Here is a 115,343-nt window from a genome sequence, read left to right on the forward strand (position 1 = left end):
CCTATCCAGGCAGTCACGTCTATGGTGCGACCAAGGCGTTCGTCGAGCAGTTCAGCTACAACCTGCGCTGCGATTTGCTCGGTACCGGGGTGCGGGTCACCGATGTCGCGCCGGGCCTGTCCGAAAGCGAATTCACCTTGGTGCGGAACAAGGGTGACCAAGCCGCCCATGACAAACTCTACGGTGGCACCACTCCTTTGCAGCCAGAGGATATCGCCGCGCAGATTTTCTATGTCGCGACTCTGCCGGAGCATATTAATGTCAACCGTCTGGAGGTCATGCCGGTGCGTCAGGCCTGGGCAGGCTTCGCCATCAATCGCGACTAAATTTTTGCTTTATCTCCTCCCAATCCCTAGCCAGCGCGCTCCCTCTTCCAGAATTCGGTAAGGCCGAGCGTCGCTAATTCATTCCTAATCTACCTATGCAAGCTGATAGCTCGTATGCGTCGGAATGCCTTCTTGCGCGCCGAGAAAACGCTAGGGAGCTTTGTTTTGTAATGTTTGCTGCAAAAAATCTCGATGGTGAAATTCTCTTGCATAATTTTTTCGTGAGATTATAGTCTACTTATGCAAGTGACTAATTGTAGTAATCGCCACCGCTGGAGGGTGATATGAAGGGCTTCGAATTTCACTGCGCCAAGTCTTCACTGATAGAACCGGGGGCCTCAGCGCGCTTGGGCGAGCTGAGTAAGGCGCTGGGTTGTAAGTCGATTTTTTTGGTGACCGATAAGGGTGTGCTCGATAACGGCTTGTTGGTGGCGGCGCTTGGAGGTTTGGCTCAACAGGGCATTGCTGTGACGATCTATTCCGATGTGCAGGCCGACCCTCCCGCGCACATCGTCGAGGCGGCTGCCGAGCAGGCGCGTGCTTGTCGGGCCGACGGTGTGATTGGTCTCGGTGGTGGCAGCTCGATGGATGTGGCGAAGCTCGTGGCTCTGCTGGCCAAGGGTGAAGAGCGACTCGACGCGGTATACGGCGTGGACAAAGTTCGCGGCAAACGACTGCCCTTGATTTTGGTGCCAACGACTGCGGGAACCGGGTCAGAGGTGACGTCGATTTCCATTGTCACGACTGGTGAAGGTGAGAAAAAGGGGGTGGTCTCCAACACCCTTCTTCCGGATTGGGCTGTGCTGGATGCAGAGCTGACTCTGGGGCTGCCTTCTGCGATCACCGCTGCGACAGGCATCGATGCGATGGTCCATGCCATCGAAGCCTATACCTGCAAACGATTAAAGAACCCGTTGTCCGACGCACTGGCTCGGGAAGCTCTGCGCCTGCTCTGCGGCAACATTCGTGAAGCCTGCCACAACGGCGGCAATCTCGAGGCGCGGCAATCGATGCTGCTGGGTTCCATGTTCGCCGGTCTTGCATTTGCCAATTCACCGGTTGGTGGTGTGCATGCTCTGGCCTATCCGATCGGTGCCTTGTTCCATGTGCCACACGGATTATCCAACTCCCTGGTGCTGCCGGCGGTTCTGCGTTTCAACCAGAGTGCGGCCAGCGGTCTGTACGCCGAGATTGCGCAAATTGTGATGCCAGGTACCGGTCATGATGAGTTGAGCAAGGCACAGGCACTTGAAGGCTATCTCACCGATCTTCCTCGTGAGCTGGATTTGCCGGTGCGTTTAAGCGAAGTAGGGATCGATGCTCGTGACCTGAGTCGCCTGGCCGAGGATGCGATGAAACAGACGCGTTTGCTGATCAACAATCCGCGGGAAATTACCTTTGATGATGCGGTCGCCATCTATGCGGAGGTCTTGTAAGTGAAAGAGTTAATTAGACCCGTTCGCGAAGATTACCGCTATTTCCATGAGATCGGCACGCGCTGGGCGGATAACGATAGTTACGGTCATATCAATAACGTTGTTTATTACGCATTTTTTGATACTGCCATCAATGCCTATTTGATCGAACGCGGCTTGCTCGAAATCCATGCCAGCTCGCAAATAGGTCTCGTCGTGCAGAGCAGTTGCAGTTACTTCAGCTCGGTGGCGTTTCCAGATCGAGTGACCGTTGGGGTGCGAGTGCAACGTTTGGGAACCAGCAGTGTGACTTATGCCTTGGGTGTGTTTCGCGAAGATGAAGTCCAGGCCTGTGCCAGCGGCGAGTTCGTCCATGCGTATGTCGACCGGGTTAGTCGTAGACCGGTGCCCTTTGCCCCGCTAGTGCGGGAAGTCTTATACGCCCTGTGATAGCCGGCTGGCCCGCCTGTGGGCCGCTATAGATTGAGGATAACAATAATGGACATGACTGGTCAGAGCTCCCTGCAAGCGTCCCGCGTCGTGGTATGGAACGCGCTCAATGATCCTGAGGTTCTGAAAGATTCGATACCAGGTTGTGAAAGCCTGGTTCAGGAAGAAGATGGCGGTTTTTCCGCTACCGTGGGTATCAAGGTTGGCCCGATCAAGGCGCGATTTCAGGGCCGAGTAAGCCTCAGCGATATAAATGAATGCGAATCCTATGTGATCACCGGCGAAGGGCAGGGCGGTGTTGCCGGATTTGCGAAAGGCGTGGTCAAGGTGAGTCTGCAAGATGCACTGGTCGAAGGCGATGCCGGGGTACCAATCACATTGCTGAGCTACACCGTCGAAGCCAATGTGGGCGGCAAGCTGGCACAGCTGGGCGCCCGGATGATCGAGTCCACAGCACGAAAGCTCACCGACCAGTTTTTCGTGCGCTTTGCCGACATAGTTCATGCTCGCGAGCTGGAAGCCAGTGGCCTAGCAGTATCGACGCCAGCGGTCGATACGACTGGAGCGGTGTCACAACCTGTAGTGCCTGCCATTGCTAGGGCTCCGATCCGGCTTCCCGCACCGGTACCGTCGACCGTGGGAAACTCAGAGGCAAAACCAGGCATCTTCCAGCGCATCGGTCAACTCCTGGATCGCCTGTTTGGGACGGCTCCGAAGCCGTCAAAGGAAAACTTTTCCACATTGGTTGTACTGCGTAACGGAGATCTCCGGCTCGAACGCAAGGGAGCAGTCGCGACCGTCACCATCAACCGGCCGAATCAACGTAACGCGATGTCTCTGGCGATGTGGCAAGCCATGACCGAACTCTTTAATCAGTTGGGCAGCGATCCTCATGTGCGGGCCATCGTGCTACGCGGTGCGCAAGGAAACTTCAGTGCAGGCGCAGACATTGCCGAGTTCGATCGGGTCCGGGCAACACCGTCTCAGGTAACAGACTACGAAGTGGCAGTTGATAACTGCTGCGATGCAATTGCCGCTGCGGCCAAACCGACCATCGCTGTGATTGAAGGTTTTTGCATGGGGGGCGCCTGCAATTTGGCGATGGCCTGTGACCTGCGCATTGCCGCATCACAAGCACGGTTCGCCATCCCTGCTGCTCGCTTGTCGATCGTGTACGGCGTCAAGGGAACACAACGGCTGCTGGCTCTGGTGGGCCTAAGCAATGCCAAACGGATCTTCTTCACCGCCGAAACGTTCAATGCACAGGAAGGCTTGCAGATGGGGTTCTTTAACCTCTGCGCCGACGATCCTGATGCTGAAATGCAGTCACTGGTCGGCAAAATCACCCGGAATGCGCCACTGACTCAGGCCGGCAGCAAGACGCTGCTCAATGGCCTGGCCATGGGCAATGGTGCGCTGGACCCGGCGGTAGCGAGGCTTTTCATCGATCAGTCCGTGGGTAGTCAGGACTATGTCGAAGGGCGTCGAGCCTTTGTCGAGAAACGCGAGCCGGTTTTCAGAGGGGCATAACCATGAAACCTGCGTCATTTGATTACGTACGCGCTCTGACTCTGGATGACGCTCTGAATGCACTGGTGGCAGCAGAGGGCAGTGGAAAAGTTATCGCCGGTGGCCAGAGTTTGGTGCCGATGATGAACTTTCGTCTGGTCAGTCCTTCGGTGTTGGTGGATATCAATCTCATCGAAGAGCTCGATTTCATTCTGGAATTACCTGACGGCGGTGTGCGAATAGGTGCCCTGACACGGCACCACACGCTTTCGACTTCGGAGCTGATCAAGCGCTTGTATCCCGTGCTTCATGAGGCGATGAAGCATGTGGCTCACGTGGCGATTCGCAACCGCGGCACCATTGGTGGAAGCCTCTCGCATGCGGATCCCGCTGCGGAACTGCCGACAATGACCTTGCTGTTGGACGCGATCATCCACGTCGTTTCGCCGCGTGGGCCGCGTGAAATACCAGCGGCCGAGTTCTTTTTTGGCCCGCTTTGCGCCGATCTCGAGGATGACGAGATCGTCACGCAGATCGACCTGGCACCTCCGGTGAAGAATGCTGGCTGGGCTTTTGACGAGTTCTCACGACGAGCCGGGGATTTCGGTCTGGCAGCGGTCGGCGTGGTACTCGGCCATGCCGCAGGACGGGTAAGCGAAGCGCGCATTGGTTTGCTGGGCGTGGGGGACACGCCTCTGCGTGCCTATGAAGCTGAGGAGTTGCTCCAGGGCAGTGATTGCGGCGAAGCGGTGATCGAGCAAGTGGTGGCGTCGGTACGAGCGTTCGTTGAGCCCACTACCGACCTTCATGCCAGCGCTGATTACCGCCGTCATCTGGTCGGGGTACTAGTCGAAAAAAACGTCAGGCAAGCCTGGCGGCGAGCAAGGGGAGACGAGTCATGAGTGACGCAATCATCAGTGTTCAGATCAATGGCCAACTTTACACGCGCAGCGTCGAAGCGCGTCTTCTGCTCTCGGACTTCCTGCGGCACAGCCTGGGGCTGACAGGTACCCACGTTGGCTGCGAACACGGTATCTGCGGTGCCTGCACGATCATGGTGGATGGCCGCAGTGCGCGCTCATGCCTGATGTTCGCCGTGCAAACCGATGGCTGCTCCATCACCACGGTGGAGGGGCTGGGAACCATGGATAACATGCACATCATCCAGCAAGCCTTCCAAGAAAATCACGGTTTGCAGTGCGGGTTTTGCACTCCAGGTATGTTGATGACCTGCGTCGACATGCTCAACGGACATCCGGTGCAGACCGATGAACAGATCAGGGACGGACTCTCGGGCAACCTGTGTCGGTGTACCGGCTATCAATCCATCGTCGAGTCGGTGCGTTGGGCCAGGGATCGTTGGCCTGCAAAAGACGATCTCTCGCTCATCGATGTGAGGGACGTTTCATGAGCATGAAAATGCATGTGCTGTCTGGCGGTTGGCTGCGAATGCGCAAGGGTATCTATCTGCCGGGTGCGCCCAAAGAGGAAACCCTTGATCTGCCTGTGTCGTGTTTCCTGTTGCGTCATGCACAGGGGAATGTCCTGTTCGATACCGGCTGCCATCCTTCGGTGCTTGAGGATGCCCCTGCACGCTGGGGGACGATGGCCCGTGCCATGCAGCCGATCGGTAAACCCGAGGAGAACCTCATGTATGAGCTGCGCGCCTTGGGCATGCAGGCTGAGGATATCGACGTGGTGGTGTGCTCGCATTTGCACAGCGATCACTGTGGCTGCAACGAGTTTTTTCGCAGCGCGACGCTGATCTGCCATACCGCCGAGCTGCGCAACGCGAAGGCCGAAGATGCCGCGGCCCGAGGTTTCTTGGCCGTGGATTGGGATCATGGCGCTAAGACCCAATGCATTGAGCGCGAGCATGACTTGTTCGGCGATGCCCGGATCACGCTGCTGCCGCTGCCGGGACACACCGAGGGCATGGTTGGCGCTCTCGTATCGCTCGAGCGAGACGGCGATTTTGTGCTGGCATCTGACGCGGTTCCGTTAATGCGTAACTTGGATGAAAACCTGGTACCAAAAAACACCTGGGACACTACCAAAGCCGAAGCCTCGTTCGAGGAAATTCGTCACTTGGCTCGTGGTGGCGTGAAAGTAATTTGCGGCCATGACGCTGAGCAGTGGCAGCAGTTGCGCAAAGGTCGGGAGATTTACCAATGACCCACGACCAGGAGGAACTCAAAGTGAGCGACGAAGTCGTTTCAGCGCGGGTAGGGAAAGGGCAGAAACGCAGTGAAGATCCGCGCCTGCTAACCGGTAATGGCATGTATGTTGACGATCATGCGTTGCCCGGCATGCTGCACGTTGCCTTTCGTCGCAGTGACCAGGCTCATGCGCGCATTCTATCCATCGAGGTGGAAGGCGCACGAGCGATAGAGGGAGTAGTTGCTGTCGTCAGTTTCGCGGATCTGGAAAGCGAAGTGACAGCGATACGAGCGACCTCGCGCATGGCTAACTACCATGCGACTGATATTTGGCCGCTGGCCCGCGACAAGGTTCGCTTTGTTGGTGAGGCCGTGGTTGCAGTCATAGCCGAGAGCCGCTACATCGCCGAAGACGCAATGGCTTTCATCAATATCGAGTATGAAGCACTGGGCACGGTGGCTGATCCAGAGCTCGCCGTGCTTTCCGATGCGCCACTACTCCACGAGGAGGCGGGTACCAACATTCTCGTGGAACGTGAGTTCCGGCGTGGTGAAGTCGATATCGCTATGGCTGAGGCAGCGGTAACGGTCCAGGGACGTTTTCGCTTTCATCGTAAAACGCCGTTGGCGATGGAAAATCGTACCTATTTGGCCGACTACAATAGCGGCCGTCGAACATTGACCCTGTACTCAAGTACGGGTAGTCCGGGCATTGTCAAGGATGCGTTGGCCGGTGCATTGGGCATATCGGGAAGCCACCTGCGGGTAATCGCGCCGGATGTAGGCGGTAGTTTCGGCGGTAAGGGCTCATTGTATCCAGAGGAGATTCTGGTATGTCTGATGTCGCGCCGTCTAAAGCGTCCGGTCAAATGGACCGGCGACCGAATGGAAGACTTGGCCTCCACCAGTCAGGCGTTCGATCAAGTCGTTCACGCCACCTTAGGGCTTGCCAGCGACGGGACGATCCTGGGTTTGACCGCTGACACCATTGGTGATGTTGGTGCCTACTCAATTTATCCCTGGACAGCCGGACTTGAGCCGGTCCAGGTCGTCAGTTTCATGCCGGGACCCTATCGAGTCGCCAATTACCATGGCCGGGTGCGTGGTGTAGCCACGTCCAAGTCGCCGATGGGGCCTTATCGTGGCGTGGGCCGACCCAGTTCCACGTTCGTGATGGAACGATTGATAGACATGGCCGCTTGCAAGCTGGGCATGGATCCCCGTGAGCTACGCCGCAAGAACCTGATTCGCGAAGAGGAGTTTCCCTACCGTACGGCAGTCGGCATCGTCTGGGATCGCTCGGGATTTCAGGAATGCCTGGAGGGTGCGTGCGATGGCATCGGCTACGACCAGTTGCGCGACCTTCAAGCGCAGGCGCGTTCGCAGGGGCGCTGGATCGGTATTGGCCTGGCGTCCTATGCGGAGCTTTCCGGTATCGGATCGCGCATGTCGGTATCGCCTGGAATGCCCATCAACACAGGCACAGAAATCTGCAAGTTGATCATTGATTCAACTGGTGGGGTCACGGCGTCCTTCGGCATTGCTTCTCATGGACAAGGGCTAGAGACGTCGTTGGCGCAAGTGATCGCTGACGAGCTGGGCGCCGCGTTCGACGACATCACGATCATTCATGGCGACACCGATGCAGTGCCACATGGCACCGGAACTTACGCCAGTCGCAGCGCAGTCCTGGCTGGCGGGGCGGCGATTATGTCGTCAAGGCCCTTGAAACAGCGCCTCAAACTTATCGGCGCCTATTTGCTTGAGTGTGATGCGCAAAGAGTACTGGTTGCCGAAGGTTTTGCCAGCGACCCCGATACGGGGCGTCGCATCAGCTTTGCGGACATCGCTCACGCGCTGTATTCGCAGGCCGGACGACTACCGGTAGAACTGCGCGGCCCCCTGGAAGAAACGCAGTCCTACGATCCGATGTTCGGCACTGCCAGTTCATCAACCCATGTCGCCATGGTCGAGATCAACCCCCAAACCTACGGCGTGCATATCCACAAGTATGTTGTCGCCGAAGACTGTGGGCGAATCATCAACCCGATGATTGTCGACGGACAGGTCCGGGGCGCAGTGACGCAGGGTATCGGTGCGGCGTTGTTCGAGGAAGTGGTCTACGACGAGCGTGGCCAATTGCTCACCGCCAGCCTGGTTGATTATCTGGCCCCCACGGCACCGGAAATCCCGAACATCGGCATCGTCCATATCGAGACAAAACTGCCTGACAATCTCGGCGGATTCCGCGGCATGGGCGAGGGAGGAACCATCGGCGCTCCTGCCGCGATTGCCAACGCCATTTCCGATGCGATAGCGCACCTTGGCCTAGGCATCAACGAATTGCCGGTCACACCGGAACGGTTGTACCAACTCATTCATTCCTCACCTCGGTCGGAATGATTTCTTACCCCTTGGAGCACAATAAAAATGTCCAATGATCTAACTGGAAAAGTCGCACTTGTTACTGGTGGCGCCCGCGATGTGGGTCGTCAAATTGCTCTTTCTCTGGCGGCCGAAGGCGCCAGCATTGCCCTCAATTACAACAGCTCACCCAACGAAGCAGAAACTGTGGTCGCTGAAATCCAGGCAATGGGCGGCACTGCGCGGGCCTACCGTGCCGATGTCAGCGACTATGAGCAAGTTAAACACATGGTCCAGAGTGTGGTCGCGGACTTGGGCAGGCTGGACATCTTGGTCAATAACGCTGGTCTGATCATCCGCGAGTACTTCGTGGACTCCACGCCCGAAGGCTGGGCCAAGCAGGTTGGCGTAGGCCTCTACGGTGTCATCCACACGACACACGCTGCGGCCCCGTACATGATCAAACAGAACGGCGGACGCATTATCACTCTCGCCGGCGATTCGGCACGAATCGGTGAAAGCGGCCTGGCCGTGACGGCAGCCGCTCGTGCGGGTGCCATCGCCCTGATCAAGTCACTGGCGCGTGAGCTGGGGCGCAACAACATCACAGCCAACGCGATCTCTCTGGGCTTGATCGCAACCGCTCACAGTGACCCGGCCTGGCTGGAGCAGCATCGCGAGAAAATCGTGCGCATGTACCCGCTACGCCGTATCGGCACACCCAATGATGTGGCACCGGCAGTCGCGTTTCTAGCTTCCAGCGGCGCAAGCTGGATTACCGGTCAGGTGCTGAGCGTCAACGGTGGTTTCAGCATGAGCTGATTCCACGGCCAGCGTGCCAGCCCCGAAAAATATTGACGTCGGATAAACAAAAACAACAGGCGGTACACCATGATTCACACACAGCTCATTGGATCAATTCCACAGCTGCTTGATCGACAGGCTCGCGAACATCCGGGCAAGCTGGCTTTTGAGGATGCCCGCCAGCGCATTAACTACGGCGAGTTGAATCGAGCCACTGCCAACCTGGCTGCGCATCTTCAGGCGACCGGTGTAGAAGTAGGAGATCGGGTCGCTATTGTGCTGGGTAATTCTGTCGAGTGGGTCATCGCCTGTCTGGCGATTGTCCGGGTTGGCGCGATAGCGGTACCAGTCAGTGTCGATGCCACTCCGAGCGAGATTGAGTATCGCCTCAAGGACAGTGCTAGCAGTGCCGTTATTATCAATGCCAATCGGCTGGCCGACGTGCGACCGTTTGGTGAAAAGGTGAGGGCATGGATCGTCGTCGAAGGTGCCGCTACCGTAGGCGACGAGATCACGTTTCACGAGGCCATTGGTAACTCGCGCGGATTACCTTGCCAGGATATCAACGACCCGGATGCTGCGGCTTTTTTGGTCTACACCTCAGGGACTACCGGAAAAGCCAAGGGCGTCATCCTTTCGACGCGCAGCATGCTCTGGGTCACCGCGGCCTGCTGGGTACCGATCGCGGGTCTTAGTGAGCATGATCACATTCTCGGATGCCTGCCGCTCTATCATTCCTATGCACTGAACTTCATGGTGGTCAGCGTGTTGGCCGTCGGCGCCAGCATCTACCTCATGGAGCACTATTCCTCCAGCAAGGTGGCAGCGCTGTTGGCTGAGGAGCGTTTCACGATACTGCCAGGCGTGCCAACAATGTTTCATTACTTGTTGGAAAACGTGAAAAGCGGTCAGGCACAGGCGCCGAAGAATCTGCGGTTGTGCTTATCAGCCGGTGCGATTCTTTCGGCCTCGGTGAACAAAGAGTTCGAAGAACACTTTGGCGTCAAGTTACTTGATGGTTATGGCATCACCGAGACCTCGACCATGGTCACCCTCAACTGGCCTAACGGGACCAGAGTCATGGGTTCTTGCGGCCTGCCGATTCCGGGTGTTTGCACACGTATCGTCGACCCCGAGAGCGACAAAGACGTTGTACCAGGACAGGAGGGTGAGTTGTTGGTGCGCGGGCCGAACCTGATGCAGGGCTACCTCAACCGGCCCGAAGAAACCGCATCAGTGCTGCGTGGCGGCTGGTATCACACGGGCGATCTGGCGCGCGTCGATGCGTCGGGCTATCTCACCATCACCGGACGTCTCAAGGAGCTGATCATTCGTGGTGGGCAAAACATCGCACCTGCTGAAGTGGAGGAGGTGGTGAACGGCTGCGACGGGGTTCTGGAGTGCGCAGTGGTGGGTATCCCTCATGAAGCGCTGGGGGAAGTACCGGTAGCCTTTGTGGTCCAAAAACCTGGTATTGCTTTGGATGTTGAACAGGTCCTGGCGCATTGTCGCGAGCATCTTTCTGGCTACAAGGTGCCTTATGCGATCGAGCCAGTCATGGATATTCCTCGCACTGGTTCGGGGAAGGTATTGCGCTTCAAGCTGCGAGAGCAATTCCAGGAGGCCAGAAACCGTTAGCACGCAGGTCCGTTAAACGTCCTGTCGGGGCATAACCGTCGACGGCTTCAATAATAACAATAAGGGAGTGATCTCATGCAGATCGAAGATTCATATAAACGTATCAGCCAACACCCTGATTACGCCACGTTGGTCGTCAAGCGCCGCCATCTGGTGGTCGGACTGTCGGCGCTCGTAGTTGGGGCGTACAGCGTATTTATTCTGTTGCTCCTGGGTCAGCCAGTGGTGTTGTTACGTCCGTTATCGGACGAGTCGTTGATGAATCTGGGTGCTTGGTTCGGCGTGCTGATCATCGTCGGCAGTTGGCTCTTGATGGGACTCTACGTATGGCGAGCCAACGGTGAGTTCGATCGGCTGACCCGTAATATTCTGAAGGAGGATCGACCATGAATCGTGCGTGCGCTGTACCTCTGGTTTGCTCGATGTTCGTGCCGTCGACGTTCGCCGGCGATTCGCCAATGACTGTCATTGGTCAGGTAGGACCTAACCTGCAGGCGATCGCAATCTTCCTTCTCTTTGTGCTAGCCACCTTCGGTATCACTTATTGGGCGGCTGCACGCACCCGCTCAGCCAGTGATTTCTATACGGCTGGAGGTTCGGTCACCGGTCTGCAGAACGGTCTGGCGATTGCCGGGGATTTCATGTCGGCAGCCACTTTGTTCGGCTTTACCAGCATGGTCTTCGCGTCTGGATTCGATGGTTTGCTATTTACGGTCAGCGCTTTTCTGGGCTGGCCACTGATTACGTTCCTGATGGCCGAACGACTGCGTAACCTGGGGCGATTCACGTTTGCGGATATCATCGCCTTCCGTCTCGACCCGATTCAAACACGGGTGTTTTCGGCATTCTGTTCGCTGGTTGTAGTGTGCTTTTATCTGATCGTGCAAATGGTCGGGGCCGGTCAACTGATTCAGTTGCTGTTCGGACTCGATTATGTGTACGCCGTGGTGGGCGTCGGTGTGCTGATGATGGTGTATGTCACTTTTGGCGGCATGGTGGCGGCCACTTGGGTGCAGATTATCAAGGCGGTGCTGTTGTTGGGTGGAGGACTGACCCTTTTGTATCTGGTATTTCGCCATTTCGATTTCAGTGTCGACTCGATTATTCGTAACGCGGTGTCCACCCATCAGCAGGGTGTGTCGATTTTGGGCTCCCTGAAACTGGGTGAGGACCCTGTGGCGTTGGTTTCACTGGCGCTGGGAATGGTATTCGGCTTGGCGGGACTGCCCCATATCATGATGCGCTTTTTCACCGTCCCCGATGCCAAGGCGGCGCGTAAATCCGTATTCGTCGCCACCGGGCTGATTGGTGTGTTCTTTCTGGTGATATGCCTGCTGGGTATGGCCGCCATCAGTGTGGTAGGCGGTTCCGGTCAGTATTACCTCAATGGGGACACGAGCGGCACGCTAGTGGGTGGCAATAACATGGCAGTCATGCATTTGGCCCAGGCGCTGGGTGGCACATTGATGTTTGGGTTTCTGGCTGCAGTGGCCTTCGCTACCATCGTTGCTGTCGTTTCCGGTCTAGCACTGGCCGGGGCATCGGCGATTTCCCATGACCTGTACACCAATGTTATTCGACGCGGCAAGGTCACAGAGAATCAGCAAATGCGGGTCAGCCGACTCGCCACCTTGGGGATCGGCCTGGTTGCGATCGGTCTGGGAATCCTGTTCGAGGGACAAAGCGTCGCCTTCCTCGTGGCGTTGACCTTTGCCGTTGCCGCGTCGGCAAACTTTCCAGTGCTCATCCTGAGCATGTACTGGCGCGGTCTGACGACTCGCGGTGCGGTTTGGGGTGGGATGGCGGGGTTGTCCAGCTCCGTGGCGCTAGTTGTGCTGTCTCCAGCGGTCTGGGTCAATGTATTGGGTAGGCATGAAGCGTTGTTCCCCTATGACTATCCCACCTTGTTTTCAATGCCGTTGGCGTTTGTCGTTGCCTGGGGCGTATCGACACTTGATGGCAGTGCCAGGGCCGTCGGTGAAAGGGCCGCATTCGAGGGCCAAAGCGTACGAGCCGAAACGGGCTGGGGGCGCGGTGAGGCAGCGAAGCATTGAGTCATTCGGTGCGAACTACGATGCATCGGGTGCTCTTAGGAGCACCTGAAGCGGGTTCGTCGCTTGCCTCTATTTAGTGAGTACTGGACGAATATGAAGCGGCTTGATCCATATCGTATCCATGAACAGCAATTAACTTATAGGAGGGGCACCTGATGGATAACGTTGATCTCGACGTACTCAACAGTGTTCTGACCTGGCGCCGCTTGGGGCACAGCGTGTGGCTATATACTGTAGTGCAGACTTGGGGCAGCGCACCGCGCCCTCCAGGTTCAATGCTCGCGCTACGTGACGACGGCGTGGTAATCGGTTCTGTATCTGGCGGCTGTATTGAGGATGACTTGATTCATCGCTATCAAGAGAAACGGCCTGAAATGCAAGAGCGGGCAGTGAACTTGATCACCTACGGTATGAGCCGCGAGGAAGCGGCCCGGTTCGGGTTGCCCTGCGGTGGCACACTGCGCCTCACAGAGGAGTTGATCGCAGATCCCGCCTGGGTTGAGACCATCATAATGAGATGTACCCGTCATCAGGTCAGCATGCGCGAATTGAACCTCGATAGCGGTGCAGTGCGCATCAAGGATGCAGGGACAGATGACGCCTTCACCTTTGATAGCCAGTACCTACGTGCTATTTACGGACCTCGCTGGCGTCTGATGATGATTGGCGCTGGGCAGCTGTCGCGTTATGTCGCTGAAATCGCACAGATGCTTGGTTTCGAAGTGCTGGTGTGCGATCCCCGCAGCAACTTCAGTGCCGAGTGGGATAACTCAACCGTGATCAATGTTCCGGGCATGCCCGACGATGCGGTACTGAGTATCGAACCGGATGAGCGTACGGCCATCGTCACGCTGACCCATGACCCGCGTCTCGACGACATGGCCCTGCTGACCGCGCTGAAGTCCAAGGCGTTTTATGTCGGCTCTCTAGGCTCGCGACAAACGACCGAGAAGCGTCGTCATTACTTGGTCGAGCTGGGGTTGAGTGCCAAGGAAATCGCACGCCTGCATGGCCCGATAGGACTGCATATCGGTAGCCACACACCGGTTGAAATTGCACTGTCGCTGATGGCGGAAATCGTCTCGATCAAAAATGGCGTAACGCCGTCGCAAAAGAAAACCGTACCGATGGCCCTTGAAGCCGCCTGTTGAGCGAACTCCACATTTACGCCACTGCTCCCATTCAGGAGTTTCCCTTGATAGTCGACAAACAAGGCAGGCGCTTTCAAAAATTGCGTGTAAGCCTAACTTCTGCATGCAATTATGCTTGCACTTATTGTGTGCCGAACGGAAAACGGCTCCTCGCACAACGCGATACTTTGCCCTTGGTCAGACTGTTGCAAGCAGTGGACTACCTGAAGCATGTGAATAATCTGTGCGCGCTACGGATTACAGGAGGGGAGCCACTTATCAGTCCGCTGTTCGACGACTTCGTCAATGCGATCGTTCATATGGGATTCGAAGACGTGTCTTTGACCACTAATGGTCAGTTACTTGAACGCAAGCTGCCAGTATTACTGGCCGCAGGTATCCGCCGAATCAATGTCTCGTTGGACAGCCTGGACCCTATCGTTTTCCAGCGAATCGCCCGTGGTGGCAATTTGAGTGAGGTACTGCGAGGCATCGACTCTGCCAGAGCGGCTGGGCTGTGTATCAAGCTGAATATGGTGCCAATGCGTGATCAGAACCATCATCAGATCACGCCGCTGCTGGAATACTGTCTGGCTCGCGGCATCGAGTTGCGTTTCATCGAGCTAATGCGCATGGGCCACCTGGCCCGTGATGCCAAAGCGTTCCGTCAGCAGTTCTACGGCATGCCGGATATTCTTGCCACGATTGCCCAATCTCATGCCTACACACCGGTCGACAGCGACCTGGACGCGACTGCCCAGCGCTTTGAGATTCCCGGCAAGGGCTACTTCGGCATCATCGCCAACGAAAGTGCGCCGTTCTGCCGAACGTGCTCACGTCTGCGACTTTCCTCCAACGGCTGGTTGTATGGCTGCCTGTCTTCAAGTAACCGTCACTTTCTCGGCGACCTGCTGGAACTCCCGCGTGAACAGGCGTTATCCGCATTACGGCAGCTATTGCAGCGAGTGATGGCGGATAAGCAGGATTTTTCCTTTGCTGGGGATGTGATGGTGATGAAGATCATTGGGGGTTGATGGCCATGAGCATTCAAGTGCAGTCTGCGGCCAATAAATCCCTGGTTCACTCCGTGGCAGGGTTAGTGCTTGCTGCTGGCGTCAGTCAACGCTTTGGCAGCGATAAGCGCCAAGCGTCTGTGAGTGAAGGTAAAAAGCTTCTGCCGGCTAGCCTGGCTGTTCCCTGCGCAGTTCTGAGCGAGGTGTTCGTGGTACTGCGTGCTGACGATGATCCAGACAGGCTGAACCTGCCGGCAAAGGTTCAGCGGGTACACAGCAAACAATCGGCTCTGGGTATGGGGCACAGTCTGGCGAGTGGTATTCAGTGGCTACTGGAACACTCTCAGGCCGAGGCTGTTGCGGTCTTTCTTGGCGACATGCCATGGCTTCGGGAAACCAGTTTGCGCCACTTGCTCACCGAGGCCGGCGAGACGCAGATAGTGCTGCCGTTTTTCTGTGGAAATCGCGGCCACCCCGTCATATTTGGTCGTAAGTTCTGGCCTGAACTGGTTCAGCTACAGGGAGATAGCGGGGGGCGGGAGGTCATCAAGAGGCATCCCCAGTCGCAGCGGATCGTCGAGCTTGATGACATCGGTTTGGTATGTGATGTCGATACGCCGCAAGCGTTGCTCAACGTTACTGTTGGCTTAATGGGTACTTGAGGCTAGGCGCAGTCATCTTTGCTGGTACAGCGTAGCGGAGTGACTTTCGATTGGTGGCCTGTATCACGGACTTTCGCTCCGTTTATGGAGGCGAGGTGGAGCAGCGCTCCAGACGATAAATTGCGAAATTGAAGTACTTGTACATGGACTTGCGACGACTGGCCTAACAGCTGGGGCTGACGCTCGCACGCTTGTTAGCGGGTAAAACTTTTTAAGGAATTTAGTGAAGTCGAAAAAGTTATCTCGGCGACAGATGTGTGGGCATATCAATAGCAAAAAAACAGCAATAACAAAAACAATAGCGAGAGGAAGACCTTCTATGCGGTACGACTTGAAAACCGTTATCCATGTACTCTGCGCGGGTTCTGCCCTGGGCATTGCCGGATCCGCCACTGCCGCCTTTGTGGACGACAGCAAAGCCAGTCTTGATACGCGCAACTTTTATATGAACCGCGACTTCCGGCAGAACGGTGCGGCGCAGAGCAAAGCAGAGGAGTGGGCCCAGGGATTCACGTTGCGTTTTGAGTCCGGCTTTACAGAAGGCCCCATCGGCTTCGGCATTGATGCCAGCGGCCTACTCGGTATCAAGCTGGACTCCAGCTCTGATCGGGTCGGAACGGGTCTGCTCAAGAGTAACCGCGAGGCGCCCAAGCGCGCCAAGGATGAGTACGGTGAGGCTGGCCTAACGGCCAAACTGCGCGCCTCCAAAAGCACCCTCAAGCTCGGCACCCTTCAACCGGTACTGCCACCGTTGATGCGCAACGACTCGCGCTTGATGCCGCAAACCTTCCGGGGTGCCTGGGTCAACAGCAACGAGGTCGATGGCCTGAGCCTCGACCTTGGCCGTATTGATCGCGTCAACCAGCGTGACTCCTCGGACAACGAAGAGTTGACCGTATTCAATGCCGGCAAGCGAAACATCGTGCTGGGTCAGGCCAAGACCAGCAACGAGTTCCTGTTTGGCGGTGGTCGTTACCAATGGAATCCGGAGTTAGCCACCAGTTACTACTACGGTGGCCTGGACGGCATCTACAAGCAACACCTGGTAAACCTGGTGCACCAGCTGCCGCTGGGCCAGGGGCAGAGCCTGAAGTCCGACCTGCGGCTTGCCCATTCCAGCGGCGACGGTGGCAGTAACGTGGATAACGATGCCTTCGGCGCGCTGTTCACCTACAAGCTCGGCGGCCACGGCTTCAGTGCCGGTTACCAGCATCTAAGTGGCAACACCGGCTTCGCCAACGTAAACGGTGCCGATAACGCGCTGCTTAATTTGGTGCAGATCAACGACTTCGGTAATCAGGACGAACACTCCTGGCAGGTGCGTTATGACTACGATTTTGCCGCGCTAGGTGTGCCGGGACTGAATCTGATGACCCGTTACCTATCCGGTGACAACGTCGATCGCGGCCCAGGCTTGAGCGACGGTAAAACCTGGGAGCGAAACACCGACCTGGGCTATGTCATTCAAAGCGGCCCGCTGAAGAATCTCGGGTTGAAGCTGCGCAACGCCAGCACGCGCAGCAACTTTCTCAGCGACATGGACGAGAACCGCTTGATCGTCAGCTATAGCTTGGCGCTTTGGTAAAACCGTGTGCTTGCGCCCAGAGAATGTTTAACCATGCTCTGGTCGCGATCCTTACGTAACGTGAGAGGCAATGCCTCAGCTTGGTGAAATTGACAGTCATCCTACGCAGCAGGGAACGGACCGACGTCAACGCTTTTGAGACAACGTCAGCACTTCACCGCAGCCCCGATACGAGCTCCCAACAGTAGATCTGTCGTAAGCGCGCCATAAACCTCACGTTTTAAAGGTGGGGATCTATGGCTATTTCAGGACTAAACATTGGTTTCATTTAGAGCCGGTCTTTACCTGGTCACTAATAAGTTGGGCCAGTATCCGCACCGGTTCGGTAAAGCTTTGCCGAGCCCGATGTACGAGCCCAATATCACGGTGGAAGGTGTGCTGTCCGAGGTCGAGCGCTCGTACACCTGTTGGCCATTCCTGGAGGGGTGCTGTCTGCGGCACCAACGCCACACCAACGCCATTTTCCACTAGCTTGATGATGGCCTCCAGTTCATCCAGCTCGCAAACCTCACGCAAGGTGAAATGCATCTGCCGCAGGAAGCGATCCACCTGCCTACCCCCGAAGGATGATCGGTCGTACCGAATGAACGCTTGGCTGGAAAGTAGTTCTGACCAATCTTCTCCCGGAACTTCGCGCGGAACGATCAGTCGGTAGGGCTCAAGCGCCAAAGTCGTCCAACGCAGATCGCTTTGAAGCGAAAAGGGCGGGCGAATGATTGCCGCCATGTCTATTTCGCCGGCATCGACGAGGTTGACCAACTCCATTGATAGACCGGGGATTACACGGGTGCGGCATTGCGGGCATTGTTGGTGAAACTTGGCTAGCGCGTCCGGTAGATAGGAGCGCTGCACGGAAGCGATAGCACCGATGTTCACCAGGACGCTCGCAGGAAGTCCGACCGTGGTGGAACCCAGATTGTCGTAAAGCCGAAGCAGTTCTTGCGCTTGCAGGAGTATTTGGTGGCCCAGCCTGTTGAGGTGGGCTGAGCGTCCCTTCCTGTCGAATATCTCAAAGCCGAGTTCGGCCTCCAGACGTTGTATCTGGGCGCTCACGGCTGCCTGGGTGAGGCCGATTTTATTCCCGGCAGCGGCAAACGTACCTTCCCGAGCAACGGCGATGAGTGTCTTGAGTTCTTTGATCATTCACAAATATTAATTGTGTTTTTAATAAAAATATATTGATTTTTTTGTTTGGTTTGCCGCTCTACGATGTGCCCATCCCCCGGCAACTGCCTGAACCAATACGCCGATGTCGGTGGGGCGCCTGACCCTGAAACGTCGCGCGATACTAGTGATCGGCACTTATGCGCTGCTTCGTCCCCACAAACAAAAATACAGTCATTGGAGTTCTGATGAGCCTCTCGCCTTTCCACCTAGCAATCCCTGTTTACAACCTCGCTGGAGCACGCACATTTTATGGTGAGGTTTTTGGACTGGAAGAAGGTCGTTCCAGTACCCAGTGGGTCGACTTCGACTTTTACGGCCATCAGTTGGTTATTCATGAACATCCCAAGACCGCTTCCCAGGAGAGTGTTCATAGCAACCCGGTAGACGGACACGATGTACCTGTTCCTCACTTCGGCATCATCTTGGGCTGGGACCAATGGGAGGCATTGGCCGAACGCTTGAAGTCCTTTGGCACTGAGTTTGTGATTGAACCGTACATTCGTTTCAAAGGGCAGGTTGGCGAGCAAGCAACTATGTTTCTGTTCGACCCTTGCGGTAATGCGCTTGAATTCAAGGCCTTCAAGGATATGAGCCAGCTCTTCTCAAAATAACAAAGATACTTGGCACAACATTGTTGTGCCATTTGATTTTAAGTGAGCTGGAAGCTCATGACTCTAGCAACTGCCATGTAACGCAGTCCTTTCATTTCAACAAGAAGGCTAGACATGAAAAGTATTCCCTTGGTGTGGCAAATTATTGCCGGGCTTTTGCTTGGCGTGCTCGTCGGTTGGTACTTCAATACTCATCCGCAGTATCAATCGTGGGTCAGTGCTGAAATCCTGAAACCACTCGGCGATATCTTCATCAAGATGATGAAGATGGTTGTTGTTCCGATTGTGTTCTGTTGCATGATTCTCGGCATCGCAGGAGGCGGAGATAGCAAGTCCTTTGGCCGTATGGGCGTAAAGTCGTTGACTTACTTCTTTGCGATTACGGGGCTGGCCATTGTTATGGGGTTGTGTTTCGCGAATATTTTCGAGCCCGGAACGGGCACTGATATTTCCGGTATTTCGCACAGCACTGCGTCGATCACCATGGAGCCCTCCAAGGGCGCCCTCGTCGTCTTGCAGAACATCGTCCCTGACAACGTCTTTGTGGCGATGTCGGAAGCGAAGCTACTGTCGGTACTGTTCTTCGCTGTTCTGTTCGGCATGGCATTGAACTCCCTTCCTAGAGAGAAAAGCGCGCCCGTAGTCGCGGTAGTTCAGGGCATTTCTGATGCGATGTTCAAAGTCGTCTCGATCGTCATGGCTTACGCGCCAATAGGCGTATTTGGCATGATCGGCGCTACCGTCGCGACCTTTGGCTTTGCCTCGCTATTGCCCTTGCTCAAGCTGATTGGTGTGGTCTACCTGGCACTGATTGTCTTTGCGTTGGTGGTACTCGGCGGTATTTGCTATCTGATCGGCGAGAACATTTTCAAGCTGATCAAGTATTTCCGAAATGAGCTGATTCTTGCGTTCTCGAGTGCCGCATCGGCAGCAGTTATGCCACAGTTGATGAGCAAGCTGGAGAGCTATGGCGTTCCGCGCCGCATCGTCAGTTTTGTGGTGCCGGTGGGTTATGCATTCAATCTGGATGGTGCGTCGATTTTCCTTGGCGTCGCTACGATTTTTGTCGCTCAACTCTATGGTATCGACCTGTCGCTATCTCAGCAGATTCTGCTGGTGGTCACGATGGTGCTCACTTCAAAAGGTGCTGCCGGGGTACCCGGTTTTGCCATCATTATTCTCTCTGCGACGTTGGCGTCTGCGGGTCTTCCATTGGAGGGGGTAGCGCTTATCGCGGGGATCTTCAGGATTATCGATAGCGGAACAACCACGCTGAACGTGCTGGGTAATGCCATCGCACCCTTGGTAATCGCCAAGTGGGAGAGGGCGGCCCTTGAGCCTTCACGAGCCAATCCGGTAGCGCAAAAAGCATAGCAATCCACGAGGAGGTGTTCGGCAGGAAACGCTGGCGGTGTGGTCGGTTCATCAGGTGTCGGCACGAGGGTCTAGACGACCGGTCTAGTTTTGTATAGGCTGCCTTCCTTATGAAGAAACCTATCCAAGACATGCGACAGCACATCATTGATGTTGCGAAGTCGCTGATGACCCATAAAGGCTACACCGCTGTCGGTCTACTTGAAGTGCTGAAGACGGCAGGCGTACCCAAAGGCTCGTTTTATCACTACTTCCGCTCTAAAGAGGAATTCGGCCAGGCCCTGCTGGAAGAATACTTTCAGGAGTACATCGGTCGTGTCGACATAGTGATGGCTGCGCAAGGAACCGGAGCCGAGCGGCTTTTGGGCTATTTGAGTTACTGGGCGAAGACGCAAGCTTTCGATCATCCCGAGGAGAAATGCCTGGTGGTGAAGCTCGGTGCTGAGGTCTGCGACTTGTCGGAAGACATGCGCACAGTGCTGGAGGAGGGCACCGCGCTGATTATCCAGCGGATCACCCGGTGCGTGGAGCAGGGCATGGCTGATGGGTCTATCGCATCGATTCAGGATGCGGCGACACTGGCCGAATCGTTATACCAGTTATGGCTTGGTGCATCGCTGTTGGTCAAAGTCAGGAATACGACGGCCCCTTTTGAAACCGCCATGATCACGAGTAAACGCCTGCTGGTATAGAGGCTTTTTTTTAATCACGAAACTAGACGACCGGTCTACTTAATGAGATTTTTATCATGATTGATTACTCGCTCGACTCAGATCTTTTCTCGCCCATGCGCATGGGCGCCCTACAACTGGCCAACCGAATTGTCATGGCTCCAGTGACCCGCAGCCGGATGGCAGAGGACGGCGTACCGAATGAACTGCACGCTACTTACTACGCTCAGCGCGCCGGCGCGGGCTTGATCATTGCCGAGGCGACAAACATTTCGGCTCAGGGGCGTGGCTACGCAATGACGCCGGGGATCTGGTCGGAAGAACAGGTGGCCGGCTGGAAAAAAGTCACCGACGCGGTGCACACGGCAGGCGGCAAAATCGTCAGCCAGCTATGGCACGTGGGCCGCTTTTCCAGCGTCGAGTTACAGCCGAACGGCGAGGTGCCGGTGGCTCCCTCGGCAATCAAGGCCGAAGGTACCACCTACACCAACAATGGCATGGTCGAAGTGTCCATGCCTCGGGCGCTTGAGACTTCAGAGATCCCGGGGATCATCGAGCAGTACAGGCATGCGGCAGAAAATGCCAAGCGAGCCGGTTTTGATGGTGTGGAAGTCCATTCTGCCAACAGCTATCTGCTCGACCAGTTCTTGCGTGATTCCACCAACCAGCGCACTGACCAGTACGGCGGCTCCATCGAGAACCGGACGCGGCTGACGCTTGAAGTCACCGAAGCAGTGGTCGCGATCTGGGGCAGTAACCGGGTCGGTATCCGTCTTTCGCCGGTGACACCTGACGCAGGCAATACCCCCCCTGACAGCAACGTCATGGCAACCTATGGCTACCTGATTCAGCAGCTCAACAAGTTCAACCTGGCCTATCTGCACTTCGTCGAAGGCGCCACCGCCACCTCTCGTACCGTTCCCGAAGGTGTAGATCTGGACGCGCTGAGTGCGCAGTTCGATGGACCGTTCATTGGCAACAACAACTATGACCTGGATATGGCGCTGGAGCGCCGGGCGCAAGGGCGGATTGATGCCGTGGCGTTTGGCCGCTTATTCATTGCCAACCCAGACCTCGTAGAGCGCTTGCGTCGTGGTGCCGAGCTGACTATCGCTCCGCGCGAGAGTTACTACGGCGGAGGCTCCAAGGGCTACACCGATTGGCCAAATGCAAACTACTGAGTTGTGCCCTTGCGTCAGTTAGGCGCAGGGAGGCTCCGTCGCGAAAGCATTTCACCGCACAAGAGGTAATGAGCATGAATTATCTGCAAAACAAGGTTGCCATTGTGACTGGCGCATCTTCCGGCATTGGCGCGGCCACTACTCGTGCACTCGCCGCACAGGGAGTCCGCGTGGTCGCGGCAGCACTCGATCAGAAAGGGCTGGAAGCGTTTGTTGCAGAACTGCGTGAGTCAGGCAGCGACGTGGTTGCTTTCACTGCAGACGTTACCCATCTGGATCAAACCAAAGCATTGACGAAGTTTGCAAACGACACCTACGGCGCTGTGGACATCTTGGTCAACAACGCCGGTCTGATGCTCTTTTCCAACTGGGTCGATCTGGCTGTGCAAGATTGGGAAAAGATGATCGATGTGAACATCAAGGGCTATCTCAACGCCACGGCTGCGGTACTGCCGTTCATGCTGGAACAGAAATCCGGGCAGATTCTCAACATGGACTCTGTGGCAGGTCACCAGGTGGGGCCTGCGGCGGGTGTCTACAGCGCTACCAAGTTTTTCGTCCAGGCCATGACCGAGTCGATGCGAAAGGAGTTGGGCGTGCAGCATGGCATCCGCGTCAACACCGTCAGTCCTGGCGTCATCAATACCGGCTGGGCGGACAAAGTCAGCGATCCTGAGGGACGCAAGGCTGCTCAGGAGCTCAACCGGATTGCCATTGCTCCTGAGGATATCGCCCGCGCCGTTATTTACGCGCTCAACCAGCCAGGAAACGTCACCGTCAACGATCTGATCATCTCGCCGACTCGCCAGGATTGGTGATCATCTGTTGGCCATGCTGCGCCCATCCAAACATGATGGGGCATCGGAAAATTTTTTAATCAGGAGTCCATCATGAGCAATCCAACTTACGTCCAGGAATACAACGCAATCGTCGACGTGCTTAGCCAATACAACGACGGTGGTGCAAACGCTGACAGCGCTTTGATGAAGCCCGCGTTCAACGAGCAGGCCACCATATTTGGCGTTGACGGCGACAAGCTTGTCGGCGGCGCGATCCAGAATCTGTATGACGTCATCGACAACTCGTTCCGCCCATCCCCCGAAGCTAAAGCCGCGGTCGTTCGCATCGACATCGTGGGCACTGCCGCTAGTGCTCGGGTCGATACCGACAACATTTCGGGATTTCGCTTCACCGACTTCTTCAACCTGCTTAAGGTAGAAGGCAAGTGGACGATAGTCAGCAAAATTTACCACACTCACCCGAGCGCTTGATCCCTCGATCGCCGCTGGCGAGGTGTGCTGTACCTCGCCTTCAATGAAAGGAGAGAACCATGTCAAAGAACATCAAGGCACTACCAACCTCCGAGTACAACGCTGTCATCGCCACTGCCGATCAGTACGTTGAAGGGCTGCTGCAGGTGGGATCTGGGCGGAGGTGATGCGTGACGCAGCAGCCGTCTGGCACCGGTCAGCGTCGAGACGGCGCAGGAGATGATCAACGAGGTCAGGACTCTCAAAACCGTGACAGGGCTGCGTGGCTGAAAGTCGCTGGAGTATCAACCGTTGGTCGCCAAGCCATGCCCAAACCAGGGTATGGGCCAAAGTATGGGCTGGGATTTTTCTCGGACACGCAGAAACGAAAAGCCCTTGGATTTTATTCGTTTATGAGGTGTTCCGTTCCAGTCGTACCTTTGGAACAGCCCATTCACCGAATGACCGTTCCCTGTGGACGATCGCGCCCGAATTTTCCATGGTGATTATTCAGTGGAAACCGGTAGCAGCAACGCTCAATACCTAGGAAGACGCTGATTAATTCAAAATCGCGTAATTGCCACCCTTATAAATCAAGGCTTCCAGGGCACCTTGGTTGCGAAAAATTGAATTAATCAGCGCCTCCCTAGGCAGCTCGCATGCTGAGGGTACATATAGAGGTAGAAAAATTTCGAACTTGAAATTTTTCTTTATTTTCAACGACAAATAGAAGGGTTCGATTCCGGCTTCGTACAATGGCGTACTTGCAATAGGGGATCATTGGCATATGCATTCTATCGATCCTGGCTACGCGATTGCTTTGGACGAATGTGAATACCGCCGGTCAAAATCCCCCAATTATGCCCCCAGGTGTGTCGGAATTCAGTGGAATGCAACGGACGGCTATGGGCTTATTTATCGATAACATGCTGTTTTTAAGTTGTTTTTTGGATGTCAGTGGAACTGTGTCAAAGACTATCCGGATCCCCAAAAAACATCTGAATCCTCGACCGCAGCCACCGTTCCCCCGGGTCATTGTCCTGCGACCCACGCCAGGCCATATGCAGTTCGAACGACTGTGTCTCAATCGGCAGTTCTTCGGCACGCACCCCGCCGGCCGCGGTCAGCGCATCGGCGGTGTAGTCGGGCACGGTCGCTACGATATCGGTGCCGCTGAGCAGGGTGCTCAAGCCATTGAACTGCGGCACGGCAAGCACCACATGGCGCTTGCGGCCTATTTTCTCCAGTTCCGAGTCGATAAAGCCGCTCAAGTCGCCCGCAAAAGACACCAGTGCATGGGGGCGGGCGCAGAAGTCGTCCAGGCTCAACGGGCCGGGCATGGTGTCGGCGCGCAGCAGCTTGGGTTTGCTGCGGCGCAGGACTTTGCGCTTGGCATTGGCGGGAAGATCGCTGGTGTAGCTGACACCGACGGAAATTTCACCGGAAGCCAGCAGTGCAGGCATCAGGATGTAATTGACCCGCCGCACCACCAGTACCACACCCGGCGCTTCGGCGCGTACACGCTTGAGCAGCAACGGTAGCAGGGCGAATTCGACGTCATCGGAGAGGCCCAGGCGGAACACGGCGTTGCTGGTGGCCGGGTCGAATTCGGCGGCCCGACTCACGGCGGTCGAGATCGAGTCCAGGGCCGGGGAGAGCAGGGCGAAGATCTCCACGGCCCGAGCCGAGGGCTCCATGCTGCGCCCGGTGCGCACGAACAAGGGGTCGTCGAATAGGCCACGAAGGCGCGACAGCGCGGCGCTGATGGCCGGTTGGCCGAGGAACAGCTTTTCGGCGGCCCGTGTGACACTGCGCTCATGCATCAGCGTCTCGAACACGATCAGCAGGTTCAGGTCTACGCGACGCAGGTCATTGCGGTTCATCGGTTCGCTTCACCGGTTCAAAGAAGGCTCGGCGTGAATCTTAAGGGCAAAGGCTGGTACGCTGCACCGCATAAATGGTGTTTTGCCAGAAGGTTCGCAATCGTGTGGCATCAATGGCAAGCATGGTAACTATTAATAGCCGCTGATGGCCTATCCGGCAAAGCCCGGATAAAGTTCAGGGTATAGAGGTTCAACAGACGAGGTTCGCGATGTCCCGCTCGATCCGTTTTCACAAGTTTGGTCCGGCCGAGGTGCTCAAGTGCGAAGAGCTTGTGCCCGCGTTGCCTGCACCGGGTGAAGTGCAGGTGCGCGTGGAGGCGATCGGTGTGAGCTGGTACGACGTGCTCTGGCGGCAGAACCTGGCGCCTTCGCAGGCGCGCTTGCCGTCGGGTATCGGGCATGAAATGGCGGGCGTCATCCTGGCAGTGGGCGAGGGTATCGATGATCTGGCCGTTGGCGACAAGGTGGCCAGCTTCCCGGCAGCCAGTCCCAATGAGTACCCGACTTATGGCGAAGTGGTGGTGTTGCCGCGCAATGCCGTGACTCGCTACCCGGACATACTGAGCCCGGTCGAAGCCAGTGTGCATTACACGCCGCTGTTGATGGCCTACTTTGCCTATGTCGAGTTGGCGCGGGCCAAGCCGGGTCAGTTCGCGCTGGTGACCGACGCCAGCCACTGCGCGGGGCCGGCTTTTGTTCAATTGGGCAAGGCGCTGGGGCTAAAAGTCATTGCCGCGACCAAGCGTGCCGATGAGCGCGAGTATCTGCTGTCGCTGGGCGCCGAAAAGGTGATTGTGACCGAGGAGCAGGATTTGCTCATGCAGGTCAACAAATACACCGATAACCGGGGCGTCAGTATGGTCCTCGATGGCCTCGGCGGCCCACAGATGTCGATGATGGGCGATGTGCTGGCGCCGCGTGGCAGCCTGGTGCTGTATGGCTTGCAGGGCGGCAACCAGACACCTTTCCCGGCCTGCGCTGCGTTCCAGAAGAACATTCAGTTCTTCGTCCATTGCCTGGGCAATTTCACCGGCAAGCCGGAACTGGGCATTACTCAGGACCAGATGGCCTTGCAAAAAGCGCTGCGCGACATCAACCAGATGACCGCCGACCGGGTCTTGCTACCCCAGATCACCCGTGTGTTTGCGTTCGAAGATTTTGTCGAAGCCCATCGCTACATGGATGAGTGCCCGTGCCGAGGCCGGGTCGCACTGCAGATCAACGTACCTCAATGAGTTTCCCTCCGGGCGTTTGTTGCTTCAAGCGCCCCTGTGCATGATCCCCTTCGTTTTAACTTCTTGATACATGTCCTACAGAAACTTACCTAAGAGTTTTAGGAAGTTTCCCATTGAAAAAGCACCCATATAAACACGGCTGTCGAATTACACTGCAGATGTTGAAGTGTTCGGCTGTCGTGCCGTTCAAGTGGGTTCGAATATTCAGTGCTCTGTCTTGGTTTTTTCCTGAATTCTGTATCTTTTAATCGGTTCGCAACGGCCGATAATAGCTCGCCCATGCATGACTCAAGGAACGGTGAATGCTCGATTATCAACAGCTTATGCGTATGACTGTGGGGGCTGGGTCGCTGGACGATTGGCTTGTCGATGTTTCGTACCCTGTGATGCTGTAGGAGTTTGTTGGAAGTTTCCTAGGACTACGTAATCAATTAGGTGGCAAACGGAACTGTCATCGCGCTTTTTGGTTGCTATCGAACTTCAGGTAAATGTTATGAGCGCATTACACGATCAAGCCATGAGCTCTGTCTTTCAACAGGTATTACGGCGCCTGCATGGCTATCTTTCTCGAACCCAGCGTGCGGCACTGCAGTTATTGATTAATCGTTTACTGGTGATGAGCGGTGGCAATGAGCACATCGGCGAGTTTCGCATATTGCTCAACCATGGCGGCGGCAAGGACAGTTCCCTGGCTCTGGCGTTGTTGCGTGCCGCTCAATTGAGTATCGCCCAACGAGCGCCGGCCACTTTTCGTCTGCGCGTGGTCACCAGTCGCCACCCGGGAATGGCACCGGCGGTGATGCACAATATCCATCGTGGCTACTCGGCATTGTTTCTTTACGATGACCCGCGTGTGGAGCTGCTGGTGCTCGACAATCATCAGCTTCAACCCTTCGACCCCATGGCGATGCGCGAGCCTGAGGGGCAGCCTTGGCAGCGCACGGATGTGCTGATGACTGGCCATCTGACTGTTGGCGACTCTCGGGCGATGTTTTGCAACAGCTGTTACCTGTCCAGGGCACGTGCCATGCGACGAGCCTTGGTGCAGGACGGTCAGGTCGACCTGGTCGCAGACTTCGACCTCCACCAGGAGCACTATCGCTACCTGGCCTGGGCACGGCACCTGGTGGGAGGACGGAAGGGGCTGGTTGGGCGATCGCTGCTGGACGCGCTGGATATCGTCAGTGATCGCTATTACCGACAATCGCAAGGCAGCCAGCACAGCGGTCCGCCGCAGGATCTGCCGATCAATGTGCCAATGCCGGATCGTCTGAGCCTGCACGAACTGATCCGGGCTCAGGATCAAGGCCAGAGTCGCCTGCTGCTTGAGTTCCTGGGTTTTCGTTACGACGACCTGTCGTTTGGCTTCAGTGAGTCGGACTGCGCCAACCCTCTGCTCATGGCCCATTTGCGCGGCTTGCGCTCGGAGTATGTCCTGGGGGGCAGCTATCGAGAAGGCGTTGATCAATACCTGCAATTGGCCGAGACGATGATGCGTCGCAAGCGCATGCCCGCCGTGCTGATAAAGGCCGTGCTGGCCACTTACAGAGGTCAGGAGCGTCTTGAAGCGCGTCGCCTGGCGGCAACCCAGTTTGCCCAGAGCGCTTTTGGGCTGTCTGAAGCACAGCTGGTCTGCCTGTTGTTTTCTCCGTTTATCAACCGAGGGGCTGGGCTTGAGGCGTTCTTGCGCCAAAACCACCCCGGCATGCTGGTCGCCATGCCCTATATGCATCGTGCGCTCCAGGGCAGCCACGCGCCTGAACCGGTTGCCCAATGGCTGGTGGGCGTCAGTGGATTGTCGATGGCAAACCTCAAGCGGCTGTACAGCATGGGACTGGGTGAATTGGACGCCAACACACTATTGATCGCCCGCGCGCGCGAGGCCGACCCGGACTGGGCGATCATCCGTGTGCATGATTCGCTCAGCGGCACATGGGAAGGCGAGCGAGCTTGGGGGCGCTGACTGATGAGTAGCCGTAAAACCAGATTTGCCTATCAGGTGGTCTATGAGTATCTGCTCGGGCTGATAGCCCATGTGCCAGCTGGGTCTTCGGTCAGGCTACCGTCACTGCGCCACTTGGCAACGCATCTGAATATCTCCATTTCGACCATCCAGACCGCCTATGCCATGCTTGAAAACGAAGGCCGTGTCTACTCGGTGCCCAAATCTGGCTACTACGTCTGTGAGCAGCCTGAACCCCAAGGTGCCGAGCAAGAGCACGACCTTCTTCACACCATGCACCTGCAGGCCAATCGTCCGAATATGCTGGTGTTGAGCCGGGTCGATCCCAGCGCCCTGATCTCTCTGGAAAGCCCGTTGCTAGTGGTCGAACGCGAGCTGATACGCCAGTACCCTCGCAAACCGGGCGATGCTCGCCAGCCCATTGGCGACCTGGAGCTGCGGACGGTGTTGGCGGCACGCTATACCCATTCGGCAGGGCGCCATTGGAGTGCCGACGATGTCTACATCGGCGCGGATGTGCGCGCCGTGCTGGAAATACTCTGTGCCGCGCTGGAGCTGGCGGGCAGCACGGTGTTGGTCGCCTCGCCCTGTTCCTGGCTGATCCTGCAGACCTTGCAGTCGGCAGGGCTGCGGGTGATTGAAATGCCGCTGTGCAGCGCCGGTCGTCTGGATCTGGAAGCATTCGGCCAGCTCTTGAGCAATGAGCCGGTCGCCTTGGTTCTGTTGTGTTCGCGAGTCAGTCACCCGCAAGGCAGCCTGATGCCCGAGGCAGATCACCGGGTCATCGCCGAGTTGTTGGCCCAGCATGGCGTCTGGCTGCTGGAAAACGATCTGGACGGCGAATTCTGCTTTGCTGAACAGCCAGGCGTACGGCTGCGAGAACTGGTCGACCCAGACCGGTTGCTGGTGTTTTCTTCGCTGGAAAAAATCATTGGGCCTGAAGCGCCCTATGGCTTTCTGCTGTCCCGGCACTTTCGCTCCCAGCTGCAACGCCAGTTTCTTCAGCGCTCTTTTCGCTTGCCGCCCATTCGCCAGCGAGCGGTTGCCCGGTTGTTCCGCAAGAAGCAGGTAGACCAGCATTTGCATCAATTGCGATCAACCTTGCAGATACGCCTGGATGACTTCGGTCGGCAGGTACAAGAGCATGCCGGGGAATACTTGCGTTTCAGCCCGCCACAGGGCGGTGCTGCCTTATGGGCACGCGTGGTTCATCCAACCGATTCGCATCGGCTGTTCGACCGTTTGCTGCAGCACAAAATTGTCGTCGCACCGGGGGAGATCTTCAGCCTGCAGGGCTGGCACCACCAATACCTGCGCCTGGGATGTCCGGTCGATGAACGCCAGGACCTAAGCCCCGCACTCAAGAACCTGATGGAGGTGCTGCGCCAGGAGCGCTTGTAGGAGCAAGGCTTGCCTGCGATGGCGTCGCCGCGATTGTCAGGCAACCCGCAGCAACGCCATCGCAGGCCACCCGTCCAGCCCAGTTGCGATGATACTGCTCTGTATGTATAACCAGTATCTCGCTAGCCAATTTCCCCAAACACCGTGACCACAAACCCATTAGAAGACCCGTTCTACTACCTGCACAATTTCCAGCGCGTGCTCGACTGGCTGACGCAGCGCTATGACGATGTGCTGGACGACGAGGAACGCAGCTTTATCGAGGGATTGCAGCACACCGAAAAACGCTCGCAAGCACTGCTGGTGCGAATGGTCATGCGCAAAGGGCCACTGTATCGGGCCAGCAAGCTTTGTTATGAGGAGATCGGTGATACCCGCCAGGCGATGCAGCCGTTGCTGGAGCGGGGGTGGGTCGATCAGCACAGCCCGCTGCAGATCAGCCAGGTAGGCGATGTGTTACTCAAGGCTGAACTGCTGGCCTGCTTCGCCCCTCAGATTGCCAACCCACGGTTGAGCAAGGCTGAATGCGTTGAAGCGCTGGTGAGCGCATTCAGCGGTAGCAAACCGTTCGAGCAGTGGTGCCCACAGATTGATGATCAGGTCTACAGCCTGCCTGTACGCTTGCTGTGTGACCGCTTGCGGCTACTGTTTTTCGGCAACTTGCGCCAAGACTGGTCCGAGTTCGTGCTAGCCGACCTTGGCTTGTTGCGCTATGAGTCAGTCGAATTCAGCGCCGACTCCCGCGCGTTGCGCAGCCGTGCCGATATCCAGACCTATGAGCAACTGTATGCCTGCCAGTTGGCGTTCGAGGCCGGCACGCCGGTCATCGAGCTGTTGCACAGTCTCCCGGCAAAGGTGCTGGATAATCCCTGGTTGGAAAGCCGCCGTGGGCGCTTGCTGTATCGCCTGGCTTATCAGTGTGAACGGCTGGCGGATTGGCCGCAGGCTTTGGCGCTGTACGGCGATTGCGCTCACCCCGAAGCGCGAGTGCGGCAGGTTCGAGTGCTGGAGCGTTGCGAACATTTCACTCAGGCATTGGCACTTGCCGAGCAGGCCCAGGGCGCGCCAGTCAACGCTGCTGAAAGCCAGCAGTTGTCACGGATCGTGCCACGCCTGCGGCGAAAGTTGGGCTTACCCATCACCAAAGCCACTCGCGCTCCTGTGGTACAGCGCCTTGATCTGCAATTGCCCCTGGACGGCGCGTTGCAAAGCGTCGAGCACAAGGTTTTGCTGCACCTGAGCGAAGACCAGGCACCGGTTCATTATGTGGAAAATACCCTGATCAATTCATTGTTCGGCTTGTTGTGTTGGCCAGCGATTTTTGCGCCGGTGCCGGGGGCATTCTTCCACCCGTTCCAAAGCGGGCCTGCCGATTTGCTGCAGGGCGAATTTCGCCAGCGGCGAGCCGAGCTGTTTGCTCGCTGCCTGGGCCATCTTGACGATGAGCGCTACAAACACACGATTCGCCAGCACTACCAGAGCAAGTACGGCTTGCAGTCGCCATTCGTGTATTGGGACGGTCTGGATGAGGTTGTCCTTGAGCAGGCACTCGAATGCCTGCCGGCTGAGCACCTCAAGCGCTGGTTCGAACGCTTGCTCGAAGATATCCAGGCTAATCGCAGCGGCATGCCGGACCTGATCCAGTTCTGGCCGCAGGAAAAGCGCTACCGCATGATCGAAGTCAAGGGCCCCGGTGATCGCTTGCAGGACAACCAATTGCGTTGGCTGGCGTTTTGCGCCCAGCACCAGATGCCCGTCACGGTGTGCTACGTGCAGTGGGCGGAGCAGGGCGCATGAGTTACAGCGTGGCGGTGCGTGCTCTTTGTGAGTTCACCGCCAAGGTCGGCGACCTGGACTTGCGCTTTACGCCTTCACCGACGGCCCTTGAGGGCATCGCTGGCCATCAGCGTGTCACGGCCCGACGCGATCCCGGGTATCGCAGTGAAGTCCCGCTTAGCGGCACTTACCGGCAGTTGCAGGTGCGTGGCCGCGCCGATGGCTACGACCCGAGCCGCAATCGCCTGGAAGAAATCAAGACCTACCGGGGCGACCTCAGCGCCCAGCCGGACAACCAACGACAATTGCACTGGGCCCAGGTCCAGGTCTACGGCTGGCTGCTGTGTCAGGAACTGGGTCTGGAACAGCTCAATTTGGCGCTGGTGTATTGGGATGTGGACCATGACCGCGAAACCCTGATCGAACGTTCGTGCAGTGCGCAGCAGTTGCAAGACTACTTCAACGGCCAATGCGAGTGCTTTCTGGCGTGGGCTGAACAGGAGCTTGAGCGCGTCGCTGTACGCAACGGCGGCCTGCAAGCCCTGAGCTTTCCCTACGGCAGTTTTCGCAGCGGCCAGCGCGAGCTGGCCGAAACCGTCTACAAGGCGCTGAGCACCGGCCGTTGCCTGATGGCCCAAGCCACCACGGGCATTGGCAAGACCCTGGCGACCCTGTTTCCGGTACTCAAGGGCATGGTCGGGCAACAGCTGGACAAGGTGTTCTACCTGACCGCCAAGACACCCGGCCGCGCGCTGGCGCTGGAGGCGGTTCAGAAAATGCTTGGGGTTGCCCCCGCGTTGGCGCTGCGCACACTCGAGCTGGTCGCCCGCGACAAGGCGTGCGAGCACCCGGATAAAAGCTGCCACGGTGAGTCCTGCCCCCTGGCCAAAGGTTTCTATGACCGCTTGCCGGCCGCCCGCGCTGCGGCTGCGCAAGTGCAGGTGCTGGACCAGCCAACGCTGCGCGAAATCGCCTTGGCCCATGAAGTGTGCCCCTATTATCTGAGCCAGGAGATGACCCGCTGGGCGGATGTGGTGGTGGCCGACTACAACTATTACTTCGATCAGAGTGCCTTGCTGTTTGCCTTGGCCCAGCTCAATCAGTGGCGAGTGAGCGTGCTGGTGGATGAGGCGCACAACCTGGTCGAGCGCGCACGTGCCATGTACAGCGCAAGCCTCGATCAGCGCAGTTTGCAGGCATTGCGCAAGGCGCCACCGGCCAGCCTCAAGAGCCCCCTGAAGCGCCTGAACCTCGAGTGGAATGCGCTGCACAAGGATCAAGCGAGGCCGTATCAAGCCTACCCGGCGCTGCCAGATCGCTTCATCCAGGCGCTGGGGCGGTGCACCTCGGCAATGGGCGAGTTGATGAATCAGCAGCCACTGACCTTCGACAGTCAGTTGCTGGAGTTCTACTTCAAAGCCCTCCAGTTTGGTCGCGTGGCCGAGGTGTTCGATGAAGGTTTCGTGTTCGATATTGCCAAGCGCCAAATCAGCCCCAAGCGGGCTGTCTCTACGCTCAACGTGCGTAATGCGGTCCCGGCGCCCCTGTTGGCACCGCGTCTGAAGGCGGCGCGTAGTGTCACGCTGTTTTCCGCAACCCTGAGCCCTCGGCATTACTACAGCGACCTGTTGGGACTGCCGGAGGACACGGCCTGGATCGATGTGCAATCACCGTTTCATCCCGATCAGTTGCAGGTAAAAATCGTTCGCGAGATCTCTACGCGCTATTCGCATCGGCAGGCCTCACTGGAGCCGATCGTCGAGTTGATCGCCGAGCAATACCGTGACCAACCCGGTAACTACCTGGCCTTTTTCAGTAGCTTCGACTATCTGGAGCAGGTGGCCACACTGCTGCGCGAGCGCCATGGTGCGGTACCGCAATGGCAGCAGTCCAGGCATATGGATGAAGCCCAGCGCCAGGCATTTTTGCAACGCTTCACCGCCGACGGCCAAGGCATCGGGTTTGCCGTACTCGGAGGCGCCTTTGGCGAGGGAGTGGACTTGCCGGGATCGCGGCTGATCGGTGCGTTCATCGCAACCCTGGGCTTGCCCCAACTCAACCCTGTCAATGAGCAGCTCAAACAGCGCATGGGCAAACGCTTTGGCAACGGCTATGACTACACCTATCTGTACCCCGGTGTGCAGAAGGTAGTGCAAGCGGCGGGCAGGGTAATCCGCGGCCCGGGCGACCGGGGCATGGTGATGCTGATCGATGATCGCTTTGCCCAGGCGCAGGTGCAGCAGTTGTTTCCCCGTTGGTGGCGGATCTGACCGATTTTTCGTGTGCCCGGATCGAAGGCTTCGCCTAACGGTCCAACTGCCAGTAAACTGCGCCTTTCGCCCATTTCTTTGAGGTAATGCATGAAGCTCAGTCCTTTGGCGGGTAAACTTGCGCCAGCATCGACGCTGGTCGATATCCCACGGCTGCTGACGGCCTACTACACCGGCCGCCCGGATGCCGCCATCGCTACCCAGCGCGTGGCCTTCGGCACTTCTGGCCATCGCGGCGTCGCATTCGACTTGAGTTTCAACGAGCCTCATGTCCTGGCGATCAGCCAGGCGATCTGCCTTTACCGCGAGGCCAAGGGCATCAATGGCCCGCTGTTTGTCGGTATCGATACCCACGCCTTGTCGACCCCGGCCGGCGCCAGTGCCCTGGAAGTACTGGCCGCCAACGGCGTCGAGGTGATGATCGCCGAAAACGATGAGTACACCCCAACGCCAGCAGTGTCCCACGCGATTCTCTGCTACAACCGTGGCCGCACTCAGGGCCTGGCGGACGGCATCGTCATTACCCCTTCGCACAACCCGCCACAAAGCGGCGGTTACAAGTACAACCCACCCAATGGCGGCCCGGCCGACAGCGACGTGACCAAGTGGATCGAGGCCAAGGCCAACGAATTGCTGGCCGACGGCCTCAAAGGCATCAAGCGCATGCCATACGAGCAGGCGCTCAAGGCGGCCACCACCCATCGTCACGACTACCTTAATACCTATGTGGCAGACCTGCGCAATGTGATCGACATGGACGCGATCCGTGCGGGCGGTCTGCGCCTAGGTGTCGACCCGCTGGGCGGAGCCGGTGTGCGCTACTGGTCGGCGATTGCCGATCACTACAAGTTGAATCTGGAAGTGGTCAACACCGAGGTCGACCCCACTTTCCGTTTCATGTGCGTGGATTGGGACGGCCAGATCCGCATGGACCCGTCCTCGCCTTACGCCATGCAAGGCCTGATCGGCTTGAAGGATCGGTTCGATGTGGCGTTTGCCTGCGACCCTGACCACGACCGCCACGGCATCGTGACCCCCAGCGGTGGCCTGCTGGCGCCCAACAACTACCTGGCGGTCGCTATCGACTACCTGTTCAGCCATCGCACCCAATGGCGCTCTGATGCTGCCGTCGGCAAGACAGTTGTCAGCAGTGGCCTGATCGATCGCGTCACCGCGCGTCTGGGTCGTCGTCTGCATGAAGTACCGGTTGGCTTCAAATTCTTTGCCGACGGGCTGTTTGATGGCTCCCTGGGCTTTGGCGGTGAGGAGAGTGCGGGTGCCTCGTTCCTGCGCATCGATGGCAGTGTCTGGAGCACTGACAAGGATGGTTTGATCCCCTCGCTGCTGGCCGCTGAAATGACTGCGCGTACCGGTCAGGATCCGAACCAACGCTACCAGGCGCTGACCGCCGAATTGGGCGAACCCTTTGCCACTCGCGTCGAAGCCAAGGCCAACCCGCAGCAAAAAGCGCTGTTGAGCAAGCTGTCGCCGGAGCAGGTCAAGTCTACGGAACTGGCGGGTGAACCTATCGAGCAGATCCTCAGCCATGCACCGGGCAATGGCCAGGCTATTGGCGGGCTGAAGGTCATGACCGCCAACGGTTGGTTCGCGGCGCGTCCTTCGGGCACCGAAGATATCTACAAGATCTACGCCGAAAGTTTCGTCAATGACGCACACCTGCAGCGTCTGGTGGCGGAAGCCCAGGTGTTGGTGGATGCGGCGATCGCGTGATCTGACGCGCTGATCGCGGTACACCTGACAAACCGCGTCGTCTGCATCGCAGGCAAGCCTGGCTCCTACAGGGCCTTTGTAGGAGCCAGGCTTGCCTGCGATGCAGACGACGCGGTCTGTAGGAGCCGGGTTTACCGGAGTGCCGGACCACCGCGATACAAACGACGCGGTCTGTAGGAGCCAGGCTTGCCTGCGATGCAGACGACGCGGTCGCAGTCAAAAGGAACGCACAATCTTCCCCAGTGTCTCCATGGCCTTTTCAGAGTCTTGCGTCCACGGGCTGCCGTAGTTCAGGCGAATGCAGTTCTGGAACCTGCGCGTGGGGGAGAATATCGGCCCCGGCGCAATGCTGATGCCTTGGGCCAGCGCCAGGCGAAACAGCTTTAAAGAGTCAATCGACTCGGGCAACTCCAGCCACAGAAAATACCCTCCAGCCGGTTTGCTGACCCGCGTCTGCGCCGGAAAATAACGGCCAATGGCTGCCAGCATCGCGCTTTGCTGTTCTTCCAGGGCGTAACGCAACCGGCGCAAATGGCGATCATAACCGCCATGCTGCAAGTAATCGGCGATGGCGGCCTGAGCCGGCATCGAGGCGCACAGCGAGGTCATCAGCTTCAGCCGTTCAATCTTCTGCGCATAGCGCCCAGCCGCCACCCAACCGATTCGGTAGCCTGGGGCCAGGCTCTTGGCAAACGAGCCGCAGTGCATCACCAACCCCTCAGTATCAAAAGCCTTGGCCGGTTTCGGCGCTTGGGGCGAGTAGTACAACTCGGCGTACACGTCGTCTTCTATCAATGGCACCTGATGTTCGCGCAGCAGCTCGACCAACTGGCGTTTCTTGTCCTCAGGCATGCTGGCGCCGATCGGGTTCTGGAAGTTGGTCATGCACCAGACCACCTTGACCGGATGCCGGGCCAGGGTCTGGGCCAATGCTTCCAGGTCCATGCCTTCACGCGGGTGCATCGGTATTTCCACCGCCTTGAGCTTCAGGCGCTCAAGCACCTGCAGGCAGGCATAAAATGCAGGTGCCTCGATGGCCACCAGGTCGCCCGGCTCGGTGACCGCCTGCAGGCACAGGTTCAAGGCCTCCAGTGCGCCGTTGGTGATCAGCAGCTCTTCGATTGGCAGCATCAGCCCGCCGACCATATAGCGCAGGGCTATTTGCCGGCGCAGCTGCGGGTTGCCGGGCGACAGGTCGGTCACCACCATGCGCGGGTCCATGTCGCGGCTGGCGCTCGCCAATGAGCGAGCCAGGCGAGGCAGTGGAAACAGGGCAGGGCTGGGAAAGGCCGAACCGAAGGGGACTGTGGTGAGGTCCTTCATGGACTCCAGGATCGAAAAAACCAGCTCGCTGACATCCACCTCGGTGGATTCGTTAGGCGACTCCTCGAACTGCGGGTCGTTGAAAGGCAACGCCGGATTGGCATTGACGAAATAGCCCGAGCGCGGCCGGGCACGAATCAACCCGCGGCGCTCCAGCAGGTAATAGGCCTGGAACACCGTGGACGGGCTGACCCCGTGCGTCTGGCTGGCATAACGCACCGAAGGGACGCGCGCACCAGGGCCGAGCACTCCGGTGCGGATCAGTTCGGCAATATCGTCGGCGAATTTTTCGTAGCGTTTCATCATGGCTCGGTGTGCAGGTGTGGGGGCAGTGTAAGGGATCAGCGATTGATTGGCGCGACGAAGCGGCTCACCGCTTGGCTGCGTATGTGTGGCTGGTCACTCTCGACCACTTCAAAGCGGATCTCTTCAGAGCCGTGCTGCGGGCGTTCGGCAAGCATGGCCACCGACACCGGGAGGTCAGCGATCTCGCCAGCGGTCAGTTCGAGATGAGTCTTGCCGTGCAACACATAGCCATCGGCATTCACTAATCTGATGTCATAGCTTTGCGCTTGCTGCGTCTTGTTGATGACTTTCAGACTGTAGATGTTCTCGATTTGCCCCAGCGAATTCTCCCTGAACAGACCGCGGTCCTTGGTGACATCCAGCGATACCATCGAGCGTTGCTGTAAGGCCATCACCAACGCACCCACCATCAGGATCAGCACGGCGCTGTAGCCGATCAGCCGCGGCCGCAGCAGATGAGTGACGCCGCCTTGCAAGGTACGCTCAGACTTGTAGCCGATCAGCCCGCGTGGGTAGGCCATCTTGTCCATGATCGAATCGCAGGCGTCGATACAGGCGGCGCAACCGATGCACTCCATCTGCAAGCCATCGCGAATATCGATACCGGTAGGACAAACCTGCACGCACATCTGACAGTCGATGCAGTCGCCCAGGCCCTGGCTGGCGGGCGGCGTTTCGCGTTTGCGCGGGCCTCGGGTTTCACCTCGGCGCGGGTCGTAGGCGATGGTCAGGGTGTCCTTGTCGAACATCACACTCTGAAAGCGCGCATACGGGCACATGTGCATGCACACCGCTTCGCGCAGCCACCCGGCGTTGAGGTAGGTGGCGGCGGTAAAAAACAGCAGCCAGAACAGGCTGACACCGCTCAGCTGCAGGGAAAGCAGCTCCTGAGCGAGCGGCCGGATCGGAGTGAAATAGCCGACAAAGGTCAATGCCGTAACCAGGCTGATGGCCAGCCACAAGCTGTGCTTGGCCCCGCGGCGTAGCAGCTTGCCCAGGCTCAAGGGAGCAGCGGCCAGCTTGATGCGCTGGTTGCGCTCGCCCTCGGTGAATTTTTCGCACCACATGAACAGCCAGGTCCAGACACTTTGCGGGCAGGTGTAGCCGCACCAGACCCGGCCGGCAAACACGGTAACGGCGAATAACCCGAAGGCACAGATGATCAATAGGGCAGATAACAGGATGAAATCCTGGGGCCAGAAGGTGGCTCCGAAAATATGAAACTTGCTTTGCGCCAAGTCCCACAGCACCGCCTGGTGGTCGCCCCAGTCAAGCCAGGCCGTGCCGAAAAACAGCGCGAACAAGGCGCCTGCGAAGGTCACGCGCAGGGTGCGGAAAAAGCCTTTGAAACTACGGGTATGAATCTGTCGATCGCTGCTAGCGGCTTTTTTTCGTGGGGAAAACTCCGCTGGCTCTAGGATCTGGACGGGGATACGTTCGCTCATGTCTCGTCGCTCATCAGCCTCTATCAGGCCTGAGCACTATGGCGCCCCATCTGTTTGCATAACAGACTCAGCTGTGGCGATAAAAACCGTATCAGATGACCGAGCCGGGCTCGCTGCTCTTAATATGTTTGCGACCGTCCACGGCGCCTGCCACGGTCAGCGCATCGGCTTCATGTTCGGTAATTGGCACCCTTTGGCCCTGAAGTACAGCGACTGACATGTGCAGCGCCTCGTCAGTTTCGATCGTCACGGCGGTCGACGGCGCACTTGTGCCATGCCTCGTTGTCCATTGAACAATCGCCTGGGAGAACCTCGCTATGGACGCCTGGTGGCATGAGGTGTGGTTGACATTGGTGGCCGAGTTCGCGGATATCACCGACGCCAAGCAACTGACTCGCATCACGGTGCGGCTATTAATGGCTGCCCTGATGGGAGCGGTGCTGGGCTTTGAGCGCGAACTCAAGGGCAAGGCGGCCGGGGTGCGTACTCATATGCTGGTGGCCATGGGCGCGGCCTTGTTTGTGCTGGTACCACAGATGGCCGGGGCTGATGATGCGGCCTTGAGCCGGGTCGTGCAGGGAGTTGTGGCCGGTATTGGCTTTCTGGGTGCGGGGACCATTCTTAAGGGCCATGGTGATTCCACCAGCCATGTCAAAGGCCTGACTACCGCAGCGGGGCTGTGGATGACCGCCGCCATCGGCGTTTCGGCCGGCATGGGGCGCGAGGCCACCGCACTGCTGAGCACGCTGTTTGCGTTGGGGATCCTGGGGGTGATGCCGTTTCTGGTGGATCGTCTCGAAGGCAAGGACGAATCGGGTAAATAGCCACTATTGAGCCATGTTGCCTGGATTTTTTGCAATAAAAGCCCCTGTTTCCCCGTCTATTTCATTATTTAGGGGAAAACAGTGGATTTGTAGGACAAATTCGCTGTCTTTTCGGTTGCCCAGTGTCGAAGTCGGCCGTAGACTGCCGCCCCCTGTAAATTGAGTGCCGTATGGTGCTTGAAGAATTCCGCGCCTGACGACCCCGTCGCCCGGCGCACCCGATTCGCCTTTATGCACGTATTTTTTATAGAGAAATCAATGACCAAGGAAAAGTTGCTGGCGATGCCGGCTGATGACTACATGAATGCAGCGCAACTGGCGTTCTTCACCGAATTGCTCAATTCGATGAAAGGCGAAACCCAGGCGCGCATCGAGCAGAGCCGTGTAGCCATCGAAGGCCTGGACACGCCTGCCGATCCTGCCGACGCCGCCTCGGTTGAAGAAGAGCGCCACTGGTTGGTCAATGTGATCGACCGCGACCAGCGCCTGTTGCCACAATTGGAACAAGCCCTGGAGCGTATCCGTGAAGACTCCTTCGGCTGGTGTGATGACAGTGGTGAGCCGATTGGCCTCAAGCGCCTGCTGATCAGCCCCACCACCAAATATTGCATCGAGGCGCAGGAGCGTCACGAGCAGATCGACAAGCATCAGCGCCAGGCCTGATAGATGTCGCCAAAAGCCCCGGGGTTAACAACCCCGGGGCTTTTACATGCCTCATTCAGGACGTTTGGGTCGCCCCCCAATGTCGGTCAGCTAAGGCATTGTAGGAGCCGGCTTTAGCCGCGATGGCCACACCGCGGTGCATCAGGCAATCCGCGGTGCGTTCATCGCAGTCGCTCAATGAGGATGAAGCCGCTCGTTCAAATCATCCACGATCGGTGCCCAGTCATCATCGTCCAACAGTTTTTCCTTCAGAAAGGTTGCCTGTTGTGGCGTCCAGAATTCGGCGTCTGCAATATTTATGTCATCAGGCAAGGGATGGCTGCCGATAAAGGCATCCATGCTGCTGGGGTCTGAATCCAGGCCGAGTTGGTCGAACAAGGTGGTCAGCGTGATGTGTTGCAGGTCCATATCATCTCCAGGGCAGAGGGTTGCCAGCCTGTGCAAGAACGCCTACTGCATCTGAGGCCTATCGGGCGCAAGAGTTCGCCGGATCATGGCGAAGCTTCCAGGTTTCGAGCCAGTGCGCAGGCGTCGTCATGCCGGCGCCGGAAACCGCGCACGTGCCCCGTGGCGTGTTCAGTGATGTGGAAAAAGCCGACGCCAGCGGCAATCACTCGATAACGAGGGAAGCCGTTCTGGTGGTCGGGGATGGATAACCGGTAGAATGCGTCGTCCCGGCAGTCGCGAAAGTGTTCGGCATTGGTATTGGCCTCTCGACGGCTTTCAGTGTTTTCGTGCATATTCGTCCTTAGCGATGCTGTGTGTCTGAATGTAAGCGCCGTGCATCCCTGCATGGCGATGTCGTGACTGTCCGGTGTCTGCGGCATCTCCTGATCAGCTATCGCATTTTTTTCAGCGGGTTGATGTAGGAAAAGGTATTTCTGTGTAAGGATTTCTGCACAACGTCTGCTGCGCTCATTGGCTGGCCCGGAAAATCGCATTTTCCTTCAAGGCTTGACGCCTCTCTGTAGCGACTTTGTGTCATCACCTTACTACTCTCGATTTGTTTCGTATTCATGCAGCCCGTTGATGTGCGCGGGCTTTCAACGATGTTGAGGAATTTTCATTGGCAGTCAGTAGCTTGGATATGCATGCCCTGTTCGTTCTTGGGGATCTTAGGGCAAAGTTGGTCAAACAGTTCCAGTCGCGTTTTGTATATGTCACCGAACAAAGTGCCGAAGGTATTCGCATCATCCCGATCGATACCGAAGCTGCCCTGGTGGTAGACGACAAGCCGGGCTTGAAATTGAAAGTCGGCGATCACTTCAGCGCCGCCGTATTGCCCAGCCGTGAAGGGGGCAAGTTCGAAATCAAGTTGCACGACATCAAGCTGACGGTTTACGGCCTGGGCGAGTATGCCTTTGTCAGCACGTCTGAAGGGCAGGGCATTGTGTTCAAGGAAGGTCATACCGTGGTCATGGTGTTCGCCGCCCACGAGGAACTCCAGGAAGGCCTGAGCAAAACCCTGAAGGCCGCGACCGCCAAGGCCGCCAAATGGCGCAAGGGCGAATTGACGTTCAAGCCCAGCGAGTAACGCACTGCGATAAAGGTCAATCCGGGAACCTCGGCTACAGTCAGTTGACTCAACTGAATGCCGACGCCATTTGAGGTGGCCCCATGACCCGACTACGTGCCCTGATGGTCAGTGCCTTGGCCAGTGTCAGCTTATGCCTGGCCAATACTCCGAGCCAGGCAGCCAATGCGCCTATTCACTTTGCCGATTTGAACTGGGAAAGTGGCAGCTTCATTACCGAAACGCTGCGAGTGATTGTCGAGAAAGGCTACGGTTTGCCCACCGATACACTGCCTGGCACGACCATTACCCTGGAAACGGCCCTGGCCAAGAACGACATTCAAGTGATCGCCGAGGAGTGGGCGGGGCGCAGCCCGGTGTGGGTCAAGGCCGAAGCCGAAGGCAAAGTGGTTGCCTTGGGCGACACCGTCAAGGGGGCTACCGAAGGCTGGTGGGTGCCGGAGTATGTGATCAAGGGTGATCCGGCCCGGGGCATCAAGGCGTTGGCGCCCAACTTGCGCAGTGTGACGGATCTTGCGCAATACAAGGACGTCTTCAAAGACCCGGAAACCCCAGGCAAAGGCCGTTTTCTCAATAGCCCCATCGGTTGGACGTCTGAGGTTGTGAATGCGCAGAAGCTCAAGGCCTACGGTTTGAGTGACAGTTACGTGAACTTTCGCAGCGGTTCGGGGGCGGCGCTGGATGCCGAGATCAGTTCATCGATCCAGCGCGGTAAGCCCGTGCTGTTTTATTACTGGTCGCCGACACCCCTGTTAGGGCGCTTCAAATTGGTTCAGCTGCAAGAGCCACCCTTCGATGCCCAGGCCTGGGCCACCCTGACCGATGCCAGCAACCCTAATCCCAAACCCACTCGTTCATTGCCCTCGAAGCTGTCGATCGGTGTGTCCAAGGCCTTTCAAGACCAGTACCCGCAGCTGACGGGCTTTTTTGAAAAGGTTCAATTGCCGATTGACCCGCTCAACGCAGCGTTGGCCCGGATGAGCGAGCATCACCAGCCGCCTCGCCAGGCGGCTGAGGCATTTCTGAAGGCCAACCCGCAGTTGTGGCAAGGTTGGGTGCCGGCCGAGGTGGCGCAGAAAGTCAGCGACAGTCTGTAGGAGCAGACTTTAGTCGCGATGGCGTCGACACGGTTTGCAAGATGACCGCGGCGATGCCATCGCGACTAAAGTCTGCTCCTACCTCCGGCTGCTGACCTCGGCCGGCACATCGTCTCCGGCCATGCGTTTGCGAAACAGCGCAGCGCGTGCCAACAGCAGGGTGGTGACCGGCACAGTGATCGCCAGCAGGATCGGGATCAACCAGGCATGCAGCACCGGGGAGTGCTTGAGGCCGGAAAAATACAGGATCGAGGCCAAGGCCACGCACCAGGTCCCCAGGGTCGAGGCCAAGGCCGGAGGGTGCATGCGCTGGAAGTAATCCTTCATTCGCAGCAAACCCACGGCGCCGGTGAGGGCGAACAGGCTGGACAGCAACAGCAGTGCAGCCGTCGCCACTTCAGCCCAGAGGGGAAGATCATTGAGTGTGTTCATTCGATCACCTCGCCGCGCAACAGGAATTTGGCCAGGGCAAAGGAGCCGACAAAACCGAACAGGGCGATCAGCAGGGCGCCTTCGAAATAGGTGTCACTGGCGTAGCGAATGCCCAGCACCATCATGGTCAGCATGGCCAGGATGTACAGGTAGTCCAGGGCCAACACCCGGTCTTGGGCCGAGGGGCCTTTGAACAGCCGGATCAACGTCATCAGCATGGCCAGCGCAAAGATGAACAAGCTGATGAGGATGGCATTGGCTAGCAGGCCGCTCATTCGAAAATCTCCATCAGGGGGTGCTCGTAGGTGGTCTTGTAGTGTTCGATAAATCGCGCCTCATCCTCCAGGTCGAAGACGTGCAGCAGCAAGATGCTGCGGTCCAGCGCCAGCTCTGACCAGACCGTGCCCGGTACAACCGTCGTGATCATCGACAGTGCGGCCAGGCCGTGGGCATCGCGCAGGTCCAGGGGGACTTTGACGAACTGGGAGCGTGGTGCCTGCCGGTGTGCGGTCCAGACCCGCCATGCGACCTGCAGGTTTGAGAGCACCGCATCGATACCCACACGCAGAATCAGCTTCACGATCACGCCTGGGCGGCGGATATGCGCAGCCTTGGGTCGCAGCGGCGCCATCAGGATCGGTGCCAGAAACGCCAATAACGCCCCCAGCAACAGGTTGCCGGCGCTCAGGGACAGGTTTAACAGCAGCCACAGGCCCCACAGGGCCAGCGATAACAAGGGTGCGGGAAATAGCTGCTTCATGGTTGCACCTGCGTACCGGCAGCCAGGGCGGCAGGGCCTGGAACAGGGCGGGTGTCCAGTACCGTCCTGATATAAGGTTGCGGGTCAGCAAGGCTCGCCGCGGTATCCTGGGTATAGCGCAACAGGGTCTCGGCCTGCAGCGTCAAGAGTACGCACAGGCCGAGCAACACGGCGATTGGCACGCATTCGTACACTCGCAAGAGTGGCGAAGGGCGTTCCTGAGGTGTCCAAAACCTGGAAATGCCGACGCGTACCATCGCGATCAACGAGGCCAATCCTGACAGAATCAACAGGGCCATCATCAGCCAGCCCGTCAGTGGCATGGCTGTCGGTGATTCGATGCCCATCCCTTGCGGATTCAGCAATGCGCCCATCAGCGCCAGCTTGCCGATAAAACCCGAAAAGGGCGGCATGCCGACGATCAGCAGCACGCAGGCGATAAAACTCAAGCCCAGAAAAGCCATGGCCCAGGGGATCACCTGGCCGATCACGGCTTTCTGCTCATCATCCAGATTGATGCCCTTGGGCGGGTGCAGCGACTCCAACGGCATGGGCAGTGGCTCGCCTTCGTCCTCCAGGGGAAGCTCGTTGGCCGAGCGCGAACGCTCGATCAGCTCGGCCAGCAAAAACAGAGCACTGAGGGCGAGGGTTGAACTGACCATGTAAAACAGCGCGCCCCCGGTCAGGGCCACCTGGCCGAAGCCGATGGCAGACAACAGAATGCCAGCCGATACCAGGATGCAGAGGCTGGCCATGCGCTCAAGGCGCTGCGCCGCCAGCATCGGCACGGCGGCACAGACGATGGTCGCCAAGCCGCCGTAGACCAGCCATTCGCCGCCGAAGAACGCAGAAGCGCCGGCCTGCCCGGAAAACAGCAGTGTCCACAACCGCAGCACGGTATAGATACCGACCTTGGTCATGATGGCAAACATCGCCGCCACTGGGGCGCTGGCAGCCGAGTAGGCCGGTACCAGCCAGAAGTTCAGCGGCCACATGCCGGCCTTGGCCAGAAAGGCGGTGGCGAGGATCGCAGCGCCGGCGTGCAGCAGGCCGCGATCAGCCTCGGGTACCAAGGGAATTTTCAGCGCCAGGTCGGCCATGTTCAAGGTGCCGGTCACGCCATAGATCATCGCCGCGCCGATCAAAAACAGCGAGGAGGCCAGCAGGTTGATTGCAATGTAATGCAAGCCCGCGGTCACCCTGGCCCGTCCGCTGCCGTGCAGGATCAGGCCATAGGAGGCCGCCAGCAACACTTCGAAAAACACGAAGAGGTTGAACAGGTCGGCCGTGAGGAATGCGCCATACAGGCCCATCAACTGAATCTGGAACAGCGCGTGGAAGCTGGAACCGGCGCCGTCCCAACGGGCCATGGCGAACAGCAGCGCGCACACCCCGATAATGCCGGTGAGCACCAGCATCAAGGCCGACAGCCGATCGGCGACCAGTACGATACCAAAGGGTGCTGGCCAGTTACCCGGCAGGTAAACGCCGATGGAGCTGGCCTGGCCCTGGGCGTTGACCCATACCAGCAAGGCAATGGAAATACCCAGGCCCACCAGGGTCGACAGCAGGTTGATCCGCGCTTTCAGCGGCCGATGGCGTTCGCCCAGCAGCAGCAACAGCGAAGCGGTCAGCAGTGGCAGCAAGATCGGAGCGACAATCAGGTCAGGCATCCAGCTCATTCCTTGGGCTCCCGGCCATCGACATGGTCAGTACCGGTCAATCCGCGTGAGGCCAGCAGCACCACCAGGAACAACGCCGTCATCGCGAAGCTGATCACAATGGCGGTCAGCACCAACGCCTGGGGCAGGGGGTCGGTGTAATTCAACAGGTCTTGCGGTACACCCTCCTTGATGATCGGCTCCTTGCCGATAAACAGGCTGCCCATGCTGAAGATGAACAGGTTGACCCCGTACGACAACAGGCACAGGCCCATCACCACCTGGAAGGTCCGTGGCCGCAGGATCAGCCAGACGCCTGAAGCGGCCAGGACGCCAATGGCGATTGCGATGACTTCTTCCATCAGGCGGCTCCCTGGGGTGCGACGGTTTTCGGCAGGCTGCCAGGGCGGTAGGCGCGAACAGACTGGTGGGCCAGCGCCGTGAGGATCAACAGGGTCGAACCGACGACCACGGTAAACACCCCGACATCGAAGAACAGCGCGCTGGCGATATGGATGTCGCCCAGCACCGGTAGGTGCAGGTGGGCGGTGTGGGTGGTCAGGAACGGGTAACCGAAGAGTAAGGCGCCCACCCCGGTCAGGGTCGCGCACAAAAGCCCCGTGCCCATCCAGCGCAGCGGACGCAAGCTCATCTGTGCCTCGACCCACTGGGTGCCGGCGACCATGTACTGCAGGATAAAGGCCACCGACATCACCAGCCCCGCCACAAAGCCGCCGCCCGGCTGGTTATGGCCGCGCATGAACAAATACATCGACACCACCAGGGCCATGGGCAGCAGCAGGCGTACTAGCACGGCGGGCACCATCATGAAGCCCAGGGCCGTGTCATCGGCGCTGCGTGGGTTGACCAGGTCAGTCACCACGTCCGGCGCCAACAGGCGCTGCTGGGCGGGCAGTTGCAGGCTTTCACGGGGTGGGCGGAAGCGTCGCAGCAGGGCGAACACGGCCAGCGCCACGGCCACCAGGACCGTGATTTCACCCAGGGTGTCGAAGCCGCGGAAATCCACCAGCATGACATTGACCACATTGCTGCCCCCGCCTTCTGGCAAGGCTCGGCTGAGGTAGAACGAGGAGATGTCGTTGGGCGTCGCGCGGGTCAGCATCGAGTATGACAGCACCGCCATGCCGCCGCCGACCAACAGGGCCAGCACCAGGTCACGCAAGCGTCTGGCGCGGGCGCGAGTTTCGCTGCCGGGCAAAGGCAAGACATCTTCGATTCGCCGAGGCAACCAACGCAGGCCCAGCAGGATCAGCACAGTCGTCACCACCTCTACGACCAGTTGGGTCAGGGCCAGGTCAGGCGCCGAGAACCAGACAAAGGTGATGCAGGTCATCAGCCCGCACACACTGACCATGGTCAAGGCAGCAAGCCGATGGTACTTGGCCTGGTAGGCCGCACCGATAGCGCAGGCGATCGCGATCAGCCAGAGAATGACGAAGACCCCGGAACCCGGGATCTTCGGCCGGTCGCCCCAACTCAGGCCGCCCTCGATCATCGGCAACAGCCCCGCCAGGAAAGCGATCAGCACCAGCATGAACAGCTGTACTTGCAAACGCCGGGTGGTGAACAGGTGCTCGAAGCGGCGTGCCAGGCGCATCAGCAGAATATGGCCGCGTTCGAACAGGCGCTTGCCGTTGAGGTGGCGAATCAAGGGCGGGTGCGAGACTCGACCTTCCTTGAGCGCAGAGCGCAGCAACAGGTAGAGGAGGATGCCGCCTGACATGGCAATCAGGCTCATGATCATCGGGGCGTTCCAGCCGTGCCAGATGGCCAGGCTGTACTCGGGCAGCGTGCCGCCCACCACCGGCAGCGCCGCTGCAGCGAGGATCGGCCCAACGATCTGGGCAGGGAAGACCCCCACCAGCAAGCAGGTCATCACCAGCAGTTCCACCGGTGCGCGCATCCAGCGTGGCGGCTCATGGGGCGAGTGGGGCAGGTCGGTGGCCGTTGGGCCGAAGAAGACGTCGACGGTAAAGCGCAGCGAATAGGCGACGCTGAAGGTCCCGGCGAGGGTCGCGATCACCGGCAGCGAAGCTTCGACCCAGGTGGTGGAGTTGATAAACACGGTTTCGGCAAAGAACATTTCCTTGGACAAAAAACCGTTGAGCAGCGGGACGCCGGCCATGGAGGCGCTGGCCACCATGGCCAGGGTCGCCGTAAAGGGGATCAGGCGAATCAGACCACTGAGTTTACGAATATCTCGGGTGCCGCTTTCATGGTCAATGATGCCAGCCGCCATGAACAACGAGGCCTTGAAGGTGGCATGGTTGAGGATATGAAACACCGCCGCCACGGCGGCCAGCGGGCTGTTCAGGCCCAGCAGCAGGGTAATCAGGCCCAGGTGGCTGATGGTCGAGTAGGCGAGCAGGCCCTTGAGGTCTGACTGGAACATCGCGGTGTAGGCGCCCAGGACCAGGGTGCAGGCGCCCGCACCCCCGACGATCCAGAACCACTCATCACTCCCCGACAGCACGGGCCACAAGCGAGCCAGCAAAAACACACCGGCCTTGACCATGGTCGCCGAATGCAGGTAGGCCGACACCGGTGTCGGCGCAGCCATGGCGTGTGGGAGCCAGAAGTGGAAGGGGAATTGTGCGCTTTTGCTCAAGGCGCCAATGAGGATCAAGGCCAGCAGAGGGGGATAGAGGGCATGGTCGCGGATCAGTTCACCGGCAGCCAAGACCTTGTCCAGGTCGTAGCTGCCGACCACATGGCCGAGCAGCAGCACACCGACCAACAGGCATAAGCCACCGGCGCCGGTCACCATCAGCGCCATGTAGGCACCACGGCGGGCATCGGCCCGGTGGTGCCAATAGCCGATCAGCAGGAACGAGAACAGGCTGGTCAATTCCCAGAAAAACACGATCTGGATCAGGTTGCCGGAGATCACCACACCCAGCATGGCGCCCATGAACGCCAGGAAGAATGAAAAGAAGCGCGGTACCGGGTCCTGGGGTGACATGTAGTATCGGGCATACAGCGACACCAGCGCACCAATACCCAGCACCAGCATGGAAAACAGCCAGGCAAAGCCGTCCATGCGCAGGACCAGGTTCAGGCCTAGGCTGGGCAGCCAGAGAATTTCTTCGCGAATAACCCCGCCGTGGGCAATCTGCGGATAGAACATTGCCACCTGAACGGCACCGATCAAGGCCACGAGACCCGCGAGCAGGGATTCGCTGTTACGTGCGTTGTGCGGCAGCACGGCTGCCAGACAACTGCCGATGAAGGGCAGTAGCAGTAGAACTATCAAAGACATAGGCTTCTATTCTGCGGGAATTTTGAGGAGATCATACGGACCGGAACGTTGATCACCAACCTTGAACCTGTGGCAGAATCCTACAAACAAACAAGATTAGTCCTACTTTTCGACCCCGCACCGGTATGCTTGCGGCGGTTACTAACGCCAGACGCCTATGATTTTCAAGATCGCCATTTTTCTCTGCACCCTCATCGCAATGGAAGGGGTGGGCTTTGCCGCGCATAAATACATCATGCACGGCTGGGGTTGGTTTCTGCATCGCTCCCACCACGAGGAGCACCTGGGCGCGGTTGAAACCAATGACGTCTATCTACTGGTTTTGGCCTCGGTGGCAATCTGCTTGGTCGTGTTGGGCAACAGTGGCCATGAGCCGCTGCAATGGGTGGGCGCCGGCGTGGCGGCGTTCGGGCTGATTTATGTGATCGTCCATGACGGCATCGTGCATCGGCATTGGCCGGTTCGGGCCAGGCCGAAAAATCGCTATCTCAAGCGTTTGTACCAGGCGCATTTGCTGCACCATGCGGTGAAGGGACGTCAGAACAGTGTTTCGTTCGGCTTTCTATATGCGCCGCCATTGAAGGTGCTCAAGCGGCAATTGCAGGCCAGTCGCCGCCCGGATGTCAGCAGGCCTGGCCTGCCATCGATTTTCCGCTGGCGATAAGGCTGCTGGCAAAGAGAGTGAGCGCCTGTACCAGGTGCTGTTCACTGATCTCGATCATTTCCCACTGCAACTGCCCATAAAGCATGCCTATCACCGCATGGGTAATCAGACCGATCTGATCGCAGTCGGTGTTTTTCCGCCAGATTGAAGGCGACGTATGCCTGTACGGAACGCTGCAGGCGTTCGGTCGGACAGCGGGCGCCTCGGAGACTGCGGCTGGTATAAGACTATAGGTCTGAAAGGGCAGGCTCGATCAGCTCGAACAGCAGGCATTGCTTGTTTTCGATGTGGTGGTAGAGCGAGCCCGCGATCGCGGGTGGTGTGAGCAGGGGAGGAACGAGCGGCCGCTGGCATGGTGAATCCCTGTTTGCAGAAGGGTGTTGGGGCGGCAGGCAGCGCGTAAATTGCGTTTGACCAAATGTAAGACAACAGGCATCTTACGTAAAGGCTAAATCGCGAGGTGTCGTATGGAAGGTCAAACGGTTGTAATCGTAGGCGGGGCATCGGGTCTGGGGTTGGAAACAGCCAAGTTAATGCAGAAACGCGGCGCCAGGAAAATCGGCATTATTGACCGCAATGAGCAACTGATGGTCGAGGCAGCCAAGCTGCTGCAGGTGGATGGGTGCGAGATTGCCACTGCCGTGGGCGATATCTCCCGCCAGGACAGCGCCCATGCGGCGTTTGCACAGATCGTCAATGCCTTGGGGCGCGTGGATTGCCTGGTTAACAGTGCCGCGATTTATCCACGCAAGGATATTCTGGAGATCACCGACGAAGAGTGGGATCTGGAGAACGCCGTCAACATCAAGGGCACCTATCACATGATGGTCGCCGCCGTTAAACACATGCAGGCCTATGTGGCGGCTCCAGCTGTGACCGGTCGCATCGTCAATGTCACTTCAGTGGATGCCTTCAAGGCCCACCCGCAAAATGCCCACTATGCCGCCACCAAGGCAGCCGTGGTCAGTCTGACCAAATCTTTTGCCCAGGCCTGCGCCAAAGACCAGATCCTGGTCAACTCCGTTGCGCCAGCGGGTTTTGCTACCGAGCGCGCCAAGCAATTGGGCTTTCTGGGTGAGTTGGCCGCGGCTAATCCGCTGGGCCGTGCTGCCGAGCCTGTTGAGATCGCCGAGTGGATCGTAATGATGGGCAGCAGCCGCAACTCTTATGCGACTGGCGAGAACGTGATCGTCAGTGGGGGCTACATCTATGCCTGATTCCAACTCGGTATCGGCCCTGTACCGCACGGCGCTGGTGACGGGCGCGACCAGCGGTATCGGCAAGGCGATTGTGCTGGCCCTGCGTGACGCCGGGCTGCAGGTGATTGCGGTGGGTCGTAGCCGCGAAGCGCTGGATGCCTTGCGCGCCGAAGAGGGTGTGATTGCATTGCAGGCGGATGTGCGAGAGGTGGGCGCGTTTGCCGAAATCCTCGCGCAATACCCGGTGGATGTGCTGGTCAACAACGCCGGTATTCTCTCCACGCGTGCTTCGTTCCAGGATATCGACCCGGCTGAAATCGACAACATGTTCGATATCAACCTCAAAGCGCCATTGCACCTCACTCGCCAGGTAGTGCCCGGCATGATTGCGCGCGGGCATGGTCATCTGTTTTTCCTGGGCTCCAGTGCCGGTCGAGCACCGCATCCGGGCGCGGCGGTGTACGGTGCTTCCAAGGCCGGGGTCAGCCTGTTCTGTGATGCCTTGCGCTGCGACCTGCTGGGTACTGGGGTGCGCGTGACCGAGATTGCACCGGGGAGGGTGCAGACTCAGCTGTATAAAACCGCCATGGGCATGCAAGCGGCGGGTAGTGAGCTGTACGAGGGCTATGAATCGATCCAGCCCGAAGACATAGCTCAATTGTTGCTGGCTGCCCTGCGTTTGCCGCAGCAGGTGGATGTGTCGCGCCTCGAAGTATTCCCGACGGCCCAGGCCGTGGGTGGCTCGCGGATGGTCAAGACACACTCGGGGCTGTAGGGGCAGGCGGTTCGGCGTTCCGATTTACCTGCGATGGGCGCGCTTCGGTTTGCCTGATGCATTGCGGCAAGGTCATCGCAGTGGTCCGGCATTCCGGTAAATACAATCGATTCAAAAGGCGTAGTGTTAGTACTTGACCACATGTAAGACAACATATAACTTACATCAGGGGCGGGCTTATCACCGCTGGCCATGAGTTCAAGAATTTCAGGGGATACTTTGATGACTGCTACTTCATGTCGAGTCGGCGTGGACATAGGTGGAACCTTTACGGATATCGCGTTGGACATCGACGGGGTATTGCATTCGACCAAGATTCTCACCGACTACGAATTGCCCGAACGTGCAATTCTCACCGGCGTCAATATGGTCGTCGAAGCGGCAGGGCTGAAACTGTCCGATATCGACCAACTGATTCATGGCACCACCCTGGCCACCAACGCCCTGATCGAGCGACGCGGTGCGCGTACGGCCTTCATCACCACCGAAGGTTTTCGCGATACGCTGGAAATGCGCACCGAAAACCGTTTTGAACAGTACGACATCAACATTACCTTGCCGCCGCCGCTGATCGAGCGCGAACACCGCTACACCTTGCGCGAACGCCTGGATGTGCATGGCGAGGTGCTGATTGCGCCGCAACAGGCAGACATCGATGCCCTGGTGGAGCGCATTGCCGAAGGCAATTACCAAAGCATCGCCGTCGGTTTGATCCACAGCTATGTCAACGGCACTCATGAACGGCTGGTGCGCGATGCCCTGCAAGCACGCCTGCCGAATGTATCGGTCTCGATTTCCAGCGAAGTTTCGCCGCAGATGCGCGAGTTCGAACGTTTCAATACTGTCTGCGCCAACGCCTACGTCAAGCCGCTGATCAAGTCCTACCTGGATCGCCTGGTGGTGACCCTCAAGCAGGCCGGCGCCGATTGCCCGGTGTTCATGATCCACTCCGGTGGCGGCATCATTTCGATCCAAAGTGCTGCCGAGTTTCCGGTGCGCCTGGTGGAATCCGGCCCCGCCGGTGGCGCGATCTTCGCGGCCGACATCGCTCGTAAATATGAACTTGATTCAGTGGTGTCCTTCGACATGGGCGGCACTACCGCAAAGATTTGCCTGATTGAAAATAAGGTGCCCAAGACCGCCAAGACGTTCGAAGTGGCGCGTACCTATCGTTTCAAGAAAGGTAGTGGCATGCCGATTTCCATCCCGGTAGTGGAAATGGTCGAGATTGGTGCCGGTGGTGGTTCAATCGCCAGTATCGACAGCATGCGCCAGATTCGCGTTGGCCCGCACAGCGCGGCCTCCGAACCCGGCCCTGCATGCTACGGTCGCGGTGGCCTGGAGCCCACGATCACCGACGCCAACCTGCTGCTGGGCCGGCTGGATGCCGATAACTTCGCAGGTGGCGCACTGCGTCTTTCTGTCGACAACGCCGCTTCTGCCGTTGCCCGTGTCATCGGTGGCCCGTTGAATATGCAAGCCCTGACCGCTGCCTACGGCATCTGCGAAGTGGTCGACGAAAACATGGCCAACGCCGGTCGCGTGCATGCCGTTGAAAGCGGCAAGGACATCGCTGACTACACCATGATCACCTTCGGTGGCGGTGGCCCGCTGCACGCGGCGCGCCTGTGCGAAAAAATGGGGGTCTCACGCTTCTTGGTACCTGCCGGTGCCGGCGTGGGGTCGGCCATCGGTTTCTTGCGTGCGCCATTTGGCTATGAGGCCGTGCGCAGTTCGTTCGTGCGCCTGTCCGAGTTCGATGCACCACAAGTCAATGCATTGATCGACGACATGAAGGCTGAGTCCATTGGCTTTTTGCGCCAAGGCATGCCTGTCGGTGAGCCGGAACTGGAATGCACAGCGTTCATGCGTTATGTCGGCCAGGGCTGGGAAATCCCTGTCAGCGTACCCTTCAAGCCGTTCAGCAACAGCGACACGACGCAATTCAAGACACTGTTCGAAGCGGCCTACACCATGTTCTTCGGTCGTCCGATCGACGGGCCGGATATCGAGATTGTCAGCTGGTCGGTCAAAGCCAGTTCGCCACTGCAACCGGTGGAGCCGGTCGAACAGGTCAAGGCCTCCCATCGTGCCCATGAAGTCACGCGTCGCGAAGTCTTCGATGTGGCCGGTGGCGGGTTTGTCGATGCTGGCATCTATCAGCGCGAAGAACTGCAGGCAGGGGCGCGGATCGACGGCCCGGCCATCATTGCAGAGCGAGAAACCTCGACTTTCGTGTCGTCCTCGTTCACCGCCACTGTCCAGCCCGACGGCTGCCTGCTGGTCGTTCGGCGCTAAGCGTCATTTGCATAGAAGGCGATTTCTCATGAGCGAAACATTGATCGATATTCAGATGCAGGTGATGTGGAATCGCCTGGTCTCGGTGGTAGAAGAGCAGGCCCTGACCCTGATCCGCACCGCGTTCTCCACCAGCGTGCGTGAAGCGGGCGACTTGTCGGCCGGGGTCTTCGACCGCGCCGGCAATATGTTGGCCCAGGCGGTCACCGGTACCCCCGGTCACGTCAACACTATGGCTGAAGCGGTTGTGCATTTCATCAATGACATCGGCATCGACAACATTTTCGAAGGCGATGTCTATGTAACCAACGACCCTTGGAAGGGCACCGGTCACTTGCACGACATCACCATCGTTTCGCCCTCGTTCTACAAGGGCAAGCTGATCGGTTATTTCGCCAGTACTGCCCACGTGGTGGACATTGGTGGACGTGGTTTTGGCCCTGATGCCCGTGAGGTCTATGAAGAAGGTCTGTTCATCCCGATCCTCAAGCTGTTCGAGCGAGGCCAGGTTAACCGCGACTTCATCAATATCCTGCGCAATAACGTGCGCGAAAATGATCGGGTCGTGGGCGACTTCTACGCCTTGTCGGCCTGCAACGAAACTGGCCACAAACGTCTGCTGAGCATGCTTGAAGAGTTCGGCCTGGAAGACCTGGAACACATCGGCGGCTTTATTCTGGAGCACAGTCGCCGCGCCACGCTGGAATGCTTCAAATCGCTGCCCCACGGCATCTATCAGAACAGTATGACCCTGGACGGCTACGACGTACCCGTGACCCTGGCAGTGACCTTGACGGTTGGCCCGGATGGCATCCTCACGGACTTTACCGGCACGTCCGGTATGAGCCAGTTCGGTATCAACGTACCGCTGGGCTATGCCAAGGCTTACGCCTGCTACGGCCTCAAGTGCATTGTGGCGCCAGAAATCCCGAACAACTCGGCATCGCTGGCACCGTTCGAGGTCATTGCGCCTGAAGGCTGCATCCTCAACGCCAAGCACCCGGCCCCGGTATCGGTTCGCCATGTGTTGGGCCACTTTGTCCCGGACCTGGTACTCGGTGCGCTACACAATTGCCTGCCTGGCCAGGTGCCCGCCGAAGGCGCCAGCGCCCTGTGGAACTTGCACCTGAGCGTGCGCCCGCTGGAAACCAACCCGAACGGTCGAAACGCCGAGATGCTGATGTTCAACAGTGGCGGCATGGGCGCCCGTGCCGGCAAAGATGGCCTCAGTGCCACGGCGTTTCCGAGCGGCGTGCACACCATGCCGGTCGAGGCCACCGAGCACGCAGGCCCTGTGATTGTCTGGCGCAAAGAGCTTCGTGAAGGTTCTGGCGGTGCCGGCCTGCTGCGCGGTGGCTTGGGCCAGGAGATCGAAGTCTCGGCGGCGGAGGGCTATTCGTTCCGCTTCAGCGCCATGTTCGACCGTATCCAGTACCCGGCACGCGGCCTGGAAGGGGGCAAGGAAGGTTCGAAAGGTTATGTCGGCCTGGACGACGGCACGGTGTTGCGTGGCAAGGGCCAGCAGTTTGTACCGGCCGAGCGCCGTCTGGTGCTGAGCCTGCCCGGCGGCGGAGGTTACGGCGAGCCGCGCGAGCGTGATCGTAACGAAGTCGCACGGGACCTGCGCTTCGGATACATCAGTGCCGAGCAAGCGCGCAACGATTACGGCTACGAGCCTGGGCAGGGGAACTGAGCCATGGAATTTCAGAGTTCACGCGTCAAGACAGTCAAGAGCTCGCCCAGCATGGCGGTCTCGGTGTTGGCCAAGCAGATGCTCGCCAAGGGTGAGCCGGTGATCAACCTGAGCCTCGGCGAGCCGGATTTCAACACCCCGGCCCACGTGATCGAGGCAGCCTACCAGGCCATGCTGGACGGCAACAACCACTACACCGCGCCGAACGGCTACGACGAGCTGCGCCAGGCCATTGTCGCCAAGTTTGAACGCGAGAATGGCTTGAGCTACGGGCAGGACGAAATCTGCATCGCCAATGGCGCCAAGCAGCTACTGTTCAACGCCTTCCTGGCAACGCTGGAGGAGGGTGATGAAGTGATCACCCCGGCACCGTACTGGGTGTCGTACACCGATATGGTGCTGCTCAACGGCGGCGTACCCAAGGTCATTCCCTGCGGTTCGGAATACGGCTTCAAGCTCGATGCCGAGCGCCTGGAAGCAGCCATCACGCCCAGCACCCGCTGGCTGATGCTCAACTCGCCCAACAACCCTTGCGGCGCGATCTACAGCCGCGACGAGTTCGCAGCCTTGGGCGCCGTGCTGGAGCGTCACCCGAGGGTGCTGGTGATATCCGATGAAATCTACGAGCACATCATTCTTGGAGACAAGCCCTTCGTGCCCTTCGTCAAGGCCTGCCCGCAGCTGCGCGAGCGCACCCTGGTGATCAATGGTGTCTCCAAGGCCTATGCCATGACTGGCTACCGCCTGGGCTACGCCGCAGGTCCCAAGGCACTGATCGTGGCCATGAACAAGACCCAGTCGCAGACCACGACTTGCCCCTCATCGATCTCGCAGCTGGCGACCGTGGCCGCCTTGAATGGCCCGCAGGATTTCGTCCGCAAGGCCAATCGCGAATACCAGGCGCGTGGCGCCATGGTGGTGGAAGGGTTGGCGGCCATCGACGGGCTGGAACTGCAGATGCCGGAAGGGGCGTTCTACGCCTTTCCCAAGTGTGCTGCGTTCATTGGCAAGCGCACCCCCGATGGCCAATTGATCGAAAGCGATACTGACCTTGCCAACTACCTGCTGCGCGACGGCAAGGTGGCGACGGTGCCGGGTTCGGCATTCGGTTTGCAGCCTTATATCCGCCTGTCTTTCGCCACGTCGCGTGAGCAACTGGAGCAGGCCATTTCCCAGTTGCGCATAGCTCTGGCCGCGCTGGTTTGACTGTCGGCCTGACATTCACGAATTCGAGACTTCGACCATGAGCAAACCCTTCAAACGACTGTTGATTACCGGTGCTGCCGGCCGCCTGGGCAAAGTCTTGCGCGCGCACCTGCGCGAACTGGCCGATGAGCTGCGCCTGACCGACATCGCCGACATGGGCAGTGCCGGGCCCCATGAGGAGCTGGTGTGTTGCGACCTGGGTAACCTGGCCGACGTACTGCCGCTGGCGGAGGGTGTCGATGCGATCATTCATGCCGGTGGCGTTCCGGTGGAAAATACCTTCGCCTCGATTCTCAACGGCAACATCGTCGGCACCTACAACGTCTACGAAGCCGCGCGCCAGCACGGCGTGAAGCGGGTGATCTACACCAGTTCCAACCACGCCATCGGCTTCTATGACCGTACCGAAACCATCGACGCCAGCGTGCCGCACCGCCCCGACAGCCTGTACGGCGTGAGCAAGTGCTTCGCCGAAGACCTGGGCCGCTATTACTGGGACAAGTTCGGCATCGAGTCGGTCAACCTGCGTATTGGCTCCTCGTTCGAAGAGCCGCTGGACCGCCGCATGCTCGCCACCTGGCTGTCGTTCGGTGATTTCGCCCAGTTGGTTGAACGTTCGCTGACGGCACCGCGCGTGGCACACATGATCGTCTATGGCATGTCGGCCAACCGCGAAAGCCTCTGGGACAACCGCATGGCGTCCTCCATTGGTTATGCCCCCCAGGACAGCGCCGACGTCTATCGCGAAAAAGTGCTCGCCAACCACCCACCGCTGGCCCCCAACGAGCCCGCCGCGCGTTTTCACGGCGGCAATTTCGCCGGCGCCGGCCATTTCGAAGACCCGAAATAACGTCATTCCAACGCATTCTCAGAGGTCCAAGCCATGGCTTCGACAGCAACAAAGCAGCATTACGACGTAGTGATCGTTGGCGGCGCGGTCAACGGCAGCGCCACGGCCTATTTTTTGGCCAACAACCCGGATTTCACCGGTTCCGTGCTGGTGGTCGAGCGCGACTGGACCTACGCCCAGTCGGCCTCGGCGCTGTCCAGCAGCTCCATCCGCGTCCAGTTCTCCAACCCGATTAACATCCAGATTTCGCGTTTTGGCGCCCAGTTCATCCGCGACTTCCCTGAGTTGATGCAAGTCAACGGCGAAAAGCCGGACCTGGCTTTCAAAGAAAACGGCTATCTGTTCCTGGCCGACAACAAGGGCTTTGAGGTGCTCAAGCGCCTGCACCAGACCCAACTGGACAATGGCGCCGATGTGACCTTGATGGACACCGATGCGCTGATCAAGCGCTTCCCCTGGGTCAATCCCGACAGCCTGGCCGGTGGCACTTACGGCGAGAAAGACGAAGGCTGGTTCGACAACTACGGGATCATGAACGGCTTTCGCAAGAAGGCTCGTTCCCTGGGCGTGGAGTATGTCGAGAACGAAGTGGTCGAAGTGCTGCGCGAAGGCGATGTGATCACCGGTGTGCGCCTGGGCGATGGTCAGCTAATTCGCTGCGGCACGCTGGTCAATACCGCCGGCACCCGAGGTCGGCAGGTCGCGCGTATGGCCGGCCTGGATATTCCGGTAGAGGCTCGTCGTCGCTCGCTGTTCGTGTTCGATTGCCACACACCGCTGCCAGGCACCGTGCCGCTGACGATCGACCCCACGGGTGTGTTCTTCCGGCCTGAAGGTCATCTGTACTTGGGCGGCACCTACCCGAAGCACGACCCCGAAGTGGACTTCAACGATTTCGACGTACTGCATCAGGAATTTGAGGACGAAGTCTGGCCGATCCTGGCCGAGCGTGTACCAGCGTTTGAAGCGATCAAGGTGGTCAACTCCTGGGCAGGCCACTACGACTTCTGCGTGCTGGACCACAACGCCATCGTCGGCCCGCACAACGAAGTCGGCAACTTCCTGTTCTGCAACGGCTTCAGTGGTCATGGCCTGCAGCAGGCGCCTGCCATCGGTCGCGGCCTAAGCGAGTTGATCACCTATGGCGGCTATCGCAGCCTGGATTTGAGCGCGCTGTCTTATCAGCGTGTGATCGAAAATCGCCCCTTTTTGGAAGACTCGGTCATCTGATCGTGCCGCCTGATGGAGAACACCACAATGAACAATGAATCCAAGGGGCTGCGCAGCGGCGGGCAGGTACTGGTCGATGCCTTGCGTATCAACGGTGTCGAACGCGCCTTTTGTGTGCCGGGTGAAAGTTACCTGGCGGTGCTCGACGCGCTGCACGATGCCAAGGATGACATCGAGCTGATTGTCTGTCGCCAGGAAGGCGGCGCCGCCTATATGGCCGAAGCCTACGGCAAGCTCACTGGCAAGCCCGGGATCTGCTTTGTGACCCGCGGGCCGGGCGCGACCAACGCCTCGGTGGGCGTGCACACGGCGTTCCAGGACTCCACGCCGATGATCCTGTTTATCGGTCAGGTGGCGCGCGATCAGGTCGAACGTGAAGCCTTCCAGGAAATCGACTACCGCCGCATGTTCGGCCAGATGGCCAAGTGGGTGGTGGAAGTAGACGATGCGGCGCGCCTGCCTGAGCTGCTCAGCCAAGCGTTTCATCGGGCCACCAACGGCCGGCCAGGACCTGTCGTGGTGGCGTTGCCTGAAGACATGTTGACCGACCTTGTCAATGTGCCCGACGCAGGCCCGGCGCAAGCCATCGAAGCAGCTGCGTCGCCGGCGGCGCTAAGCCAGCTTCAAGCGCTGATCAGCGAGGCCCAGCGCCCGCTGGTGGTGCTCGGTGGTGGCGGCTGGAGCATCGAAGCGGTCGCGGACATTCAACGCTTTATTGAAACCCAGAACCTGCCGGTCGCTGCGTCGTTCCGTTGCCAGGACCTGTTCGATAACACCTTGCCCAACTACGCCGGCGACCTGGGGTTGGCGGCGGGGCCAGAACTGGTCGAAGCGGTCAAGAACAGTGACCTGTTGCTGGTGATTGGTGCTCGCTTGGGTGAGATGAGTACGGGCGGCTACGCGTTGGTCGATATTCCGGTGCCCAAGCAGAAGCTGGTGCACGTGCACCCGGGCATTGAAGAGCTGGGGCGTGTCTATCAGCCGACGCTTGCGATCAATGCCGGCATGAAAACCTTCGCCAGCCAAGTGGCAGCCTTGCCAGCGGTCAGGCCCAAGGCCTTCAGCAACTGGGTCGGGCGCCTCAATGGTGGTTATCGCGCAAACCTGGACTGCCCGGCTTCGCCGGGGCCGGTGCAGATGGGGGAGGTGATCGCCTGGCTTAACGAACGCCTGCCACACGACAGCATCATGACTTGCGGCGCTGGCAACTATACCGGTTGGCTGCACCGCGGTTACCAACACCGGACCTTCCGTACCTTGCTCGGGCCTACCAACGGCTCGATGGGGTACGGAGTGCCGGCGGCAGTGGCCGCCAAGCTCACCTTCCCTGACCGCACGGTGGTGGCCTTTGCCGGTGATGGCTGCTTCATGATGAACGGGCAGGAGCTTGCGACCGCTGCTCACTACGATGCACGCCTGATCGTGGTGGTGGTCAACAACGGCATGTACGGCACCATCCGCATGCACCAGGAGCGCAGCTATCCGGGGCGCGTATCGGGCACCGAGCTGCACAACCCGGACTTCGCTGCGCTGGCCCAGGCTTATGGCATGCACGGTGAAACGGTGGTTGCCACTGAACAGTTCGCGGCGGCCTTCGAGCGCTGCATCGCCTCCGGCAAGCCTGCGCTGATCGAGGTGCAGGTCGACCCTGAAGCCCTGACGCCGCGCATGAGTCTGAGCCAGATTCGCGAAAAAGCCCTAGCCTCTCGCTGATTCACCTCGGGCGGGACGGATGTTCATCCTCCCGCTTTTTTTCGCCTCTACTTTTCCAAATGAGCTCATCAGCATGAAACTTGCCGATTCTGAACTGCTGCGCGAACGTTGTTATATCGACGGTGAATGGGTGGACGCCGACAGTGGTCAATCCATCGAAGTCACGGACCCTGCCACCGGCCAATGCCTGGGTCATGTGCCGCGCATGGGGGCCTGCGAAACCCGTCGTGCCATTGTCGCAGCCCAGGCGGCGCTGCCTGCCTGGCGTGCAATGACCGCCAAAGAGCGAGCTGCGCGGCTGCAAGGATGGTTCCGTGAAATCATGCTGCATCAGGAAGACCTGGCCCGAATCATGACTGCCGAACAGGGCAAGCCTTTGGCAGAGTCGCGCGGCGAAATCGCTTTCGCGGCGGCCTATGTGGAGTGGTATGCGGAGGAGGGAAAGCGCGTTTATGGTGATGTGATCCCTTCACCTCAAGCCGGCCGGCGTCTGATCGTGACCAAGGAGCCCATCGGCGTCTGTGCCGCTATCACGCCTTGGAATTTCCCCGCCGCCATGATCACCCGCAAGGCTGCTCCAGCCCTGGCTGCTGGCTGCACCTTGGTTCTCAAGCCCGCCTCGCAGACGCCATTCAGCGCCCTGGCGCTGTGTGTACTGGCCGAACGAGCAGGCATTCCACGTGGCGTGTTGAGTGTGATTACCGGTGATTCGGCAGCCATTGGCGGTGAGCTGACCGCCAGCCCCATTGTGCGCAAACTGTCGTTCACCGGCTCCACGCCCATTGGTATCCGCTTGCTGGAGCAGTGCGCGGCAACGGTCAAGAAGGTCACGCTGGAACTTGGCGGCAATGCGCCCTTTATTGTGTTTGACGATGCCGATATCGAGGCTGCCGTTGAAGGCGCCCTGGTTGCCAAATACCGTAACTCGGGCCAGACCTGCGTTTGTGCCAACCGCTTTTACATCCAGGACGGTATTTATGATCGCTTTGTGACGCGCTTCGCTGAGCGAGTTTCGCAGTTGGTGGTCGGTATCGGCGCCGAAGCGGGCACGACGGTGGGCCCAATGATCGACGAAAAGGCGGTAGTCGGTGTCGAGGCGCTGGTGGCCCAGGCCTGCGAAGCCGGTGCACGGGTGGTGGCCGGTGGTAAGCGTCACGCCTTGGGGGGCGCTTTCTACGAGCCTACATTGCTGGCCGATGTCACTGCGCAGATGCGCGTGGCCCAGGAAGAAATCTTCGGCCCGGTCGCACCGCTGTTCCGCTTTAGCAGCGAACAGGAAGTCATCGCTGAGGCCAATAACACCGAATTTGGCTTGGCGTGCTATCTGTATGCGCGGGATCTGGGACGGGTTTGGCGGGTCAGCGAAGCGCTGGAATACGGCATGGTCGGCGTCAACGTCGGCGTACTGGCCACGGAAGTTGCGCCATTTGGCGGTGTGAAGTCCTCGGGGTTGGGCCGTGAAGGTTCGCGTTATGGAATCGAGGACTACCTGGAAATCAAATACCTGTGCCTGGGGCTTGGCTGACCAGCCCCAAATCCGCGCCTGTGTGAGCAGAGCCTGGGGTCATTCCCCGCTGTCCACCAGGCGCTGGTAGCGCGTCAGGCTTTCTTCCAGGTGCTTGCGCAAGGCCGAGCGAGCGCCGCTGACATCGCCCATGGAGATCGCCGAGAGAATGGCGCCGTGTTCACGGCCGATTTTCTTGATGTGTGCCAGGCGGCTCTTGCCGGTGGACTGGCCGTGCTTTAGATGCAAGTCGAAGATGATGTCCGGCCCTAGCGCCTCAAGCAATTGCGAGAAGTGCGGGTTGTTGGTGGCCCGGGCAATGGCCAGGTGGAACTCGAAATCGGCACGGGCCTCTTCTTCAAGGTTCGAGCCATCAAGGGCATTGAAGCGATCGAAGGCTTCGGTGATGTGCGCCATGCTAGTGGGGCTGCGACGTTCGGCGGCGCGGGCGACGGATTCGGTTTCCACGCCCAGGCGCAATTCCAGTACATGAGCGGCGGCGCGTACATCATCGACCGCGCTGCTCAGTGCAAAGCCCAAACGCTTGACGTCGTGCTCAACCACGAACACGCCGACGCCCTGGCGCGCGATCAAGCGCCCGCCCAGGCGCAGAGAAGCCACGGCTTCGCGAATCACGGGGCGGCTGACGTTGAACTCTTTGCACAATTCCTGTTCCGACGGCAGTTTCTGACCGGGGCCGTAAGCCCCCACGTCGATGCGGCTGGACAACTCCTTGATGACTGTCTCCGCCAAATTGGCCCTGCGCGTACCTAACGACGCATTCATAACGGTTACTCCTGAAACTATTGGCTCATCACGGGATGAGATATCTGGGCAGCTTATCGGCCCGGTTTTACCCGTCCGTAGGCCTGATACCGGTTCTTTATAGGGTGGCCCGGATCAGCTGAATATCAAGGCCGGTATGTTATCAAACAACTGATCAGTGATGGTGCAGGGCGGCCAAGAGAGGGGCCTTTGGCGCGTCATATCTGTGCATTTTTCAGGCCGTTATCGCCATCTTCGCCCATTTCACTTCCGGCAAGCATATACCAATTGACAGTTGCCTGCTGACTGTTATCTTACAAGTGCATCTGCGGTCATCCCGCGAAAAGAAGACATGCCCGTCAACTCGTTTGTCCAATGATTTTTGGGAGGGGAACATGCTAAAAACCAACTTTGGCTTCACCGCGCTGGCAGCCGCCATGGCCGCTATCCTGAGTGTCGGTTCGGCCACCGCCGCCGACACCCAGCAAGTGAAAATCGGCTTCGCCGGGCCTCTGACCGGCCCATCCGGCCATCAGGGACTGGACGTGGAGCATGGCGTGAGCATCGCCATTGAAGAAGCCAACCAGCAAAAGCTGAAAATCGGCGACAAGGTCGTGGAGTTCAAGCTGGTGTCCGAAGACGACGTTGCCGACCCCCGCACCGGTACCGCCGTTGCCCAGCGACTGGTGGACTCCAAAGTGGCGGTGGTAATCGGTCACTACAACTCCGGTACCAGTATCCCCGCCTCGAAAATCTATGGCGATGCCGGCATCCCGCAGATCTCGCCTTCGGCCACCAACCCGGCCTTGACCCGCCAGGGTATCAAGTCGGTCTTTCGCGTGGTCAACGACGATGCCACCCTGGGCCGATATGCCGGCAACTACCTGATCAACCAGTTGGGCGCCAAGCGTATTGCTATCTTTGATGACCGCACCGCGTATGGCCAAGGCCTGGCCGATGAAGTGACCAAGGCGGTCAAGGCGGCTGGCGGTAATGTGGTGGTGCGCGAATACACCAACGACAAAGCCACCGACTTCAACGCCATCCTCACCACCGCCAAGGCGCAGAAAGCAGATGCGGTGTTCTTTGCGGCGTTGGACTACCAAGCCGCACCCATGGCCAAGCAGATGAAGAACCTGGGCCTGAACGCCAAGTTCATGAACATTGGCAACCTGCCCAATGATGAGTTCAAGAAAATGGCCGGCAGCGCCGCCCAGGGCGCCTTCGCCTGGAACTACGGCACGCCGCTTCAGGATATGCCCAAAGGCAAGGCGTTCGAGCAAAAGCTCAAGGACAAGTTCGGCATAGGAGTGGTGCAGTCTTCACCGGCGGCCTACGACGCCACTTGGGCGGCGATCACTGCCATGGTCAAGGCGCAATCGGCAGACCCGGCGGTGTACTTGCCGGTGCTCAAGGCTCAGGCCTATGACGGTGTGACCGGGACCATCGCATTCGACGATGCCGGCAACCTTAAGAATGCGGCAGCGACCGTCTTCCAGTTCGACAACGGTGCATGGAAAACCCTGGCCGTCCAACGCGACTGAGCCCCCAGGCAACGAAGAATAACAAGCGAGCCGCCACGGCTCGCGACAATAAAACAAGCTTATTTCTGACCTGCCATGAATGTCACCGCGTTGCTGTCGCCAGCTCGCGCTGGTCGACGCAACGCAGCTTTGAGGATTCAGCACGTGGAAGCCAATTTCGATATTTTGTTGCAACAGGTCCTCAATGGCCTGGTACTTGGCAGCATTTATGCCTTGGTGGCGCTGGGCTACACCATGGTCTACGGCATTATCGGCCTGATCAATTTTGCCCACGGTGAGATCGTCATGGTGGGCGCCATGGTCACCATATCGGTCCTGACCATGCTAGCAGGCTTCGGCTTTGCTCCCGGTGTTCTGACCTTGTTGCTGGCGATCATGATCGCCGCGATTGTCTGCATGCTGATGGCCCAGGGTATGGAAAAATTTGCCTATCGGCCGCTGCGCAAAGCACCTCGCTTGACGCCATTGATCCTTGCCATCGGTATTTCGATTTTCCTGCAAAACCTGGCCATGATGATCTGGGGGCGCGGCTACAAAACCTTCCCGGAAGTCGTGGAAACTCATCCGATCGCCGTATTCGGCGCCACCATCACCAACGTTCAGATGAGCATCATGATTATCTCGGTGGTGATCATGCTGGCGCTCTGGCTGTTGGTCGACAAGACCCGTCTGGGCAAGGCCATGCGTGCCACCGCACAAAACCAGGAGGTGGCCGGGCTGATGGGCATCAACATCAATCGGGTGATTAGCGCCACCTTCCTCATCGGCGCGTCGCTGGGTGCGGTGGCTGGCGTCATGCGCGCGGTCAACTATGGCCAGGCGGATGCCTACATGGGTTTGCTGCTGGGCCTCAAGGCCTTTTCCGCGGCGGTGCTGGGCGGTATTGGCAACCTGTTCGGCGCCATGGCCGGGGGCATTCTGCTGGGCTTGATCGAGTCGCTGGCGGCAGGTTACACCGGCCAGCTTACCGGCGGGTTCCTGGGGGCCAACTATCAGGACATCTTTGCTTTCATGGTGCTCATCCTGGTGTTGCTGGTGCGACCCAACGGTTTGATGGGCGAGCGTCAGGCCGACCGGGCCTAGGAGATCAGCATGAAGAACGCATACGCACAATACGCTTTGCTGATCCTGGCATTCATTGCCTTGCCATTTATCGTCGATGCCATTCCATTTCTGGGGGCGACCTGGGTGCGCATCCTGGGCTTTGCCATGCTCTATGTCCTGTTGGCGCTGGGGCTTAATATCGTGATCGGCTATGCCGGTCTATTGGACATGGGCTATATCGGCTTTTATGCCATTGGCGCTTATCTGTATGCCTTGCTGGCCTCACCGCACTTGAACATGGTGGGGCTGGCCGAAGGCGTCCTGAACTGGCCCCTCTGGGTCATCATCCCGCTGGCTGCGGTGGCCGCGGCCCTCTGCGGGGTGTTGATCGGTGCCCCGGTGCTCAAGCTGCGTGGTGACTACCTGGCCATCGTGACCCTGGGCTTTGGCGAAATAATTCGTATCTTCATGAACAACCTGGACCAGCCAGTGAACCTCACCAACGGTCCCCAAGGCATCAGCGCAATTGCTCCGCTACATATCGATGGCGCAGCCTGGTCTTATGCTGCAGGTGAAGCACCGCAGACCTTGATGTCACTGCAGACCAAGTGGAGCCTGTTTGGCCTGCAAGTGTCGCCGGTGATCAGCTATTACCTGTTCTTCCTGGCGGTGGTGATCCTGGCGATCATCCTGTCCAAGCGTCTGGAAGTCTCACGTATCGGCCGAGCCTGGATGGCGCTGCGAGAAGATGAAGTGGCGGCAGAGGCCATGGGCCTGAACAAGCGCAATTTGAAATTGCTGGCCTTTGCCATGGGCGCAACCTTCGGGGGTGTCTCCGGTGTGCTGTTTTCCAGCTACCAGGGCTTTGTCAGTCCCGAATCGTTCACCCTGATGGAGTCGATCATGGTCCTGGCCATGGTGGTTCTGGGCGGCATGGGTTCGATTCGTGGGGTGGTGCTGGGGGCTTTGATCCTGTCGATCATGCCCGAAGTGTTTCGTGACCTGGTCAACTGGGTTCAGCCGTTCGTCTTGGACAACGTGACCTTTATCAGCCGCGATGTGCTGCGCAACATCCTCGATGCCTCGACCCTGCGCATGCTGGTATTTGGCTTGGCGCTGATCCTGGTCATGCGCTTTCGCCCTGAAGGCCTGTGGCCGTCAAACCGCAGGCGTGCCGAGCTGCATGAAAATGATCCCGAGCCTGGGACCGATGAGGCAGCCATCGAGCCGGCCAACACTCAACTGGCGCTGAGCGCACTGGCGTACACGGCCAACAAAGAGGCAAACAAGGTATGAGCGAAGTCCTGCTGGAGTTGCGTAAGGTCAGTAAGTTCTTCGGGGGTTTGCAGGCCTTGCACGGCATTGACCTGAGTATCAAGCGCGGTGAAATTCGCGGCTTGCTCGGCCCCAATGGCGCTGGAAAAACCACTTTGTTTAATGTGCTCACCGGGCTCTATCAAGCCGAAGAGGGCAAGGTCGAGTTCGACGGTAAGCCGCTACGCATCAGTAAGCCGCATAAGGTCGTAGAGGCGGGGATCTCTCGCACCTTCCAGAATATTCGCCTGTTCAACAATATGACCGTGCTGGAAAACGTCATGATCGGTCGGCACGTCCGTACCCGTAGCGGCGTGTTCGGCGCCATCCTGCGCACGCGTCGCTGCGTGCAGGAAGAGCGGGACATCCATGAGTCGGCGCGCCACTGGCTTGATTATGTCGGTATCGGCCGTTTTGCCAACGAACTGGCAAAAAACCTCTCCTATGGAGATCAACGCCGCCTGGAAATCGCCCGCGCCCTGGCGACCGAACCGCTACTGGTGGCCCTCGATGAGCCGGCGGCCGGCATGAACGCTTCGGAAACCGACGGGCTGCGCAAACTGATGTGCAAGATGCAGGCGGACGGCAAGACGGTTCTATTGATCGAGCATGACGTAAAACTGGTCATGGGCCTGTGCAATCACGTCACGGTGCTGGAGTTTGGCAGGAAAATCGCTGACGGCCTGCCCGCTGACGTGCAGAAAGACCCTCGCGTGATCGAGGCATATTTGGGTACGGAAACGGTGGGCTGAGCATGAAAAATATCCTCGAAGTAAGCGACCTCAAGGTTTCCTACGGTGCGATCCAGGCGATCAAGGGCGTGAATTTTCATGTCGCTGAAGGTGAGATGGTCGCCTTGATCGGCGCCAACGGTGCGGGCAAGACCACCACACTGAAGACCTTGGGCGGTCTTCTGAACCCGACAGGTGGGCAGATTACCTTCGATGGCAAGGCCCATGCCGCGATCAAGGCTCACAATCTGATCCGCGAAGGCTTGGCGCTGGTGCCGGAAGGCCGGGGCATTTTCCCCAAGTTGACGGTGTTCGAGAACCTGGAAATGGGCGCTTTTTCACGTACCGATGGCAAAGTTGCCATTGAAGCGGATATCGAGCGCATGTTCGGAATATTCCCGCGCCTGAAGGAGCGGGCCTTTCAGTTGGCCGGCACGATGTCCGGTGGCGAACAGCAGATGCTGGCGATCTCCCGAGCCCTGATGGGCAAGCCCAAGCTGTTGTTGCTCGACGAGCCGTCCATGGGCTTGGCCCCCATCATTGTGCAAAAGATTTTTGAGACCATTCGCGATGTGGTGAAGGGCGGGGTGACACTGCTACTGGTTGAGCAGAATGCCAAGTTGGCTTTGCAGACGTGCGACCGGGCGTATGTGATTGACGGGGGGCGCATAGCCCTGCAAGGGCGCGCCGAAGACCTGCTGCATGACGAGCAGGTGCAAAAAGCGTATCTGGGGGAATAGCAACTGATCCGTGGGGCGCGCCACCCGGGCGAAGCCCCACCCTTGATCTCAAGGTATTAGCGTCCTGTGCCCAGCTCATCCTGAACGAGGATAGCGTGCGCCAGTTCTTCATCGCTGGCCGTAAGGCCTGGATGATCGCGGCGAATCTGCTCCAGTGCAGACTCAAGATACGCACCGCGGATGGCACCGCCACTGGCGATGAAGCTTGAAGCATCATCACGGGCCGGGATGACCATTTTGTCGTCTTTGAAGGTTGAATACAGGGACGCTGAAACACCGGCAGAGGTTGCGACATCGCCCGCATCCACACGGGCCATGGCCGAACCGAACGGCATGCAAAGCAACAGCGAAGAAACGAGCAATACTTTTCGCATGACGGAGCCCTCAGAGCATGAAGCCTATTAAGGAATATCCACATAGCATCGGATGCTCTGAACGGGTATGAGTTCCCTAAACGCTGACAGCGGGCATCTCGCGGTAAAAGGTGGAGTTTGGCCCAACGCTTGCCTAGGCTCAGGATAGATTTTCCCTTATCTCTAGACTGAACCGATGACTTTGAAAATCCCTCTGCTTGTTCGCCGACTGCTCAGGCCGTTACTGGACCCTTACCGCCGCTATCGCCACGCCCGTTACATTCATGGGGTGCGGGTAGCCTTCGGCCTGTTGGCCTCTATTGTCCTGACCGCAGGGTTGAAGTTGCCGCACAGCGAATGGGCGAGTGTCACCATGCTCATCGTCATGGGCGGCCTGCAGCACCATGGCAATATCGGCAAAAAATGCATCGAACGGACTTATGGCACCCTGATCGGTGCCGGGCTGGGGCTGATGGTGGTCGCTCAGCAAAGTTACTTTGGCCAGACTTATGTGACCTACCTGTTAATGTCTGCCATTTGCGGCTTTTTTGCCTACCACGCGATTGGCCGGGGAGGGTACACGGCGCTGCTGTCGGCCATTACCCTGTTTATCGTGGCGGGTCACGGCAACAACCCGCTGGTGGATGGCCTGTGGCGCACCGTCGATATCTTTATTGGTATTGGCCTGGCACTGGCGTTCTCGTTTGCCCTGCCGTTGTATGCGGTGTATTCGTGGCGCTACAACCTCGCCAAGGGCCTGCGCGATTGCGCGGCGCTACACAAACGCATCCTCAATGGGCATTCGATTACGGCGGATGAGCACGTCAAGCTCAGCACCGGGCTGACGGCGGTGCTGGTGCAATTGCGTTCGCTGATGCCCTCGGTTTCCAAGGAAGTGCGCATCTCTACCAGCCAGCTCAATGCAATCCAGGACCACTTGCGGCTGTGCATCAGCAGCCTGGAAATCCTCTCCAGCACTCGCCCTGACCCGCGAGATGCCGAGGCGATGGCCGCCTGGAAAGACAGCCTCGGGCCGCAGCATCAGCAGATCCCTCGCTTGTTGATCGGTGCTGCCCGCGCCTTGAAGGCCGGCTCCGTGGACCGACTGGATAAACAGCCACCGATTGCCGCCGGCCAGCACCTACTGACGACGACCTTGCTGGAAAACGTGGGCGCGATTCAGCGAGACCTGTTCAAGACGGCGCGCAAGTGGAAGATTTGAGCCTGGTCCTGTAGCCGCTGCCGTTAGGCTGCGATGCGGCCCGAAAGGGGCGCCAGTGCGGTCACGCGAACCTGCGCCCGCTTCGCGGTCGATCGCAGCCTAACGGCAGCGGCTACAGGCGCTTGAGCAAATAGGTATCCATGATCCAGCCATGGGTTTGGCGTGCTTGATCATGGGCCTGTTCGATGTGCTCCGCGACATCCGAGAGTTTGCCTGATATCAGGATTTCATCCTCTGTGCCCAGGTACGCGCCCCAGTAAATCTGTAGATCCTCATCCAGCACCGACTGATAGGCATGCTGGGCATCGAGCATCACCACCACATTGTCCACCCCGTCAGGCAGGCCCTGTGCCAGTCGCCGCCCCGTGGTGATTTGGACCGCGCCGCCAATGCTGTTGAGCGGTACCCGATGCTGGGCCGTCAGGGCCTGGATGCTGGTGATGCCAGGGATCACCTGGTAGTCGAAGGTTTGCTGGCCGCTGGCAAGGATGGCGTCGAGGATTCTGAGGGTGCTGTCATAGAGCGATGGGTCTCCCCAGACCAGAAAGGCACCGCACTGGCCGTCTTGCAGTTCGTGCTCGATCATGTGTTCGAATATCTGCTGTTTGCCCAGGTTCAGGTCATCCACCGCCTGGGCGTAGTCGACCTCTTTGCGGCGCTGCGGGCTGGTGGCTTGGGCGAATCGGTACGTGCGCTCCTTGATATAACGCTCGCAGATCTCCTTGCGCAGATGGATCAGCTGTTGCTTGCTGTCCCCCTTATCCATGATGAAAAACACATCGACGCGGTTCAGGGCGTTGACCGCCTGGATCGTCAGGTATTCAGGGTTGCCGGCACCGATGCCGATGATCAGGATCTGTTTCATGCAGGCTCCGGTGCCTGGGTAGGTTGTGCTGTCAGCGCCCACGCCGTGGGCGCGACACCACCGATTCGATGTTCTTGCGGCCAATCAGTTTCGGCTGCTCCATGGGCGTTGCGGGCTGTTCCTGGACCAGCCACTTGTACATCACCAGGCAATCGACCAGCCCCAGGCGGCCGTGACGGTAAGCGCGCGGCAAACGCCCGACGGTTTCAAAGCCGAGCTTGTGCCACAGGGCCACGGCCGCCTCATTGCTGGAGACCACCGAGTTGAACTGCATGGCCAGAAAACCGCTGTCCCTGGCCAATGCTTGAGAGTGCTCGCACATCATCCGCGCCACCCCGCGCCCGCGCGCTGTGGGGCTGACCATATAGCCGCAATTGCCCACATGGCTGCCGGGGCCGGCAGCGTTGGCCTTGAGGTAATAGCTGCCGAGCAGCTCGCCGTCCTCTTCCGCCACCAGGGTGTGCATCGGGGTGTGCAGCCAAAGCTGGCAGGCTTGCTCCTGAGTCAGGGCAGGGTCGTAGGCGTAGGTGTCTTTGCTGGCGACGATGGCCTGGAAAATCGGCCAGAAACGGGCGAAGTCGTCGACGGACATGGGGCGGATGTGAATCATGCTGTTCCTTGGATAGCAGGGCGGCTATCAGTCTACAGCCCTCCAACCTGGCCGTCACACTCAGCCGGCGCCCCCCGTTGGCGTTAAATCCCTCTTCTTGCCGTTGTGATGGGCCGGTCGAAAAGACCGCTCACAGTTAGGAGTTGAGGGAAAAGCCTAAGGTTCATCTTGATTTGCCCCGTAAGGTAGGAGCCAGCCTTGGCTGCGATGGCGTCACCGCGGTGTGAGGAGGACCGCGTTGTTTTCATCGCGGGTAAACCCGGCTCCTACAGGGAAAATCAGGCCTCTTCTTCGCGCTGTAGCTCGAACATCAGCATCGAGCGGCCGGTGACCTCGTAGAGACTGCCGAAATCCCATATTTCCTGGCCACGCAGTTGTGGGCGGTGGGTGTCGATCAGGCAGTTCCAATACTCGCCTTCGGGCACTTGCGGCAGCTCGAAGTTGACCACCTCGTGGTGGGCGTTAACGATCAGCAGCAAGGTCGCGTCAGAGCCGGGTTTGCGAATACCGGTGACCTGGGCGCGGCCATCAAGCAGCATGCCCAGGCAGCGGCCATGGGGGTCGTGCCATTGCTCGACGCTCATTTCGGTGGCGTCGGGTGCCAGCCAAGTGACGTCCTTGACGCCAATCTCTTCGTTGTAGGTGCCGACCAGGAAGCGACCGCGGCGCAGTACCGGGTAGCTCATGCGCAGCTTGATCAATCGCTTGACGAACTTGAGCAGTCCCTTGCCCTCGTCGTCCAGGTTCCAATTGACCCAGCCGATCTCGCTGTCCTGGCAGTAGGCGTTGTTGTTGCCGTGCTGGGTGCGGCTGAACTCGTCGCCGGCGACGATCATCGGCGTGCCTTGGGCCAGCAGCAGGGTGGCAAAGAAGTTGCGCATCTGGCGCATGCGCAGGGCATTGATTTCAGGGTCGTCGGTCGGGCCTTCGGTGCCGTGGTTCCACGACAAGTTGTGGTGAGTGCCGTCCTGGTTGTTCTCGTCGTTTTCCTCGTTGTGCTTGTCGTTGTACGACACCAGGTCACGCAAGGTGAAGCCATCGTGGGCGGTGACGAAGTTGACTGAGGCAAAGGGCCGTCGACCGCGCTGGTTGAACAGCTCGGCCGAGGCGGTCAGGCGCCCGGCAAAGTCGGCCAGTTGGCCGTCGTCGCCTTTCCAGAAGGCCCGAACGGTGTCGCGAAAGCGATCGTTCCACTCCATCCAGCCAGGGGCAAAGCCGCCCACCTGGTAGCCGCCGGGGCCGCAGTCCCAGGGTTCGGCAATCAGTTTGACCTGACGCAGCACAGGGTCCTGGCGACAGGCGACGAGGAAGCTGTGACGTTCATCGAAGCCTTCGTGGTAGCGGCCCAGGATGGTCGCCAGATCGAAGCGAAAGCCATCCACATGCATCTCGTCGGCCCAGTAGCGCAACGAGTCGGTGACCATCTGCAAAACACAAGGATGGCTCAGGTCCAGGGTATTGCCGGTGCCGGAATCGTTGATATAGAAGCGTTTGTTGTCGGGCCTCAAGCGGTAGTACGAACTGTTGTCGATACCGCGCATGGACAGGGTCGGGCCTTGCTCGTTGCCTTCGGCGGTGTGGTTGTAGACCACATCCAGGATGACCTCCAAGCCGGCATCGTGCAGGTGCGCGACCATTTCCTTGAATTCGGCGATCTTGCCGTGGGCCAGGTAACGCGGGTGCGGGGCGAAAAAGGCAATGCTGTTGTAACCCCAATAATTGTTCAGGCCCTTTTGCAGCAAATGCTGGTCGTTGACGAAGGCATGAATGGGCAGCAGCTCGACCGAAGTCACGCCCAGTTTGCGAATATGATCGACCACCTCCTCGACCATCAGCCCGGCGAAGGTGCCACGGACTTTTTCGGGGACCGAGGGGTGCATCATGCTGATGCCGCGCACATGGGTCTCGTAAAGGATGGTGCGGTCCCAGGGGATGTTGACGCGGTGGTCGCGCCCCCAGGTGAACGCCGGGTCGACCACCTTGCTCTTGGGCACGAACGGTGCGCTGTCGCGCTCGTCGAAGCTGAGGTCGGCGTCCGGGTGGCCGATGGTGTAGCCAAACAGCGCTTCGGACCAGCGCAGTCCACCCACCAGCTGCTTGGCATAGGGGTCGATCAGCAATTTGTTGGGGTTGAATCGATGCCCGTTTTCCGGATCATAGGGCCCATGGACACGGTAGCCATAGACCAGCCCTGGATGGGCATCGGGCAGGTAGCCGTGATAAATCTCATCGGTGTATTCGGGCAGCTCGATACGCTCAAGTTCCACCTCGCCGGCTGAGTCGAACAGGCACAGCTCGACCTTGGTGGCATTGGCTGAGAACAACGCAAAGTTGACACCCAGGCCGTCCCAGGTGGCCCCTAGCGGAAAGGGCAGGCCTTCACGAATACGCGAAGGTTCAGGCGGTGTTTCGGGCGTCTGTTTGCGAGTGCTCATGGTGGTCCTTGCTGGGCGGCGTTATCTGCTCAATTGGCCGGTGTCTGCTTGGGTGCTCGAGGCTTTTTGGCCGCTGCGGGCTGCTTGGCGGCGGCAGTGGCCGGGCTTTTGGCGACAGGCTTGGCAGCTTTGGCCTTGCTGTCAGCAGGCTTGGCGGCGGCCTTGGCGGCAGGTTTGGCACCGGCCCCGTCGGCTTTGGCCGCGGCTGGTTTGCGGCCGCTGGCCTTGGGCGCCAGCGCTTCGGCCTGGGCCAGTTTGCGGGCCATTTCCCAGTGGCGCTCTTCCTGGCCTTCAGGCTTACCTTCCGATTCCCAGATTTGGTAGGCGAATTCGCGGATTCGTTTTTCGTCGGCACTCATGTCTACGCTCCTGACTACAGTTTCAGTGTGTGATGAACAGGTTGACGGGGAACTCTTTTAGCGCGGCGTCTAGGCGCAACGCTCTATCTGGTGTGACTACAGGCTCACCAAAAAGTCCCTTCCATCTGAATGTGGATGCCGCAGGCGGCAAAATGATGCGGGTATCGTCCCAGCGCTGTGGCGGGATCAGCGCAATGGAGTGGTTGCCGAGCAGGGCACAGGCCAGGCGCGGAACCACCACAATGGCCTTGTGATCATCGTTTTCGCGCAAGAAGGCCACCACCTGATCGGCCTGTTTGCCCTGCACCTCGAGCGGCTGGTAGTTGCCTCGGGCAAACAGTTCCTGATACTGGGCGCGCCAATCCAAGGTGCGGGCGATCAAGGTTAGCTTGAGATGACCGTCCTGCCAGTGTTGCAGCTGCTCCATCAAGGGACGCTCAGCGTCTAGCGCCGCGCGCCGCACCGCGTAGTCCACCGGTTGACGGTTGTCTGGGTCGACCAGGCTGAAATCCCAGAACTCGCAGCCTTGATACAGGTCTGGCACGCCCGGCACGGTCATGCGCAACAAGCATTGAGCGAGGCTGTTGATGGCCCCGGCGCAGGCGATTGAATGGGCGGCATCGGCAATCGAGGCCCGCAGATGTTGAGCGGGCGCATCGAGCATCAGGCTGTCGAGAAACAGCGCGCAGGCCGTTTCGTAGTCTTCATTGGGCGCGCTCCAACTGCTGGCAAGCTTCGCCTCGCGCAATGCCTTCTGCTGCCATTGATGCAGGCGCTGGGCATAGGCCTGGCAGCCGGCGTGATCATGGCTGTCCAGACCCAACGGCCAACTGCCAAGCAAGGTCTGATACAGCATGATTTCATCGCCGGCCGAGGGGGCGAACGGGTCATTGACGCTGTCGCGAAGCGGTGTAGCCAACTCCATCCAGTGTTCCAACCTTGCGCTGAACCAAGTACTGCGCTCGCTCAGCACGGCAAGCCTTGCGCGGGTATCTTCGCCACGCTTGTGGTCGTGGGTGGCGGTGGCCAACAGGTTGTCGGGAAAGGTGGCCAAACGTTGTTCGCAGGCGGCATGGAACGCCTCGGCCGGCGCGCTGAAATGCTCGGCGTCAAAGCCGACATCGTTGCGCGAGAGCAGTACCGCTGAGCGATAGAAGGCGGTGTCTTCGACGGCCTTGGCCGCCGTTGGAGAGGTCAGTTGCTGAAAGCGCACGCAGGCATTGCGCAGCATCTTGCGGGCACGACCGGGAGGTTGGCGGCGCCAGCCTTCGCCGCCCAGCCAATGCTGCAAGGAGGCGAGCACGGGCCAGTCACTTTCGCTGAGGCTTGCGCGAGCGCCCTCGACGGCCTGCTGGAAAAAACCTTCGTCTTCGCTCGGCCGCCCGCAGGCATTGAGGTAGGTGCGGTAAACCGGGTAGTGCACCACCAGCGCCTGTAAGGCCCGGCGAATGGCGCCCAGGGTCAGGTCGCGGGTCATCAGGTTGCCACGGGCCACATTGAGCAGCGCCTGGGCGACCGACTCGAAGTCGCCGGCCAATGTGCCATTCAAGACCCACAATCGAGCTTGGCGAACTTCCTCGTTGAAGTCGGCCGGGCGTCCACTCAAGTTGCTCCAGGATTCGCGCAGCACGTCTTCGCCGGCCGGGTCGTGTTGCAGCAGAGACACCTGGTTCATGAAGTCATAGCCCGTGGTGCCGTCCACCTGCCAATCGCGGTGCAAGGTTTCACCGCTGCCCAGGATTTTTTCCACATAGATGGGAAAGTGCTCGACCGCCGCCGCCATCGGTCGTTGCGCCAACAGCGCATTGACGCGCCGGCGCAGCTTGCGGCAATAGCCGCGCGGGTCAGCCAGGCCGTCGATATGGTCGATGCGCAAGCCGTCGATCAGGCCTTTGCCGATCAACTCGAAAATCTTGCCATGGGTGGCTTCGAAGACGGTCGGCCGTTCTACCCGCAGGCCGCCCAGTTCATTGATGTCGAAAAAGCGCCGCCAATTGATGTCGTCGGCGGCGGTGCGCCAGCTGGCGAGGCGGTAGTGCTGTTTTTCCAGCAATTGATGCAAGCGCTCAAAGCCGTCCTCGGTGCGCGAATCAAAACGCTCCAGCAGTGACTCCAGTGCTAGGGCGATGGGAGCTTGCACGGCCAGTGTGGCCAGCTCTTCGCGCAGGGCGCGGGCCCGGCTGCGAGCCTGGCGTTTGTCTCGCAAGGCCGCAAACCGTAAGCCCAACTCCTTGAGGCTGGGCTGTTCGCTGTCGCTCAGGATGCGCCCATAGTCCGGTGGGCTGATCGGGAAGCGGTGTTCATAGTGCTCGACATAAAATGATCCGGCCCTGGCGTCAAAGCGCAGGGGCACTTCACCGGCTTGCAGGACGGCGCCGTAATCGCTGGACAGAAAGGGCAATAGCAGTTGCCCCTCAAGCAGCGGGTCGGGAGAGTGCCACTGGATATCGTAGAACTCGGCGTAAGGGCTGGTGCGCCCCCACTCCAGCAAGTCCAGCCACCAGTGGTTATCCGCGCCGCCGACCGCCATGTGATTGGAAACGATGTCCAGCAGCAAGCCCATGCCGTGCTCGCGCAGCCTCGCCACCAGGCGCTCCAGTGCGGCCTCGCCGCCCAGCTGGGGGTTGATCACTGTGGGGTCGACCACGTCGTAGCCATGCAGGGAGCCGGGTCGCGCCTTGAGCAGCGGCGAGGCATACAGGTGGCTGATGCCAAGTCGGGCAAAATAGGGCACCAGGGCCGCGGCGTCGTCCAGGGTAAAGCCTGGGTGAAACTGCAGGCGCAGCGTCGCGCTCAACGCTTTCATCGGTCACGCTCAGCCGCTTGGTCGCGGGCCTGGGCCAGGAGCTCCAGGCGCCTGGCGGCATCGTCATCGTCCAGCAGGTCGCTGCTGGGCAGGGCAAAGCGGCGGCACCAGTTGGGATGACCTTCAGTGGTGCCGGGCAGGTTGGGTTGCTCCTCGACGCCGAGCAGGTCTTCCAGTGGAATCAACACTAACGGCGCACGGGTGTGGCCGAGAAAGCGAACGCTGGCGTCGATGACTTGATCGGTTTCTTCCAGGCTGTCGTTGAAGTTGTGGCTGTCCTGGACCAAGGCATTGCGCAGGCCCTGGCGTTCATGCTGGCGGGTTTCGCGCCAGTGCTGCTCGCCGGGCGCATCGATCAGTTTCAAGTCGCGGTACCAGTCGATGTCGCGCGCGCGCCACCAGCCGTTGAGGGTCGACAGATCGTGGGTGGTGCTGGTCGCCAGGGCGTTGTCCGGCCATTGCAGGATGGGTTTGAAATAGCCGGTGTGGTACTGCTCGAACAGCAGCACACGGATGCCGAGAATCGCCCGCGCCGCCAGCTTTTCGCGCAGGCCGTCCGGCACTGTGCCGAGGTCTTCGCCCAGGACAATGGCCTGGTGACGCACGGATTCGAGCGCCAACAGGCGCAGCAGGTCGTCCAGCGGATAATTGAGGTAGGCACCGTCGCGCGGCAAGTTACCGCGCGGAATGACCCAGAGTCGTTGCAAGCCCATCACATGATCGATGCGCAGGCCTCCGGCATGGGCGAAGTTGGCGCGCAGCATTTCAATAAAGGCACGGTAGCCATGGCGCTGCAAACCTTCCGGGGCAAAGGCTGAGATCCCCCAGCTTTGTCCGGCGCGATTGAGGATGTCGGGTGGCGCGCCCACGGTCAGTTCCGACAGCAGTTCGTCCTGGCGGCTCCAGGCCTGGCTGCCAGCACCGTCAGCACCGACGGCGAGGTCGGCGATCAGGCCGATTTTCATGCCGTTGCCCAGCGCCGCCTGTTGGGCTCTCTCCAGGGAGCGGGCCACCAACCATTGGCAGAAGGCGTAATAGCGCACCTGCGGTTCGTGGTCGCGGGCAAATTCGGCAATCGCCTCGCTGCGGGGGTCTTGCCATGGGGTAGGCCACTGGCGCCAGTCCGTGGCCGTGCCCAAGGCAGTACACATGGCTTGCAGGGCTTCGAAGCGGCAATGGTTTTCCAATGCTTCGCCGCCGGCCTGGCGAAAGCTGTCGAAATCGCTGGCTAGCGGGTTGTCGGCGCGATTGAAGTCTTCGAACAACTGGCGCAGCAGTGCCTGTTTGGCGACTGTTGCAGCAGGCCAGTCGATCAGGGGCAATCGCTCCAGGCGTTGGAATTCGGCACCGAGGTCGCACGCTTCAATGGCCAGGCGCACGGCGCGCTCGCCCAGCACTTCCCCTGGCGCGCAGTACAGGCTGTTGAAAAACAATCGGCTGGACGGGGAGTAGGGGCTGTAGCGATGCGGGTCACTGCTGAACATGGCGTGCATCGGGCTGATCGCCAGGGCATCGACGCCTCGCTCGGCCGCGCTGCGGGCCAACAGCTCCAGTGCCTGGGTGTCACCCAAGCCACCGTCGCCGCTGCGCCTGAGGCTGTAGAGTTGCGCACTCAATCCCCAGGCGCGTGGGGCCTCATTGTCCAAGGCATCGGCCATGCTGTAGCAACGAGCAGGCGCCACCGCGACGGTAAACGCCTGCTGGTTGATGCTCAATTGGTGATAGCCGATGGGCAGGGGCATATCCAGGGCGGCATGGGCATCGAGCTGCACGGCGTGTTGATTGCCATCTTCCAGCACGACCTGGCACTCATCGCCCGCGGCAAACCAGCGGGCCAGTTTTAGCTTCTGCCCAAGGTCCAGCGTCAACAGCGGCGGCAGGTGGACTGACTTGCCGACTTCTTCAAGGGTGCGCAGGCTGGTCTCTATTTCATCGAGGCTGCCAGCCGGGTGGCCGAGCCCGGCCAGCACTTGGCGCAGGACCTCGGGTCGCACCCGCTGTGGATGGCCGTTGGCATCGATCCAGTCCACCGATAGGCCGGCATGGCGGGCCAGGTATTCCAGACGCTCATCACTCATTGGGCAGGTCCTTGTGATCGGGCGGGGTGAGGCTGACCAGGGCCGTAAAGGGGGCCAGCCGGTCAGGGACAAAAGGCTCGGGTGAACTGAACAGCAGATGCTCGCCTGTGTGGGGTAGTGCCAGCGAGATGGAGGCGTCGCTCAGGTTCAGGTCGATGCGCAAGCAGCTGCCATCGCCCAATTGCCAGCGGGCGGTCAAGGCGCCCTCGCCATGCACCTGTGCATCCAACGCTCGGCTACCGGGCAAGCGCGGTACTAGCTCACGATGGCGCAGGTGTAACAGATGTTGGTAGTACGCCACCCATGAGGGCGCATCAAGGCCCGGTTGCGGGCGCGATGCGGTGAAGGTGGATTCGGCGTTGGGGTCGGGAATCCGCGCCCGGCGCTCTGGATCGGCAAACGCCTGGAACTGCGCAAATTCTGCGCGGCGGCCCTCACGGACCTGCTCGGCCAGCTCACCGTGGTGGCTGGTGAAAAACAGAAAAGGCTGTTCGGCGGCGTACTCGTCGCCCATGAACAGCAGGGGGATCATGGGGCTGAGCAACAACAAGGCGGTGGCTGCGCGCAATGCATCCGGTGGGCACAGGTGGCCAAGGCGTTCCCCTAGCGCGCGGTTGCCGACTTGGTCGTGATTTTGCAAAAACAGCACGAAGGCACTGGGTGGCAGGCCGCCACTGGGTTCTCCACGAGGGCGCCCGTGTCGATCGAGGTCGCCCTGATAGGCGAAACCCTCACGCAGGCAGCGCGCAAGCTTCTGGGTGGGTTGTTCGGCAAAGTCCGCGTAATAGGCTTCCTGCTCGCCAGTCAGCAGCACATGCAAGGCGTTATGGGCGTCGTCGTTCCACTGCGCATCGAAGCCCTGTTCCATCAGGTGTGCCTGGTTGTGCTCGTTTTCGACGGTCAGCCAGATGTGCCGGCCGCCGGGAGTCTGGCTGCGCACCTGCTCAGCCAGCGCCTGGAGAAAACTTGAGTCTTCGATGGCATGCACGGCATCCAGGCGCAGGCCGTCGAAGCGGTACTCGAACAGCCACATCAGGGCGTTATCGATAAAAAAGTCCCGCACTTCGCCGCGTGCAAAGTTGATCGCCGCCCCCCAAGGGGTATGCCGGTCCTCGCGGAAAAAGTCTTTGGCGTATTGGCCCAGGTAGTTACCGTCGGGGCCGAAGTGGTTGTAGACCACGTCCAGCACAACGGCCAAGCCATGGCCGTGAGCGCAGTCGATCAAAGCTTTGAGTTGTTCGGGCGTACCGTAGGCCGCCTCGGGCGCGTAGGGCAGGACACCGTCGTAGCCCCAGTTACGATCACCGGGGAATTCAGCCAGCGGCATCAGCTCAAGGGCGGTGACGCCAAGCTCGGCCAGGCGTTGGACGTGCTGCTCGACGGCGGCAAAGCCGCCGAGCAGGCCCACGTGCACTTCATAGATGACCGCCTCATGCCAGGGGCGGCCTTGCCAGTCGGTGTGTTGCCACCTGTAGCCCTCTGGGTCGAAAACGAGGCTGTGGCCCTGCACATCACCGTCTTGCGCCCGAGCCGCCGGATCGGGTACTTGCAACCGGCCATCGATGCAAAAGCGGTAGCCTGTGCCGGCCGCACAGCGGGTCTGGATCACAAACCAGCCATCGGCCTGGGGCAGCATCGGTATCGATTGGTCATCGCCCAGCAACAAGCTGACCTGCAGCGCATCCGGTGCCCAAAGGGCAAACCGGGTGTGCTGCTGATCCTGCATGATGGCCCCGTGGGGCCATTTCTCCATTGACCTTGAGGGCATCCCGTCCAGCCTCATCAATACGTTTTTGCGGTTGCGCGCTCCACCAACTCCTCATACAGACGGGCATAGGGTTCGACCGCCTGGCACCAGTTGAACGGCTGGGTCATGGACAAGCAGCGCATGGCATTGAGCAGGTACGGCTTGCTATAGACATAAAAAGCGCGCTCCAGCGCCTGTTCGTAACTCTGCACGGTGGATTCGTCGAACAGAAAGCCGGTCATGCCGTCTTCAATGGTGTCGGCCAGCCCGCCCGTGTTGCGCGCGACCGGAAGCGAGCCGTAACGCTGGGCGTACATCTGGCTCAAGCCGCAAGGCTCATAGCGCGAAGGCATCAGCAAAAAGTCACTGCCAGCGAACATGCGCCGGGCATCGGTTTCATTGAAGCCGATACGCACACCGATCTGGCCAGGGAAGCGCAGCGCCAGCTCGCGCATGGCGTTTTCTTCTTCAGGTTCGCCACGGCCGATGATTGCGATCTGGCCGCCGTTGGCAACGATAAACTCGGCCACGCCCTGGGTCAGGTCCAGGCCCTTCTGATAGACCAGGCGCGAGACAACGGCAAACAGCGGGCCGGTCGAGGGTTCAAGCTTGAACAATTGGCGTACGTGCTCGGCGTTGACCGCCTTGCCGTCCCAGTCGTTGAGGCTGAAGGGGCAGATCAGATGCGGGTCGGTGGCCGAATCCCAGCTGTCGTCGATACCGTTGGGAATGCCGCTGAGCAATCCCTGCTGGGCCTTGCTGCCGAGGAAGCCTTGTAGGCCGCAGCCGAACTCCGGGGTGGTGATTTCCTTGGCATAGGTGGCGCTGACCGTGGTGATGTGGCTGGAGTAGGCCATGCCCGCCTTGAGGAAGGACAGCTTTCCGTAAAATTCCATGCCTTCCTGTTGCAGCGCATGGTCAGGGATGGCCAGCTCTGGGCAGCAGGCACGGCTGACCACACCCTGATAGGCCAGGTTATGGATGGTGAACAGCGTGGGTGTTTTCAGACCGCGCCAGTGCATATAGGCCGGCACCAGCCCCGCAGGCCAATCGTGGGCATGCACAAGGTCTGGCTTCCAGTGGACCATGCCTTCGCCGGCGGCAATGTCGGCCGCCGCCAGGCCCAGGCGGGCAAAGCGGATGTGGTTGTCCGGCCAGTCGCGTCCATTATTGGCGCCATAGGGCGTGCCTTCGCGCTCGAACAGCTCCGGGCAAATCAACACGTAGATGACCAACCCATCCGTAAGGTCCATGCGCCCGATCTTGCACGGAGGCAGGGCGGCGTGACCGCCCAGCTCGCCGACGATATGGATCGGGTTGTCGCTGTGCATGACTTGCGGGTAGCCGGGGATGAGTACGCGCACGTCATGCAGGTGATGCAGGGCCCGTGGCAGAGCGGCAGACACGTCGCCCAGGCCACCGGTCTTGACCAGATCGGATATTTCGGAGGTTACAAAAAGAACTTTCTTGCGATTGGGGTTCGGGTGCGACTCTGGCGACATTCCCTTGCCGTTTCGGGTCAGGTCGGGCAGCGCCGACTCGGTGACCGGGTGGTTCAAATGCTCTCCATGAGCTCCATGAGTTTCTACAGCGGCACTGATCATTGTTCTCTCCCCGTGCATTTAATGCGAAAGACAAAGTACCTGTTGTTATTCTCCATGCACCCCGCGTGCCATGCGCACAAGCGCTGCTCGGTGCAGCCAAAGGGGGCTGACGAGCGCTGACGGTTGGGGTGGGACGACCGCGCCCGGGTATCCCTTCGCGATGGCCTTCCTAATTGCTGACCTACCGAGTATTCAGAAGTTTCGACTTTTTCCTGTCGAATTGTCCGAATGGCAGACCGGGCGAGGACAGAGTGTAGGAGAGAATTGAGACGATGGGGAGGCTTGTGACAATTTCTTCGACTGATGGGTCATAAAACGGTTTAGGTTGGGCCCAGGTAGGAGCCGAGCTTGCTCGCGATGAACGCACCGCGGTATGCCTGATACACCGCGGTGCGTTCATCGCGAGCAAGCTCGGCTCCTACAATTACAGTCATTACAGTCCGAACCTGCGCTTGAGCAGCCAGTCCAGCAACGACTTGGGCAGTATCCAGGCCATTAAAGGCAACGCCCGGCTACCGTTGCCGATACGTAACATTCTGCATGGTTTTGGTGCGGTGGCGGCCTTTAACAGTGCCTTGGCAAAGGTTGCCGCTGGGGTTGGATAATCCTGTGAGGCGCGTGCTCGCGCACGGATGCTGTCGCGCATTGGCCACCAGGCAGACTGTGGGTCAATCAACTGCTCGGCCTCACGCGCCGCGTTGCTGGCAAAGCTTGAATCAATGGCGCCGGGTTGCACCTCCATCACTCGCACGCCAAAGGGCGCCAACTCCAGGCGCAAGGCATCGCTCAAGGCATGCACGGCCGCCTTTGAGGCGCAGTAGGCACCTGCAAAGGGTGTGACGAGTACGCCAGAGACGCTGCCCATGTTGACCACCAGCCCACGGCTGCGGCGCAGCACCGGGAACAGGGCGCGGGTGACGCCGACTACCGCAAATACATTGGTCTCGAATTGCCGGCGCATGGCTTCCACGCCACCATCAAGCAACGGCCCCATGGCGCCGTAACCGGCATTGTTGATCAATACATCCAGCCCACCGCTTGAGTTGTTCAAGGCCTCGGCCAAGGTTTCAAGCGCTTGGGTATCGTTGACATCCAACGGATGGGCGACAAAGCCTGCCGCTTGCAGCGTGGCCACATCCTCGGGTTTGCGCGCCGTGGCCCAGACTTCGAAACCGGCCCCTTTGAAGGCATCCGCCAAGGCGCGGCCAATGCCGCTGGAGCAACCGGTGATGAGGGCGACAGGCATGGCGCGTTCCTTGTGCGGGGTCATAAAGAGGTAATAAAGAAGGGGACTTAGTCCGAGAAGCTGCCTTGCAAGCGTTCGGCCCGGAACTCCAGGGTTTCGGGCCGATAGCCAGGACGCAGGGGTGGCATGGGCAGGCAATCTTCCCACAGGACACCGGCTTGCAGTTCACCGGGGCCACGGTAGCGGGGGGTGGAGTAGAGATTTTCAGCGAGGTTGACGGTGTCGCCGGGCGCATAGGCGCCGACGCGCCAGCGCAGTTCCACCAGCGGCACGTCATTGTTGTTTTTCAAATGCACCATCAACGGGCGGTCGGCCGGGCAGCGTTGCGGGTAGTCGCTGGTCGGGGCGTAAATCAGGCGCAGATCAAGGCGGGCCAATTGGCGGGTTTCGCGGGTGTCCAGCCACACCACCCACAGCGCCACCAGGCCCAGGCCAAACAAGGCCGCCATGGAAACGGGCAGTGCCTTGGCCGGGTAGCGCAGCAGCAAGATCAGCCAGGTGAGGATGAGCAGGACGCCGATAAACATTCAGGCCGTACCTTGGGTCGGGAGTTGACCAATCCTACTCGGATGAGGAGAAAAAGCCTAAACCCTCGGTTATACGCTTCAATGGGCGAAGGCGATAGCTGTCAGTTCTGTGAGTATTAGCTGTCGGAAAAATCGCATTCAATGAAGGGGAGAGACCGAATGCGTTTATCTGCCGCGGTGAAGTTTGCGGCGCCCTTAACTCGTGGAGAATTCATATGTCATTCGCTACTTCACAACCCCCTTCGGACAAAGTCCGAGGGGCCGTCGGAACCGCCAATCTGCAGCATTTCAACGAACCCAGCGCGACGATAGAGGCCCCCATTATCCAGGCTGCCATACCGGGAGATTTAGACGGCCTGGTGCCAAGTGCCGCGGCCAGTCAAGCACTCACGTTGACCATTCCTGGATGGACAAACCAAGCCCCCGACCCTGAGTTCAACGATGTGCTGGAAATCTATCTGCGAATGGTCGGTGAAACGAGTTGGGATCAAGTTTACCGGCAAGTCGTTCCAACGCCTGCGGACGGTGTCGTGTTTCCCATCGATCGAGACATACCCTTAGAGCATGTCAGAAGCCGGGAGGGAAAGTTTGAAGTCAAGCTGACCGTGATAGATTGGAACCAGCAATTGCCGACCGATTCGGCGACCGTCAAACTCCAGTTGGACAGAACGGCGCCTTGGGCAGGTAACCCGACCGGTGTACCTGAGTTGATCATTGATCGGGACGTGATCACTGATGAAAGTCTGGACGCTGAAAGCGGCGTGATATGTGAAATTCCTGATTTTGTCGATGAGAAAAAAGAGTTTGTGTTTGTGGGTATCAGCGTTTTTGACCATATTCCCGGCACCGTTCCCGATACGCCTCATTATGGAGGGCTGGTGCCGGCCAATCGTCAAGTGACGATACCGAAAGCAGTCTTTGAGTCGTTCAAATCCAATCTGCTTTATTTCGTTTATGTATTGGTCGATAAGGCCGGCAACCGCAGCGAAATGTCTTTACCCAAGGCAGTCCCGCTGGCACGGGGAGATTTGGCTACCAACTTCCAGCTCCCGGACGTGAACCTGGCCTCCGATGGAGATCAATTTCTCATCGACCGCGTAGACGCCAATGATGGGGTCAAGGTGTTGATCCAGATGTTTGATAACTCACAACCTGAAGATCTACTGCAGATACACTGGGGCAGTGAGCCATTGCTTCCGGTGCCGGTTGGCGCATGGGAAGGCTTTCCGCTCGAGGTGCCAGTGTCGTGGGCAACGCTGAAGGCTGCCTATGATTTCGACGGCCCGGATATGCAAGACACTGACGTCAGTTATCAAGTGCTGCGGGGCACTTACGCCATGGGTGGAGGCACCCGCCCCATCGTGGTGGATTTAGCCGTTCACGGTCCAGTCGACCCAGGGGATCCAGACCCGGACCCGATTTCTGAGCAGTTGAAGCTGCCTATCCTCACAAGCTTTACCGGTGAAACAGACGAGCTGGTTCCCGCCGACCAAAATGAGCCTGCGACGGTCACCATTGAACTGATTGATGAAATAGTCGCGGACTCCCATATCGGGCTGTATTGGAATGACAACCTCTTCGCTTTTCAGTCGGTGAATAACGCTGTAGCAGGTATCTTGACCTTTACCGTCCCGTGGAAAGTAATTGCTGAACATGGTAACCATCCAGAGTTGCCCTTGTATTATGACCTGATGCCGCCGAATGCTAACAATCGGCTGCGCTCTCGAACCAAACAGATCAACGTGGACGTCAAGCCGATTATTTTGGACCCAGTGAGCTACCCCGATATTCATATAGACCCTAATAACGGCGCTCGGCGTTTGAACTGCAATTCGGTGCGCGAATACAACGGAGAGAAGGGCGTGTGGGTGAGGGTTCCGCTCTCGGAGCATGTCAAAATTAACACGGTGTTGGTGATGTGTTGGGATCTGTTCAGGAGGGACGGTACAACGCCTGTTGTCGGCGCGGACGCTCAAGAGGCTATCCGCGTACCTGACAATGCGACCACACATGTGGACTGGTTTTTAGAGTACGAAAAGCATATCAAGCCCGCTTACATAGATGGCGACGAGCAATATGGGCGGGGCGAGGCGTGGTACGTGGTTCAGGTAAACGGCGTTGATCACCCGAGCGATAAAAAACGAGAAATGGTGGCGCCCGGCCAGGGCGGTGGTGGTACGTGCGTTTTTCCCCCAGTGTAGATGTTCACTGGCGGGCAGTGTCGCAATGACGTTGCCCGGCTTCAGCTCTCAGTAAATACGACGCTTTTATCGGAAAATTCCTACATGAAAGGGTTTTCAAGTTGCGTAATCTGCGCGCCGTCACTGGGCGTGTAGGAAGAAGCTTACAGGCCAGTTGCTAAATATCCTGCAACCAAGGAACTGTCATATGCAAAGCTTACAGCCCCGGTTTTCCCTCACACCCCTGTCACATTCCCTGCGTTGGTTAACCCTTGCGCCGATGTTGCTGATGGCGGAGCAGGCGTTTGCACTGGTCATTGATAACGAAATCGTCAATATCAACGCCAGCACCACTGTCGACACCTATCAGTTGACCAACAACGCGACCTTGAATGCCAACGGTGCTCGAACCGATGCCATCAGCTCGGCCAATTCGGCTGTTAACCTGACCGGCTCGACGGTCAATGCGACGACCGGTTTTGGCCTACAACTGCAAAATAGCCAGGCAAACATTAGCGGCAGCACCATCACCAGCACTGAGGCAGCGCTAGTGTTGACAGGCTCCACTGTTCAGCTCACTGGCAGCTCTGTGACCGGTGGTGACCGCGGTGTTTCGGTGGCAGCGGGCAGCACCTTGACCGCCAGCGGCAGTCAGATTGTTGCGCAAGCCGCCAATGGCAGTGGCGTAAGGTTGGCCGGTGGTCAAGCGAGTATCAGCGATAGCCTGGTCCAGGGGAGGGTCAATGGCATTTTGCTGTTTGCGGGCAACCAGGCAGGCTCGGTCAATAAGGTGGTGCTGTCTGGCTCCCAAGTTGAGGGCGTGGCGGGCGCTGCCATTTCCGTGCGCAACGGGCCTCTTGCGCCGGCTTCCAATGACATTTTGGTCAGCAATGGCACCACGCTGGTGGGCGGCAATGGCAACGTATTGGAGATCCGCGACACCTCCAGCGCCACGCTGACGGCCGATAATAGCCACCTGATCGGCAATGTGGTGGTTGCTCAAGGCGCTCGGGGCGACCTGGTACTGCAAAACAATGCAAGCCTCACAGGCCAGCTTCAAAACGTTGCGAGCCTGGGCGTGAACAGCGGCGGGCGCTGGAACCTGGTGGGCGACAGCCAGGTGGGCGATTTGAACATGAACGGCGGTTCGGTCAAGTTTGGGGACGCTGCGCAGTTCTACACGTTGTCGGTCGCCAACCTCAGTGGTAACGGAACCTTTGTGATGGATGCCGATTTTGCCGCAGGCCAAGTCGATCATCTGGACGTCAGCGGCACTGCCACCGGCAATCACCAGTTGCTGATCGCCAGCAGCGGCGCTGATCCGCTGGCCGATACGCGCTTGCATGTCGTCCATATTGCGGACGGCGATGCCAGCTTCGCGCTGCAAAATGGCCGTGTCGACCTGGGGGCTTGGTCATACGATCTGCTCAAGGAGGGCAATGATTGGTTTTTGGCCTCCACAGGTGAAATCAGCCCAGGCACCGCGTCGGTGTTGGCGCTATTCAATACAGCCCCGACCGTCTGGTATGGCGAGCTGACCTCTTTGCGCTCGCGCATGGGGGAGTTGCGGTGGGATGACAAAAAGGCCGGTGGCTGGATTCGAGCCTATGGCAACAAGTACAACGTGTCCTCGTCTTCGGGCGTTGCCTACCAGCAAACCCAGAACGGCTTCACCCTCGGTGCCGATGCGCCCCTGGGCAACGGTTGGCTGCTGGGTGTCATGGCCGGTCACAGCCAATCGGACTTAAGCTTGAAGTTGGGTACCTCCGGTGAAGTCAGCAGTACCTATGCCGGTGTCTATGGCAGCTGGCTGGACGAAGACAGCGGTTACTTTGCCGATACCGTGCTCAAGGTCAACCAGTTCCGTAACAAGGCTGATGTTGCCATGAGCGACGGTCAGCAGGTGAAGGGCGACTACACCAGCCACGCAGTGGGTGTCTCGGGAGAGTTCGGGCGGCACATCAAGTTGGAAAAAGACTATTTTGTCGAGCCTTCCGTCCAGCTTTCCGCCGTGCGAATCAGTGGTGAAAGCTATGAGCTGGACAATGGTCTTGAAGCCAAGGGCGATGCCACCCATTCAGTGCTGGGTAAGGTGGGTGCAACGGCCGGGCGCAATTTTGCGCTGAGCGAGGGGCGCACGATCCAGCCCTATGTTCGTGCAGCCTGGGTGCACGAATTTGCAAAGAACAACGAGGTCAAGGTCAACAACAATGTGTTCGAGAACGATCTGTCCGGCTCGCGTGCAGAGGTGGGCGTGGGTGTCGCGGCATCGTTGGGCAACAACTTCCAACTGCACAGCGAAATTGACTACAGCAACGGCAAAAAGCTTGAGCAGCCGTTTGGCGTCAGCGTGGGCCTGCGTTACCTCTGGTAGTGCATTTTTGCCCGCTGTCTAGCTGTCAGTTCTGTCAGTAGCGAGCAATCAGCAGATAGGCTTCAATCGTCACCATCAGCGCCGGTATGGCCCAGGCCATACCGGCGCTTTCTCATCTGTGAGGTTATGTGATGGCGACTTCTAGAGTTGAAGCTCTGTTGACTTCCCTTTGCTTGAGAGCATCAAACGCCATAAGTGCCCTGTTGGGGCGCAAGGTTTCCAATCTTCTGCCTGAGCCTGATGTGTCTGATGTTATGCCACCCCTTGAGGGGGCTACACAGGTGAAGCTGTTACCGGTTGCCAGGACACTTCCACCCAGTCCACCCTTGCGAGTCGAACTGCCGCAATGGCCCAATTCGGCACCGGACCCTGAGATGGTGGACGTCGTCAAACTCCATTGGCGAACGGTGACCATCAGTAAGAACTTCCCCGGCCCTGTGACGCCTGAGCAGCGGTTCATGGAAATTCCACTGGAAGAACTAGTCGAGGGTCTGCAGCCACTTCGGTATGAAGTGATCGACTGGAACAACAAAGAATCGACGTTTTCCTCAACCATTGAGATCACGATTGATAAAACACCCCACGTGGTGGCTCAGGCCGTTCTGGCGTTCCCGCCGGAGCTGATAGACGGCGGTGTCATTACCGATCAGTACCTGATCGAACATGGCGACCTGATCGTGCCCATCCGGCCGCTGTACGAAACGCCGGGGGCTGGCGACAAGCTTGTCTGGTTCTGGAGCTCCACTTTCAACGGTCAGACGCAGGTTGGTGAAAAGACGCTTTACAAAGCCGATATCGACGCCGGCATCACCGTAACCTTTACCGAGCAGATGATTCGCGATGCAGGCGATGGCACCCGCTTCGCGCATTTTCGGGTATTCGACCGTGCGGGCAACGAAAGCCAGGATGGCGGTCGCATTCAGCTGCAAGTCGATGCCACGCCGATCCCCCGCAGGCTGACTGTCCCCAGGGTCCCACAAGCAAACGGAAACAGCCTTGTGCCCTCGAGCAACGGGGCCACGGTGGTCATACCGGAAACGGCCGTGATTTATCCTGGGGAGGAGGTGTGGGTGCAATGGGGTATACCCGGTACGGCCGGCGCACAGCGGTTCGACACACCCACGTCTCCTGGGGGCAGGGAGTATCGTATTCCCGCCGCCAATGTCGCGTCTTATATCAACAGGCCATTGAAGGTGAGTTACAACGTCGTGATAACCGGTTCGCCGCAGGAGTCTGATGAGCTCAACCTGCAAGTGGGGGTGCCGACCGGCCTACCCATCATTCAATTTCAGCCGCGCAGCGGCAACAACAACCTACCGCTCAGTGGACTGGTTAACGGCCAGGCCACCTTTACCTTGGCGGCTTGGCCGATGATCGCGATAGGTCAGGTCATGAGGGTCGAGCTGCGAGGCTTGGAAAACATCAGAATAGTGGATGACGTAGAGGTCCAGCAGACAACAGGTGTGCTCCCGGCTGGGCAAGCCACTGAAGCGCAGCTCAGAAGGCTGGGGCTCAATCAGTCTTTCGATCTTCGTGTCTGGATAAGTTTCGACGACAAGAACTCCTGGTTTCCCTTCGAGCGCGTCCCAGCCACTCTGATCAACTGAAGCCACATCCTGGCTCTCCAGTCAGGCGACGACGCAGGCATTGTAGGAGCCCAGCTTGCTGGCGATGCAGGCGCTGCGGTGCTTCATGAAATCGCGTCGATCCCACTTCACCGGCGCGCCTTCAGAGCCTTCTACTGATAGCTTATGGTGAAGTTCAGCGCGCCTTTGGCCAGTCCAGCGCCTACCTCGTCTTCGGTTTGATAGTAGCGCGCCGTGAAGGGCAAAACGGTTGTGCCGTTGGTGATGGTTTGCAACGGCACATCATTTTCCAGCGCAACAGGTGTCAGGCCATCACTCTTGAGAATCTGTATACCGACACCGCTGGCGTCAGAGTCACTGGTCAAGCTGAAAATGCCACTGTTGCGATTGCCAATGGGGGCGGAGCCCAGGGTGCCGTCCAGTCGAATATAGGCGGTGGCAACATCGGCGTCAGTCTGACAGTTGCTGAGTGTGATCGTGAAGGGTATAGGAGCCGTTGCGCTGCCTTGGGCCGGAAAATCGCTTTTTTTCCACGTACCGAGTTGCACCGGGTCGGCACTCACGGGGTTGCCATTGAAACTGCACTGGGCTTGGTTGATGGTGCCGTTCAGTTCCAGGCCCCAGGCTTTGCCAAGCCCCGTCAGGTAGCCTGCTGCCAGCTCGCCTGCGAGCACATGCGAGCCCGGCGCCAGATCGCCGGTCTTGATCAGTGTGATTCTATTTTCCACGGTATGGATCGGCAGGATGATCGCCCAGTCTATGGTCGTACGGGCGCTGAAGGGGACGCTGGGGTACTCTTCGGCGCCGTTGACTGGCGTGAACCCCAACGACTGACCGTTAAACGGTCGCCACAGTTCAACAATGGCGCCAACGCCGGGAATATTGGTCTGCAGGATATTGCCCTCCCTGGCTGTCGGGTTGTTGATGGCGATGTTGCCGAACAGGCGCGTAACGCTGGCTTGTGCTTCGAACGTCAGGGGAATCTGGTTGGGCCTGGCGCACAGAATGTGATTGCCTTCCTGGGACCGAGTGGAGGCCCGAGTGAAGCTCGCAAGCTCTGAACCGATACGCGCATCGCGGGCTATCCAGAGGGTTCCGAGGTCTCGAACGGCGGTAAAGGATGATCCTGCTGAATAAGTGCAGTTAGCGGATGCACCTTGATGGATTAACGCCAGCAGTAAAGTGGTCGGGAACAGTACGGAGGAGAATTTCACACGGGGGTCCTGGATGAAGGCGGGGTGGCAGGCAAGCTGCCTTCCCCGAAATTAAAGGCAGGTGAGGGTCTGTAGCCGGTAGCCTTGATCTTGCTCCATGCTGGCAGGGTCAATGGGCAAGTTGCATTGATGGTCACCCCAGTGAACAGACAGCATTTGCGGCGCATCGCCGATAGAGAGCATGACTTGGCCACCTTGGCCGATCACACCCAGTGCTTCTCCCTGCGCATTACGTACTTGAGCGCCAAAGGGCACGGCCTGGCCGCTGCCGGTGCGGGTGGTCAGGATCAGGCGGCTGACTTTGCGCGCCGCAAAGGAAGCCTTGACCACCGCCCCGCGACGCGGGATGACCTGTGCAATGCCGTTGTCGATTTCGATATCCGGCCCCAGCCGATCGCTCTGCAGTTGTATGTGATTGGTGCGGTAGGGCTGTAAATGAGGAAGCAGCGCATATCCTTGGGCGTTGGTGCGCGCGCCGGTGGCATTGACAACCTCCACGCCGCCGATGTCTGGCACTTCGATCAGAGCGCTGGTGTCTCCCAGATACGGCCCCAGCGCCAGTCCATCGGCGTGAAGCAGTAGCGCGCCGGTGGCATTGACCGACAGGCTGCGATAGCCGTTGCCCCAGGTGTAGCCGCCGCCGACATTACCCATGTGGGTCTGGTAACCCAGCGAAAACGCAGCGCTTTGCTGTTGCTGCTGGTTGCGACTCAACGACGCTTGATAGCTCAATTGCTGGGTGTCGGTATTGCCACTGAAGCTTGCGCGTTGGCTGTGACCTTGTTCGTCATGATGCAGGTCGAAGGTGGCCCTGGCTGAGCGGGCCGAACCAAACTCCATTGGCATCGAAATACTGAGGCCGATCTGGCGGTCATTGCCGCGCTCGTTGCTCAATGACTGGTTGGCAAACAAGCTGTAGGAAACACCGCGGTGATAGGTATTGCCACTGACCTGGAACTGGCGCTGGACCTGGGTGTTATTCCAGAAATCCTGATGAGAGTAGGTCAGGCTGACCGAGCTTTTGCTGGACAGGTTCTGATACAGCGAAGCCTCCAGGCGGCTGCGGCGGCTGCCAAAAAAACTGCTGCTATGGCTGCGTTGGCGTACGGCTTCGTCGAAATCCCGGTAGCCTTCGGTGGAGTAGCGATAGCCAGCAAAGCGAAGGTTGGTGTGGGTCTGGAAGCTCTTGCCGTATTTGATGGCATAACTGGAGCCGCTCACACTTTCTTGCGTGAAGGCATCGATGCCGCTTCGGGCCCAGGTGACGTCCAGCGCCAGGGCACCGAACTCACCCAGGTCGCGGGCGGCGCCCAGAGTGCTGGAGCGATAATAGTCGCTGGCCATCAAGCCGCCATAAAGTGTCGAGTTCCAGGCCATGCCCATGGCCAGGGTGCCCTGCCACAGCAGGGGATCGTCGAGCTCGTCGGCGCCGTTGTAGCGGCCCACCGCCGCGCTGTAGCGCCAGCTGCCTTCGCGCAGCAGGTTGCCGAGTGAGGCATAGGGTTGAATGAAGCGCCGGACTTGACCGTCTGCTTCCGTCAACACCACTTCCAGTTCACCGCTGCCGCCGATGGTGCTCAGGTCGTCAATGACATAAGGGCCGGCACTGACATAGGTGGAATAGATGGGATAGCCGTCGCGAAGCACTTCAAGCTTGGCGCGGCTTTGGGCAACACCGCGAATGATCGGTGCGTAGCCCTGCTGCGAATCGGGCAGCATGCCCAGGTCAGAACCGATCAACAGGCCCTTGATGGGCACACTGCGGATAATTTCGCCGCTGGTAAAGGTCTCGCCCAGCGTGAGGTTGGCGTGAGTGCCGGGCAAGTCGCGTTGCACGTAGGTATAGGCCCGCAACCATTCGCGCTCGCCTTCACTGTTGCTGCGCAGCGCCTGGCTGCTGCGCAGGCGCCAGGCGCCCAGGTTGAAACCGCCATTGAGGTACAGGTCTTCGCTGCTTTGGCTGCCTGAGTAACGGCTGGTGCCTTGCTGGGCGGACAGCTGGTAATTGATGAACGCGGCGTTGATGCCGTAGTCCCAGTGTTCGGGATCGATGTAGCCCAGCACTTCCCGATGCACCGCAATCTGGGGAATCGAGATCGCCAGGTGCAGGTTGGCCGCGTTGAAATCAAAGCTCGCACCTGGGATCAGTGCCTTGAGGTCGACACAAGGGTTGTCCAGTAACAGGGGGTCGGCTGCTGCGCTGAGCCGAACACCCAGAGCCTGCAGCAAGTCGGCCGAGAGGCAAGGCGCCAGTACGCCTTGCTCGTTGGCGGCGAAGTCCAATGTACGGGGTGAGCTGGCGGATCCGTTGACCGAGATATCCACGCGATAGAGGCCGTCCGCCAGGCTCTGGCCCTGTGCCAGTGCCTCCAGCGCGTGGTTGGCAGCATCGCTGGGTTGGTGAGCGTCTTGTTGTAGGAAGCCGCTTTGAAAGGTTACCCGAGCTTGCGCCTGGGCCAGGGGCAGTTCGGCGAAGTTGGCGGCACCGCCCAGGGCCAGGCAGTGAAACAGGCGGCGGCAATACCAGGGGCGGCGCAACGGCAGAAGCAGGTAGGGCGGGGTCATGGATGCTGGGTTCCGGGCAACGTCAAGGTGCTGCTTGAACAGGCACGCTAAGCGGTGTACTGGTGCCACCAAAGTCATTGATGGTGCTGAAGGTGACGTGCAGGCCTGGCCGGTAGCTTGTCCCTTCGAAGGTCAGGTGCTGGCTGGCGAAGGGTTCGAGCATGGGGGCCTGCTTGAGCTTGTCGGTGCGAGCCGTGTCGCCGACCTCCAGCCGTGCAAAGGTGTAATGAAAGGGGGTCGGGTTGTGTACCTGCAGGTGCAAGTGGCCGGCCTGCTCGCTGGCGGTCCATTGCAACTCTTGAAGCCGTGCGCTGGGGCTGCCTTGAATTTGGGTGGGGCGATAAAACAGCTTGATGCGGGTACGCAAGGCGATATTCAGGACGTTGTCGGCGTGCTCATCGGCCTGGGGGATCTCCTGCACATTGAAAAAAAACAACGACTCGCGATCGGTGGGCAGATTGTTGGGCAGGCCGTTGACCTGGACTTGCTGCTCCTTGCCGGGGTCCAGGCGGAACAGCGGGGGCGAGGGAATAAAAGGCACGACGGTGCTTGTGTCATCGGCCACGGTATTGACCCAGGTCTGCACGGCAAAGGGCCGGTTGCTGGGGTTGTTGACCACAATGGAGGTGCTGCGTTTTTCGGCATCGAAGACGATGCGGGTCGCGTTTAATGTCAGCGCTGCCTGCGCGGTGTTCACGGGGGCCAACAGGGGCAGACAGAGGCAGGCGGCAAGCAGCGGCCGACGAAGGGCTGGTCGCGAGATCAGGCCTGGCATGGTGAAATCCTTAAGGATGAGCTGTGGCAATAACGAACTGCCCCCGATCAGCCAGGGATTACCGAGCGGGGGCAGAGGGGTTACTGGATGTCTACGCGAAAGCCTATGTCAGCCGAAGCCGGGCCTGCGGTTACACCTAGCGCGGTAGAGCGGTAGTAGGCATTGAACAGCAGGTCGGTTTCGCCGCTGTCGTTCAGCTCATAGGCATTGGACGTTACGCCGGGCTTGAGCGCCAGGCCCTGGACATCACGCAGCGAGATGGCCACGTTTTTGGCGGCATCGGCGGTTTGGCCAACAGCAAAGTAATCACCCTGGGCCAGGCCTGTGAACGTCACAGAGGCTTCGCTAGTCGGGTTGATCGTGCAGCTGGAGCCACCTTTAACGCGCAGGGCGAAGGCCTTGCCGTTGTATTCCTGACCCACGCCGGTAAAACGGCTGGCATCGACACTGCCCATCTTGACCAGGTCGCCGATCGACCCGTCGCCAGGGTTGACGACTTCGATCGGGCAGGTCGAAGCGGTGATTCGGCCTTCGAAGTTGATGGTGCCGGTATTGGCGAAAGCGCCAGTGCCCGCCAGGCTTGCGGCCAGGCCGAGGGAAAGGGCGATAAGGGATTTTTTCACGGTGCAAAGTCCTTGTTTGCAAGCGCCATGCAGAGGCAGCCGAGACGGTGGCGGGTGCGGAGGGTTGGAGGGTGCAGCGGGTGTCTCGGTGGGGCGGGAGTTTAGGGAGGGGGGAGTGGGGGAGATATGAGAGAACTCTCAAAAAAGAAGCGGCAGGAGGGGCTAGCTCCGGCCGCTTCAAAGGTTTCAGACACTACGCTTTGCGAATTTCCCACAACCCATTTTGAGGTAAATGGCCTGTCAATAAATGGCGCTCTTTACCGAGGCGGTAGATTGGAAAATTGTCTCTAGTGGGAACAGCAGGGCGCATTGTGAAGTTGCCGTTTACACGTTGACCGATGGGCTTCAGTCCGAGTTCAGTTGGATTAATATAGTTGTTCCTGAAACTATTTGGCAGCATTCTAGGGGGTCTGGTCATCACGGCGGCTTTTGGGCTATTCCCCAAAACAGCTTTGGGAATAAGAAGTCCATTATTTGCTTTGCGTATTGCAGCAAGAGTCGGTCCAGCTCTTTCAACGGAGGCAAAGATGCCTGTACTTGCCTTGGACGCCGCGTTGTATAAAGCATTTCCTCCATACATTGCCATCGATAAGTACCCGAGCCAACCACCGGCTTCTGTTACCTTCGCGTTATTCGTCATACTGCCGCCAGCGGATAGACCCGTTGATAGAACTTGTGTTAGCGCTAGTGTGCTGTCTGCGAAATAGCTTTTCTAATTTTTCACCTACACTTCAGGTGTCATTTCCCCCTTGGAGAGCTTCAGGTGAGCGCACTGGACATTACGCTTAGCTCCGAAGAAAAGGCCGAACTGAACCGGCGCGTTCGCTCCGCCACCATTCCCCAGCGTGAAGGTCGTAGAGCACGCATTGTGCTGCTTGCAGCACAGGGCGAAACACGGGAAGAGATTGCACGACTGACTGGGTTTTCTCTCCCGACAGTCACCAACTGGTGCCAACGCTTTCAGTTGCTCCGGCTCGACGGATTGATTGATAAACCAGGTCGTGGACGCAAGTCGTCGCTGCCTGCCGATACTGTCCGCCGCGTCTTGGAGCAGGTCACGAAACCTCGCATTGGCGAGTCGCGATGGAGCTGCAGGAGTATGGCGAGAGCGGTCGGGATTTCTTCGAGTACGGTCCATAAGTTATGGGCTGCCAATGACTTGAAGCCTCATCTGACTCGCACCTTCAAGCTCTCAAACGATCCGCAGTTCGAACAGAAATTCTGGGATGTTATCGGCCTTTACCTGGCCCCGCCGGACAAGGCATTGGTGCTGTGTTGCGACGAAAAAAGCCAGGTGCAGGCCTTGGAACGCACGCAGCCTGGATTGCCTCTGGGCATCGGCCACATCCAGACGAAATCACATGATTACACCCGCCACGGCACGGTTACATTATTCGCTGCGCTGGATTATCTGCAGGGAAAATTGATCAGCAGCATCGAACGTCAACACCGTCATCAAGAGTGGTTGTCCTTCCTCAAGAAGATCAACAAGCAGACCCCCAAGAATCTCCAGCTTCACCTGATCGTCGATAACTATGCGACGCACAAGCACGCCGCCGTGAAAACCTGGCTGGCGAAGCACCCGCGTTTCCATATGCACTTCACACCGACGTCCAGCTCTTGGATGAACATGGTCGAACGATTTTTCCGAGACATCACGGTGTATCTACGAGACGGTAGCTTTGCCTCGGTGCGCGAGTTGGAATCCTCGATAACAACGTTCATGGCACTAAGAAATGCTCAGCCGACCCGGTACGTTTGGAACGCGAAAGGCGAGGAGATTTTGAGCAAAATCCAACGAGCTCGCGAGGCACTTGAGGCCGTACCATAGGGATAAATTATTTCGAAGACAGCACACTAGCGTGCCTTTAAAGGCGGCGGTCGTGGCGGCGGTAGTACCAGCGATAAACCCCGCCACTGCAGTCAAGGCGCCAAACGTCGCAATAGCGGCAAACACCACTCCCACAGCAATCCCGATCCATCCCAGTACACCCATGCCCCCACCTTGGGCACTGAGACTCGGCTCATCTTCATCCCTCCTGCGCTCACGCCCTACACCCGCCACCGAATGCCCACTGGGATCACGCCACAGAATCGGGTTACCCAGGCAATAACTCCACGGGTTGATCCCGCCTTCATCGAAGGGTGAGAGACTGTCGGGGCTGTGGAAACGCATCAGCGTCGGGTTGAACGCCCGATAACCGCTGCCTAGCAGATACCAGTTGCTGGCCGGGTCACACAGTTCGCCGTTGTAGCCCAACTGCGACAGGAAGCCGTCATCCACCGTGCGTTCACCATAGGCGCCATAGGTGGCGGTGCGCACCGCGCCCTGCTGGCCCTCGGCACGCACGCTGTGATTGGCATCGGGCATCAGCAACAAGGTATGCGCGCCGTTGCCGGTCTGTTGCTGGGCCATCGGTTCATCGCCATGGTGCAAGAAGTGCACTTGGCCCTCGTCGTTGGCGCTCATGCTCAGGGTGTCACCCTGATAGAAACGCAAAGACGGCGGCTCATTGCCATAACGGGTACTGATCAGTTTGTCGTGCCCGTTATATTCGTAGGCCGCCTGGCGCAGGCCGTGGGCGCTGTCGATGCTCACAAGGCGGCTTTGGCTATCGTAGTGCAGGCGATTGCCCTGTTCGTCGTTGAGTTGATTGCCGTTGGCATCGAACTCGAACGTCAGGTTTCCCGTCGGCCGTGCGGGCATATAGCTAATACCGGTCATCCGGCAAGGGTCATCGGTGGCATGGCTGAACGTTGTGCGCTCTGTCTTGGCAGGATGGCCCGGATCGACATCGGCAAAAGTGGTGATTGTGCGCTTGAGATTGTCCAGCGCGTCGAACGTATAGGTCACGCGCTCGATAGGCCGGCCTTGATCGTGACGCGGCAGTTGCATGCCACTGCATGCATGCTCCACCAAGCGGCTGCGCTCGTCATATAAAAATGTTTCCGCCAGCAGCGTTGTATCACCGACCTCCAGTTTTCGCGTTCCAAGCAGGCCATCGGCTTGCCAGGTTTGTGTCAGGACTCTAAGCGGTGTGTCATCCAGTCGCTGGGTGCGCTGGATTTCCTGACTTTTCTCATCGTAGGTGTATTCACACACCAGGGTACTGCTAGCTCTTTGGTCGAGTGTGGTAGTGCGAGCCAGACGGCTGAGAGTGTCATATTCAAACGCCACCTCCACGTTACCCTGGCTGAGGGTACGCAGACGGCCGCTGAAGTCGTACTGGTGCTGGGTGACCATATTTCCAGGTTCGGTGCGTGTGAGCAAACGATCCAGGGGCGAAGTGCGGTATTCGGTTTTCCAGTCGTATTTTTGGATGTCGGTATAGGTTTCCTCGAGCAATTGGTGGGTATTGTTGTATGTGTACTTATAGTTGCCGAGCTTGTTTTCGGCGGTAACGATGTTGGCGGTCGTGGTGTCATAGACGAACTTCACAAGGCCTTCAGCGCTTGTGCAACTTTGTGGGAGCGAGGTCAAACGCGGTTCGTAAGTGTAGTCCAGGCGCTGACCCGCGGCGGTGATGCGTGCGCGAGGCTGCAGGTCACTGCCCGTGTATTCGAATGACTCTTGGCGTGGGCCAACCTTTATTTGGGTGCGCCGGCCCAAGCTGTCGAATTGTTGCGTGGCAATGGGGATGGTGTCTCGTTGGTTCCACACGCTGATCGCCACCGGCAGGTCTTCGCGGCTGTGGGCGGCGTATTCTCGTAGAACCTTGTCGCCATTGGGCAGGCGGACTTCGGTGCGGCGATCGAAGGGGTCCATTTTATAGGTGCTGGTTCGCGTCAGTGAGCCAACGACCGTTTCGGAGTGGGTGCGGCCCAGGCCATCATAGGTGAAGCTCTGCTCACCGATGAGCGTGTTATCGCCAGCGTATTGCCGGATGTTTTGCGGCTCGTCGAACAGATTGAATCGCGTTTCAATCACCGCCGTTTTCAACGCGCTTGGGCCTTTACCCTGTTGCCAGCTGCGCACAATACGCCCGCGATGTTCGGTGTTGCCGATGGGGTCGTGTTCCTCAAAGGCGGTCACGCCATCGGGGCTCAACGTGGTGGTGCGATCACCCCAATCGTTGTAGGTGAACTCGGTTGTCAATGACAGGGGTAATAGATCAATTCGGTCAATGTGCGTTTCGCTGACTTGCTGACCGAGTTCATTGTATTCGGCGGTGTAAATCGTGCGTTGCAACCTTGGGTCATCGTCGAACAAATGGTCGCGGTTAACTTCGATGACACGCCCCTTGCCGTCCAGGATGGTCTCAGTCGTGACCCCTTTCGCACTGACTTTCAGAGTACTGGCGCGTTGTTGAGTGGTGTTGCACAGGCTGTACTGATAGCGAACGCTGGCCGCATAGTCGGTGTCGGGAGACACGGTTTCGCAAGTGATACGTTGCAGCGCGTCATAGGCAAAGTGAGTCTCAGTGCCGCTCTGGTCCAATTGCGCGAGCATCAGCCCGGTCCAGAGCGAGTGTTGCTCCCAGGTCCCTTGCTGCTGGCCGTCAAAGCCATGAAAGGTCTGCTCCACTTTACGTGTCGGCTGGTGAGTGTCGTTGTCCGTGTGGAGGGTGTAACAGTATTCAACCGTGCTGACGTGCTTGTCGGTGTTCTTTATGCCGTATAGGGCTGTTGTCGCCACAGTCGGCAAACCATGTTGTAAAGCGTCTTGCGGGTCGTTGAAGTAGCTTCGCTGCGTGGTCTGCAGGGGCTGCTCGTTTTCCTGGAGCAGCGTTTCGTCTTGTAGAGCCACCCAGTACGGCGCGTGGTTGAAACCCGAGAGCGTCTCAAAGCGGGTATAGCGATAATGGGTGGTCAGCGTTGGCGCATCACCTTGGGCCGAGGCAGGTTCCACGGTGTGGGCGCGCAAGTGACGTACGAACCCGTTGGCCTCGGCCGGGCACTCACCCTCGACGCCTTCTGCGGGGTACCAGCGCTTGCGTTCGACAACCCCGGAGCTTTTGGTGATAACGGTGATATTGCCGTGGGTGTCGTACTCAGTGGTTTCATGCTCCTCGCGCAGGCGCTGGTGACCACCGACCTCAGATCTCCAGCGTTTGATGACTTGCAGGGGTAATTGGAAGGTACTTGCCTGACGCTCGATGGGCTCGCCTTCGCGGATCTCATAGTGAGTTTCGATTTCCTCGGTGTTATTGCCGCGGCGTCGAGTCTCCTTGAGCAACAGGTGGAAGCGGTTGAAGGTTCGCTCTGTGCGTTTGAGCGATTGTTCGATCTCCTCCCCTTGTGGGCCTTTAAGGGTCTTCACCACTTCTTCGACGGTGGTGTATAGGTAATTGCCAGTATGACGCGCGAGATTATCCAGGCCATCCTCACGCCACGCCTCGGTCAAATTACTGCCGATGAAGTTGTTACCACCGGGATAGCTGTAGCGCGTATCGACCTCCGGTTGCCCGACGCCTGGGTAGTGCAGGTGTTTGGTCACGCGTGGCAGCGGGTCACGCCGGGCGCTGGGTGGAAAGGCATGGCCAGCATCCTGGTAGTAGATTTCTTCCCAGCCGCCACTGGGGGACTCGACTTTTTCAAGGCAGGTGATGCCATTGATGGGTCGATAGGAGAATCGCCAGCTGGCACCTTCTTCGGTGGGCAAGGTGATGCGGCTGACTTGGCGCTCGGTGTCACGCAGGTGCATGTAGAAGCGAGCGAGGGGCGTGCCGTTGGCGCCTTTGCCCGGATGAAGGGCAAACACCACCCGGTCGATGTCGCGGTCGATATCCAGTAACACCTGGCCTTGCGCGTCAAAGATGCTCTTCAACCGGGGTGCATTATCGAAGGCCACATATTCGAAGCCCACCCAATGCCCCAGCTCGGAATAGTATTTGATGGGCATTGCCACAGACGACCCGCCGAATGCCTGAACCTTGAGTATTTCAACGTCACCGGATTTGTGTACGACTCGGTATTCGTCGTCTGCATCCTTGTAGAAGCGAAAGCTGATTAGCCGCTGCTCTTGCATCAACAGTTCGCCATTCTGGCTGCTGTCGCTGGTGACCTTGAAGCTTTCGCCGGTGCTCAAGGCCAGAATCTGGGTGCCAGGGGTGTACTGGGAAAGCTTGAAATCCCAACCCAGGCCATAGCCGCTGTCGCGAGTATTCAAGGGGCTGTAGTTGAGCTGTGGCGTCATGCCTGGCCCGCGCAGGTCATTGCATTGAAACGCGGGCAGTTCTATCGATAGGGTGTATTGGCCGGTACGCGCATCAACACCCGCTTTGACAAAACTCATGAAATTCAAAGCGGTGGAGTGCACTTCAGTAGACGCCGTCATGTTGACAACCTCGTTGAGTAATGAGTCGTGCGATTCGCACTTTAAGTTGCGCCGCGCCCGGCATATTTCGTGTGGGCCCAGCGCAGCAGGGGGGCTTTAAAGCACAACACTATCAGCCCCGCAGCGTTTGAGAACCTAGCAGTTCTGTGAGTAGGCAGCGGCTGGGCAAGCGCGTAAAAATGAGGCCTGTTCGGGTGTGCATCTATGACCACCCTGTAGTTGGATGTTTACGTGCCGGAGCGCTGGCGATGCCTGATTCATTACCCATGCCTTATATTCCCGACCTTGATGCTCAAGACTCGGTTGATTTGGAATCATTGAACGGTGGCCCGTTGGCGACCTACATTAATTACCCCGGCATACAGCCGGGGCAATATGTGTACCTGAACTTTCGAGGCTGCAGCGCCGAAGGCGAAATACTTGACCTGGTCAATGGTCAGTTGGTCCGCATCAGTGAAGTCGGCGCGTTGGGTCAACTTTTTGATTTCGATCATTCCCACGTCGAACAGTTGGACGGGGGCGTTGCTTTTTATTCTTATGCCAAAGAGATTACTCGTCTGCCGAAAGAGCAGGGGGAAGAGTCATTGCGTCGGGTGTTCTACGTCAATCGCCCCTCCGCGCTGAAACTTGAGCTGGCGTTACCACAGTGCAGAGACTCCCATGCGCTGTTCTTGAGTGTTAGCGATATACCTCAAGGCGGGACAACCCTATCGATTGCGCCCTATCAGGATATGGTACCAGGGCAAACGGTGGTGTTGACGGTGGTCGGCTGGTTCGAGGGTGACAACTTTCCGGATACCCGCCGACTTTCGATTGAAGTGCTGGAGTCCGATATCGGCCAGCCGCTGAAGACTCAGCTGCTCGACTTCCATGTCTGGGATTACGACTACTTCGATCTGTACTACTCCGTTGCTTACGGCGATAGCGAAGTCGTCTCGCCCACCCAACAATTCAGGCTAGGTGATCCGCCTGCCACTTGGCTACCGGAAATTGCCATTGTGGGCCACAGCGGCGATTCATTGAACCCCGACGACTACCTCAATGGCATCGTGCTGGTGGCACCACTGTACCCGGGCATTCAATTAGGCGATGTCGTGATGCTGTACGCCAGTGCGCAATCCGAGGAGGTGAGATCATTTATTGTCGATGCCACTACCTTGGCGGGTGGTCAGTTGCGTTTTACGGTGGGCAGCCACTGGCTGATGGCGAATGCCGGCAAACAAGCATCGTTTATTTATCAATGGGCTCGCCAGGAGCGAGCGGGCACATCGATGCCGTTGTCATTACGCCTTCGCAAACCCCCGTATTTTCCAGCACCGCGAGTCCGTGGCGCTACGGCCGAGGGAGAAAACAGCGGCTATCTGTACCCCGATAATGTGGGGGCGACCGTCGTCGTGACTGTCCCGGATGAAGCGGAATTCGCCAGTGATGATGAGGTCCTCTTGCATTGGGAGGGGCACCCAGCAGGCGGCAATATTATTATCCCGCCCAAGCCCAATAGTGGCAAACGTGAGTTCAGTGTTCCGCGCGAGGCGGTCGCGCCTAATATAGGAAAAACCTTTCTTGTTTATTACAGCGTTACTCCGCCGGGTGAAGCCGCCGAGGAGTCTAAAGTCTATACGCTGGAAATCAAAGAGTTTGGCGGTAACTGGCCAAGGCTTCAAGTGGCGGGTCTAAGCGGGGATAGGAAACTGTCGCTCGCTGGCGTGGAGGGTGAGCAGGTTGAATGTGTATTGGGGCCTTGGGTGTTTAGTGCGATTGGGCAAATTGTCAGGATTTCGGCTGTAGAAAGCCCGGGTGATCCACTGTGGCTAAGGGATCACCTACCGGTGACGGAAGAAGAATGGTACGGCGAGGCATTGGTCGAGTGGTTGCCGAAATCTTTCTTGGAAACACTGTCGATCGGTTCGGAGTTTGATCTGGACGTTGAAATCAGTTTCGATCAAGGCGAGACGTACAAAATGATTCATCACCTGCAAGTTCAGTTAGTTCTCTGAGCGGCAGTGCTGTCGATTTATGTGCTGTACAAGTGTTGTTTGCAGCGTTGTCTGTAAAGCAATTTCTACTGCGTGTTATCAGGAGTATCCATACGATGGATAATTCATTAGAAAGTTTATTGGAATGGCTAAAGGCGCCTGATCGCCTGCTGGATTGGGACGCCATTGTCGCCATCAGTAGCAAAACGGTCAATGACCTGATGCATCAGGCGTATATCAGTCATCTGCAGTTGGGCACTGGGCCTGATCCGTTTGAAGGGAGCGTGCCGATCGGCACAACCCATCAATCTCATTATTTCGGAAACTTGCGATTCAGTGCACCGCGCTTCACCTTCAGTCGGGCGTCACTGGTTAATGCTCGGTTGGATGTTCGTTTCGATGTCCTTGAGGGTACTCAGGCGTTGATACGGGAGGAATTTGATCAGCTTCAGGTGATCAGCCTGTCTAGCTACAGCCCGCAACCCCGTCCAGGGCCCTACTTGAGTTTCAGGCTCAGCCTTGAGTCGGACGGCCAGACAGTTGCCCTGGACCTGGCCCAAAGCGAGGAGGCCGAATTTCATTTCGATGGCACCCAGACCGAGCAATTGTCTGTGGGGAGAGCGCTTGAAGCATGGTTCAGAGCGCTGCCCGCAAGCGCACGAACCTTTAAAATCGGTGAGTTCAAAGGCGAGCAGCACCCCTTGCTCAGTACTCGCCGCATTGACATCCGCAGTCAGCGAAATGACGAAACCGAAGACGGCGCCCTGTTGTTGTTTCCGACGCTCAACCATGGCTTGGCCGGCAATTTTCCTTCCTCCGATGCCGATTTTCGGTTCTTGGTTCCCGATGGTTACTCAGGCACGGCGCTGGTCTCTCTGGGCCTGGCCCACCGAGGCGTCATGGGTAACGCCCTGATCGGCTGGTTGGGTGCCGATGCCTTTATCTATGAGCCGAATGTGGACGGAGCGTTGGGCCAGATGATTGCAACCCGCGGGGAGTTGACGGTCAGGCCTGCCAATGGCGAGGACCCGACATACGAGTATCAGAGCGAAGCATTTGTTCTAAGCGCAGCCTCAGGCGCCATGCCATTAAGGCTCGACTTTCAGGACGATCAGGTAATTCAGCAATGGGGCACCTCCTGCACGGTGAGCATGAAATACCGGCGTCTGGGCGGGGGGACGGCCTGGACGGAAATCACCCCGACGTTCCAGATTAATTACAAGCATGAGTTTCATGTGTCACTGGATGATGACGGCCATATCGAGGGGCAGCTATTCCCGCCCCATAATCACGGCTCGCCAATTCGCCGTCCGCACACCCTTGGTAAAAAACGTGCGTCGCTACCAGCGGGCGCCACCAAGTTCATTGAGAACCTGGTGAACAACGCTTTTTTGATGCATCTGTCCGAGCATCTTGTGAGCACAGCATCGAACGCCTTGGTCAACTCGTTTGAACTGGCTAACGACTATGTCCTCAAGCCTGTTGTTTCGGCCTTGCCCAACGACATGGCAACCATTGGTCAGTTGGGGCCCAAACAGTCCTCCTTCCAAATCGTAGAGCAGGCGCTGGTATTGGTGCCTGGTCAAGTGCAGCGGTTGACCACCGAGCCTGCGCGCGAGGGGCTCGAATGGACCCTTGAGCTGATTACCGGAACCTCGCCTGGGCGATTTGTTAGCCCAGGGGAATACCAGGCTCCGCCCAGGAGCACAGTGGTGGGCAGTTACAGCCATGTCTTGGCCACGGCAACTGATCCGCAGACGCGCGAATACAGCCAATGCTTACTCAGCATCACGGCCGTGCCGCTGAGCGTCACCCCTCTGCTGCGCGTGTGCTCGCCAGAACAATCGCTGTTGATGCAAGCGCGCAGCTTCGACGGGCAGCCTGTGTCCTGGACGTTGTCGGGTAACGGCAGCGGCGAAGAAACGGATGAAGGCTACCGGTACACCGCGCCAGCACAAGGTGGCCAGGCCACCTACGCGCTGGAACGGGTTGAGGCCCGCGCGGGGGCTCATACCCAAAGCATTACGGTGCTCGTCCAGCATTTCCAGCCTGATCTTAAGGTCGTGGTCGATGATCAGGGCAACCTTGAGCCCGGACAAGCGCAATTGCGCGCTTTTTATCGAAACAGTGTCAGGGGGGACGCTACCTGGCGTGTGCTCGCGGGCGGTGGAACCATCAATGAGCAAACGGGCGTCTTCGAAGTGCGAGCGGACGAAACGGAACGTTTCGCAGTCATCGTCGCTCACGTGCTCGATGGAGCGGCTGAATACGATGGCCATATCATCCTGCCGTTGCCGCTGGATCAGTTCCCTGTGTTGAAACAACGGCTTGCCGTGCTGGGAATGGTGGAATATCTGGATACGGTCATGGAGCGGGATGCGGTGGAGCAGCTGGATACGGTAGGGCAAGCCCCCCAAGGAGGTCGCCATCATGAGTAACTCACTCACCCAGGTATTGGCGCAAATGCGCGCAGGCTCTGTCACCCGTGGTTGGGGGGCGGTCTCGGTACAAAGTCGCAGCCGACTCAACCAGCTGCTGACTCAGCAATACATTCAACGCTTTGATACCGGTACTTTTTTGCCGCTGTTTAGCGGGGTGGTCGAGACCGAAGATGCTTATGGCAGCACCGTGCAGTTGCAGGGGCTGGCGCTGGGCCAACCGCTTTTGCAATTCAATACCGCGTCAATGACTGACTCGCGCGCTGTGATCTCGATGAACATCACCGGTGGTCATTACCTGGAGAAGCGCGGCAATGGCGAAATGGTGTCCGCGTTCTCCCTGAGTGAAGGCCATGGCTTCCAAGTCGAGATCGACCTTGATTTGACGCTGGTGGTGGGTGAGGTGGATCGCCACGGTATCGTCACGCTGGATCTGTCCAAGGCGAGCAGCTACCGTTGCAACCTGGCCAATAGCAACGCGCAGGTGACGGCTGCGGTGCAAGCCTTTTTCCAGGAAAGCTTCGACCAGATGCCGGCTGATCGTCGAATTTTCCAGCTGGGCAGCCTTGACCTGAAGGGTTACAACCTGCTTAACCCACGGTCGTTTCGGATTTACACCCAAGCGGCACCTGGGGCCAAGGTTCGGGGGGCGAAAAATTACGGTGATGGTGCCGTGGTTGCTTTTATCCGGGTAATGGGTAACGCCGCAGAAGGGCAAGCGCCCGGCTCGCAGTTCCCCTACCTGATCCCTGACGACCAGGATGCTCAAGGCCAGGATCAGTATTCGGCGGTGTTGGTAATTGCTGAATCGATGCTCAGGTATCTGTCTGGTGATCGTGAAGAGGTGTTCGATGCGCTCAACAGCCTGCTCTATCCCGGCGATAACGCCTTTGTCAAAGTAGTCGAACACACGCCCAGGGATTTGGCTGTCTTTGGCAAAGTTGACCCGCTGCGCACACAGTTTCGACTGGAACCGCAGTTTGCAACTCTCCAGGCGGGCGAGCAGCAACCTTTCACGGTGCGTAATGGTCACGGCGATACGGTGAGTGCTGTCAGCTGGGAAGCGCTGGGCATGCAGAGCACCACCGACAACAGCCAGGGCACCATGAGCAGTGCCGGCGTCTATACGGCAGCCGAGCGCAACCAGCTTGGCCGTGACTGCCTGCATGTGAAAGTGACCGCCAAGGTGACCGAGGGCCCTGATACTTACATCGCCACCGCACTGTTGCTGGTTAACCGCGACCCGCTCTGGGTGGCTCCTCATTTGAGTGTCATACCGGCCGCCAGGGGTTCCAGCCTGTTGGCGGCAGCCGGGCAAACAGGGGTACCCACCTGGCAATTGGTTGGCACTCGCCACGGTACATTCAGTACTGAGACGGGAAGCCAGACGGCGTTCACTTCCAGCGCCAGTCGTGCCAAGGCGCTGGTGGTGCAAGGTGTGCAAGCGCAGCTGGGTTCGGGTATCACGGCCCAGGGCGCCGTTGTCTTGGTCAATGGCAAAACCACATTGGGCATTGAGCCGGCTTACGTTCCGCGCTTGCAAGCGGGTCAAACTCGCCAGTTAGTGGACAATCGACAGTTGCTACCTGAATTGCCGCGGCGCTGGAAGGTACTCAGCGGCAGTGCGATGGTCAGTGACAGCGGGCTATTAACAGTGCCCAGCCAGGCGAGCCAAAGTACTAGCGTGGTGCTGTGCGAGATCGTGCGCAACGGCGTCGTACTCTCCACCGGCTACAGCGTGGTGGATGTGCGCGACGAAGAAGATGAGCCGCACTGGCGATCACTGACGGAATTCAACGTCAGGGTTATCGGGCAGGGTCAAGGGCGTGAGGGTAGCTTGTACGCCAATGGCTACCAGCAACTGCTCACCGAAGTCAGGGTTCTGCCGCAAGCGGTTGATGGTCAAAAAACCTATTTGAGCCCTTACGAGCGAAACTCCATTCAGCTGGTGTTTGATCGCGATGGCCAAAACGTCGAGGCCGTACCCGAGGGCCTCGAGGGTATTGCGCCCGATGCAGACGTCGCGCCCTGGCAAGCCCGACTTCTGCGCAATCGATTCGAGATGGCGCCGCCCAAGCCTACACGCGACAGTGCGCCGACCAATGATGCTGTTACGTTAAAAGATATTTACCTGCATTCGCGCGGGGACCGGCCTACCACTTTTTACGTCAAGCTCAATCGACAAGCAGACAACGCTGAATTTCGTTCGACCGACAACAACAATTCACAGGGAAGAATCGATGTTGATCCGGTGGCAGTGCCCATTTTTAATAACGGCCATTACACCTTTTCTCGTAAGCGTATTGGCCCGGGGAATGACAGGGAAGACGATGATGAAAACAACTTTGATCTGAAGCCGCAGACCCTTGATTACTGGTCGCTGTCATATGTCAATGGGGCGTTTGTCAGTTGTGAGTTCCTGGTGTACGGGCAACAAATCGAAGTGCCTACCTCTATTGTTCGGTGGGAAAGCGAACAGTTGGCGGAGACTATGTTCAGTTGTACTGGCTGGATGTTTAAACCGCACGGTACTGGGCAAGTACCGATCATTGAAGACGTTGAGAAAGATTTCAGGCTACAGGAAATCGTGACCTCAATGATGAATGCCGACCCCCTGGATAATTTTGTCGAGCCTGGGGCGTTGGTGGTGGTGCTGGAGCGGTCGAGCACGGTGGGCTATGTGCGGGCCACTCATCCGGCACGACAGAAAATGGATCATCATTTGTTGGTGAGGTTGCTGGATCAGCAAGGCAACCCGCATGTCCGAAAAATTCAATACCTGCCCGCGGGGCAGAATAATCATCGTGACAAACTTTTGCACAGTAGGGGCTGACGCTGCGAGCGTGAGCACGTGTCCAATTTAGGTAGGAAAGATCAGAATGAATACTAAAAAACGTGGGTTCAAACAATGGGTATGCCTGTCTTTTCTTATCAGCGCCCTGATCGGCTGCGCAAGAGTTGATGAGGCGGATAGTAGCGTAGCCCCGAGAGCGTATCCCGATGGAGACATGGCGTTCTATAAAAAAGATACCAATGGTTCGGTGCCGGGTTCATGCAATCAAATACGGTTCGTGACGGGGGCAACAAAGCTTAAAAGTGTGAATGGGTGCGGCGATAATGAAGTGTACTTTTTTGCGCTTAAATCCGTTCCCTCGGCAGCAACGTTCATATTATGCAGTGATGGGGCAAACGAAGATACTGAGGCCGGTATTTATAATAAGTGCCTTGCCACAGGTGCTGGTCTAAACGACTCTGACTGGTATTTCGAACTGAAAACCACAAAGGTGACTACTGATACCATTGCCTATCGGATATCGGACCTCAGAGGTATTTCGAGCGGTCAGATGGTCCAGGCGGGCGTTATGATGGTCCGTAATGGCTATCGCAAGGGTAATATTGATGGGAAGTTATCGGCTGTCATTATTGAGCGCTCGGCATTGCCATAGGGTTGAGCGTAACGCTTAGTTATTATCTTGATTTGGCGTTTGACATTGTTACGGGTGTTGAGCGCCAGACTTTTTCTTGAGGTTAATACCATGACTGTTTCCACCTCCGTGCACTCCCGCGCCTTCAATTTCAGAAGTTTCGTTGAAGGTGGCGTTGATCCCCGCACCGCCCAGTACACACTTAAAGTCGCGCTGCCCGACGTCAAGACCAATAATTTGCGCGGCCCGGGCTTTCCACTGGCGCTGTCTTTCAATCCACTCAACCAAGTGGACAGTGGTTTTGGCCTGGGCTGGACGCTTAATTTGTCTCAGTACGACCTGAGAAACCAAGTTGTTTCGTTGCATACCGGTGAAACATTCAAAGTTACCTCTGAGGCCAGTGGTTCCAATGAACTGTTGATGGAGGAAAAAAAGCTCAACAGTTTCAGGTTGTACAAACTCTCGGATTCGCGTTTTCGGGTAGTACACAAAAGTGGTTTGATCGAAATTCTCGAGCTTCAGTCCCAGGCCACCGCCGTCTCGCTCGCCTTGCCTGTGGAGATCTATGCCCCCCAGGGTCATAAAGTGGAATTGAAATACGGTACTTTTGATCGGCAGCCCCTGTTGGATGAGGTTAAGGACTCAGGCCAGGTATTGCTCAAAATTGTCCGTCGTGACAGCGAGGTAGAAATTGCGCTGCAATTCAACGCCCAGGGCGAACCGCTGGTGCGGATCCCGATGACGCTGCAGACATCCGAAAAACGGGTCAGCTCCATTGTGCTGCCGACCGAAGAAAGGGCGAGCTGGCGCTTTGACTACGACCGGATCGAGGAATACACCTGCCTCATCAAGGTAGAGACCCCGCTGGGTGCTGTAGAGGATATTTTATATGGGGATGGCGGACACCTGTTCCCCACCCGCAGCGGCCGCGGTCCATTGCCCCGTGTAACCCAGCACCTGCTTACGCCAGGCGCGGGCCAGGCGGTGGTTGATACCCGCTACACCTTCCCGGACCAACATAACTTTTTGGGTGCAGGCTTGGACATCGCCTGGGATAGCGAGGGCAAGGACAACCTCTATAGCTATTTGGGCGATTACCAGTACCGCGTCGTTGAAAGCCTTCATGTTGATGATTCGCCGGTGCGAACCATTGAACGCCTCTTTAATCGCCTGCACCTTCAGACATCGCAAACCACACAGCAGCGCAACAACGTTCAAGCGTTGTTGACGACCTATGCACTGGTCGCAGGTCAGCCCATCCATCAACAACCTGCGCATTGTCAGCTCCCGCTGACAACCGTTGAAAAGTGGTCTCTGGCGGACAGCTCTAAACCTCCCCGCGAAGAAACCACGGCTTTCAGGTATGACGCAGAAGGCAATGTCACCCGGGAAGAAAAACCCACGGGTGTCGTGGAAACCAGCGAGTGGTATCCAGCAGCAGGGGCACAGGGCTGCCCGGCGGACCCAGAAGGGTTTATCCGTCACTTGAAAAGCAAGACCGTCACGCCTGCGTCCACCGGCGAATCGGGGGCGCCGACGCTGGTCACCGCCTACACCTACAAGGCCATGCGTTCTATTGCCCATAGCGGCCAAAATGACTGGCTCGTCGAAGAAAGTGAAACACTCAGCGACGCTCAAGGCACCCTCAAGCTCATTGAGTATGAGCATTTCGACCTGACCGGTAATGCCAACCTTCACGGGCGTTTGCACCGGCAAGCCGTGACGCTCAATGGCAAGGCCACGCGAACCGAGTACGCCTACAGCGTGGTCAGCCCGGCGGGGCATCCGTTGCTTCAAACCGTACAAACCGTCACGGGTTTTGACGGTCAGCAGAAAGTGATGACGCTGCGCGACGTGATCAGCACTGGGCATCCGCAAACCGAATACGACGATAACGACGTACAGATCAGCTACGTCTATGACTTTTTGGGTCGGGTATTGTCGGAAACGGTTGCACCCGATACCGAGTACTCGGCCACACGAACCTTCACCTACACACTCTCGGCCAGTAAGGACGACACGGTTGAGCAGCAGATGGTGGACGTCAAGGGTGTGAAGACGGTGAGCAAGTTCGACGGCCTTGCCCGCGTGGTGGAAGAGCTGCGGGCGGATGTGGACACCGGTACCCGTGACGGCACGCTTCGTCCCATTTATGCCGCGCTCTACAATGCATTCGGACAGTTGCAGCGTGAAACGGTGAAAGACTCTGGCGATAATTTTTCAGAGCAATTGACCACCGCATTCGACTATGACGATTGGGGCGAGCAACAGTCTGCCACTGGCCCTGATGGGGTGACGAATGTCGAGCAAACCGATCCTTTGGGCAGCACCGAGCACCGTGGGCCGATCAAAACCAGTTGGCAGCAGGTGACTGATGAAAAAACGGGTAAGGTCTTGGAGCGCAGCGGCACGACCGTGACCTGGTTGAACCTGTTCGGCGAGGAGCGGCTGGTGGAGCGTTTCGACTTGAACGGCGCAAAAATCAGCCGCGACGAAAACCTTCATGATGGCCTTGGGCGCTTGAGTCAGGCGAAAGTCGGTGTGAGTCCCATCTACACCACCCGCTACACCTACGATGCCTTCAACCGTGAAGTTCGCAAAACCCTGCCCGACACCGCCCGCGTTGAGCGCGAGTATGCCGTCCACAGCGAGGCAGACTTGCCGACCCGGATCAGGGTTGTCAGTGGCCTCGATACATTCGAGTTGGGCTTGCAATCGTTCGACGGCCTCGACCGCAGGGTGTCGGCGACGACGGGCGGGCGCCTGGAAACCTTCGCCTATCATCCGGGCCAACGCCAGCCGTTCGAGGTCACCAAGCCGGACGAGAGCAAGGTGCATTACGAATATGTTCCGCGATTGAACGAAGAACCGATCGAGCGTCGAAAGCTAGGCAGCACCGCTACCTACAAGTACGACAACAAGAATGCCAAATTGGTCCGATGCTTCGAAGGTGAAGAAGGTACAGAAGATAGACTGGAACTCGACCTGACCTACTTCAGCAATGGTGAGTTGAAAACGGAGAAACGTAAGCAGGCTGGCATAGACTACACCATGGCCTACAACTACAGCCTGCTGGGCAAGTTGCTGGCGTATACCGACGTTCTCCACCAGACCCAGACCCACGAATACGACACCGCTGGGCGCTTGTCGCGCACGGTGCTGGGCACGACCACCACGCACATCACCTACAACCCGCTAGGGTTTGCCGAGACTGTGAATACTCAAGACAGTGCCAGCGGTCAGCAACTGGTGACGAGCCTTGTGTATGACGAATTCGGGCGGGAAACGCTGCGCGTCTTCGATTTTGGCGATGCGCTGCAAACCATGGCCCAGACCTACGATCATGGTGACCGTTTACTCAGCCGTGTGCTGTATGACGGAGATCCGCTCACGGGTACTCAATTGCGTAACGAGCAATACCGTTACGACAATCGTGATCGCCTGGTGAGTTATGAATGCACTGGCACTGAGCGGCCGATCGATCCATACGGCAAGGCGATCGCGGGGCAGACATTCACGTTCGACTCACTGGATAACATCGTCAGGGTGATCACCCGATTCGATGGAGGGTCCAATCGTGCGACCTATTTCTTCGAGAATGCGGCAGACCCTGCGCAGTTGACTCGAATCACCAACAACCACGCTGATTACCAGCCATTGGAAATCAACCTGACCTACGACCTTAATGGCAACCTGACCACAGACGAGGCCGGTCGCACATTGGAATACGACAACCTCAACCGTTTGCTGAGCGTCAGCGACCCCGCCAGGGCGGTGACCGCCACTTACCGTTATGACCCGAAAGACAAATTGGCGTCGCACCATGACGGCAGTGCCAATGAACAGCGCTTCTATCAGGAAGATAAATTGTTCAGCGTGGTGAGCGAAGGCAAGCAGAGCACCTTCATGCGGGCGGGTGACCATTTGGTGGCCGAACAGCAGGGCGGCAACACCTAAACCTGACCTTGCCGGCAAGCCGTGCTCCTACCGACCTTGTAGGAGCACGGCTTGCCGGCGATGCGGTCACCGCGGTTTGATGTTAGACCGCGTTGCCTGCATCGCGGGTAAACCCGGCTCCTACAGGCACCTGCAACAACCGACTCAATTCGGCAACCCGCTCGCGCAGCTGCTCACGCTCTTCGCGCAACTGGCGCAGTTCATCGCGACGCACGGTCACGTACAGGGTTTGTGGGGGAGAAGCTTTCAGAACGCTGACCAATGCACACCTCGCAAATGGCTGTTTTTCCGTAAGCATCGACACTGGCGTACCTAAGCGGGGCACAGGTCTGACGCTCGATCGGTGCCAATTCTGAATTCTTTTTTCTCATGATGGAACTTTTTTATTTTTTGCGGTCATCAACACTTTTACTGTGCAAGCCCACTCCCACGAAACTAACCTTGGCCCCACGGGACTAACCTTAATGCATGTAGGAGCCAGCCTTGCCGGAGTGCCGGACCACTGCGATGGCCACACCGCCGTGCATCAGGCAAACCGCGGTGCATTCATCGCGGCTAAAGCCGGCTCCTACAGGCGTTGAATTTTTTTGAGTGGAGCACCGAGTCATGCAACTGGGAATCGTAGGTCTGGGCCGTATGGGCGGCAATATCGCCAGACGGCTGATGCAGGGTGGCCACCAGACCGTGGTCTTCGATCGCACTCAAGCGTCGATCACCGCTCTTGAGGGCGAAGGTGCCACGGGTGCCAAGGATCTCGCCGACCTGGTCGCAAAACTGGACGCGCCACGCGCGGTCTGGGTCATGCTGCCTGCAGGCGGCCCCACCGAAGACACCATCGCCCAACTGGCCGACCTGTTGGCGCCAGGCGATGTGATTATCGACGGCGGCAACACCTTCTATAAAGATGATATTCGTCGCGCCAAGGCGCTCAGTGCACGCCAGCTGCATTATGTAGATGTGGGCACTTCCGGTGGTGTCTGGGGCCTGGAGCGCGGCTATTGCATGATGATTGGCGGTGAAACGCCGGTACTCGAACGCCTGGACCCGCTGTTCGAGACCCTGGCGCCCGGTGTCGGTGATATCCCCCGGACCCTCGGTCGCACCGGCCCCGAAGCGCGTGCAGAGCATGGCTATATCCATGCAGGCCCCGCCGGCAGCGGCCATTTCGTCAAGATGATCCACAACGGTATCGAGTACGGCATGATGCAGGCCTTCGCCGAAGGCTTCGACATTCTCAAGACCAAGGCCAGCGAAAGCTTGCCGGAAGATCAACGCTTCAACTTGAACCTGGCCGAGATCGCCGAAGTCTGGCGTCGCGGCAGCGTGGTGTCCTCCTGGTTGCTGGACCTGACCGCCGACGCCTTGGTGGCTGACGAGGCGCTGGCCGGCTACAGCGGTGTGGTGGCTGACAGCGGCGAAGGGCGCTGGACCATCGATGCAGCCGTCGAGCAAGCGGTGCCGGTACCGGTGTTGTCCAGTGCCTTGTTTGCGCGCTTTCGTTCACGCCAGGACGCCACGTATGGCGACAAGATTCTCTCGGCCATGCGCTTCGGCTTCGGTGGCCACATCGAGACCTCCAAATGACTCAAAACAAAGTGGAAGCGGCACCGCCTACCACCTTGTTTCTGTTCGGCGCCCATGGCGACCTGGTAAAGCGCCTGCTGATGCCGGCGCTCTACAACCTGAGCCGCGATGGATTGCTGGGCAGTGGCGTACGGATCGTGGGGGTTGATCACAACCAGGCCACGAATGCCGAATTCGCCAGCAAGCTCGAAGCCTTTTTGCGTGAACAAGCACGCAACAAAGGCGGTGAGGCCGCTGAAAAAGCGGTGGATGGCAAACTCTGGACGCGGCTGGCCAAGCGCATCAGCTATATCGCCGGTG

91 protein-coding genes and 1 pseudogene (2 of these 92 cut by a window edge) are annotated in these 115,343 nt (G+C 58.5%); 60 read left to right on the top strand and 32 right to left on the bottom strand.

Annotated elements, in window-relative coordinates; translation table 11 throughout:
• The 16 genes from AC3IX4_RS11970 to AC3IX4_RS12045 all read left to right on the top strand — a co-directional run.
• Nucleotides 1–326, top strand: partial view of an SDR family NAD(P)-dependent oxidoreductase gene (locus tag AC3IX4_RS11970; RefSeq protein WP_489260723.1) — the end only. The gene continues 433 nt to the left of window position 1, outside the view; 326 of the gene's 759 nt are visible here — the last part of the coding sequence; its start codon lies off the left edge, out of view; the stop codon is at nt 324–326.
• A 284-nt stretch (nt 327–610) separates the two neighbouring features.
• Nucleotides 611–1,762, top strand: coding sequence for an iron-containing alcohol dehydrogenase (locus tag AC3IX4_RS11975; RefSeq protein ID WP_489260724.1), 1,152 nt, complete (start codon nt 611–613; stop codon nt 1,760–1,762).
• A complete protein-coding gene (locus tag AC3IX4_RS11980) occupies nt 1,763–2,191 on the top strand; it encodes an acyl-CoA thioesterase (RefSeq protein ID WP_489260725.1) in 429 nt (142 codons plus the stop codon).
• A gap of 48 nt (nt 2,192–2,239) precedes the next feature.
• A complete protein-coding gene (locus AC3IX4_RS11985) occupies nt 2,240–3,721 on the top strand; it encodes an enoyl-CoA hydratase-related protein (RefSeq protein WP_489260726.1) in 1,482 nt (493 codons plus the stop codon).
• 2 nt (nt 3,722–3,723) lie between these two features.
• The gene (locus tag AC3IX4_RS11990) at nt 3,724–4,602 is read left to right on the top strand and encodes an FAD binding domain-containing protein (RefSeq protein WP_489260727.1); all 879 of its coding nucleotides are present in this window, start codon (nt 3,724–3,726) and stop codon (nt 4,600–4,602) included.
• Complete coding sequence (locus tag AC3IX4_RS11995) at nt 4,599–5,111, top strand: (2Fe-2S)-binding protein (RefSeq protein WP_489260728.1); 513 nt, start codon at nt 4,599–4,601, stop codon at nt 5,109–5,111. The genes AC3IX4_RS11990 and AC3IX4_RS11995 overlap by 4 nt, the downstream gene beginning before the upstream one ends.
• Nucleotides 5,108–5,875 (top strand): N-acyl homoserine lactonase family protein, encoded by a 768-nt coding sequence (locus AC3IX4_RS12000; RefSeq protein WP_489260729.1) that lies wholly within the window; start codon nt 5,108–5,110, stop codon nt 5,873–5,875. The genes AC3IX4_RS11995 and AC3IX4_RS12000 overlap by 4 nt, the downstream gene beginning before the upstream one ends.
• Nucleotides 5,872–8,262, top strand: coding sequence for a xanthine dehydrogenase family protein molybdopterin-binding subunit (locus AC3IX4_RS12005; RefSeq protein WP_489260730.1), 2,391 nt, complete (start codon nt 5,872–5,874; stop codon nt 8,260–8,262). The genes AC3IX4_RS12000 and AC3IX4_RS12005 overlap by 4 nt, the downstream gene beginning before the upstream one ends.
• Nucleotides 8,263–8,289: 27 nt before the next feature.
• Nucleotides 8,290–9,045 carry an SDR family NAD(P)-dependent oxidoreductase gene (locus AC3IX4_RS12010; RefSeq protein ID WP_489260731.1) on the top strand — a complete coding sequence of 252 codons (756 nt, stop codon included), beginning with the start codon at nt 8,290–8,292 and terminating at the stop codon, nt 9,043–9,045.
• Between the two features lie 69 nt (nt 9,046–9,114).
• The gene (locus AC3IX4_RS12015; protein ID WP_489260732.1) at nt 9,115–10,665 is read left to right on the top strand and encodes a class I adenylate-forming enzyme family protein; all 1,551 of its coding nucleotides are present in this window, start codon (nt 9,115–9,117) and stop codon (nt 10,663–10,665) included.
• Nucleotides 10,666–10,740: 75 nt separating this feature from the next.
• Entirely contained in the window at nt 10,741–11,055 is a 315-nt protein-coding gene (locus AC3IX4_RS12020; protein ID WP_489260733.1) for a DUF485 domain-containing protein, read from the top strand.
• Nucleotides 11,052–12,719 carry a cation/acetate symporter ActP gene (gene actP, locus AC3IX4_RS12025; RefSeq protein WP_489260734.1) on the top strand — a complete coding sequence of 556 codons (1,668 nt, stop codon included), beginning with the start codon at nt 11,052–11,054 and terminating at the stop codon, nt 12,717–12,719. Before AC3IX4_RS12020 ends, actP begins: the two co-directional genes overlap by 4 nt.
• A gap of 155 nt (nt 12,720–12,874) precedes the next feature.
• Complete coding sequence (locus AC3IX4_RS12030) at nt 12,875–13,870, top strand: XdhC family protein (protein WP_489260735.1); 996 nt, start codon at nt 12,875–12,877, stop codon at nt 13,868–13,870.
• Between the two features lie 44 nt (nt 13,871–13,914).
• Nucleotides 13,915–14,883, top strand: a complete 969-nt coding sequence (locus AC3IX4_RS12035) for a GTP 3',8-cyclase MoaA (RefSeq protein WP_489260736.1) — start codon at nt 13,915–13,917, stop codon at nt 14,881–14,883.
• A gap of 5 nt (nt 14,884–14,888) precedes the next feature.
• Nucleotides 14,889–15,524, top strand: a complete 636-nt coding sequence (locus AC3IX4_RS12040; protein WP_489260737.1) for a nucleotidyltransferase family protein — start codon at nt 14,889–14,891, stop codon at nt 15,522–15,524.
• Nucleotides 15,525–15,843: 319 nt separating this feature from the next.
• Complete coding sequence (locus AC3IX4_RS12045) at nt 15,844–17,109, top strand: OprD family porin (protein ID WP_489260738.1); 1,266 nt, start codon at nt 15,844–15,846, stop codon at nt 17,107–17,109.
• A 264-nt stretch (nt 17,110–17,373) separates the two neighbouring features.
• Here AC3IX4_RS12045 and AC3IX4_RS12050 read toward each other — a convergent pair whose 3' ends face one another.
• Nucleotides 17,374–18,252 carry a LysR family transcriptional regulator gene (locus AC3IX4_RS12050; protein ID WP_489260739.1) on the bottom strand — a complete coding sequence of 293 codons (879 nt, stop codon included), beginning with the start codon at nt 18,250–18,252 and terminating at the stop codon, nt 17,374–17,376.
• A 209-nt stretch (nt 18,253–18,461) separates the two neighbouring features.
• Here AC3IX4_RS12050 and AC3IX4_RS12055 point away from each other — a divergent pair, with 209 nt between their 5' ends.
• The 7 genes and pseudogenes from AC3IX4_RS12055 to AC3IX4_RS12085 form a co-directional block, all read left to right on the top strand.
• Entirely contained in the window at nt 18,462–18,887 is a 426-nt protein-coding gene (locus AC3IX4_RS12055) for a VOC family protein (RefSeq protein ID WP_489260740.1), read from the top strand.
• A 114-nt stretch (nt 18,888–19,001) separates the two neighbouring features.
• The gene (locus tag AC3IX4_RS12060; RefSeq protein WP_489260741.1) at nt 19,002–20,261 is read left to right on the top strand and encodes a cation:dicarboxylate symporter family transporter; all 1,260 of its coding nucleotides are present in this window, start codon (nt 19,002–19,004) and stop codon (nt 20,259–20,261) included.
• A gap of 110 nt (nt 20,262–20,371) precedes the next feature.
• On the top strand, nt 20,372–20,953 hold the full coding sequence (locus AC3IX4_RS12065; protein WP_489260742.1) for a TetR/AcrR family transcriptional regulator: 582 nt from the start codon (nt 20,372–20,374) through the stop codon (nt 20,951–20,953).
• Between the two features lie 56 nt (nt 20,954–21,009).
• Nucleotides 21,010–22,113, top strand: coding sequence for an alkene reductase (locus tag AC3IX4_RS12070; RefSeq protein WP_489260743.1), 1,104 nt, complete (start codon nt 21,010–21,012; stop codon nt 22,111–22,113).
• 74 nt (nt 22,114–22,187) lie between these two features.
• Complete coding sequence (locus AC3IX4_RS12075; RefSeq protein WP_489260744.1) at nt 22,188–22,931, top strand: SDR family oxidoreductase; 744 nt, start codon at nt 22,188–22,190, stop codon at nt 22,929–22,931.
• Nucleotides 22,932–23,003: 72 nt separating this feature from the next.
• Entirely contained in the window at nt 23,004–23,384 is a 381-nt protein-coding gene (locus AC3IX4_RS12080; protein WP_489260745.1) for a nuclear transport factor 2 family protein, read from the top strand.
• 59 nt (nt 23,385–23,443) lie between these two features.
• Nucleotides 23,444–23,539: pseudogene (locus tag AC3IX4_RS12085) on the top strand (nuclear transport factor 2 family protein); the annotation flags it as partial.
• A 792-nt stretch (nt 23,540–24,331) separates the two neighbouring features.
• Here the strand turns inward: AC3IX4_RS12085 and AC3IX4_RS12090 are convergent.
• Nucleotides 24,332–25,246 (bottom strand): LysR family transcriptional regulator, encoded by a 915-nt coding sequence (locus AC3IX4_RS12090; RefSeq protein WP_489260746.1) that lies wholly within the window; start codon nt 25,244–25,246, stop codon nt 24,332–24,334.
• Between the two features lie 209 nt (nt 25,247–25,455).
• On the opposite strand from AC3IX4_RS12090, the gene AC3IX4_RS12095 reads away from it, so the two are divergent.
• The 6 genes from AC3IX4_RS12095 to pgm all read left to right on the top strand — a co-directional run bounded on the left by AC3IX4_RS12095 (nt 25,456) and on the right by pgm (nt 35,622).
• Entirely contained in the window at nt 25,456–26,481 is a 1,026-nt protein-coding gene (locus AC3IX4_RS12095) for a zinc-dependent alcohol dehydrogenase family protein (protein ID WP_489260747.1), read from the top strand.
• A gap of 517 nt (nt 26,482–26,998) precedes the next feature.
• Nucleotides 26,999–28,444 (top strand): hypothetical protein, encoded by a 1,446-nt coding sequence (locus tag AC3IX4_RS12100; RefSeq protein ID WP_489260748.1) that lies wholly within the window; start codon nt 26,999–27,001, stop codon nt 28,442–28,444.
• Nucleotides 28,445–29,845: an aminotransferase-like domain-containing protein gene (locus tag AC3IX4_RS12105; RefSeq protein ID WP_489261275.1), complete on the top strand. Its 1,401-nt coding sequence runs from the start codon at nt 28,445–28,447 to the stop codon at nt 29,843–29,845. It abuts the gene before it with no gap.
• 144 nt (nt 29,846–29,989) lie between these two features.
• Nucleotides 29,990–31,642, top strand: coding sequence for a VRR-NUC domain-containing protein (locus tag AC3IX4_RS12110; RefSeq protein ID WP_489260749.1), 1,653 nt, complete (start codon nt 29,990–29,992; stop codon nt 31,640–31,642).
• On the top strand, nt 31,639–33,891 hold the full coding sequence (locus tag AC3IX4_RS12115; RefSeq protein ID WP_489260750.1) for a helicase C-terminal domain-containing protein: 2,253 nt from the start codon (nt 31,639–31,641) through the stop codon (nt 33,889–33,891). The genes AC3IX4_RS12110 and AC3IX4_RS12115 overlap by 4 nt, the downstream gene beginning before the upstream one ends.
• A 90-nt stretch (nt 33,892–33,981) precedes the next feature.
• Nucleotides 33,982–35,622, top strand: coding sequence for a phosphoglucomutase (alpha-D-glucose-1,6-bisphosphate-dependent) (gene pgm, locus AC3IX4_RS12120; RefSeq protein WP_489260751.1), 1,641 nt, complete (start codon nt 33,982–33,984; stop codon nt 35,620–35,622).
• A gap of 216 nt (nt 35,623–35,838) precedes the next feature.
• Here pgm and mapR read toward each other — a convergent pair whose 3' ends face one another.
• From mapR to AC3IX4_RS12135, 3 genes are all read right to left on the bottom strand, one after another.
• Nucleotides 35,839–37,248 (bottom strand): GntR family transcriptional regulator MpaR, encoded by a 1,410-nt coding sequence (gene mapR / locus AC3IX4_RS12125; RefSeq protein WP_489260752.1) that lies wholly within the window; start codon nt 37,246–37,248, stop codon nt 35,839–35,841.
• 38 nt (nt 37,249–37,286) lie between these two features.
• Entirely contained in the window at nt 37,287–38,696 is a 1,410-nt protein-coding gene (ccoG, locus tag AC3IX4_RS12130; RefSeq protein WP_489260753.1) for a cytochrome c oxidase accessory protein CcoG, read from the bottom strand.
• A gap of 91 nt (nt 38,697–38,787) precedes the next feature.
• The gene (locus AC3IX4_RS12135) at nt 38,788–38,994 is read right to left on the bottom strand and encodes a DUF3203 family protein (protein WP_489261276.1); all 207 of its coding nucleotides are present in this window, start codon (nt 38,992–38,994) and stop codon (nt 38,788–38,790) included.
• Between the two features lie 19 nt (nt 38,995–39,013).
• On the opposite strand from AC3IX4_RS12135, the gene AC3IX4_RS12140 reads away from it, so the two are divergent.
• Nucleotides 39,014–39,520 carry an MgtC/SapB family protein gene (locus AC3IX4_RS12140; protein ID WP_489260754.1) on the top strand — a complete coding sequence of 169 codons (507 nt, stop codon included), beginning with the start codon at nt 39,014–39,016 and terminating at the stop codon, nt 39,518–39,520.
• A 258-nt stretch (nt 39,521–39,778) separates the two neighbouring features.
• Nucleotides 39,779–40,183: a TraR/DksA family transcriptional regulator gene (locus AC3IX4_RS12145; protein WP_489260755.1), complete on the top strand. Its 405-nt coding sequence runs from the start codon at nt 39,779–39,781 to the stop codon at nt 40,181–40,183.
• A gap of 174 nt (nt 40,184–40,357) precedes the next feature.
• Here AC3IX4_RS12145 and AC3IX4_RS12150 read toward each other — a convergent pair whose 3' ends face one another.
• The gene (locus tag AC3IX4_RS12150; protein ID WP_489260756.1) at nt 40,358–40,591 is read right to left on the bottom strand and encodes a DUF2789 domain-containing protein; all 234 of its coding nucleotides are present in this window, start codon (nt 40,589–40,591) and stop codon (nt 40,358–40,360) included.
• Nucleotides 40,592–40,674: 83 nt separating this feature from the next.
• Nucleotides 40,675–40,923 carry a hypothetical protein gene (locus tag AC3IX4_RS12155; protein ID WP_489260757.1) on the bottom strand — a complete coding sequence of 83 codons (249 nt, stop codon included), beginning with the start codon at nt 40,921–40,923 and terminating at the stop codon, nt 40,675–40,677.
• Between the two features lie 326 nt (nt 40,924–41,249).
• On the opposite strand from AC3IX4_RS12155, the gene AC3IX4_RS12160 reads away from it, so the two are divergent.
• Nucleotides 41,250–41,717 carry a hypothetical protein gene (locus AC3IX4_RS12160; RefSeq protein WP_489260758.1) on the top strand — a complete coding sequence of 156 codons (468 nt, stop codon included), beginning with the start codon at nt 41,250–41,252 and terminating at the stop codon, nt 41,715–41,717.
• A 104-nt stretch (nt 41,718–41,821) separates the two neighbouring features.
• A complete protein-coding gene (locus tag AC3IX4_RS12165) occupies nt 41,822–42,814 on the top strand; it encodes an ABC transporter substrate-binding protein (RefSeq protein WP_489261277.1) in 993 nt (330 codons plus the stop codon).
• 78 nt (nt 42,815–42,892) lie between these two features.
• On the opposite strand, the gene AC3IX4_RS12170 is transcribed toward AC3IX4_RS12165, so the two are convergent.
• Genes AC3IX4_RS12170 through AC3IX4_RS12195 form a run of 6 tightly spaced genes read right to left on the bottom strand, consistent with a single transcriptional unit; the run spans nt 42,893 to nt 48,947 of the window.
• Entirely contained in the window at nt 42,893–43,246 is a 354-nt protein-coding gene (locus tag AC3IX4_RS12170; RefSeq protein ID WP_489260759.1) for a Na+/H+ antiporter subunit G, read from the bottom strand.
• On the bottom strand, nt 43,243–43,521 hold the full coding sequence (locus AC3IX4_RS12175) for a K+/H+ antiporter subunit F (RefSeq protein ID WP_489260760.1): 279 nt from the start codon (nt 43,519–43,521) through the stop codon (nt 43,243–43,245). The genes AC3IX4_RS12170 and AC3IX4_RS12175 overlap by 4 nt, the downstream gene beginning before the upstream one ends.
• Nucleotides 43,518–44,006, bottom strand: a complete 489-nt coding sequence (locus tag AC3IX4_RS12180) for a Na+/H+ antiporter subunit E (RefSeq protein ID WP_489260761.1) — start codon at nt 44,004–44,006, stop codon at nt 43,518–43,520. The genes AC3IX4_RS12175 and AC3IX4_RS12180 overlap by 4 nt, the downstream gene beginning before the upstream one ends.
• Nucleotides 44,003–45,688: a monovalent cation/H+ antiporter subunit D gene (locus AC3IX4_RS12185; protein ID WP_489260762.1), complete on the bottom strand. Its 1,686-nt coding sequence runs from the start codon at nt 45,686–45,688 to the stop codon at nt 44,003–44,005. The genes AC3IX4_RS12180 and AC3IX4_RS12185 overlap by 4 nt, the downstream gene beginning before the upstream one ends.
• Nucleotides 45,685–46,029: a Na+/H+ antiporter subunit C gene (locus AC3IX4_RS12190; protein ID WP_043186251.1), complete on the bottom strand. Its 345-nt coding sequence runs from the start codon at nt 46,027–46,029 to the stop codon at nt 45,685–45,687. Before AC3IX4_RS12190 ends, AC3IX4_RS12185 begins: the two co-directional genes overlap by 4 nt.
• Nucleotides 46,029–48,947 carry a monovalent cation/H+ antiporter subunit A gene (locus AC3IX4_RS12195; protein WP_489260763.1) on the bottom strand — a complete coding sequence of 973 codons (2,919 nt, stop codon included), beginning with the start codon at nt 48,945–48,947 and terminating at the stop codon, nt 46,029–46,031. The genes AC3IX4_RS12190 and AC3IX4_RS12195 overlap by 1 nt, the downstream gene beginning before the upstream one ends.
• A 157-nt stretch (nt 48,948–49,104) precedes the next feature.
• Between AC3IX4_RS12195 and AC3IX4_RS12200 the strand changes: the two genes are divergently transcribed.
• The 10 genes from AC3IX4_RS12200 to AC3IX4_RS12245 all read left to right on the top strand — a co-directional run bounded on the left by AC3IX4_RS12200 (nt 49,105) and on the right by AC3IX4_RS12245 (nt 62,100).
• On the top strand, nt 49,105–49,611 hold the full coding sequence (locus tag AC3IX4_RS12200) for a sterol desaturase family protein (RefSeq protein WP_489260764.1): 507 nt from the start codon (nt 49,105–49,107) through the stop codon (nt 49,609–49,611).
• Nucleotides 49,612–50,078: 467 nt separating this feature from the next.
• On the top strand, nt 50,079–50,828 hold the full coding sequence (locus AC3IX4_RS12205; protein ID WP_489260765.1) for an SDR family NAD(P)-dependent oxidoreductase: 750 nt from the start codon (nt 50,079–50,081) through the stop codon (nt 50,826–50,828).
• Nucleotides 50,821–51,585 carry an SDR family oxidoreductase gene (locus tag AC3IX4_RS12210; RefSeq protein ID WP_489260766.1) on the top strand — a complete coding sequence of 255 codons (765 nt, stop codon included), beginning with the start codon at nt 50,821–50,823 and terminating at the stop codon, nt 51,583–51,585. Before AC3IX4_RS12205 ends, AC3IX4_RS12210 begins: the two co-directional genes overlap by 8 nt.
• Before the next feature lie 222 nt (nt 51,586–51,807).
• Complete coding sequence (locus AC3IX4_RS12215) at nt 51,808–53,883, top strand: hydantoinase/oxoprolinase family protein (RefSeq protein ID WP_489260767.1); 2,076 nt, start codon at nt 51,808–51,810, stop codon at nt 53,881–53,883.
• 28 nt (nt 53,884–53,911) lie between these two features.
• Nucleotides 53,912–55,576 (top strand): hydantoinase B/oxoprolinase family protein, encoded by a 1,665-nt coding sequence (locus tag AC3IX4_RS12220; protein WP_489260768.1) that lies wholly within the window; start codon nt 53,912–53,914, stop codon nt 55,574–55,576.
• Between the two features lie 3 nt (nt 55,577–55,579).
• Nucleotides 55,580–56,782, top strand: coding sequence for a pyridoxal phosphate-dependent aminotransferase (locus AC3IX4_RS12225; RefSeq protein WP_489260769.1), 1,203 nt, complete (start codon nt 55,580–55,582; stop codon nt 56,780–56,782).
• A 37-nt stretch (nt 56,783–56,819) separates the two neighbouring features.
• Nucleotides 56,820–57,632, top strand: coding sequence for an NAD-dependent epimerase/dehydratase family protein (locus AC3IX4_RS12230; protein ID WP_489260770.1), 813 nt, complete (start codon nt 56,820–56,822; stop codon nt 57,630–57,632).
• Nucleotides 57,633–57,665: 33 nt separating this feature from the next.
• Complete coding sequence (locus tag AC3IX4_RS12235; protein WP_489260771.1) at nt 57,666–58,862, top strand: NAD(P)/FAD-dependent oxidoreductase; 1,197 nt, start codon at nt 57,666–57,668, stop codon at nt 58,860–58,862.
• 27 nt (nt 58,863–58,889) lie between these two features.
• The gene (locus AC3IX4_RS12240) at nt 58,890–60,575 is read left to right on the top strand and encodes a thiamine pyrophosphate-binding protein (protein WP_489260772.1); all 1,686 of its coding nucleotides are present in this window, start codon (nt 58,890–58,892) and stop codon (nt 60,573–60,575) included.
• Between the two features lie 73 nt (nt 60,576–60,648).
• Complete coding sequence (locus AC3IX4_RS12245; protein ID WP_489260773.1) at nt 60,649–62,100, top strand: NAD-dependent succinate-semialdehyde dehydrogenase; 1,452 nt, start codon at nt 60,649–60,651, stop codon at nt 62,098–62,100.
• A gap of 39 nt (nt 62,101–62,139) precedes the next feature.
• Here the strand turns inward: AC3IX4_RS12245 and AC3IX4_RS12250 are convergent, their stop codons facing one another.
• On the bottom strand, nt 62,140–62,865 hold the full coding sequence (locus AC3IX4_RS12250) for a FadR/GntR family transcriptional regulator (RefSeq protein ID WP_489260774.1): 726 nt from the start codon (nt 62,863–62,865) through the stop codon (nt 62,140–62,142).
• 374 nt (nt 62,866–63,239) lie between these two features.
• Between AC3IX4_RS12250 and AC3IX4_RS12255 the strand changes: the two genes are divergently transcribed.
• The 5 genes from AC3IX4_RS12255 (at nt 63,240) to AC3IX4_RS12275 (ending at nt 68,217) form a co-directional block, all read left to right on the top strand.
• Nucleotides 63,240–64,388 carry a branched-chain amino acid ABC transporter substrate-binding protein gene (locus tag AC3IX4_RS12255; protein ID WP_489260775.1) on the top strand — a complete coding sequence of 383 codons (1,149 nt, stop codon included), beginning with the start codon at nt 63,240–63,242 and terminating at the stop codon, nt 64,386–64,388.
• A gap of 144 nt (nt 64,389–64,532) precedes the next feature.
• On the top strand, nt 64,533–65,471 hold the full coding sequence (locus tag AC3IX4_RS12260) for a branched-chain amino acid ABC transporter permease (RefSeq protein WP_489260776.1): 939 nt from the start codon (nt 64,533–64,535) through the stop codon (nt 65,469–65,471).
• A gap of 9 nt (nt 65,472–65,480) precedes the next feature.
• Nucleotides 65,481–66,728, top strand: a complete 1,248-nt coding sequence (locus tag AC3IX4_RS12265) for an ABC transporter permease subunit (protein WP_489260777.1) — start codon at nt 65,481–65,483, stop codon at nt 66,726–66,728.
• Nucleotides 66,725–67,498: an ABC transporter ATP-binding protein gene (locus AC3IX4_RS12270; RefSeq protein WP_489260778.1), complete on the top strand. Its 774-nt coding sequence runs from the start codon at nt 66,725–66,727 to the stop codon at nt 67,496–67,498. Before AC3IX4_RS12265 ends, AC3IX4_RS12270 begins: the two co-directional genes overlap by 4 nt.
• A gap of 2 nt (nt 67,499–67,500) precedes the next feature.
• Nucleotides 67,501–68,217, top strand: coding sequence for an ABC transporter ATP-binding protein (locus tag AC3IX4_RS12275; protein ID WP_489260779.1), 717 nt, complete (start codon nt 67,501–67,503; stop codon nt 68,215–68,217).
• A gap of 56 nt (nt 68,218–68,273) precedes the next feature.
• On the opposite strand, the gene AC3IX4_RS12280 is transcribed toward AC3IX4_RS12275, so the two are convergent.
• Nucleotides 68,274–68,591 (bottom strand): DUF2388 domain-containing protein, encoded by a 318-nt coding sequence (locus AC3IX4_RS12280; protein ID WP_489260780.1) that lies wholly within the window; start codon nt 68,589–68,591, stop codon nt 68,274–68,276.
• A 181-nt stretch (nt 68,592–68,772) separates the two neighbouring features.
• On the opposite strand from AC3IX4_RS12280, the gene AC3IX4_RS12285 reads away from it, so the two are divergent.
• On the top strand, nt 68,773–69,792 hold the full coding sequence (locus tag AC3IX4_RS12285) for an FUSC family protein (RefSeq protein ID WP_489261278.1): 1,020 nt from the start codon (nt 68,773–68,775) through the stop codon (nt 69,790–69,792).
• 112 nt (nt 69,793–69,904) lie between these two features.
• Here the strand turns inward: AC3IX4_RS12285 and cobF are convergent, their stop codons facing one another.
• The 10 genes from cobF to AC3IX4_RS12335 form a co-directional block, all read right to left on the bottom strand.
• Nucleotides 69,905–70,657, bottom strand: coding sequence for a precorrin-6A synthase (deacetylating) (cobF, locus tag AC3IX4_RS12290; RefSeq protein WP_489260781.1), 753 nt, complete (start codon nt 70,655–70,657; stop codon nt 69,905–69,907).
• A 31-nt stretch (nt 70,658–70,688) separates the two neighbouring features.
• On the bottom strand, nt 70,689–71,267 hold the full coding sequence (locus tag AC3IX4_RS12295; protein WP_489260782.1) for a GNAT family N-acetyltransferase: 579 nt from the start codon (nt 71,265–71,267) through the stop codon (nt 70,689–70,691).
• Between the two features lie 278 nt (nt 71,268–71,545).
• Nucleotides 71,546–73,702 carry a glycogen debranching protein GlgX gene (gene glgX / locus AC3IX4_RS12300; protein WP_489260783.1) on the bottom strand — a complete coding sequence of 719 codons (2,157 nt, stop codon included), beginning with the start codon at nt 73,700–73,702 and terminating at the stop codon, nt 71,546–71,548.
• Between the two features lie 29 nt (nt 73,703–73,731).
• On the bottom strand, nt 73,732–74,061 hold the full coding sequence (locus AC3IX4_RS12305; RefSeq protein ID WP_489260784.1) for a DUF2934 domain-containing protein: 330 nt from the start codon (nt 74,059–74,061) through the stop codon (nt 73,732–73,734).
• A gap of 22 nt (nt 74,062–74,083) precedes the next feature.
• Nucleotides 74,084–76,867, bottom strand: a complete 2,784-nt coding sequence (locus AC3IX4_RS12310; protein WP_489260785.1) for a malto-oligosyltrehalose synthase — start codon at nt 76,865–76,867, stop codon at nt 74,084–74,086.
• Complete coding sequence (malQ, locus tag AC3IX4_RS12315) at nt 76,864–78,945, bottom strand: 4-alpha-glucanotransferase (protein WP_489260786.1); 2,082 nt, start codon at nt 78,943–78,945, stop codon at nt 76,864–76,866. The genes AC3IX4_RS12310 and malQ overlap by 4 nt, the downstream gene beginning before the upstream one ends.
• Nucleotides 78,938–80,713 (bottom strand): malto-oligosyltrehalose trehalohydrolase, encoded by a 1,776-nt coding sequence (gene treZ, locus AC3IX4_RS12320; protein WP_489260787.1) that lies wholly within the window; start codon nt 80,711–80,713, stop codon nt 78,938–78,940. Before treZ ends, malQ begins: the two co-directional genes overlap by 8 nt.
• A gap of 14 nt (nt 80,714–80,727) precedes the next feature.
• Nucleotides 80,728–82,296, bottom strand: coding sequence for a glycogen synthase GlgA (gene glgA, locus AC3IX4_RS12325; protein WP_489260788.1), 1,569 nt, complete (start codon nt 82,294–82,296; stop codon nt 80,728–80,730).
• 433 nt (nt 82,297–82,729) lie between these two features.
• Nucleotides 82,730–83,542, bottom strand: a complete 813-nt coding sequence (locus tag AC3IX4_RS12330) for an SDR family oxidoreductase (RefSeq protein WP_489260789.1) — start codon at nt 83,540–83,542, stop codon at nt 82,730–82,732.
• 47 nt (nt 83,543–83,589) lie between these two features.
• Nucleotides 83,590–84,069, bottom strand: coding sequence for a multidrug transporter (locus AC3IX4_RS12335; protein WP_489260790.1), 480 nt, complete (start codon nt 84,067–84,069; stop codon nt 83,590–83,592).
• A 215-nt stretch (nt 84,070–84,284) separates the two neighbouring features.
• Here AC3IX4_RS12335 and AC3IX4_RS12340 point away from each other — a divergent pair, with 215 nt between their 5' ends.
• The 3 genes from AC3IX4_RS12340 (at nt 84,285) to AC3IX4_RS12350 (ending at nt 90,230) form a co-directional block, all read left to right on the top strand.
• Nucleotides 84,285–86,270, top strand: coding sequence for a hypothetical protein (locus tag AC3IX4_RS12340; RefSeq protein ID WP_489260791.1), 1,986 nt, complete (start codon nt 84,285–84,287; stop codon nt 86,268–86,270).
• 187 nt (nt 86,271–86,457) lie between these two features.
• Complete coding sequence (locus tag AC3IX4_RS12345) at nt 86,458–88,623, top strand: autotransporter outer membrane beta-barrel domain-containing protein (protein WP_489260792.1); 2,166 nt, start codon at nt 86,458–86,460, stop codon at nt 88,621–88,623.
• A gap of 374 nt (nt 88,624–88,997) precedes the next feature.
• Entirely contained in the window at nt 88,998–90,230 is a 1,233-nt protein-coding gene (locus AC3IX4_RS12350; RefSeq protein ID WP_489260793.1) for a hypothetical protein, read from the top strand.
• A gap of 131 nt (nt 90,231–90,361) precedes the next feature.
• Here the strand turns inward: AC3IX4_RS12350 and AC3IX4_RS12355 are convergent, their stop codons facing one another.
• The 5 genes from AC3IX4_RS12355 to AC3IX4_RS12375 all read right to left on the bottom strand — a co-directional run bounded on the left by AC3IX4_RS12355 (nt 90,362) and on the right by AC3IX4_RS12375 (nt 96,026).
• On the bottom strand, nt 90,362–91,423 hold the full coding sequence (locus AC3IX4_RS12355; RefSeq protein WP_489260794.1) for a fimbrial protein: 1,062 nt from the start codon (nt 91,421–91,423) through the stop codon (nt 90,362–90,364).
• Nucleotides 91,424–91,474: 51 nt separating this feature from the next.
• Nucleotides 91,475–93,988, bottom strand: coding sequence for a fimbria/pilus outer membrane usher protein (locus tag AC3IX4_RS12360; RefSeq protein ID WP_489260795.1), 2,514 nt, complete (start codon nt 93,986–93,988; stop codon nt 91,475–91,477).
• Nucleotides 93,989–94,010: 22 nt separating this feature from the next.
• Complete coding sequence (locus tag AC3IX4_RS12365; protein ID WP_489260796.1) at nt 94,011–94,763, bottom strand: fimbrial biogenesis chaperone; 753 nt, start codon at nt 94,761–94,763, stop codon at nt 94,011–94,013.
• Between the two features lie 80 nt (nt 94,764–94,843).
• On the bottom strand, nt 94,844–95,386 hold the full coding sequence (locus tag AC3IX4_RS12370; protein WP_489260797.1) for a fimbrial protein: 543 nt from the start codon (nt 95,384–95,386) through the stop codon (nt 94,844–94,846).
• A 193-nt stretch (nt 95,387–95,579) separates the two neighbouring features.
• Nucleotides 95,580–96,026: a hypothetical protein gene (locus tag AC3IX4_RS12375; RefSeq protein ID WP_489260798.1), complete on the bottom strand. Its 447-nt coding sequence runs from the start codon at nt 96,024–96,026 to the stop codon at nt 95,580–95,582.
• A gap of 123 nt (nt 96,027–96,149) precedes the next feature.
• On the opposite strand from AC3IX4_RS12375, the gene AC3IX4_RS12380 reads away from it, so the two are divergent.
• Nucleotides 96,150–97,217: an IS630 family transposase gene (locus AC3IX4_RS12380; protein ID WP_489256307.1), complete on the top strand. Its 1,068-nt coding sequence runs from the start codon at nt 96,150–96,152 to the stop codon at nt 97,215–97,217.
• Here AC3IX4_RS12380 and AC3IX4_RS12385 read toward each other — a convergent pair.
• The gene (locus AC3IX4_RS12385) at nt 97,116–101,663 is read right to left on the bottom strand and encodes an RHS repeat-associated core domain-containing protein (protein ID WP_489260799.1); all 4,548 of its coding nucleotides are present in this window, start codon (nt 101,661–101,663) and stop codon (nt 97,116–97,118) included. The genes AC3IX4_RS12380 and AC3IX4_RS12385 overlap by 102 nt on opposite strands.
• A gap of 248 nt (nt 101,664–101,911) precedes the next feature.
• On the opposite strand from AC3IX4_RS12385, the gene AC3IX4_RS12390 reads away from it, so the two are divergent.
• The 5 genes from AC3IX4_RS12390 (at nt 101,912) to AC3IX4_RS12410 (ending at nt 113,459) form a co-directional block, all read left to right on the top strand.
• Entirely contained in the window at nt 101,912–103,660 is a 1,749-nt protein-coding gene (locus AC3IX4_RS12390) for a hypothetical protein (RefSeq protein WP_489260800.1), read from the top strand.
• Nucleotides 103,661–103,755: 95 nt separating this feature from the next.
• Nucleotides 103,756–106,077 (top strand): hypothetical protein, encoded by a 2,322-nt coding sequence (locus AC3IX4_RS12395; protein WP_489260801.1) that lies wholly within the window; start codon nt 103,756–103,758, stop codon nt 106,075–106,077.
• A complete protein-coding gene (locus tag AC3IX4_RS12400) occupies nt 106,070–108,910 on the top strand; it encodes a hypothetical protein (RefSeq protein ID WP_489260802.1) in 2,841 nt (946 codons plus the stop codon). The genes AC3IX4_RS12395 and AC3IX4_RS12400 overlap by 8 nt, the downstream gene beginning before the upstream one ends.
• A 46-nt stretch (nt 108,911–108,956) precedes the next feature.
• Nucleotides 108,957–109,523 carry a hypothetical protein gene (locus tag AC3IX4_RS12405; RefSeq protein ID WP_489260803.1) on the top strand — a complete coding sequence of 189 codons (567 nt, stop codon included), beginning with the start codon at nt 108,957–108,959 and terminating at the stop codon, nt 109,521–109,523.
• Between the two features lie 90 nt (nt 109,524–109,613).
• Nucleotides 109,614–113,459 (top strand): RHS repeat domain-containing protein, encoded by a 3,846-nt coding sequence (locus AC3IX4_RS12410; RefSeq protein ID WP_489260804.1) that lies wholly within the window; start codon nt 109,614–109,616, stop codon nt 113,457–113,459.
• 82 nt (nt 113,460–113,541) lie between these two features.
• Here AC3IX4_RS12410 and AC3IX4_RS12415 read toward each other — a convergent pair whose 3' ends face one another.
• A complete protein-coding gene (locus tag AC3IX4_RS12415) occupies nt 113,542–113,721 on the bottom strand; it encodes a DUF6026 family protein (RefSeq protein ID WP_489260805.1) in 180 nt (59 codons plus the stop codon).
• 344 nt (nt 113,722–114,065) lie between these two features.
• Here AC3IX4_RS12415 and gnd point away from each other — a divergent pair, with 344 nt between their 5' ends.
• Both gnd and zwf read left to right on the top strand, forming a co-directional pair.
• The gene (gnd, locus tag AC3IX4_RS12420) at nt 114,066–115,043 is read left to right on the top strand and encodes a phosphogluconate dehydrogenase (NAD(+)-dependent, decarboxylating) (RefSeq protein WP_489260806.1); all 978 of its coding nucleotides are present in this window, start codon (nt 114,066–114,068) and stop codon (nt 115,041–115,043) included.
• Nucleotides 115,040–115,343, top strand: partial view of a glucose-6-phosphate dehydrogenase gene (gene zwf / locus AC3IX4_RS12425; protein WP_489260807.1) — the beginning only. Its footprint extends 1,205 nt past the window's final position; 304 of the gene's 1,509 nt are visible here — the first part of the coding sequence; the start codon lies at nt 115,040–115,042; the stop codon falls past the right edge of the window. Before gnd ends, zwf begins: the two co-directional genes overlap by 4 nt.

This window comes from Pseudomonas sp. KH_021 (genome assembly GCF_057838865.1).

What these genes read in the sequence shown, in the direction of transcription:
- AC3IX4_RS12145 (WP_489260755.1), top strand. Translation starts at nt 39,779, where the DNA reads ATGACCAAGGAAAAGTTGCTGGCGATGCCGGCTGATGACTACATGAAT.
- AC3IX4_RS11975 (WP_489260724.1), top strand. Translation starts at nt 611, where the DNA reads ATGAAGGGCTTCGAATTTCACTGCGCCAAGTCTTCACTGATAGAACCG.
- AC3IX4_RS12400 (WP_489260802.1), top strand. Translation starts at nt 106,070, where the DNA reads ATGAGTAACTCACTCACCCAGGTATTGGCGCAAATGCGCGCAGGCTCT.
- AC3IX4_RS11985 (WP_489260726.1), top strand. Translation starts at nt 2,240, where the DNA reads ATGGACATGACTGGTCAGAGCTCCCTGCAAGCGTCCCGCGTCGTGGTA.
- treZ (WP_489260787.1), bottom strand. Translation starts at nt 80,713, where the DNA reads ATGCCCTCAAGGTCAATGGAGAAATGGCCCCACGGGGCCATCATGCAG.
- malQ (WP_489260786.1), bottom strand. Translation starts at nt 78,945, where the DNA reads ATGAGTGATGAGCGTCTGGAATACCTGGCCCGCCATGCCGGCCTATCG.
- AC3IX4_RS12170 (WP_489260759.1), bottom strand. Translation starts at nt 43,246, where the DNA reads ATGAACACACTCAATGATCTTCCCCTCTGGGCTGAAGTGGCGACGGCT.
- AC3IX4_RS12360 (WP_489260795.1), bottom strand. Translation starts at nt 93,988, where the DNA reads ATGACCCCGCCCTACCTGCTTCTGCCGTTGCGCCGCCCCTGGTATTGC.
- AC3IX4_RS12190 (WP_043186251.1), bottom strand. Translation starts at nt 46,029, where the DNA reads ATGGAAGAAGTCATCGCAATCGCCATTGGCGTCCTGGCCGCTTCAGGC.
- AC3IX4_RS12365 (WP_489260796.1), bottom strand. Translation starts at nt 94,763, where the DNA reads ATGCCAGGCCTGATCTCGCGACCAGCCCTTCGTCGGCCGCTGCTTGCC.
- AC3IX4_RS12245 (WP_489260773.1), top strand. Translation starts at nt 60,649, where the DNA reads ATGAAACTTGCCGATTCTGAACTGCTGCGCGAACGTTGTTATATCGAC.
- AC3IX4_RS12020 (WP_489260733.1), top strand. Translation starts at nt 10,741, where the DNA reads ATGCAGATCGAAGATTCATATAAACGTATCAGCCAACACCCTGATTAC.
- AC3IX4_RS12410 (WP_489260804.1), top strand. Translation starts at nt 109,614, where the DNA reads ATGACTGTTTCCACCTCCGTGCACTCCCGCGCCTTCAATTTCAGAAGT.
- AC3IX4_RS12185 (WP_489260762.1), bottom strand. Translation starts at nt 45,688, where the DNA reads ATGAGCTGGATGCCTGACCTGATTGTCGCTCCGATCTTGCTGCCACTG.
- AC3IX4_RS12010 (WP_489260731.1), top strand. Translation starts at nt 8,290, where the DNA reads ATGTCCAATGATCTAACTGGAAAAGTCGCACTTGTTACTGGTGGCGCC.
- AC3IX4_RS12335 (WP_489260790.1), bottom strand. Translation starts at nt 84,069, where the DNA reads ATGTTTATCGGCGTCCTGCTCATCCTCACCTGGCTGATCTTGCTGCTG.
- AC3IX4_RS12150 (WP_489260756.1), bottom strand. Translation starts at nt 40,591, where the DNA reads ATGGACCTGCAACACATCACGCTGACCACCTTGTTCGACCAACTCGGC.
- AC3IX4_RS12250 (WP_489260774.1), bottom strand. Translation starts at nt 62,865, where the DNA reads ATGAATGCGTCGTTAGGTACGCGCAGGGCCAATTTGGCGGAGACAGTC.
- ccoG (WP_489260753.1), bottom strand. Translation starts at nt 38,696, where the DNA reads ATGAGCGAACGTATCCCCGTCCAGATCCTAGAGCCAGCGGAGTTTTCC.
- AC3IX4_RS12155 (WP_489260757.1), bottom strand. Translation starts at nt 40,923, where the DNA reads ATGCACGAAAACACTGAAAGCCGTCGAGAGGCCAATACCAATGCCGAA.
- AC3IX4_RS12040 (WP_489260737.1), top strand. Translation starts at nt 14,889, where the DNA reads ATGAGCATTCAAGTGCAGTCTGCGGCCAATAAATCCCTGGTTCACTCC.
- AC3IX4_RS12265 (WP_489260777.1), top strand. Translation starts at nt 65,481, where the DNA reads ATGAAGAACGCATACGCACAATACGCTTTGCTGATCCTGGCATTCATT.
- AC3IX4_RS12045 (WP_489260738.1), top strand. Translation starts at nt 15,844, where the DNA reads ATGCGGTACGACTTGAAAACCGTTATCCATGTACTCTGCGCGGGTTCT.
- AC3IX4_RS12275 (WP_489260779.1), top strand. Translation starts at nt 67,501, where the DNA reads ATGAAAAATATCCTCGAAGTAAGCGACCTCAAGGTTTCCTACGGTGCG.
- AC3IX4_RS12050 (WP_489260739.1), bottom strand. Translation starts at nt 18,252, where the DNA reads ATGATCAAAGAACTCAAGACACTCATCGCCGTTGCTCGGGAAGGTACG.
- AC3IX4_RS12395 (WP_489260801.1), top strand. Translation starts at nt 103,756, where the DNA reads ATGGATAATTCATTAGAAAGTTTATTGGAATGGCTAAAGGCGCCTGAT.
- AC3IX4_RS12295 (WP_489260782.1), bottom strand. Translation starts at nt 71,267, where the DNA reads ATGATTCACATCCGCCCCATGTCCGTCGACGACTTCGCCCGTTTCTGG.
- AC3IX4_RS12195 (WP_489260763.1), bottom strand. Translation starts at nt 48,947, where the DNA reads ATGTCTTTGATAGTTCTACTGCTACTGCCCTTCATCGGCAGTTGTCTG.
- cobF (WP_489260781.1), bottom strand. Translation starts at nt 70,657, where the DNA reads ATGAAACAGATCCTGATCATCGGCATCGGTGCCGGCAACCCTGAATAC.
- AC3IX4_RS12065 (WP_489260742.1), top strand. Translation starts at nt 20,372, where the DNA reads ATGAAGAAACCTATCCAAGACATGCGACAGCACATCATTGATGTTGCG.
- AC3IX4_RS12210 (WP_489260766.1), top strand. Translation starts at nt 50,821, where the DNA reads ATGCCTGATTCCAACTCGGTATCGGCCCTGTACCGCACGGCGCTGGTG.
- AC3IX4_RS12385 (WP_489260799.1), bottom strand. Translation starts at nt 101,663, where the DNA reads ATGACGGCGTCTACTGAAGTGCACTCCACCGCTTTGAATTTCATGAGT.
- AC3IX4_RS12140 (WP_489260754.1), top strand. Translation starts at nt 39,014, where the DNA reads ATGGACGCCTGGTGGCATGAGGTGTGGTTGACATTGGTGGCCGAGTTC.
- AC3IX4_RS12220 (WP_489260768.1), top strand. Translation starts at nt 53,912, where the DNA reads ATGAGCGAAACATTGATCGATATTCAGATGCAGGTGATGTGGAATCGC.
- AC3IX4_RS12225 (WP_489260769.1), top strand. Translation starts at nt 55,580, where the DNA reads ATGGAATTTCAGAGTTCACGCGTCAAGACAGTCAAGAGCTCGCCCAGC.
- AC3IX4_RS12240 (WP_489260772.1), top strand. Translation starts at nt 58,890, where the DNA reads ATGAACAATGAATCCAAGGGGCTGCGCAGCGGCGGGCAGGTACTGGTC.
- AC3IX4_RS11995 (WP_489260728.1), top strand. Translation starts at nt 4,599, where the DNA reads ATGAGTGACGCAATCATCAGTGTTCAGATCAATGGCCAACTTTACACG.
- AC3IX4_RS12015 (WP_489260732.1), top strand. Translation starts at nt 9,115, where the DNA reads ATGATTCACACACAGCTCATTGGATCAATTCCACAGCTGCTTGATCGA.
- AC3IX4_RS12060 (WP_489260741.1), top strand. Translation starts at nt 19,002, where the DNA reads ATGAAAAGTATTCCCTTGGTGTGGCAAATTATTGCCGGGCTTTTGCTT.
- AC3IX4_RS12390 (WP_489260800.1), top strand. Translation starts at nt 101,912, where the DNA reads ATGCCTGATTCATTACCCATGCCTTATATTCCCGACCTTGATGCTCAA.
- AC3IX4_RS12200 (WP_489260764.1), top strand. Translation starts at nt 49,105, where the DNA reads ATGATTTTCAAGATCGCCATTTTTCTCTGCACCCTCATCGCAATGGAA.
- AC3IX4_RS12230 (WP_489260770.1), top strand. Translation starts at nt 56,820, where the DNA reads ATGAGCAAACCCTTCAAACGACTGTTGATTACCGGTGCTGCCGGCCGC.
- glgX (WP_489260783.1), bottom strand. Translation starts at nt 73,702, where the DNA reads ATGAGCACTCGCAAACAGACGCCCGAAACACCGCCTGAACCTTCGCGT.
- actP (WP_489260734.1), top strand. Translation starts at nt 11,052, where the DNA reads ATGAATCGTGCGTGCGCTGTACCTCTGGTTTGCTCGATGTTCGTGCCG.
- AC3IX4_RS12255 (WP_489260775.1), top strand. Translation starts at nt 63,240, where the DNA reads ATGCTAAAAACCAACTTTGGCTTCACCGCGCTGGCAGCCGCCATGGCC.
- AC3IX4_RS12215 (WP_489260767.1), top strand. Translation starts at nt 51,808, where the DNA reads ATGACTGCTACTTCATGTCGAGTCGGCGTGGACATAGGTGGAACCTTT.
- AC3IX4_RS12055 (WP_489260740.1), top strand. Translation starts at nt 18,462, where the DNA reads ATGAGCCTCTCGCCTTTCCACCTAGCAATCCCTGTTTACAACCTCGCT.
- AC3IX4_RS12095 (WP_489260747.1), top strand. Translation starts at nt 25,456, where the DNA reads ATGTCCCGCTCGATCCGTTTTCACAAGTTTGGTCCGGCCGAGGTGCTC.
- AC3IX4_RS12280 (WP_489260780.1), bottom strand. Translation starts at nt 68,591, where the DNA reads ATGCGAAAAGTATTGCTCGTTTCTTCGCTGTTGCTTTGCATGCCGTTC.
- AC3IX4_RS12070 (WP_489260743.1), top strand. Translation starts at nt 21,010, where the DNA reads ATGATTGATTACTCGCTCGACTCAGATCTTTTCTCGCCCATGCGCATG.
- AC3IX4_RS12405 (WP_489260803.1), top strand. Translation starts at nt 108,957, where the DNA reads ATGAATACTAAAAAACGTGGGTTCAAACAATGGGTATGCCTGTCTTTT.
- AC3IX4_RS12350 (WP_489260793.1), top strand. Translation starts at nt 88,998, where the DNA reads ATGGTGGACGTCGTCAAACTCCATTGGCGAACGGTGACCATCAGTAAG.
- pgm (WP_489260751.1), top strand. Translation starts at nt 33,982, where the DNA reads ATGAAGCTCAGTCCTTTGGCGGGTAAACTTGCGCCAGCATCGACGCTG.
- AC3IX4_RS12340 (WP_489260791.1), top strand. Translation starts at nt 84,285, where the DNA reads ATGTCATTCGCTACTTCACAACCCCCTTCGGACAAAGTCCGAGGGGCC.
- AC3IX4_RS12310 (WP_489260785.1), bottom strand. Translation starts at nt 76,867, where the DNA reads ATGAAAGCGTTGAGCGCGACGCTGCGCCTGCAGTTTCACCCAGGCTTT.
- AC3IX4_RS12100 (WP_489260748.1), top strand. Translation starts at nt 26,999, where the DNA reads ATGAGCTCTGTCTTTCAACAGGTATTACGGCGCCTGCATGGCTATCTT.
- AC3IX4_RS12270 (WP_489260778.1), top strand. Translation starts at nt 66,725, where the DNA reads ATGAGCGAAGTCCTGCTGGAGTTGCGTAAGGTCAGTAAGTTCTTCGGG.
- AC3IX4_RS12005 (WP_489260730.1), top strand. Translation starts at nt 5,872, where the DNA reads ATGACCCACGACCAGGAGGAACTCAAAGTGAGCGACGAAGTCGTTTCA.
- AC3IX4_RS12090 (WP_489260746.1), bottom strand. Translation starts at nt 25,246, where the DNA reads ATGAACCGCAATGACCTGCGTCGCGTAGACCTGAACCTGCTGATCGTG.
- gnd (WP_489260806.1), top strand. Translation starts at nt 114,066, where the DNA reads ATGCAACTGGGAATCGTAGGTCTGGGCCGTATGGGCGGCAATATCGCC.
- AC3IX4_RS12030 (WP_489260735.1), top strand. Translation starts at nt 12,875, where the DNA reads ATGGATAACGTTGATCTCGACGTACTCAACAGTGTTCTGACCTGGCGC.
- AC3IX4_RS12175 (WP_489260760.1), bottom strand. Translation starts at nt 43,521, where the DNA reads ATGAGCGGCCTGCTAGCCAATGCCATCCTCATCAGCTTGTTCATCTTT.
- mapR (WP_489260752.1), bottom strand. Translation starts at nt 37,248, where the DNA reads ATGAAACGCTACGAAAAATTCGCCGACGATATTGCCGAACTGATCCGC.
- AC3IX4_RS12345 (WP_489260792.1), top strand. Translation starts at nt 86,458, where the DNA reads ATGCAAAGCTTACAGCCCCGGTTTTCCCTCACACCCCTGTCACATTCC.
- AC3IX4_RS12080 (WP_489260745.1), top strand. Translation starts at nt 23,004, where the DNA reads ATGAGCAATCCAACTTACGTCCAGGAATACAACGCAATCGTCGACGTG.
- glgA (WP_489260788.1), bottom strand. Translation starts at nt 82,296, where the DNA reads ATGATCAGTGCCGCTGTAGAAACTCATGGAGCTCATGGAGAGCATTTG.
- AC3IX4_RS12115 (WP_489260750.1), top strand. Translation starts at nt 31,639, where the DNA reads ATGAGTTACAGCGTGGCGGTGCGTGCTCTTTGTGAGTTCACCGCCAAG.
- AC3IX4_RS12000 (WP_489260729.1), top strand. Translation starts at nt 5,108, where the DNA reads ATGAGCATGAAAATGCATGTGCTGTCTGGCGGTTGGCTGCGAATGCGC.
- AC3IX4_RS12205 (WP_489260765.1), top strand. Translation starts at nt 50,079, where the DNA reads ATGGAAGGTCAAACGGTTGTAATCGTAGGCGGGGCATCGGGTCTGGGG.
- AC3IX4_RS12305 (WP_489260784.1), bottom strand. Translation starts at nt 74,061, where the DNA reads ATGAGTGCCGACGAAAAACGAATCCGCGAATTCGCCTACCAAATCTGG.
- AC3IX4_RS12375 (WP_489260798.1), bottom strand. Translation starts at nt 96,026, where the DNA reads ATGACGAATAACGCGAAGGTAACAGAAGCCGGTGGTTGGCTCGGGTAC.
- AC3IX4_RS12235 (WP_489260771.1), top strand. Translation starts at nt 57,666, where the DNA reads ATGGCTTCGACAGCAACAAAGCAGCATTACGACGTAGTGATCGTTGGC.
- AC3IX4_RS11990 (WP_489260727.1), top strand. Translation starts at nt 3,724, where the DNA reads ATGAAACCTGCGTCATTTGATTACGTACGCGCTCTGACTCTGGATGAC.
- AC3IX4_RS12075 (WP_489260744.1), top strand. Translation starts at nt 22,188, where the DNA reads ATGAATTATCTGCAAAACAAGGTTGCCATTGTGACTGGCGCATCTTCC.
- AC3IX4_RS12165 (WP_489261277.1), top strand. Translation starts at nt 41,822, where the DNA reads ATGGTCAGTGCCTTGGCCAGTGTCAGCTTATGCCTGGCCAATACTCCG.
- AC3IX4_RS12330 (WP_489260789.1), bottom strand. Translation starts at nt 83,542, where the DNA reads ATGCCTGTCGCCCTCATCACCGGTTGCTCCAGCGGCATTGGCCGCGCC.
- AC3IX4_RS12180 (WP_489260761.1), bottom strand. Translation starts at nt 44,006, where the DNA reads ATGAAGCAGCTATTTCCCGCACCCTTGTTATCGCTGGCCCTGTGGGGC.